Raw genomic sequence first — 114,905 nt, forward strand, 5'->3', positions numbered from 1 at the left:
AGGGAGGCTCCGAAATTCTACCGGTTGGTGTCTACCTGAAGGGGGAGCTTACGCGAGGTGTCGACACTCTCCACATAATCGATGGTCAACAGCGGTTGACGACTCTACAGTATGTCTTGGCCGGTATCCGTTTAGCCACCCGCGAGCTCGAGATTGAGGACTATGAGTCTTATTTGGCCGCCGTGCTGGATAACCCAAACCCCAGCACCATGGCCAACGCGGCCGTTGAAGTATTCAAAGTCTGGCCGACGTTCTCCGATCAGAAGGCATTTGTTGAGGCCATGACCGCTGACCAGTTGGTTACGCTGCAATCCCGGTTCCCCGAGCACTTCACCAAATCCGGCACCCTCCGGCAAATTGGCATCACTCATCCTGCGGCGTTGGACGCCATCTGGAATTTCGCCGATTGGGCCTTGAACTGGATCAAGGACAACGGTGGCGCTGATGCCGTCGAAGCGTTGGTTCTGGCGATCTTGACCGACCTAAAAGTGGTGATGATTCAGTTAGAGAAAGACGATGATGCCCAGGTTATTTTTGAAACCTTGAACGGTCGTGGAGCGAAGCTCGATGCTACGGACTTGATCCGTAATTACTTGTTTATGAGTGTCGACAGCGCCACTGAAGATTCAGCATTGCTGTACGACGGTAAGTGGAAGCAGTTTGAAGAAGAAACGTGGAAAACCAAAGAGCGCCGAGGTCGCATCACTAAACCACGGTTGGAGTGGCTGATTTTTTCTGCTATTCGTGCACAGACTGGGCAGGAAGGCGATCTGGCCCGACTGTACGTAGATTTTAAAAGCCACTCTCAAGGTAAGACCACAACCCAGCAATTGGATATGCTTGATACCTATGCCAAGCATTATCTTCAACTGATCGAAGGAGAAGGCCCCTTGCCTGTAGCCAGGTTCGGCAGACGTCTCCAGCCCTTTGACACTACAACCACCCATCCACTTGCATTGCGCATTTCAATAGCCGACTTGCCGGACAGCGAGAAGACAGCGATGTTCAACGATATCGTCTCCTATGTCGTACGCCGTGCAGTTTGTGGCCTGACCCCTAAGAACTACAACAACTGGTTCATGTCGATGCTGCGCCAATGGATCAAAGGGCCTATGACCCGTGTCGCGTTGAGAGACCTTCTAGCCTCATCACCCAGCAGTCCTGTGTCACGCTGGCCTGACGACGATGAATTCACACATGCCCTCCAGACAGCAGCTATTTACTACGGCAACCTTGACGCAGGTCGGTGCCGCATGTTGCTCACTGAGTTGGAAGGCTGGCTACGCTCGACCAAGCGCACTGAAGAGCCCACCATCCCAGACTTGTCCAACCTTGATATCGACCATATCTTGCCGAGATCCTGGTATGAGCATTGGGCACTCTCCGATGGCTCCAAGGCGACATCCGTCGATGCCCAATTCGCAGAACAACAAGAGCTCATGGGCGGTATCCTATCAAGTCAGGACCAGGCTATCCGTCAGCGTGACAAGGCAATCCCGACGTTGGGTAATCTCACATTGTTAAACCTGTCGGTCAACCGTGAGGCGCAGAACAAGTCGTTCCCCATTAAGAAAAATCTGCTGATCGCTAACACTGTGCTGAGCATCAACGGCAGCTTGATGACTGAAGACGCCTGGGACGAGGACGCCATAGTGACTCGCTCTAAAGTTTTAGCCGAAGCTGCCAAGAGTCTCTATCCTCGCTAAAAAACGCTCTCCCGATTTCAAAATTCCTCTAATTAGTTCAAACCGCTCTTTTCTTAGCGACTGTTCACGATAAGGAACCTATTGGTTAGGGAATATGCTGAGGCTCGTGTAATAAGAATTGCTTAGGAATAGAAGTATCCGACATGGATCTAAATGACGACCAAATCAAAGATGCGATCGCTGGAGAAGAAATTTCAGCGATCACTCTGGACACGTCCATCTTTTCAGAAAACGGCAATCGTTTCGAACACGGTTTGCTTGCTCGACTTAAACAATTCAATGACACAAATATTCGTGTCGTACTGTCAGAAGTGGTTGTTCAAGAGGTGAGATCTCATGTGATATCAGAAGCCATCGATGGGCAGACCAAAGTTCGAGCTGGGCTAAAGTCCGCCAGCAAGGCTTGGCAATTCAATCCAGAGCGCCAAGATGACGCTATGCGTGCACTTTTCGGAGATGAGACACCGGAGCAACATGCTCATCGAAGAATAAGCGCTTTCATCGAATCCTCAGCAGTAGAAACAGTCGAATCCGCTAGTCGAGTGAGTGTCGCCCGTATCCTAGATGACTACTTTTCGGCTACTCCTCCTTTTGGAAAATCAGCAGCTAAGAAGAGCGAGTTCCCAGACGCATTTGCGCTCCAGGCACTGGAGCACTGGGCCAAAGAGCAGGATCTCCAGCTACTTGTCGTATCGAAAGATTCCGATTGGGTTCGATATTGCAAGACCTCCCCTCACTTAGTAGCTACCCACGACCTTGCAAACGCACTGAGCTACTTTCATCAAAATGCTGAGGTCGCTTGTGCTCGACTAATCAAACGGTTTAATCAGGATCCGCTACCAATTGAGCGCGCTATAGAAAATGCAGTGCGGGATGCTACAGATCATATGATGTTCATGCCGGAAGTAAGCTCGGGTTATTTCTATGACGCAGATGTTTATGACATCAACGTTGCTTCTATTTATATAGAAAACGACTTAAAAACGCGTAAACCGTTTCGAGTAATCGATAAACCAGACGAAGATGTGCTGGTTATTGAAGCTGCCGTAGAAGCGACGATTGAAGTCTCCTCTTCCTTCGATTTTTCGGTTACAGATCCAATTGATAAAGATGAGGTTTCCATTGGTTCAGCCTCGGCAACGGTTGACGTGCCTATGGATCTAAGGGTCATCCTGACGTTCGAGGGTGACCTCGCAGGAGACGCCGAATTGGTTGAAGTTGAGGTCGAGCCGGATAGCCGAAGGATTGCCGTCGATTATGGCGATGTGGGCCCTGACTGGGGACCAGACCCCGGCGAAGAATAAGAGCGCCACAGCTAGCAATGACCGCTTCGGGTTGCTGATTCACCCGGCTGGTGCCGCTCACGAGATCCGAGCGGCACCAATCAGCGTTCCCTACATCCGCTTGAACGAACTATCTAACAACTCAGCCATGCGCTCGCTACCATCGTTCGAGCGCAGCCATGCATAGTGGCGCTCCACCGTTACAGGGCGATCATTGAGAACCAGCGCTGCCGTCTTGTAATCCCCTCCGTTCGCCTTCAAGATCGATGTTGCAACGATATGCCGGAAGGCGTGGGCGCGAATCCCGACACAGCGCACGAGGTATCGAGCTGTGAGTTTGGCCACATGCCGACTCAGCCCCTCCCAAGGCCTGTGCTCTGTCACGCCATGGGACGGCATCGCCAGGAAGACCAAGTCAGTCGGCTCGCGCAATAGCTTGGGTCGGAAATTGAATAGGTAGCGCTCAATATCTCGCCAAGCGGACGCATGAACCTGGCTGTCATAGTCCCCATCACCCGCCGCTCCCTTCACGTTCTTGAACTTCGTCCTTGAGATGCGAATCCACCACGACTTGTCAGAACGCTGGTACAACTCGCCTGTGTTATCGGCTCTCCAAGTCAAGCTTGCAAGCATACGAAACCGCAGCGGGTTGCTTATCAGCATTCTCAAAAGCACCAAATCACGGGCCCAGAAGGCCTCTCTGCGGGGCTGACCAACTGGGCGATCAGCACGAATCCGCTGGATCATATCGGCCATGGCATCCATTGGCTGTGGGGCTTGCAGAATGTGCTTCAAGGGCTCCATGGAACCTCTGGAAGCGACAATCTCATCCTTGTACGACTGCATTAACTGGTCAAGCAGCTCAAACTGACGCTGGCACAGCGTCTCCCAGTCATAGCTCCAGTATTTCTCCGGAAGAGTTTTCAGGAGCTCGGGGCGTTGTCGCAAATAGCCAACCTCAGGGCGCACAATCGACCCAATGAACCCAAAGAACTGTCGCACTCCACGGTTCAGAGCACCCACCCGTTTGCGGTGCCATTCCACGTATTGCTCAATATGGTCAGGCACTGCCAGCCAACCCATTGTTTCGGCCACTTCGTTAGCCATACCCAACCCACCCTCACTTTTGTCGAGACTGAGCCAACCGAGATACGAGGCCGTCTTGTACCAATTGATTCTTGCTGACGGTACCTCTCGGCCATCCAGAAACTCAAACCAACTCGATGGCCTTAGCGGTGTGATGGGGCAGGGAGAAAACCGCCACTTGGCGAGGCGGCTGCGCTTATAGCTTGGGACGGCTGATGTTTTATATCGGAGAAAATCAGTCCATTGCTCTTGCAACAATGAGCCCTCATCGGGCTTAGCGCAGAACTGCAACTTCGTGAGCTCCACAATCTTTTGATTGAACGGCACAGGCGCTGGCGTGCCACCGACATTTGGTTTGAAGCCGTAAGGACGCATCCCGGAAAGGTTCACCAGTAGGTTTCTTTCCAGGCCGAAGAAGCCTTCCAGGCGCAGCAGGTATCGAGCACTACCCGCGCGAGGAATCTTCCCGTGCAACCAGCCCCAGAGCATGTCTTTTGGGATGCCTGCTCGCCGGGCTACATGGGCAACGGGTAGGTCTGCAATTACGCTTCGGAGCGTCTGCTGGAACGGCGTCTGACTGTCGGCACCCAGGGCCGCTGTCGTGTCTAGCTCGACGACGGCCTCTTTCCAGCGTCGCATCATTGATCGATTGTTGGAGATGTCTCGGTTCGATTTTCCTTCGTCCACCAGAGAGTTAAAGAAGCGCTCCAGGGCTTCCATGTGGCTAACGCGCATCTCGCTGCCGATGACATCATCCATGCTCAAGCGATTGGCCCGTAGAAAGCTTCGCAACACGGTTGCGCGGTTTGCTGCGGTCTGGGCGTTGATGGTTTGGAGATCAACTTGGCGATTCAGGTTTTCGAGCAGTACTCGATAGGTTAATGGCTGGCTCATAAATCTCTTTCTAGCCGAACCACCTTGGTTTTCTGCCGTCTGCGAAGCAGTTATAGACGACGGAGTGAAATACCTGACGATTTTGTAATTATCTGATTTTTTGGATTTATTCCCTTTCACGGCTTTTCACCTTTCAACTGAAAAGGGGTACAAACCTCAGGTAATCATCGGGCAAAGGTGGCTCAGCAAAAAAGCTTCGCCTACGGTATAGGCAAATGAGCTGAATCATGACCGTAGTCATGCCGGTTTGATCGACTTGTGCGCAGTTGAGCTACTACGCGGCTTTCCAAGCCGCCTTGTGTACTTCGACCTTCGTGCCATCTGCGGTGAACCGATAGTCAACAATCTTGCACGATCGTGGCGTGCCAGGAGCCTTGAGCTTGTCGAGCGCCTCACACAACCCTTTCCGGAAATTGCTGAACCTGGATTCATAGCCAGACAGGTCATAGAGCTTCTTCACATCAAGCCAAAGCGGAGCTTGATGCGTGGCATAAAAGCTTGCCAGCCATCCCTGGAGCCCCGTGTAGTGAGCCATCTTTTGATCGAACCCAGACCACGCACCAGGGCCGAAAAGCTCGGCAACAGACTCTCCCACCTGCAGCCATAGTCGGTCGCTTCCCCTCGGTCGCCCTACCTCAACCAGCGATCCGGAGCCCTGCTCGCTGTCTTCGAATGAAGCTGAGAGAAGTTTGGGCACCTCGAGGTTTAGACGCTCTTTGCGAATACGCAGTTGAGCAAAGCTCAAGCGCAACAGGCTTGCACGTGTCGAGCGATGAAGAATGGTGCTGTATGAACGCCCCATCCTCTGGGTGAACTCATAGAAGTTGGTTGCCACGTACCTGCGCTCCATCTCTCGGGAAAGAGGGCGCTCGCGGTAGTAGTCCAGACATGTTGCATAGACGATTCGGTCAAACTGGCACAGCTCGTATCCGCTAAGCTCAACCGTCACGTTGTTGAATGACGCGATTTTCTTGTTGGCGACCAGCAGGGAGATATCACCCGATAGAACCTGTTCATTCTTCGCCTGCACAGTACGATTGCTGGAGAATAATGAACAGCGCAGCAGTTCGTGCGGCATGATCTGGACAACATCAGACAGGCTGGGCAAGTACGTATCTACACCGTGCCGAGTCGCCTGACGGCGACGTGATGAAGTTACTTCCGCCTTGGTAGCATTTGAAGGCAGAAGCTTGACGGCATCATCGTTTCCTTTGATGCGTCGCTCGCTGGATCGAGCAAGGGAAGACAACGTGCTCGACGCTTCGAGCAGCTTCTCTCGTTCAAGAGGGGCCGCATCCGTAGCGGCCCGGGCTGTAGCGTCGGCAAGAGCGCGAAACTTTTGGGTACGGGATACGTCTTGGAGCTTAGTCATTCTTCCTCCCATGGCATGCGCCCTGGAAGCCATCACTCCTCCCTTTGGGAGAACGGAAAATGACTTGAAGTGTCTCGGGACGAGACACTTCGTCCTTGATCGATGATATTTCTGCGCTACTCATAAACTCTATGGAAAAGTGAATTCCGATGTATAGCTCCGCATTGGAGATCCTTGACGGAGTCAATACGCACCGGAGAGTTCCCCCCCCCACCTGATTCTGTGACATTGCCTGGGCGAAAATAGCGCTCAAAACCACTTGTAGGCTACAGCACGTTTACTTGTAGGCTACAGCATCAAAACTTGTAGGCTACAGCACGAAAGCTTGTAGGCTGCAGCACACGGACCGGGCTGACGACAGAAAACACATCGCAAATAAGCGGAGTTTTGCGCGAGAGAACACCGCCATAGACTATGTAGACTCTGTAGCATGCATAGCCCCCCTCATAGGATGGAGCCGAAATCTTGAGGTGATGCGCAAGCAAGGAGTCATCTCGCTACCTGGTCGCATTGCAACTCGTCCTTCGGTTTGAGAACGCCCTCGGGCAAGGACGTTCGGTTTCTGCACCCAGGGCTGAGGGGTGGACGACCTCTGCACCCACTCGACCTCGCCAGCGGGATCCGTAAACCCGGAGCGTCGTACAAGGAGCTTGGTCACACAGCTGGTGTTGCGGCCACCGGCCGCCTGGGTGCGGCATCGGCTTGAGGCTTTCTTGCTATGGCCGCTCGCGGCATCGAAGCGCCTAGCTGACAAGTGCCGGCTTGCCCTTTTGGTATTTCATGGGCAAGCCATTGCCATCCACACCTGAAGAAATTCAAGCCAAATCATGGGTCACGGACCGGAGCTATACCTTAGGACGTACAACCCTAAAGGTATGCTCATGCTGAAAAAATCCCTTCTTTCTGTTTCGTGCGCACTGGCGTTTGGCGCTGTCGCGCTGCCGGCCGTGGCATCGTCGTTCTATCTTGTGGTGCCCATTCCGGTAGCCGAGAAGGTGACCGAACCTGAGGAGCCCATTACAGTCTCCTTGGCTGGGGCTGAGTTGCCGGACGGTCAACGAAACAAAGCCTACAGCGAGAGCCTGCAGGCTTCGCCCGCCATTGGAGAAAGTGGCGGTGTAGCTGACGGTGTAAGTGGCGGTGTAAATTGCTAGGCGATCTAATAAGTCATCCAGCAGTCCGAGGCATCGCAACTCGATCTGCGGCTGATGCGCTCACATTGAGCGCGGATGCCCAGTTTCTGCACCCAGAGCCGAGGTGGTACAGGCGGGGAATCGACTAGCCCCTACGGAACGCAGGAGCCAACAACCGAATAGGGCTGCGGCCGCTGGCCGCCTGGGTGCCAGATTTGTTGTCCTATGCGTTGTCGGTCGAGTAGGGCCTATTCCGACAATTCTATTGGCGACAGCACCTTACCTTGAGTGCCATCAATGAGTTCCGCATGTATTGCTTTCGTACCGACCACGACGACCAAAATGGGCGTTAACTTAGGCCGTTGAAGTACCAATTTCCCCCATTCACGCCGGTCGATGCTTGACGGAGTCGGCACCCTCTGCGGGTGAGTGTGCCACTCTCCAAGATAGTCGATCTGCTTTTCGCCCTGGCGCCAGGCTTGTTCAGCAAGTTCCGCATGCCCATCAGCTTCACGAACAAAGGAAAATGCTGAGCGGCTGTCTTTAGGACTCGGTTCCGTTGCAAGCATGACCTCAAGATGCTTGCCGCGCCTGCGCCCTAAGAGAATGCCTCCGCCCTCCGGCTGCCAAAAGAATCGTTGCCGATAACGCTTGAAAACCCTGAGAACATCTGGCGAAAAAACCACTAGGTTGCGTTTGTCCGCAGTCGACCATTCAGCTACGAATGGCATGCTGCACACGTGGGTTGCCGCACTGGATCGCTATCGGGTGCGGCTTGACTAAAGCCAGGTCGAGTCACTCGAGTGCGCAGCCGTGGGCTAGGTTGGTTCGCCGCCCAACTGGTTGTCATTTCGATAGCCAGGCATGCGGCCTGAACCGAGACGCTGGCTGGGAAGGGTACATATAAGCTTTCGCATCCGTGCCCCGCCAACTCGATCGGCACCGGCTCGTTTACTACGGGGTGAAGCGAGATTCGATGGGCGTCTGAAAGGCAGCGAGTGCATGCTGCTTGCTCAGTGTCGCGAAACAGAGCTCGTACTGCGACGCCAGGCCCCTCAACCCACACAGACAGCGTCGGGACAAAATTCCCTGAGTCAGTGGTTGCGCGTGTCAGGTAGTGGCCTAATGCTTCTTCTCCTGTTGCATTGATGATCAAGTCGAAGGAGGTCAGGTCGACTTCCTCCGCTCTCACGGGTAGGCTTCGAATCTTAGCCGTCGGCGCTGCGAGCGAAAGCTCTTCCCTTAGAGCATTGGACTTCTTCTGTAATGCTCGATTTAGCCCTAGGCGGTGTCTGCCGACATTTTGTGGAAGCAGGATATCTGGATCAATGAGGGCCAAATCGCCATTATTCAGGCCAGCGCCAGCCTTCACCAGCAATTCCGCCAGAAAGCCTCCGATGGTTCCACACCCAAGAAGGGCGATGCGCTTGCCCGCTAGAGTCGGATTCCCAGGCACGTTGCGTTCGGCGACGTATTTATCGTCCATTCTGATCGAAATCATAGGATGCACTTTTGAGGCGTAGAGCATTACTCTTGGATCTTGTCGTGATCGAGAGTCCTGCTGATCTTTGACTTCGAAATCAGCCCAGAAGGCGTACTGTGTCAATGGTGAATCTACGACGCACAGTGCCACGCTCTGCCTGGCAGACATCGATTGAAGCAACCGGCGCTCTATGTTGCGCCTTGCCGCCGGATCAAGCATCCCCTGCCATTTCAACATCGCGGCTACCGTTGGAGGTGGCCATACACCTTGTGATGGTTTTGGTTTTGCAGAAGTGCTTACCCTGAAAGCAGCTCCCTTCAGTACTTCTCGCTCTTGGAGCGACATGGCCTGAAGCTTCTCGCGAGTGCGGGTTACATCGTTAGTGACGAATACAGCGCTGATTTCGGCATTGCCGCGCCTGGCAAACAGGATGTCGAGTGCTCCTGGATCGCCGGGGTAGATGTCAAGAAAGCAGAGATCACCATGCCAGAACGCGAAGAACTCGTCCTCTAGGTCCTGATCCATCTTGCCGCGCAACGATAGATCCAAGACTTCCTCGGCCCGATCAAGGCAGCCTAACGTCTGGCCAGCGATGTCAAAAATATCCAGAACGACGCTCCCTTGGGCGGCGTAACAGATTTGGCCGTTGGCACCGACATGGGCTAAAACACTCGGCGTTCCACGGGGTAGCTGTACACCAATGCGAGGAAGCTCCACGCCGGCCGGATCAACAGCTACATACGCTGCGTGTGTGGCGTCTGCTGCTGCCATGACCCCTTTGAACGCTAGCCAATCGTTCGCATCCCGCCCTATGTAGGCGAACCCTCGTGATTTCATCGCGCGGGTAAGCTTAGACAGCTGGGTCTCGTCGCTCATCAGCCGGCCTGAGTACGCCCTACGAGCGGCGTTGACACAATCGCTGCCGGAGTGGCTTGAACCACTGCTGTAGCGGAGCTTGCTTTGACGCGCTCAGGGGCATTCGGGAACCTTGGTCCGAACTGCCCTTGTACCCAGATGATCGCCTGGCTTGGCGAGCTAGCATGAATCGCTCCCCGGAGCGACCTTTCAAGCTGCTCCAGCTTCTGCGCAGCATCCTCGACGCCAGGCGCTCCGAGGCGCTCCGTTAGCGACTCATTGGGGTCTGTCGGGCAAAGAACGCCTTCTCGCAGGGCCCCGGGCAGGCTATCAAGCAAGTCGAGCAAAGCAAGGTCGTCTCTGCGATCACGCGAATCGAACAAAGGAGCCGCCGCAGCCATAAGAAGGATCGATGACGGGCCTCCCTGTACCCACTGCCAGTCCCTAAAGGCTTTGAGATAGCGAACAACCCTGCGGAACTGTTCGCCGTGTCGTTCTACCTCGCCGAGGAACCACCGCTTTACTGGTCGTGGATCAGACTTAACCCAGTCGTCTTCCCGGTGGGCGAGGAGCACCTGATCGTGCGGTAGTGCTGTCCAAGCATCGCGTTCGGCGCGTTTCATCGCCTCATCAAGAGCGTAGTAGCCGTGTGTAGAGAGAGCTGCTTTGCGCAGCTGTTCAAACTGCTCATCCGGAATTGCGTACAAAGGAACGTCGATATGAGCGAACTGGGCTATTTCAATACGAATACACGTTGGCTTGTCAGTAATGAGGCGCCATTTGCGTTCTTGAACCAGTGGCATCAGGGCTGTTTCAGCTGCCGCGAAAAACACCTTGCTGGCTATGCTTGGCTTCGAGGTGAGCCGCATGAAACTCAGCGGCAGGTAAGCGCCATCATCGATGTCCGCTTGTTGCTCTGGATACGCAGGTGCGTTGAGCGTCTTGTATGCCCAAGATCCTTGCGTGAAAAAGCGCGGCTGAACAGCCGCCCCTGGGTGCCCAAGCTCTTTAAGAACGGCCGGAAGCCCGGTGCGCAACTGGGTACGGATAGCCTCCTTGGCTTCCAGGATGAACTCGCAACGTTGATCCGAAAGGGTGATGTTATCCAGGAGCGTAGGTTGTTCCACGCCAGAGTAGAAGAGAGGGCTCAGGTTAAGCATGGTGGTTCTCCACGGTTTTGTTAGGCCCGTGGAAGAACACGGGGGTGGCGGCGGTGTGATTCAAAAATGGTGTCAGTGCCTTATCACCCAGAGCCCGACGGGCGGCCTGTGTTCCTCGGCTCTTTAGCACTTCGATGGAGGCTGGAGTGACCACATCGAGAGCTGCAATGTCCTTGCTCTGATCCGGTGTGGCAGGGTCATCGATCCGGACATAGTCTTCCTCGAGCAGATGGCTCAGCATCGCGTCGACAGAGTGTTCTTGCGAAGATATGACGAGGTCGAAGATTCGTGTTCCCCATTGTTTGATACCCCAGTCAAGGCCCGTGCTGCCACTTTTCGTTGCACCCAGGGTCATCGTCCCAATCGCAAGGACTCGGACGTTTCCTTTCCCGCGCGGCACCCCCAAGGCGTGGTGGGCCTCATGTAAGCCAAAGAAGCCTGGAGAGTTGCCGACCAGACCACCATCAGCAAAGACACCTTCTTCTCCGATGGCGTGCAGCGGGAAGTACGTCGGCGCTGCGGCAGTCGCCAACCCGACATCCACAAGCTTGCGCTTGTAGTCCATGAAGAACCTTGGGGAGTGTGGCGTCTTGAAGAACTGCCCGTTGCCCTTGGAGTAGTTAACCGTCGGGATAAGTACGCGATGCTTCAGGTCGCCGAGGGTGAGATCGCCAAAGTTTTCGGTTAGGACTGCCTTCAGTCCGTCGGGCGCATATTTGGCTTTGAAGATTGGAGGAAGAAGGCGCCTGATCCCTGAGCCACCAAAAATGCGACTGCCATGGTGCTCGAACATGTCTTGCAACTGAGGCGCCGGAATCTCGGCTGCTAGCCCTAAAGCAAGCAAGCCACCAGCTGAGGTTCCGCAGATCAAATCGAACCGCTTGGCCAGCGGCGTTCCCAGCTGCTCCTCCAGGTGCTTCAAGACGGTGGCGGTGTACAGCCCCCGGAAGCCGCCGCCGGATAGCGCCAAAACATGGAAGGGAGCTGTAGCGCCAGTCTGGCTTCCTAGATCCTGACTAGGCTCTGCGCCTTGGTCTGGCAAGTGAGTGTCGTGCCCAGTCAACATCCAAATTCCTCCTTCATCACGAGCGAGTAGGACCAATGCAAGGGTTCGGTCAGGGGCGAGCGATGCGCCCGTGCTGTGCAAGATGGACGTTGATCTGGCATGTAGGTCACCGTATCTCGCGACGCACACCCTTGAACGGGGTCTTGTCCGATGTTTTAACGTCCATGAAGCGGCCTGTTCCGGTATCACGTTTGACGTAATGACCAGAAGGGGTCTGTGTTTGGCTGCGATCTCGCACCGCGCCAACTCGATGGCCGTCTCCGACTGGATGGTTTTTTGCCATGTAAGCCTCCATTCATAGTTCGTGAGATCACTATACATCATCAAACTGATTAGATCAAGCACATAAATATATCGCTTTACGTCGCATGGTTTGTTATTATCTTGGGATGACTACGAACACGACTGAACAGAGACGCGCGCTACTGGATGAGCTGACTCAAGCCCAGCGTGAGCGGCTGTCGCACATAGATTTCAAGTTGTACTTCCTTGGGGAGCTGCGACGTGCTGATGTAGTGGGCCGCTTTGGCACTGGTCCGGCTGCGGCGACTCGTGACATCGCGCAGTACAGGGAGATCGCGCCTGAAAACCTGGTTCTAGACAACGTCGACAAGGTTTATCGCCCTACAGAGAGCTTCGTTCCCCTGTTCGATCATTCGCCTCAACGCGTACTAACGGCGTTGTCCCATGGGTTTGGCGAAGGGGTGGGTGATTCCCTGAAGTCGATGGTCCGATGCGAGTTTCCTACAGCGCTGAATCAGCCCAAGATGTCGGTCTTGGCACCTATTACGCGTGCCATCAACCGCGGCAAAGCGGTCAAGCTTGTCTACACATCAGTAGAAAGTGGTCGTACCGAACGTGAGATCGTTCCCATAGCCCTTGTCGACATCGGCATTCGATGGCACGTACGGGCCTTCGATCGCAGGCGTAAAGGATTCCGTGATTTCGTGCTCACTCGTATGGAGAACCCCGTCGTCTTAGAGGAGAGCCCCATCGGCGAGGAAGAAAAAGCCGAAAAGGATGTCCAGTGGAACCGGATCATTGAGCTCGAGCTAGTTCCGCATCCAAGCCACCCGCGTCCCGAGGTGGTGATGATGGATTACGACATGCCTGACGGTGTCCTGCACGTCAAAGTCCGGGCAGCGAATGCGGGTTACATGCTTCGAATGTCCACGATCGATTGTTCTCCTGACCATAGCCTTGAGGGGCTTGAGTATGCTCTTTGGCTGAAGGACCCTCTGGCACTGTACGGAGCAAGCAATGCACGATTGGCCCCGGGATATCGCGATCCTAGGCCGGATACGTCCAGGGGGCCGATTAAAGCGTTGTAAGTGTTATTTCCCTAGAGCAGATTTTCGTAGCAAAAAACTATCTTCTGAGTTTTTGGGAGTGGCGAATTTAAAGTCGAAGTAATGGTTAGTCAGGGTCTTGCCCTCGAGTAGGAGGAGCTATTGCGTATTAAGTCGAACATGGTTGGTCAGTTGGTTTTTAGCCTCAGCTTTGCTGCTGTTGGCCGAGTCGCCTATGGGGAAAAGGCATGATCTCCACTGACGCAAAGCTGCAAAGCACGGCCAATGCTCAGCAACTGGAGGCAATTCTTGCCACTGATGGCCCTGTGTTGATCATCGCCGGGCCTGGCTCAGGCAAGACGTTCACACTGGTTGAACGGATTGTCTACCTTATTACGAACAAGGGAATTGCTCCAGAGTCCCTGTTCGTAGTGACGTTTACGGACAAGGCCGCGCGCGAGCTGACCACGCGCATCTCCAATCGGCTGACCGATCTGGGCATCAAGTTCAACCTGAACGAGATGTACCTCGGCACCTTCCACTCCATCTGTCTGAGGCTGCTGGAGGACTACCGAGAGTTCACCCGGCTCAAGCGCAGCTTCACGTTGTTCGATCAGTTCGACCAGCAATACTTTCTGTACCAGCGCATCAAGGAATTCCGCGAACTGCCTGATGCCCAGCTCGTCATGGGCGACGACCAGTCGGGCCGCTGGGCGCAGTCGGAGAATCTGCTCAAGTGGCTCAACAAGGTCAGCGAAGAAGCGCTCGACGTTGCCACACTGGCCGCGGCCCCCGACGTGGAAATCCGCGCGCTGGCCGCGTGCTTTGCTAAGTACCAGGAACTGCTGCACGAGAACAACTCGCTCGACTTCTCAGGCATTCAGTACGAGGCGCTGCAGTTGCTGGAGACGCACCCCGAAGTCCTGATGCAGGTGCGCGAGAAGCTGTCTTACTTGATGGTGGACGAGTACCAGGACACCAACACCATTCAGGAGCGCATCCTCCTACTGCTGGCGGGCGAGAAAAAGAATCTGTGCGTGGTCGGCGACGATGACCAGGGCTTGTACCGCTTTCGCGGCGCGACCATCCGCAACATTCTGGAGTTCCCCGCGCTGTTCGACGAGGGCCAGTGTAAGCAGGTACAGCTGACCGTCAATTACCGTTCGCACCCGGACATCATTCGCTTCTACAACGAGTGGATGCGCGAACAAACGTGGGACGACGGCACTCGTTCTTTCCGCTTTGCCAAGCGGATTGTCCCGCGCGAGGACGACTTCCCCGACATGCCCACGACGGTGCGACTGGCTGCCAGCGATGACAAGGACGATACAACCAACTGGCATGCAGAAGTGCTGGCCTTCCTCAATGAGCTAAAGGCATCAGGTCAGCTTACAGACTGGAATCAAGTAGCATTTCTGTTCCGCTCGGTCAAAAACAACAAGGTGGTGACGCTCGCACGCTTCCTCGAAGCGCAGGGTGTGCCGGTGTTCTCGCCACGCTCGAACATGTTCTTCGAGCGAGAGGAAATCCGCCTGATGATCGGCGCGCTCCTTTTTGTTTTTCCTCAGTACGGAAATCCGCAACTTGGCGAAATAAGAAAGTGGGCACAGGATGCCAAGTTGGCAATTTGGGACTACTACGACCACCAGTGCTTCAAGCCTTTCATAGACGAACTACGCAAGCCAGAAAACAAGCAGCTGCTGGAATGGGCACGCCCACTGGCCAAACGCCATGCTGTCTTGGCACAGAATACAGACTATTCCTTCTCCGGCGTGTTCTACCAACTGCTGCAATTTCCACTGTTCTCGCGTTTTCTTGCCGAAGAGGCCGTACAAGGCGTGGATAAAGGGCGTGCGGCACGCAACCTTGGTACTTTTTCCAAGCTACTAACGAAATTTGAATACCTGCATTATGTAAGCGTGCTCAACCCCGAGTTCCTGGAGAAAAACCTCCGCGACCTGTTCAACCAGTTCATCCGCTTCCTCGTCGATGGTGGCATTGGCGAGTATGAGGATGAATCCGAGTACGCACCCAAGGGCTGTGTGTCGTTCCTCACCATCCACCAGTCCAAGGGGCTGGAGTTTCCGGTGGTGGTGTGCGGCTCGCTGGAGGCGGTGCCGCGCAAGCAGTACGGCGCGCTCGACGTGCTGCTGGAAGACGGCGGTTACCTCTCCAAAGAGCGCTTCGAGCCGCTCGACCACATCAAGAACTTCGACTTCTGGCGGCTGTTCTACACGGCCTTCTCGCGTGCGCAGAACCTGTTGGTGCTGGCGGCGCAGGAAAAGCAAGGTCGGGGCAAGTCGCCGTCGAAGTATTTCGAGCGCCTGTTCTACGACGTGCCGAGCTGGCGCGATGTTGATTTGTCGGCGCTGACCTATGAGGCGGTCAAGCAGATCAACCTCAAGCGCGAATACTCCTTCACCTCGGACATCACCGTGTTCGAGAACTGCGCCGAACAGTACCGCTTCTTCAAGGAACTGGAATTCGCCGCCATCCGCGAAAGCCCGATGCTCTTCGGTACCTTGGTGCATCAAACCATCGAGGACATCCACAAGACCGTGCTGCGCGGCGAGGAAAGCACCATCACCTTAGACGGCATCAAGAGCTGGTTCGCGGCCAACTACGCCCTGCTGTCGAAGAAGGAGCGCGTGTACCTTGCGCCCAGCTCGCAGCAGGCCGCGTTGCTGCACGTGCTGCGCTACTACGAGCGCGAGAACGGCAACTGGGATCGCATCAAGGAAGCCGAGGTCGAGATTTCGCTGGTCAAGGATCAGTACATCCTCAAGGGCAGCGTTGACCTGATTCGCGGTGAACAAGGCACGGTCGAGATCATCGACTTCAAGTCGGAGAAAAAGCCCGACATGGAAAAGGATCGGGATCGGCTGCGCCAGTACCAGAGCCAGCTGGAGGTGTACGCCCACCTGGTTGAGGAACGCACCGGCCAGAAAGTCAGCCGGATGCACCTGTACTACACCGGCGAGGACGGCGGGAATCCCTACGTCTCCTTCAGCAAAGACGATCGCGCCATCGGCAAGACCATCGCGCGCTTCGACGACATCGTGGCCCGCATCGAGCGGCAGGACTATGGGATTGCGACACGCCCGGCCAAGCTGTGCCTGAGCTGCGACATGCGCGCCTACTGCGACAACAAGAACTGGAAATTCAGGAAGAGCAACTGATGAGCAAGAACACCCCCGCGCAGGACAGCCTGCAACTGGCCACGCCCGATGGCGGTACCACCAACGTCGAGAAGTATGAGTTCCAGCCGATCAAGGGCTACCCGATGCTCAACTGGCGCGGCAAGCGCCCGTTCACCTCGACGCAGTATTACCCGGCGCAGTTGAAGGAAGTCCACGGCGAAGAAGTGGACGGCTGGCGCAACAAGATTTTCTGGGGGGATAACCTTCAGGTGATGAGCCATCTGCTGAAGGAGTTCCGGGGCAAGGTTGATTTGATCTACATCGATCCGCCGTTTGATTCCGGCGCTGATTACAAGAAAAAGGTACAACTTGGTGGGAAGTCAACGACTACGGATCAGCCCGTCTTTGAGGAAAAGCAGTACACAGATTTATGGTCGAACGATGAATATTTGCAGTTCATGTTCGAGCGGCTTGTCCTAATGCGTGAACTGCTTTCCAAGACCGGGAGCATTTACGTTCATTGCGATTCCCACAAGTCACATCATCTTCGCTGCATCATGGAGGAAGTGTTCGGTCAGGAGCACTTCTTGAATGACGTCATTTGGTGTTATTCAGATGCCGCAAATAGCAAGAAGTACTGGAATACAAAGCACGACACAATTCTGTTTTTCAAAAAATCTGAGGAGTGGACGTTCAACTATGAAGCAGTATTGCGACCCCATACCGAGGAGAACATCAAGAAGTACCGATACGAGGATGAAAATGGCCGTTATAGACTTTTTGGTAAGAATGTAGCTGGAAGCCCCATCCAGTGGCATCGAGACGTAAGCCCTGAATGGGAAAAAACCAATCCTGAACTTGTTTTTAGACACTACCTAAAAGACGGCAGCCTTCCGTTGGACTGGTGGAACATCAATCCCGTAAACCAAGCGGCAAGAGAGCGAACTGGCTATCCAACGCAAAAACCAGAAGAACTTTTGGAGCGCATTCTCCTCGCCAGCTCAAAACCGGGGGATATCGTTTTTGACTGTTTCATGGGATCAGGAACTGCCCAAGCCGTAGCAATGAAGCTCGGACGTCGCTTCATTGGTGCTGATATCAATCTCGGCGCGATCCAGACAACCACAAAACGTCTTCTGGGCGTTTCTGAGGAGCTGCGTCAGCAGAACCTTGATGGGGAAGCGAACCCCTTCACCGGATTCGAATTGCACAACGTCAACCACTATGACGTTTTCCGGAATCCGGCGCAGGCCAAGGATCTGTTGATCGAAGCATTGGAAGTTCAGAAACTCGAATTCAGCACCGTATTCGACGGCGAGAAGGATGGGCGCATGGTCAAGATCATGCCCGTCAATCGTATCGCCACCCGCGCTGACCTGAACGAGCTGATAGCAGGCTTCGACTACAAGGCATGGGAGCGCAAGCAGAACGAAAGCCCGAACCGCCCGGTCGAGAAAATCACCCTCGTCTGCATGGGCCACGAGCCGACCTTGCGAGCAGAACTGGAACTGGCCGCCAAACCCTTCAAGATCGACGTGGAAGTGGTGGACATCCTGCGCGACAAGGCCGATCTGGAGTTCAAGCGCGACTCGCAGGCCAAAGTGTCGATCAAGAAGGGCGAACTGGTCATCGAGAAGTTCTACCCGATGAACCTACTGCAAAAGCTCTCGCTGCAAAAGGAAGCGGTCGAGGACTGGAAGGAGCTGGCCGAGTCGGTGTTGATCGACTGGAACTACGATGGCGCGGTGCTACAACCGGCGGTGGTGGATATCCCGGGCAAGAACGAGATGGTCAAGGGCGTGTACAAGGTGCCGGATGACGCGGGCACCATCCGCGTGAAGATCACCGATTTGCTGTCGGAGTCCTGGGAAGGGAGCGTGACCAATGGCGACTAAACGCGCAGCCAAGGCGGTGAGCGCTTCGCTCGACTTCGCGTTCTTCCAGTTTCTCTGGCAGTTCTATCAGGCCAACCGGGGCACCATCCGCCAGCACTACAAGGAACTGACCCGCAAGTTCCTCGACTTCAACAACCCGGATCGAAACCCCAAGGCCTTCCTGCGCCAGCCGCAGTTCGAGGCGTTGGAAACCTACATCTTTCTCAAGGAGTTCCTCGGCAACGCCAAGGTCGAGGAGATCTTCCAGCAGTGGTTCGAGAAGCAAGGTCGCTTCGCTGACCGTGCCGAGGGTGGCGTGGTGTCGGGCAACGCGGGCCAGGTCGGCCTTTTCGACAAGATCACGCAAGATCAGTACAAGGCCGTGTTCGCGGCGATGCGCAAAAACTCGCGCGCCTACCCGAACTACATCTTCGCGCTGACGATGGGCACCGGCAAGACCATCCTGATGGCGACCTGCATCTTCTATGAGTTCCTGCTGGGCAACAAATTCGAGAAGGACGCGCGTTACTGCCACAACGCGCTGGTGTTCGCACCGGACAAGACGGTGTTGCAATCGCTGAAGGAGATTGAGGCGTTCGACCTCACCAGCGTGGTGCCGCCGGAGTACGTCAACTTCCTGACCACGCACCTGCGCTTCCACTACCTCGAAGAAGCTGGCACCTCGCTGGACACGCTGGATCGCTCGCGCTTCAACATCATCGTATCCAACACGCAGAAGATCATTCTCAAGCGCCAGCACAAGGAGAAAACCTCCGTTGACAAGCTGTTCGGCGCGACTGGCGAAACACTCTCGGCAACCAGCGTCTATGCTGATGCCGCCGACCTCTACAACTTCGACCAGCCGGAAGAAGAAGGTGAACTGACCACTAACCAGCGCTTCGAGAAGCTGCGCCGCCTGGAGCAGTTGGGCATCTACGTGGACGAGGCCCACCACGCCTTCGGCAAGGCGCTGGCCAAGGACATGGGCGTCGGCGCTCAAACGGACACCAGCCTGCGTACTACCATCGACATCCTGGCCGCCAGCCTGAACGCAGCGGGCACGCGCGTGGTGGCCTGCTACAACTACACTGGCACGCCCTACGTCGGGCGTGAGGTGTTGCCGGAAGTGGTGTACGCCTACGGACTGAAGGATGCCATCGACAAGGGCTTCCTCAAAAAGGTGACGCTGCACGGTTATGCCAACACCCGCACCGATGAGTTTGTGGACATCGCCATCGAGAACTTCCTGAAAGGATCAGGTGAGCTGCGCCCGGAAGGAATGCTGCCCAAGCTGGCGTTCTTTGCGGCCACCGTGGAAGAGCTGACCGAAGAGTTGAAGCCTGCCGTCGAGCGTGCGCTGCTCAAACACGGCATTCCCACCTCGCGTATCCTGGTCAACGTGGGTGACAGCAAGATCACCACCAACGACGACATCCGCGAGTTCAATCGTCTCGATACTGAAGGTTCGGAGAAGCAGTTCATCCTGCTGGTCAACAAAGGACGCGAGGGTTGGAACTGCCGTTCGCTGTTCGGCGTGGGCTTGTTCCGCGAGCCGAAATCGAAGGTATTTGTTCTGCAAGCCACCATGCGCTGTCTGCGCGCCATCGGCGAAGCCCAGCATACCGGCCACGTCTTCCTCTCGGACTCCAACCTCAACACCCTCAACGAGGAGCTACAACAGAACTTCCGCATTAGCGCTGATGAGCTTCAAAAAGTCGCCAAGGACAAGGAGCGCGTTCAGGTGCGTGTTACCGAACCACCGGTCAAGATCAAATTGGTTCGTGTGCGCAAGCAGTACAACATGCGTGATAAGGTGATTTCGCCAGGCTATGAACTGTTTCCAGAACGTCCATCCCGTGAAAAGTGGAACGAGCTGGTTGAAAAGTACCGGCTAATCGAGACGCAACAGGATGGACTAACTGCGGCGGAAGCTGCTCGAGCGTCAACGAGCCGTACCTTCGATTTGACCGCGCGGCGCGAGAAAAGAACCTTCTCGCCTATAACGTTGGTGGCAGAAGTGTCGCGCTATCTGAACCGCAGTCCACTGGAAATTGAAGAGTTGTTGGACGCAACCAAGGAGGGCACTGCGGACCTGGTTGCGATGACAAATGAGTTTAATGAGTTGCTCTATGACGAACTCATTCCACGCCTGTTTCGTCAGCTCTATGACCTTGACGAATCACAGCAAACCGAAGAGCACGAGGTCGATCTTATCAAGCTTCCGCCAAATGGCTACTACGAGGTCACAGCGGCCAAGGACAAGATGGTCCGGAGGGAAGACGCCCAAATCAAGGATGATGAGCGTGCCAAGAGCTTCCACCTCGACACCTACTGCTTCGACTCTGGCTCTGAAAGCTGGTTGTTCTGGGATCTGCTGCGTGAGCAGCGGGTGAAGAAGATTTACTTCACCGGGATGCTGACCCATGGCCAGTCTGACTTCTTCATCCAATACATTGATCCGGACTCAAGGACTGTACGTAGCTACTATCCAGATTTCGTATTTGTGAGGGAAGAGCCAGATGGTTCTGAAAAATACGTGATTGTGGAAGTCAAAGCAGACAACCAAATCGACGACGCAGTCGTTCAAGCAAAGAAGGAGTTCGCCAACCAGATTGCGGTAGCGAGCGGCATGGAATATAGGCTCATGATGTCCAGCGATGCTGACAAGCGTCATTATCGTATTTTGATGTAAGAAGCATTAACTATGTCTGGACCTAGCCATTCGAAACCCGATGAATGCTTTGATCAAGCTTTAGGCCTCCTACGATTGCTGTCAGGGAGACGAAGCAGCCGATTTTCAGGTATTGGGATAGTGTTTTACCACGACCTAGCAACGCTGCCGCACATGCAACTAACAAATAATGTTGCGTCGCCAGACCTATCTAGGTTCGCAGGTACTGATCTCGCAGATGGGCTCATCTCTATTTCAAGCATGGATAATCCACTACACGATGGCTTTCATTTTATCGATGCGACGTCATGGCGCTTAACGCACCTGTCGCAATTCATCTCCCCTCCTATTCCACAAGATGCTGAGCGAAATTTTCATGGAACTGGGGCCCGCTTGATTGCTGCGGTTCTAGCTTCCTTGCTTCCCGGTATCGCTTATGTTGGACTCGTAGCTCAAGATGGAAAAATACGTCTTTATTGCAATGGCATAGACATTATTAAAGATGAGTTAACCGATGGCTAACGTCTCGCTATCCACCAGAGAGCTCAAGAAGGCTTTACTGTTCGTCTCGGCAATAACTGTTCTAATAGGTGCTATTGCAGGTTTGATTCGCCATCTTGCATTTGGCACTGACATCACGCTCGCCTATGCTCAAGGATTAAGCTTTGGCATCAGCATGGCTGTTGGCATAGCCATCTGGGCTTTTAGACGTCCGTGGACAATAAATTGGCTCGCGAAAGTGGCAGGCCGACCGATCATACATGGAATTTGGTTCGGCCACCTTCATACAAACTACAATATAGATGCTACTAGCCAATTAACAAAGATCCCTATTGCGTTTGTCATCAAGCAAACCTACCTGGGCTACTCTTTGCTCTCATATACCGCCCACCAAAACAGTGAAACACTGGTCGAATCAATAGTTGTCGACGATCAGCACGACACAGTCGTGTTACGGTACATGTATGAGTTCTCTATTCGGAAACCGGATGAACGGAAACTAACAACTGGAGCAGCAGAATTGAGGTTGGTCGAAAATGGCACAAAGCTAACCGGGCACTATCTGACCAACTCCCCCACTCAGGGCTTCGCAGAGCTAACCTTGGTCCAACGAGATTGCCGAGGTATCGACACATTTTCCGCTGCACAGAAACTCTACGATTCGAAGCTTGTTACTGCTTCAGCGGATCGTTAATGTTTCCTTCGCTTCCACGCCGCAAGCCCTGATCGCGACTTTGTTCTCACACGTCGCTCCCGCCTCCGGCTCTCCCCCTCCTTGCCTTCGCCAGACGAACTAAGAAAGTCGTACATCGCCTCTAGAGCCTCTTTCTTCTCATCGAAGTACTCATAGAGGTTGTAGTGTCGCTTCTCCACGCTCGACAACCCGTGGGACTGGAGCTCATCGCGGAATTCTTTCGGCACTTTGAGCTTGGCCAACAAGGTCGTCACACCAGAGCGCACTCGTTTCAGGGAGAAGCCCTCGATTGAGTCTCCCACGGCATCCTTGGCCCAACGCCTCACGGTGGTCGCGCTCAGAGGTGTACCAGGGCTTACTGACAAAGCAAACTCGCCTTCGATACACCGCAACTCGCTGAGCGCAGTCTCAGCGGCTTCAATCAAGGGTATGAGAATAAGGCGCACATTACCTGAGCGTCCCTTGGTGTCCTCCAAGACAACTGCATTGGATCGCACATCCTCATTCTTTAGCCGTAGCAACTGTTCCAGTCGCTGGCCACCAAGCAAGAGATGCAACCGCAGGAACGCCGACTCTCTACCAGGCACGTTGATGACCTTCCAGTACTCTCGCATCACCTCTGGCATCAGTGGGTTCTTGTCGACACCATAGGAGTTCGGGATGCTCGATACATCAGAAACCGGATTGATTTTGACGTTGAACGGAGCGTACCTTTTGGAAGCAGCGGGGTCGTTATTGATCTTCCTGGCCTGCTCATATGCGGCATGAAGATACGCTCTCACCTGTCTCGCCGTCGTTTTGTGCCCGGCCTCCAAAATCTTGCGTAACACAGTCGAAATCTGCTCGGTTGTCACCTGGTTAGCCTGAGTGGCGGCAATCTTGGGGAAGGCTACCTTCACGTTCTTGTGAACCGAATTCCTTGTGTCCTTGGCCGTTGCAGGGTTGCGTAGGCCGTCGATATACACAGCCATCAATTTCTCCAAGGTATAACCCTTGGCAACAGCAGCTAAGGCTTCTGCTTCTCTCTGGGCATCTACCTCGGCCTTCGCCTGCTGCAAGAGTCCCCTTAGGCCGCCTCGATCGCGAGCCTCATAGTGCCGCGCTGCCAGGGCCGCCGCGGCAAAGCGAGCCGCAGAAAGCGAGTACCCTTGCTTTGTGGGATTGACACTCTTGGGCGGAGCTAGCTTGTCATATAGACCGATCTGCACTCGATCTGGTTTGCCTTCGTGAGTGAACCTGTAATAAAAAGTGATCCCATCCTTAGCCGCCTTTCTCACCTCAAGGCTACCGCGTGGCGATACCGATTCAATCCGCAGAAATTGCCTCGGCTTTATCGTCTCAATCGCGGTTTTCAACGTCATCTGCTCTTTCATCTAGCCCCATCTGTGCACAGTTCTGTGCACAGTTTAACGCAAGATGGAAGAAAATAGTAACAGACGAAACTAGACGATTAATCCTTATCAATCAATATGTTATAGATATTTCGGATGTCTATAGAAGTCCAGAGAAGTACAGGATTGCCGCTCTCAAAATCCCCCGCCGCAAGGCGTGCCGGTTCGATTCCGGCCCCGGGCACCAGAAACCTGTCTGGATTGATATCAGGTAATACTTGAAACCCGCACCGGCTCACGCTCTGCGGGTTTTTTGTCGTCGGGGGTAATCTACGATCATCTGCCGTCAGATACCGTCGGAGGACGGTACTTCTGGCGGTATCTGCGAGATACCGTCAGGAGCGCGAAGAATGCCGCTATCGACACCGCCATCCGCCAGGCCAAGCCCACGGAAAAGGCCCGCAAGATGACAGATGGCGGCGGCCTGTACATGCTCAGGTATGTGGAAAGACCCATATGTTAGGAGATACCTTCCCATTGCCGATCGCCCCAGTTCGAAGAACAGCCAAAAGACGACTGCCACACTGGCAATCAAAGAACTTCCAATAACTCTTGCGGAACGGGAAGTTTCGGCGATTATCACCTTTCCCAACCATGAATGTTCTAACGGTTTAGACGCTGAAATGATAAGGGACATTGCGTCCGAACTTTTCGAGCCCAAAACGAAGACCGTCTCCAGTGTTTTTAGCACTTTGGGGGGCCTGGGTCCGGTGGAAATGGTCCGCGAGTCGCGCGAAGGAGCGCCGACGAAATGATTTTGTGTATTGAGCCGAAGTAGCTCAGACCTTCCAATCAAAAGCGGCGTGCGCGACAGGGGCAAGTGCAAATAGGCGACTCACAAGGTGAGGCGCAGCACAGGTGGAGAGCGCGTGCTGATCCTCACTAACGTTTAGCGCGCGCTGCTGGAGGGTGCGCCGAGCCTGCGCTTCAGCCGCTCCCACACGCTTTCCGGCCGAGGCTTCGGCGCCGGAAGCCAAAACTCGCTCATTTGAATTTTCATGAGCGTGCCGTCTGGGGCGAGTCCAAGCGCCAGCGTAGGCGCGACGATACACCAACGGTCAACCGCCCCCCAATTAAGGCTGACAATGCCTTGCTGTGGGTCGTATTCGACCGCCTGGATTGGCTGACACCTGGCACGCCCATCATCCTCGAATGGCGCTTCGAAAAAAGCCTCACCGCCATCTCCCATCGCCGGCCGAATACCCCGCGTGACCCATTCTGCAGGACTTGTGCGTATGTACACTTCGACGAGGCGCTTACGGTCATCCAGGTCCAGGCTAAGCGATCCAGCGTCAATAATCGGAGCAACTTCGGGCAGAGGCCACCGCTGGTCTAGGTAGTCCCGGAGGGGATACTTCGAGTCTCGCTCTTGATTGTCACCTGCCCGATACTTGATGGTGCAACTAAGAATGCTACCTTCAGGCTCCCAACAAGCCTGTGCAAGCGCTGGTGAAGACGTGGCTTTGGCTTTAACTCGTATCGTCTGCATGATCATCATTCGAAGATCTTAAAGTGGGCAATGATGTATTCGCGCTCGTTGAGCAACACCTCAAGCGTGTACGGGCGCCCTTGTTTACGGATCTTGATCAAATACATGAAATAGCCAGCCGTCCCCTGCGGGTCTGGCACTCGTTTTCCGTGCAATATGGCCAAGCGGAGTATGTGAACTGGAACGAAGCGGCCTTTTTCCAGCATTCGTCCTAAAGCCTTGCGTGTAAAGCGCAGATTTCTTTTGGCCAGCGCATAGTATTTCGCGCGCAGCGGTATCAAAACCGACTGGCTGATGGTCACACCCGCGCGCGCCAGCACAGCCCCTCGAACCAGCTTTGAACCCAGCTTCCAAGCCGCCCCCGCCAGAAAGACCACATCCAGGGGATCGATCAGCGGCGCTTCCAGAGGCAATTCGTCAATCGATTGCAGCTCACCCGAAAGGTCGTAGGTCCGGAATACGCCACCAAAACCTATTCGATATCCAATGATCGCATCCGAGGTCTCATCGTGGATGGGCTGCGCCCCTTCAGGCACGCTAGGCGGCAGAAATTCGAAGAGTGCCGGTGAAAGTGGCGGAACGCCATCCCACACGTAAGAGGATTCATCGTCTAGGGCAAGTGGACTGTCTGGCATTTGGGCGGCCTGGCGAAAGCGAGATCGTCCATAGTTCACGGGCTATCGTCGCCGGCCTATCGGCGGCGTCCGATGCACGGTCGGTATGCCGAGCACTCCAAACGGAGGCGTGACGAGCACGCCTTTTTCAGCATGAGAATCCGTACCCGTACTAGCGCGCTCTGTGTCCGGGATGGTCTAGATTCATCTATTGCCGTCGTCTAGGTTGATCCCGAAAAGCCGGAACGTCCACCAGCCAGGCGCTGGCTCCCACTCTTTGGACCGCGCACAGGACATGCGTGGAAATAGGCAAATCAGGACGATTCGCGCCCAGCGCTGGACAGGGCCACTGAGCAACGGCCCGCATTACCTCGTAACTTGATGACGCCGATAACGATGGCATGCGAAGTAATAGACACGGCCCACGAAGTTTTTGTCGAGCGGCTAGGAGCATTGGTCCGGTCGAGCGGTGCCGATCCCGATGCGTTTTTCGATGATCAAGTCTTTCGCCCCTAGTTGGCATCGATGTATTTGGAACCTTGGCCGGCATAGAGCGGCCGACTCGGCCTTTTCGACACCTCGCCCGTTAGCTTCATGAAGCGGGCCGTCGGCGTCAGCGCCATGACGGCATTTGGACGATGCGCAACGCTAGTGACCTGAGACAGATCAGCCAGTTTGTCTGGCGGCGTGCCCAGCGAGCAGAACTTGTTCGTGCCAGAAGCCGCCAGCAGCGCCAGCATCGATTCCCTCCGACCTGCGCACCCGAACCACGGTCGCCCATCACCGTTCCCAAATTTGTAACCCCTCATTCATCATCCCGTCATTCGCCCTCCCTATGCTTCCCGCTTTTTCTGAAAGGCAGCACAGATGGCGCACGACAAGCACGACGGCAAACTTGAGATTGCCAACACACTTCCCGCCCTGCCGACCGCGACGGATCCGCGCCGTCGCAGTTTGCTCAAGGCCGGTTTCGGCGTCACGCTCCTGCCGGTGGGCGGTTCGCTTCTGTTGTCTGCCTGCTCCAGCGACGATGACGATGACACCGCAGCGCCCGAGACGCCCGGGACCCAGCCGGAGCCTCAGCCCGAACCGCAGCCGCAACCCCTCAACATCTCCAGCTTCGCCGTAGCGGTGTTGCCGGACACGCAGTTCTACTCGCGCTACGCTACGGACGCTGAAAACCAGCAGTTCATGCGCAAGTACGGTAGCGAGCCGTTCAAGGCGCAGACGCAGTGGGTGGCCGACCATTCCAAGTCGCTTGGCATTCCGTTCCTGATTCATCTGGGCGACGTGGTCGATCAGCAGGGCAAGCCGGATCAGTGGAAGGTGGCCGACGCGGCCATGGCGATCCTGGAAGACGCCAAGGTGCCGTACTCGATCCTGGCGGGCAACCACGACGTGATCCTGGACCGGGACTACGTCGACGCCAGCAGCCAGGCCAGCGCCACGGACGCGCAGCGCACGCTGGCCAACGAGCCGTATCTGAAAACGTTCAGTGCAGATCGCGCCAAGAATCAGGCCACCTTTGGCGGCCGCGATCCTAGCGGCTTTCACGAATATCATGTGTTCGAAGCCGAAGGCCAGAAGTTCATGGTCCTGTCGTTGTCGTGGCGCATTTCCGATGCCGCGCTGACGTGGGCCAATCAGGTCATTCGTGCGAACCCGTCGCTGCCGGTGATCCTGGTCAACCACCAGTTGCTGAACATCGACAAGGATGGCGTCACGCCGCTTGAAGTGCCTTATGGGCTGATGCTGTGGGACAAGCTGATCCGCGACAACGATCAGATCTTCATGACGCTGAACGGCCACTATCACGGCGCCGCGCACCTGACCAAGACGAATGCGTTCGGCAACGCCGTCGAGGAAATGGTGGTGGACTACCAGATGGCCTATCAGGGCGGCAACGGCCTGATGCGCCTGTACGAATTCGATCTCAGCAACGACGAGATCCGTGTGCTGTCGTTTTCGCCGTGGGTGCCGCAAAAGCCGAAGGAAACGCTCAACACGTTTGACCAAGCCATCCTGACCGGCGCGAACGAGCAGTTCACGATCAAGATCGACTTTGCCAAGCGCTTCGGTGGGTTCAACAAGGAATTCAAGGCGGCCACGCCGTCGCATACCGCGCTGATCGACCAGGCCCGCGCGCTGATCCTGGCGAACTACACGGATCCGGTCGCCGCCGAGCAAAAGCCTGCCGCCGATCCGGACGACTATCCGCAGGTGTCCGGCACGCTGGCGCACTGGCGCTTCTTTGGCGGCGCCAATGGCCAGCCGGTGCCGGTGGGCGAGGTGATCGCGGACCGCACGGGTCTGAATCCCATGCGCCGTGCAGCCTTGAACATTGACGGCGTGGCCGGTGCGCAGTTGGGCGACGTGGTCTGGTCGGACGACCACCATTTCCTTTCGGCGGCGCCGGGATCGGTGCGTTTCCTGAACACCGACAAGAACACGGCTCGCATGAGCTACTTCACCACGGACGCCGCGGCCATCATCAACGGCCAAACCGCGCCCAATGGCTACACGGTAGAAGCCTTCATCAAGATTGACCGAGATTGGGTCGCGTCCAAGCACGCGTGGATGAACATCATGACGCGCGACGGAAAGCGCGGCAGCTTGCCGGGATTCTCCGGTGGTGATCCGGAGTCGCCGCCGCTGCTGTTCGCCGTGTCGAGCCTTCGCGAGATCCAGTGGGAAGTGGTTCCCGACGCCACGGGCACGCGCGGACCCAAGGCTAACTGGTCTGGCGAGATCATCCCCGACAAGTGGATGCACGTTGCCGTGGTCAACGATGACACCACGCACGAAACCATCCTGTACGTGGAAGGCGCGCCCGTCCTGCGCAACACGTCCGACGCCCCCGGCCTGGCGACGCTGGCGGCAAACATGCCGTGGATCATCGGTGCAGGTTCGTGGGACGGCGCTCGGGCCGATGGCTTCTTTGGCAGCGTCGGTGAAGTGCGCATCGTCGACCATGCCCTGCAGCCGATCGACTGGCTGACCTCGCGCCGTCGTTGATGGGTGCAAGCGCCGCCGGCCAGTTGGGCGGCGGCGCGGCAGCGCGCCATGCGTGCGGCGAAGCGATGCGTAGGCAAACGCCGGAAAAAATGGGGGCTCGTCGACTCGGTTGAATCGCAAGAACACTTGCACCAATCTGGCAAGAGTTTGGTCCGACATGGAAAACCGTTGCGCAGCCCGTCGAACCCCGATCCATATCCAGATCCGAACCAAGGTTTACCCGCTAGAATTCCGTCCAAACAAGGTTCGATCTAACTATCGACCGAACAGTGGAAGGCTTCTTTGGCAACCCGGAGGTTCAATGGCAATCAAGGCCGTGGCATTTGACGTATTTGGAACCTTGGTCAACATCGAGCGGCCAACCCGCCCATTCCGAAAGCTGGTCCGCCTGCTGCACGAAGCGGGCCGCCAGCGCCAACGCGACGATGGCGTTCGGGCGATGAGCAACGCGATCGACCTGAGACAGGCCGCCAGCCTGTTTGGCGGAATGATCAGCGAAGAGAAGTTAAATGCGCTGGAAGCTGAATTGCGTGAAGAGATTCAGTCGATCACGCTTTTCGCTGACGCAGCGCCGACGCTGCTTGCATTGAAGCAGCGCGGAATCAAGGTGGCGCTTTGTTCCAACCTTGCCGCGCCGTACGGGCCGCCTGTGTTGGACCTGCTGCCAATCGAACCGGACTTCTGCGCGTGGTCATACGAAGCCGGGGCCGTAAAGCCGCAACCTCAGATCTACGAATACCTTTGTGATGGCATTGCGTGCCGTCCCGATGAAGTCCTGATGATTGGCGACACCATTGAAGCCGATATGGTCGGGCCTCGGAACTTTGGCATCCATGGATACCATTTGGACAGGCAGCCAGCCACGACGAGTTCCGCGGAGTCTGTGCGCTCGCTGAACGACGTGCTTACTCTCATGTCCGCCCATCACTAACAGCCTGCCGTACATAAAACGGGAAGGCGGCTTTATCGGCGCCTTCCCTAACTAAAAAAGGCGCCGGCCTACGATTTATTAATGCCTCTGCAGTGGGAGCAGCCCGGCGCCTTCACATCAGGGGGGGTTGCAAGTCGAAGGGGCATCACGCTCCGCCCTTCTTACCGCTTAGCGAGAGTTGCTGGACTGTGGGCCGAATCGGCGCTTCAGGCGCGCCCACGTGCTTTCCGGCTGAGCTTCCGGCGCCGGAATCCAAAACTCGCTCAATTGAATCTTCATGAGCGCCCCATCTATTGCGAGCCCTAGCGCCAGCGTGGGCGCGACGGTGTACCAACGGTCAACTGCGCCCCAACTGAGGCAGGCAATGCCTCGCGCAGAGTCATACAGCGCTTCTTCAATCGGGGAGCACTTCGCATCGCCGCCGTCGTCGAAGGCAGCCTGAATATATGGCTCCACATAATCGGCATCGGTAGAGGGTACTGGTTGAAGGGCCCGCTCCGTCAAGTCAGCGCGGATGTCGAAGTCACAAAGACGCCCTTCTGAGTCCAGGGCCATGGAGAGGTCACCTGCAACAATCATGCGACGAGGCCGTGGGAGTGGCCATTGCGCATCCAGCATGTCACGAAGTGCCTTGGACTTGTCGTGTACGCGCTCTTTCTGTGGATAAGCGATTTTGCAATACAGATTCTGGACGTCCGCATCCCAAAGGACTTCCACGTCAGCCGGAATAATTGTTGGTTCAGAAATGACAGCAACTGTAGTCATAGTTTCTCGTACAAGAAGTGGGCGATGCTGTATTCCCGCTCATGAAGCAAGACCTCGAACTAATATGACTTGCCCCGAAATCTGACGTTTATCGTATACACAAAGTATCCGAGTTTCGACGCCCGCCGTTTTTGTGACGGCACGACCAGCTGGCTCACGAACTTCCCCAAACCCGTTCAAATTCACTATCAGTCATCACCCACCCTACCCCCCTCTCACACGAAACCCGCTTGAAGCGGAAGGCCTTCTGATAGCTCCACTCATCGCCCAAAGCGCAGATCTCTCCCGGTTGAAGATAAAACGTTGGGGCGAAATCATCGATTGATGCGTATACCTCGATCGGCGCGATGACCTGCCACCTTCCGTGCGGCGTATCCGAACATCCTGCCAACACGGCAATCATCGCCAATACCGCAAACCAGATTCCGACCAGCCGCCGCGCCATTTCAGCCATGGCTTGCCGCCCCGTCTTCGCCTTCCAAAATCCCCTTCAGTTCAAGAAGGAACGAAGCCGCGGTGTAGCCAATCGCAGCCGGGCCGAACGACGGCCAAAGTTTCGCGAAGGCTGCTTCAGATTTCGGCCCGCACGTGGCGATGAAGGCATCCATCTCTGCGCAAACTCGACGGACTTCCCTCCCGTCGAATACCTGCTTGTAGTCTTGTGCGACTTCCTGGATGGTTTCGCCGGTAGCTGCCCACTCCTGATGAAACCATCCATCAAGGAATCGCTCCAGGTTGGGAAACTGGCCGCGTTCGACGTGGCCCCCATCGTTGCATGCAGCAGGCGCGGACAACGCGAGTTGTGCGGCGCCGTCCAGCATTTCTGAAATGCCCCCGAAGGGGGCCAGGCCTCCCCACATTCGGCCAGAGCAATTCAATGCGTCGGCGAGCGATTCGCCTTGCAGGACTGCGTCAAGCTGATCAGGCGTGAGGGCCACGGTGTAGGCAGCTTTCTCGTCCATTCGATGACTCCGGTCTGTTGATGGAGCGATGAATGTCGAAAAAAGCCACGTCTCTGTCGATCAGCGCCGTCTGAAATCGGCCGGATGGTGACGCTACGCAAGCGCTGGCGCATTCCCGGCGGGGCGCGTCGCAGCCCCTGTCACGCTGCGGCATGACCGATTCAATCGACGATCCGGCGCCGGCGCATTTGAACAAGGAAAGATCGCCCTACCCGCCCCGCCGCCGCCACGCCCACCACACGGCCCCAATCGGCGCGAAGATGGTCGCCCAGGACAGCCCGTCCCACACGCCATCGCCCAGCAGCGCCGACACGAGTCCGACGATGGATGCGACGCCCAGCCAGATCGGCGCTCGGAACACTTCTCCAGCTGATTGCAGGTTCTCGGTGCGCGCACCGCGCGGTTCGTGGGTGTTTTTCATTGCGCGGCCTCCTGGCGGTCTTGCTGGCGCATCGCCCCGGCCGTTTCAGCGGCGTCCTCAGTCTGCGGCTTGGAGGCGCTGGCAGCCTTCGGCTTGCGCAGCCACAAATACACCCCACTACCCAAAACCACGATCGCAAAGATATCCAGCACCGCCCAAAGGATCTTCAGCGGCAGGCCGCCATAATCCCCGAAATGCAGCGGTTGCGACAGGAACAGGGTCTTCACGTACCAGGGCATCTCCCGGGTATCGGTCAGCTCTCCGTTGGAGGCGTCAACCAGCGCCGGTTTGAGCAGGCGCGCGGTGACGGGCGTGTTGCCCTTCATGAAGAAGGTGTAGTGGTGCGGGCTGGAGAACATGGTGCCCGGGAAGGCGACCAGGCTTACCGCCATGTCGGGCACGGCGCTGCGTGCCGTGCGAATTGAGTCTTCCAGGTGTGCGGGCTGGGTGACGGGCGGCAGGTCTTTGAAGGGGGCCGTCATTTCCGCCATCTGGTCCATTTGCCACAAGCCCAGGACGACTCTGTTCAGGGTGTTGATGCTGCCCGTGATGCCCACGACCAGCAGCCAGACGACGGTGACGATGCCCAGCAGATTGTGCCAGTCCAGCCATTTGACGCGGGTGCTGCGCTGGGTGCGCAACGCGCCGAATTTCAGGCGGCGCATGAAGGGGTAGTACGGCACGACGCCCGAGACGATCGCGACGACCATCAAGAGGCCCATCGCGCCCAGGAACAGCATGCCCGGCAGGCCAGCGAACATGTCCGTGTGCAGCTTCAGCATGACGTACATGAAGCCTTCGTCGGTGGCCGGCTCGTCCAGCACTTTGGCCGTGCGGGAATCGATGACGACGGCGTTGTTTTCCTCGGGCGGCGCGTCGACGGCGCTGGCCATCGACACATAGGTGATATTCGGGTGCTCGTCCTGGTCCCAGAACATGTAGCGGATGACTTCGCCCGGGCGGCGTTCCAGTGCGGTCTGCGCGATGCGGTCGAGGCTGGCGTTGGGCGTGCCGGCGGGCATGGGCGGCGCTTCGACGACGCCGGACAGGTGCTCGATCTCTTCGTGGAAGATCAAGGGCAGCCCGGTCAGGCAGAGCAACAGCATGAATACGGTGCAGACCAGGCTGCTCCACTTGTGAATCCAGGACCAGGTTTGCGTGGACATTCCAGCCTCCTTAGAACGCGATGCTGGTAGAGAACGTGTAGGTGCGCGGCGATCCTACGAACAGGTAGCCGGCTGTCGCGGTGCCCCAGTAGTTCCGGTTGAACAGGTTTTCGACGTTGAAGCGGAACGTGACGGGCGTGCCGCTGATTTTGGTTTCGTAGCGGGCGCCGGCGTCGACGCGCGTCCAGCTTGGCACGGACAACGCGTTGTCGGCGTCGGCGTACGTCCTGTCCGTGTAGATGATGCGGCCCAGCAGCGTCAGGCCGGGCGCGAAGGGGGTGTCCCATTCGGCGCCCAGGTTGAATTGCCAGTCGGGCACGCCGATGGCCTTGTTGCCCTGCAGGCCGGGCGTGGTGGCTTTGTTGATGACGGCGTCGATGTAGCTGACGCCGCCCAGCAGACGCACGCCCTTGGTGACTTCGCCGGCGAAGCTGGCTTCGACGCCGCGGTTGCGCTGTTCGCCGAATTCTCCAAACGTGTCGCCAGAGATGCCGGAGCTGGGGCGCGTCAGTTCGAACAAGGCGACGGTAGCCAGCATGTCGTCGTTCAGGTTGTATTTGACGCCGATTTCCTTTTGCTTGGACTTGAAGGGCGACAGGGTTTGGCCCGGGTTGGTGATGGCCGCGCTGGTGGGCGCGGTGTCGCCCTGCGACAGGCCTTCGACGTAGCTGGCGTAGACCGAGAGGTCGGGACGCACTTTGAAGACGACGCCGGCCAGGGGCGTGGTAGCGCTTTCGTCATAGCGCGGGCCGCTGGGGTCGCCGTTGCTGAAGTCGTAGTTCTGGCCCTGCACGTTCTGTCGGCGCACGCCCAGAGTCAGTTGCAACCGATCATCCATGAAGCCCAGGGTGTCGGCCAGTGCATAGCTGGTCAGCTTGGTGCTTTGGTACCGATTCAGGGGGTTGCTGATGCCGGAGATCGACGGCGTATCGAGGATGGCTCCGGAATAGATGTTGGAGTTGCCCGGCGGGAAGCCGGTGTAGAAGCCAAGCTTGGAGTCCTGGTCCAACAAGGTATAGCTGAAGGCGACCTTGTGGCTTACGGGGCCGGTCTTGAAGTTGCCGCGCAGGCCGGCTTCGGTGGACTTGCTGTCCACGGTCATCCGTTGCCAACCGCCGAAGAAGGAATAGTCGCCCTGCGTGTTCTGCAGGACGGGGTTGCCGGCGAAGGCGTCCCAATCCAGCTTGCGCTGGCCGTAGCCCGCGTAGGCAGTGATGTTGTCGGTGATGTCGTATTCGATCTTGAATACGCCGGCGCTATTTCGGCCGTCGCTCCAGCCCAGGCCGGGATAAGGATTCTTGTTGCTGGGCGCCTGGGGAACCGAGGTCAGATCCGTGCCAAGCTGGAACTGGCGCACGACGTTGTCGATGCGTTCTTTCTGCCACAGCAGGTCCAGGGACGTGCGAAGCTTCTCGCCGCGATAATCCAGCGCGACGGAGCCCAGGGCGTCGCGCGCGGACTGGTCCTTGATCGGCGTGTCGCCGTCGCGCAGCAAAGCGTTCACGCGGATGCCGAAGGCATTGTCCGGGCCGAAGCGGCGGCCCACGTCGGCATGCACGCCGAATACGGAGTCGGACATCACGCTGGCGTTCAGGCGGGTGATGGGGTCATCGGTGGCGCGCTTGGGCACCAAATTGACGACGCCGCCCACGCTGCCGCCGGGCGTCATGCCGAATAGCGCGGCCGACGGACCCTTGATGATCTCCACGCGTTCCAGGGTTTCCACCGGAGCGCGCCAGTACGGCGACAGGCCAAACATGCCGTTGAAGGCGAAATCCGACGTGGGTACGTTGAACCCGCGGATGGTGAGGTCTTCGTTGATGTTGGACCGGGCGCTGCTCATGCGGACTGACGGATCCAGAGTCGCGACGTCGGCCACCGAACGCGCCTGCTCGTTCTCGATGGTCTGAGCGGTATAGCTGGTGACGCTGAAGGGCGTATCCATGACCGACGTGTTGCCCAGGATGCCCATGCGGGCGCCGCCACCGATCTGGCCCCCGGCAATTGGCGCGGGCGCCTCGCCCAAGGCCACCGGCGCGCTGGTGACGGTAACGGTGGGCAGCACGGTGATCGCCGCGGGATCCGGCGCCGCCGTCTGAGCCGAAAGCGAGGCCGCGTACAGCGCCGCGCTGCCAGCCACCGCCTGCTTGATGGTCATGGCGACGCGCCGTTGCGCACCTTGACAGTCTTTCGATCCACGTCCCACAGCCCACTCCGCACGTTATCCCAAAAACGCGCATGATAAGCGTTCTTGATAAGCGTTCTTATTAACAATTGCCTCGGGATTTACCAGTAGTGGGCGCGGCGCGGGCCAGCGGAGGCCGGTCGCCATCCAGATCTAATCCGCTTGGGCTGGCGGCACATTGTCCATACTGAAAGTTGCCCATACACATCCGTGGATGGCAGCCAAATAATGGCTGGCATCAACACGCCAAAAGGCCTAATCCGCTGTCCCGACCAAGCGGCTACTAGCGCCTGACTATCCGCGCATCGCGCGGATCGCGGGAGCTTCATGCCTGTCTCGCCGGACGCCCGCGCTAGATCGCGGCCGCGCTGGCACATCCCGGCAAGGCTGCCAGCACTCCCGAGTTCTCCCTCGAAGTTTTCCCCAGCCCTGATTCCGCTGACCGTGCACCACAACGCTCGCTCACGGCAGATGGGCTGCCTTTGTCCGGCCAGATCGGCCACCTACCCCAAGGAGTCATCGACAGAACGTTATCGACCATTTGCAGCCGGGCGGCAGTGCTGGTCAATGCGGGGCATGCCCTTCTTGGCTCGCGGGCCTTGGGGCGCCCTACGACCTGATGCATCTCTGCCCGGTTCCAGCTAACGCGTACTTGAATTGTTGGAGACTGTCATGTCAGGAAAGAACAACAATATTCCACGGGTGGACAACCCGGGCGAAGAAGACCAAGGCGGGCCGGCCACCGGCAAGTCCGCCTCGGGGACGCCCGAGAACCCGGATTCTGACGCCGCCGGGCTTGAAGCGCTGAGCCAAGAGGCGGAGCAACAAGCCGTATTCGCCGAGGCAGGCGTTTCGGACGATCTGCTGGCGCTGCGGGACGCGATCGAGGCGCAGTTGCTCTCGGCGTCCGGCGAATCCCGGGCCCAGTCCGACGGCTCTTCCGCTGAAGGCATCGTGGGCGTGGGGATCGGCTTGCCGGACCCGACTAACGTGACTTTCGGCGCGGGCGGCCCGGGCGAACCGGTGCTCACGATTTTCACCGAGAGCGCCATGCCGCATGAAGCGGTGCTGGGCCAGTTGGCGCAGGCGGCCGGCACACGCGCTCTTTCGAGCGTGCCGGTGCAGCAGGTGCCGGTGGGCGTGGTGGACGCCTATTCGCATCGGGCGCGGCACCGTCCGGCGCCGGGCGGAGTATCGGTGGGACACGTGAACGTCACGGCGGGAACGCTGGGAAGCCGTGCGATCGGGCTGACAGCCCCGTGGACGAACCGGCACCTGATTCTCAGCAACAACCACGTGCTGGCGAATTCGAATGTCGCCAGCGTGAACGACAGCATCATCCAGCCGGGCGCGGCGGATGGGGGCCGTCATCCGGGAGACCAGATTGCAGTACTGGCGCGCTGGGTGCCGATCAATTTCGGCGGCGCGGCGAACTTTGTGGACTGCGCGTTCGGCTGGGCGTGGCACGACCGCATTCGTGGCGAGCAATATTATCTGTCGGGCGGCAGCGCCGCTTATTACCGTACAGGCACGTCGCCTTTGGCCGCTTCGCTCGGGCTGATCGTCGGCAAGAGCGGCCGCACTACGGGCCTTACCCAAGGCCGCGTGACACAGATCGGCGTGTCGGTTAACGTGAATTACGGCGGTGGCCGCGTCGCGTTGTTCCGTAACCAGATTGCCATTCAATCGGTGAATTCCAACCCGTTTTCGGCGGGCGGCGATTCCGGTTCGCTGATCTGGCATTGGGCTTCCGGCGTGCGCCCGGTCGCCCTGCTTTTCGCGGGCGGCGGCGGCACGACGTTTGCTAATCCCATTGCGTCCGTGCTTTCCGCACTGAATATCAGGCTACTGCCCTGACGAAAGTCCCGGTCGCCCTGTCCCCTTATCCGGGGCGGCCGATTTCACAAGATTCGACGAGGCACGAGGAGTTGGAGCCATGAGCAACATACAAAATCCTGGACATGATTTTTCTGGTGCCGGCCCCGTCGAATACAGTCCGGCTGAAACGCGAGCAAGCGGAAAGGTCGAAAGCCTGCTGGCCAGCGAAGAGTCCCGGCTTCTTGCGACGCCCGGCGTCGTGTCGGTAGGCGTTACCACCGGGCGTCCGGGAGAAGAGGCGCTGGCGGTGGGTGTGACGGACGCCAACGTGGCGGCGCGCCTGCCCCGCGAAATCAACGGAGTACCGTTGGTTATTACGGTCACCGGGCCGGTGGATGCGCAGCGCCAGCGCTGAAGGCGGCACGTTGCCCTCTTCACACCAGCGGCCCCGTTTACGGGGCCGTTGTCACAATTGAGCTTGCGCGGTCTTGACGGCTTTAGTCGCGCCACACCCTACGGCCCTTCTCGCCGTATGATCCACTCCGACGCGTAATCGGAGCGGTCCGGCTTACGGGATTGTGGATCTCGCCCCATGCAATGCACCCGTACCAATCATCGGACGGCGTGGCGGGGCGTCAAAATTTGAGGCTGTTGAGTATGAAAGCAGTTGCAGTTTTCTTGATGGCGGGCATTCTGGGCGGATGCGCGCTTCCCGGCGCCCAGCGGGCGAACCAGCAGAAGATTGATTCCGATAATGTCGAGACGTTCTGCGCCCAGGCGTGGTCGGATACCCGGCTGGATCCTATCCGGACGAAGTTGCCCGTCAAGGTTCCCGACGCGACCGTGGCGCAGCTTGCGGATCCCAGCTTGGCCACGCCTGGGGAGCAACAGGCGATCAGCGATTTCGACCCGGCCATGGCGCAGTGCTTCGACATGCGGCGCGCGTACTTGCAGGCCTATACGCCGGGTGGCGTTGTCGCCATTTTTGACGCGCTGAGAGCCGACAGCAAAGCGCTCAGGGCGCAACTGTGGGCCAAGAAAATCACTTTCGGCCAGTACAACACCGCCGCGATGCGTCTGCTGACGGACTCGCAGAAGGCCACGCAAGCCGAAGTGGAAAAGGCCAATCAGTTTGCCGCGCAGCAGCAGGCGCAGCGCGATCAGAACATGCTGCTGATGATGCCCTACATGAATCCGCCCATGCCGCGCCCGACGACTACCGATTGCTACCGATATGGCAACGCGGTGGGCTGCACGACGCGGTAACTCGCGAACGGGCGATATCAGCCGCGCTGGGGCATCATCGAGACATCGGCATGGCACGCGCGAATTACGCGTCGGGGCTGCTGTCCACGTAAACCAGCCCCGCGGCGGCCAACTTCTCCCGCATGCCGTAGATATCCAGCCCCAGCTCTCCCGCAGCCAGCCGCTTGCGCTTGTCCGTTTCGTTCCGCAGACGCGTATCGCAGGCATCGGCTACTTCCGCTGCCCGTGCTCGCGGGACAATGCACACGCCGTCGTCATCAGCCACGACGACGTCCCCGGGCTGCACCAGCGCGCCAGCGCACACCACCGGCACGTTGACCGACCCCGGCGTGGCCTTGACCGTGCCCTTGGCCGATACGCATTTGGACCAGACAGGAAACTTCATGTCGGTCAGCGCCGCCACGTCGCGGCAGCCGGCATCGATGACCAGCCCCTGCACGCCGCGCGCCCGCATGGATGTTGCCAGCAGCTCGCCGAACATCCCGTCTTCGTTCGACGATGCGCAGGCGACGACCAGGATGTCGCCCGGCCGGCAGAGTTCGATGGCGACGTGCAGCATCCAGTTGTCGCCGGGTTGCGCCAAGACGGTGACGGCGCTACCTGCGATGGATGCGCCGGCGTAGATGGGCCGCATACAGGGCTGCAGCAAGCCTGTCCGCTGTTGCGCCTCGTGCGCGGTGGCGACGCCGGCCGATACCAGACGTGCAATGACGGCGCTGTCCGCGCGCGGGATGTTCCTGACGGCGATGCTCATGCCAGCTCTCCGGTGACTTGGGGAAACACGCGCTGGTAGCCTTCCGCGTATTTGATCTTCATGTTGGAGTTGCGCGAGGCTTGCACGCCCCGCTGCAATGCCACGCGGGTGTAGTACTCCCACAGATGTTCCTGCGCCGCCATGGTTTCGAAGGCGCGGCGCTTCAAGTCCCACACTTCAGAGATGTCCAGCAGCACCTGGGGCTTCCATTCGCATTGTTCGGGCTGGTGTGGCTCGAAGAGGAACACGGGCGGTGCGCCCAGCACGGCCTGCTCGGGATGGTGGCCATGCGCCTGAGCGATGACGCGGGCCTCCTGGGCGACGTGCGTGGCCAACGGGTGGTCGAAGTTGTAGGGATCTTTCTGCGAATGCGTCAGCACGAATTCCGGCTGAAGCTCACGGTAGACGTCGACCAGTTCGAAGAGCGCATCGTCCGACACGCGCAGCGGATAGTCGCCGCAATCCATGAAGCGAATATCGGCGCCCAGGATGTCGGCGGCGATGCGGGCTTCTTCGCGGCGGTCGGCCTTGACCTTTTCCAGCGTCATGCCGGGCTGCTTCCACAGCTTGGCGGATTCGCCGCGTTCGCCGAACGACAGGCACACCACGGTCATTTTCCAGCCACGCTTTGCGTACAGGGCGATGGCGCCGCCAGCGCGCCAAACAAAGTCCGCGGAATGCGCGCTGACGACCAACGCGTTCTTTTGCCGTTCCATTTCAATTCCTCTATGCATGAATGCCGGCCGGGCGCGCGCAGCGATCCCGTGCCGGCGTGGGCGCAGGCAGCCTCAATCGGCCTTGATGCCCGCGTCCTGGATGACCTTGGTCCATTTAGTGGTTTCCGCCGCGACGAAATCGCGGAACTGGGGCGCGGTGCCCGGCGTGACGACGGCGCCCATCTCACCGAAGCGCTTTTTCACTTCGGGATCCTTAAGCGCGGTTTGGAGCGCCGCGTTCAGTTTTTCGGTGACGTCGGGCGGCAGGTCCTTGGGGCCGATCAGCCCCCACCACACGGTCGCCATCGCGCCCGGCAGACCTTGCGAAACCACCGTCGGCACCTCGGGCAACATGGCGGCCGGTTCGTCGTCCAGCACAGCCAGCGCGCGCAGCTTGCCGGCCTTGACGTGCGAGACGACTTCCAGCGGGTTGATCGACATGAACGAAATCCGCTGACCCAGCAGGTCCGTAACCGCAGGCGAGCCGCCCTTGTACGGCACGTGCAGGGCTTTCATGCCGCTCTCGCGCTTGAGGAGTTCGCTGGCCAGATGGCCCGAACTGCCGTTGCCGGCGGACGCGTAGGTCAGCTTGTCGGGATGGCTGCGGCCATAATCCGTCAGGTCCTTCAAAGTCTTGAAGGAGGATTCGACGGGGACCACGACGGCGAGCGGCGCGTAGCCGATCGCGCCCACCGGCGTGAAGTCATGCGTCGGGTCGAAGGTCAACTTGGAAAACAGGGCGCCGTTGGCGGCCAGCGTGTTCGATGCGGTCAGCAGCGTGTAGCCGTCGGCCGGCGCGCGCGCCACCGCGTCCATGCCGATATTGGTGGCGGCGCCCGGGCGGTTGTCGACGATGATGGTCTGCTTCAGGGCGTCGCCCATTTTCTGGCTGACCAGGCGCGTCACGATGTCCACGCCGCCGCCGGCGGCATACGGGACGACGATGCGGATTGGCTTGTCGGGATAGGCGCCCTGGGCGGCCGCGGGCAGCGGCATCAGCGCGGCGGCGGCCAGCAGCGTGCTCAATCCCGCAGTGGCGGCAAGGGCGCGGCGGGGCCGCGACGGGGCGAAAACCTTCATGGGAGTCTCCTGTCGATCTAGTTATGTTTGTCGGTATGATGCGCGGCGTACACTCATACCGTCCAATACCGTTTTTCAAGACGATCTATTTGCTTTCCAAATCGATATGGATTTCCGCCAACTGCGCTACTTCGTCGCCGTCGCCGAGGAACTGAGCTTCAGCCAGGCCGCGCGCCGCCTGCACGTCAGCCAGCCGCCGCTCAGCCTGCAGATCAAGGCGCTAGAGGAAGAACTGGGATCGCCCTTGCTGACACGCACCAGCCGCAGCGTGGAATTGACGCAGGCAGGCGCGCTGTTCCTGGATCAGGCGCGCCGCGCGCTGGCGCACCTGGAGCGCGCCGGCGAGGTCGTGCGGCAGTCGGCGCTGGGCGAAACAGGCGAAATCCGCGTGGCGTTCACGGCGTCGGTGCCGATGTTCGAGGCGTTTCCCCGCATCGTGCACGCGTTTCGGACGGACTTTCCCGGGGTGGGCGTGGACTTGAGCCACCAATCCACCGGCCAGCAACTGCGGGCGCTGGCGTCCAAGGACATCGATGTGGGGTTCCTGCGGCCGTCGATCCTGTTCGTTCCTCCGGCCAACATCGCGACGCAGCCGTTGTGGACGGATCGCCTGATGGTCGCCATGCCACAGTCGCACCCGCTTGCGCGCCGCAGCACGCCGCTGCCCATGGCGGAACTGGCGGACGAGTCCTTCATCCTGTTCCCGCGTGGATTGGGCTGCGGACTGTTCGACCACGTCAGCGTGCTGGCCAACCGCGCGGGGTTTGCGCCGCAGGTGGGTCAGGAAGCGCGCGAAGGCGCGACCATCATCGGCCTGGTGGCGGCGGGCATGGGCATTTCCATCCTGCCGGACACCTACATGAAGACAGGTATTCCTGGCGTGGTCTATCGCGACCTGGACACGCCGGACTCCCAAAGCCAGGTCCTTCTGGCGTATCGTTCGGAAGACGGTTCCCCGCTGGTGCAGCGGTTCCGCGAGGCCGCCCTGGCCGTGCAGTGACCGGCGCCTGCGCCGCCTAACCGCGGTTGATGAAAGGCCCGCGCCGTGACATTCCGCCTCTTCGCCCTGACCCTCTTCGCCATGCTGGCCTTTGCCGGCAATTCGCTGCTGTGTCGCCTGGCGCTCAAGCAGACCACCATCGATCCCACCACCTTCGTCGCCATCCGCATCGTGTCGGGAGCACTGATGCTGTGGCTGGTGCTGGCGCTGCGCCGGCAATCCGAGCGCCTGGAAGGCACGTGGGCGGGTGCGCTGGCCCTGTTCGCCTACGCGGTGGCGTTCTCTTATGCCTACACCCACATTCCTGCTGGCACGGGCGCGCTGCTGCTGTTCGGTGCAATCCAGATCAGCATGATCCTGTACGGGCTGACGATCGGCGAGCGCCTGTCGCCGCTGCAAGGCGTGGGCATTGCGCTGGCGATCACCGGGCTGGTGGCGCTGATGCTGCCCACCGTAGGCGCGCCGCCCGTGTTCTACGGTTTCCTGATGATCGTGTCGGGCGTGGCGTGGAGCATCTATTCGCTGTTGGGACGCGGCGCCAACAATCCGGTGGCCGCGACCGCGGGGAATTTCATCCGCGCGGCGCCGATCGCGCTGGCGCTGCTGCTTGGGCAGTTCGTGGCGTCCCATGTCCAGGCCGATGCCGCCGGCGCGGCCTATGCGGTCGCATCCGGAGCGGTGACATCCGGGCTGGGGTACATCCTTTGGTACGCGGCGCTGAAGCAATTGAACGTGACGCGCGCCGCCACCGTGCAGCTCAGCGTGCCGGTGCTGGCGGCGTTTGGCGGAACGCTGTTTCTGGATGAACCGTTAACGGCTGTGCTGGTGGCCGCGTCGGCGCTGGTGCTGGCGGGCGTGGCGTTGGTGATCCTGAACAAGCGGCAGGTTTGAATCCGCGGGACTATGGAACAAAAAAAGCGGACCTCCCAAACAGGCGGTCCGCAAAAAAAACGGGCCACTCCGGCAAGCGACCCGCAAGCCCGGTCCCTCATCGGGACGGGCGACTCAAATAACGGAAATTACACGCTGTCCAGCGCGGACCGATCCACGCCAGCCGCGGCCGATTGCGCGTCCTTGATCTCTTCGATGAAGACCGGTGCGCACAGGCCGGCGACAACAGCAGCCAGATCCTGATCGACATCGTCGTAGGCATGGCGCGTGGCCAGCATGTTGAGCGAGCCGATCACCCGCCCCTCGTGACGCACGGGGATGTTGAAGGCCGACTGCAGGCCGCGTTCGATCAGCATGGGCGCCTCGGAGAACACGGTGCGCACGTCGTCTTCGTTGCTGGCGACGTACATCTGCCCTTCTTCCAGGACCAGCCGCGACCACGGGCCGTTGCCCGTGGCCTTGAAGCCGCCCAGCGGGCTGATGCTTTCATCGGACGTGTACAGACGCTTCATCAGGCGGTGCTCCTCCAGGTAGAGCAGCGCCGTGAAGAGCTTGTGGCCGAAGGCCTCTTCCAGCAGGGCGGAAATCACGCCCCACTGGCCCTGGCGGTCACCGGCCAGGGCCAGCGCTCGGGCGTGTCCGGCCCACGGCCGCAACGCGGAAACCTTGGTCATGCCGCGATCTCCTCGAGCACCACACCGCGGGTGTTCTTGCCGTAGAACAGGATGCCCAGGCCGCCGATCAGCAGGATGGCGGTCATCATGGCGAACACGCCGGCAAAGCCCAGCACCGGATATGCCACGCCCACGATGGTCGGCGATGCGATGGAGCCGATGCGAGCGAAGGCGGATGCTGCCCCCATCCCGGTCGCGCGGATCGAGGTGGGATAGATTTCGGCGGTGTAGGTGTACTGGCCCGCGATGACGCCGTTCATGCCGAACGACAGCAGCATGCTCAGCATGATGATCTGGTGTTCGCCGCTGGCCAGCGCCAAGCCCAGCGCGGACAGGCACGACAGCAGCATGTAGGCCAGGATGGTGTACTTGCGGCCGATCTTATCGTTGAAGTACGCCGCCGAGAAATAGCCCGGAATCTGCGACAGGTAGATCAGGATGGTGTACGAGAAGCTCTTGGTGATCGTGAAGCCGCGTTCCACCAGCAGGCTGGGGATCCACACCAGGAAGGCGTAGTAGCAGAACAGCACGGTGATCCAGAAGACCCACACTAGCACGGTGGTGCCCAGGTATTGCTTGGAGAACAGCGACGCCAGCTTGGCCATCGCGCCTTGTTGGTCGGCGGGGGTGGGCGCAGCCTTGCGCGTGGCGATGGGCTTGGGCAGCGGACGGCCGGTGCTTTGCTGCACTTCGGCTTCGATGGCCGAGCAGATGCGGTTGGCTTCGGCCTCCTGGCCGGTGTGTTCCAGCCAACGCGGCGATTCAAACAGGGACTTGCGCCACCACAGCAGGAAGATCACAGGCACCGAGGCGATGATCATGATCCAGCGCCAGCCGTCATCGCTGAGCGGCACGATGAAATAGCCCAGCAGGGCCGACAACACGAAACCGAACGAGAAGAAGCCAGCCAGCGCGCCGGTGAAGCGGCCGCGGTACTTGCTGCTGACGAATTCGGCCAGGTACGGCGCGATGATGGCGCCTTCTGCGCCCATGCCGATGCCCGCGATCATGCGCAGGATGTAGAACTCGTGATAGTTGCGGGCGAAGGCGTTGACGAAGGTGGCCACGCAGAACAGCAGCAGCGCCCACATCATGATCTTCTTGCGGCCGTACCGGTCGCCAAGAATGCCGGAAAACAGCGCGCCGACCAGGAAGCCGACGTACGTGCTGCTGGCGATCCAGCCGATCTGGCCGGTGGAAAGGCCCCACTGTGTGCGCAGCGACGGAATGATGAAGGCGATGATGCCGGCGTCCAGCGCTTCGAAGGCGAGCCCCAGGCCGCCGATCATCAGCAGCCGGAAATGAAAGCTGCTGAAGGGCAACCGCTCCAGGCGGTCCGATACGGAAAACATGGTGAAAAGTTCCGGAGAAAAGTAAAGAGAGGCCGTCAGCAGGCGTTCTTGTGCAGCAGGCCGCGATTCATGATCAGCTTGATCGAGTCGGGCTTGGTGAGCAGTTCGATGTCGTCCAGCGGATTGCCGTCGATCAGCAGCAGATCGGCGTAGGCGCCTTCGACGACTTCGCCCAGGAGGCCTTCCTGATTCAGGATTTCGGCGCCGATCAAGGTGGCCTGCTGGATCACCTTGGCGTTGCCCAGCACGCGGCTGCGCAGCACCAGTTCGTCGGACTGCATGTAGTGGGTCTCGCCCAGCAGGTCGCTGCCGTAGCCCATCTTCACGCCGACTTCGTCCAGGATCTCCAGCGCGGTCAGGCCCTGCGTGCGCACGGTGGCGATCTTCCTGACCGAGTCCAGCGGCAGGCCATAGCGCTCGCCGTCGTTGGCCAGGCCTTCGTAGGTGATCAGCGTGGGCACCATGTAGGCCCCGTGCTCCTTCATCACCTGGGCGGCCTCGTGGTCGACGAGGTTGCCGTGCTCGATGGTGCGCACGCCGCAACGCACGGCGCGCGTGATGGCGCGGGGCGTGTATGCATGCGCCATCACATAGGTGTTGGCGTTGTTGGCTTCTTCGACGATGGCGATCAGCTCGGCTTCCGAGAAGCCCAGGTTCTGGATGGGATCGTTGGGCGAGGCCACGCCGCCCGACGCCATGACCTTGATCTGCGTAGCGCCTTTCAGGATTTCCTCGCGCACGGCCAGGCGGCAGTTGTCCACGCCGTCGACCACGCGGCCGATGTTCCCGATCTTGACGGAGCACGGGCAGGGATCGAGCTCGTCGTTGCGCTGGCGGAAATCGCCATGGCCGCCGGTCTGCGACAGGGCCTTGCCCGAGCAGAACAGCCGCGGGCCGTCCACCGTGCCGTCCAGCACGGCCTGCGCCAGCGCCCAGTCGGCGCCGCCGGCATCGCGCACCGACGTGAAGCCGCGGTCCAGCATGCCCTGCATGATGGGCAGCGCGCGCAGCAGAGCCAGGGCGTTGGGCAGGGCCGCGACGCGGCCCAGGTTGAACGACGAGGCCACCACGTGCACGTGGCAGTCGATCATGCCGGGCATCAGGGTCATGCCCTTGGCGTCCACGACCTCCGCATCCGCCGGCGTTGCGTCATCGGCGCCGATGCGGGTGATCAGGCCTTCCTCGACCAGCACGGTCGCGGCGCTTTCGAGGGCCAAGGTTCGGGTATTGAGGATCCTGCAATTCTTGATGACAACCGGCTTCATAATCGACCACGTAAACAGTTCAAAAATGCCTGGAAAAAACGGCATGGCGAACTCTACCGGTACAATCCAGGGGTCCGATACCGGGTCTCCCCTTATGTATTCGACACAAAATAGAACAGCCTTATGAGCATTACTCATACCCCCCTATGAGACGCCGCTGCCCCACCCTTTCCGAATTGAATGCGTTCTCCGCGGCGGCGCGCCACCTGTCGTTCTCGAAGGCCGGCAAGGAACTGTTCGTCACGCAAAGCGCCATCAGCCGGCATATCGCCACGCTGGAAAGCTATCTGGGGCACGCGCTGTTCATCCGCGGCACCAACGGGTTGCAGCTGACGCGCATGGGGGCCACGTACCTCAGCCTGATCCGCCCCGCCCTGCACACGCTGGAAAGCGCCACCTCGCAGGTCATGGCCACGCAGCAGTCGGCGAAGTCACTGAATGTATCCGCCGCGCCCACCTTCGCGGCGCAATGGCTGTTTCCGCGCCTGAAGACGTTTCGCGAGGTGAATCCGGATATCTCGATCAACTTCGTGCGCTACAGCGTCGCCGATTACAAAAGCACCGAACTGGATTTCGACGCCTCGATCCAGTACGGATATGGCGACTGGCCGGACGGCAACGCAAAATACCTGACCGGCCGCGAAACCCGGCTGGTGTGCTCGAAGGAATATCTGGAGCAGCATCCGATCAGCAGCCTGGAAGACATCAAGCAATGCACGCTGCTGCAACACATCGAGATTCCGCTGTCGTGGGAATACTGGTTTTCGACGTACCTGGGCGATTATGACCGCGCCCGGTTCGGGCCCGGCTTCAATCTGTTTTCGATGATCATCCAGGCCGCATCGTCGGGCTTTGGCGTGGCGCTGATGCCGCACTGCCTGATCGAAAAGGAGCTGGCCACGGGGCAATTGGTGGACATCTTCGACCGCACCTTCGAAAGCCCGCTTGGCTATTATCTTTGCGCGCCCAACTGGCGCAGCAACATGGAAAGCTACGACCGGCTCAGCCAGTGGCTGGCGCATGAGTGCTTTCTTGATGTCGAAGGCGTAGGCGCGCCGCCGGAAGGTCCGTGCGCGCCCGACTGCCCGTACTGCGCGACTAATGCCGGACGTCTCGCGCCGCCGCTCATGCCAGGCAGCGCCTAGCCAGCCCCCAGTCTGCACGAATCGTCGTCGCCCGCCGCCAATTCGTCGCGCAACACGCGCTTTAGCACCTTGCCGGAAGGGTTGCGGGGCAGCGCGTCCCGCACCACCAGCCGCTTGGGCGTTTTGAACCCCGCCAACCTATCCGCGCAGTGGCTGCGCACCTCGTCCAGCGTCAATGACGATCCTGCCTGCAACACCACCACCGCCGTGACGCATTCGCCCCAGCGCGCGTCGGGCAGTCCGATCACGGCAACCTCCGACACTTGCTGCAACTGATTCAGCGCCCGCTCGACTTCCGACGAGGCCACGTTCTCGCCGCCGCTGATGATCATGTCTTTTTTCCGGTCCGTCAGAAACAGAAAGCCGTCCGCATCCAGGCGTCCGACATCGCCGGTGCGGAACCAGCCCTCGTGGAAGCTGGCCTGGGTCTTTGCTTCGTCCCGCCAATAGCCGCGCGTCACCTTGGGGCCGCGCACGCAGACCTCTCCTTCGTCTCCCGCCCCGAGCCATCGTCCTTCGTCGCCCAGGATGGCCAGCTCGACATGCGCCAGGGCTCGCCCCGTGGAACCTATCTTCTCGATTTCCCTGCCTGCCTCCATCAGGGTGTCTCCGGAACAGGTTTCCGTCAGGCCATAGGCGTCGATGTAGCGGGCTCTGCGGAATACGCTGGCGAACTCGCGGATGCGCTCTTCCGGTGTGCGCTCACCACCGCCGACAACCCATTTCAGGCTGTCCAGCACATGCGCGGACCGGGCCTGGCTGGTCAGACAGCGGTTGAGCATCACGGGCGCCATCCAGGCGCCCGTCACCCGTTCGCGCTCGATCAGGGCCAGTGCGCGAGCGGCATCGAAATCCCGCTCCAGCACCAGTGCGCCTCCCACCATCCACAGGGCCACGCCCGGCAGATCATGGGCACCCACGTGGTAAAGCGGGCCGACCACCAGCAGGCGGTCGTCGCGGCCGATGCCCAGCGCGGCGATGTGGTCCATGCACTTCCAGGCGATATTGCCGTAGCTATGCATCACTCCTTTCGGATGGTCGGTCGTGCCGCTGGTGTACATCAGGCGGCACAAGGAGTCCGGCGTGGCCGCGAAAGGCGCGTGGCTGTCAGGCTGCCCTGCCGGATAAAGCAGACGGCTGTCGCCCTGCGCGTCGAGGCCCACGCTCACCGTCATCACGCCATCGGGCACGCAGGCCATCAGCTCCTCGTCCGCGAACAGCAGCTTTACCCCGCCGTGTTCGGCGATGTAGGCCACCTCCTGCCGCCCCAGCCGGTAATTGACCGGGAGCACCACGGCGCCCACATGAGAAATGGCCAACGACAGTTCCAGGAAGGCTGGGCTGTTCTTCATCAGCAGGGCGACCACGTCGCCCGCGAGCACGCCGCACGCCCGCAACAGGCCGGCGGAATGCGCCACGCGCCGATGCAGGTCTGCGTATGTCAGGCGCTGCTCGCCATACACGAGCGCAAGTCGTCCAGGTTGCGTGCGCGCCCACCACGCCACGCTCGCAGTAACGGAAACCATAGGGAACCCCTTGTTCGCCTCAATAGCCCTTGGGCATCTTCAGTTCATGGTTGGCAACGTAATTCAGCAGCATCTCTTCCGATACGGGCGCAAATCGGAACAGGCGACAATCGCGCCACAGGCGTTCCACATGGAATTCCTTCGCATAACCCATGCCGCCCATGGTCTGCATCGCGCGTTCGGTAGCGCGAGCCACCGCCTGAGCGGCAATCAGCTTGGCGGCATTGGCCTCGTTGCTGTAGGGCAGATCCATGTCGAAATTGGTGGCCGCCTTGTAGTTCAGCAGGCGCGCCGACTCCACTTCCACATGGCACTGAGCCAGCGGGAACTGCAGGCCTTGATAGGCGCTGATCGGGCGGTCGCCGAACACCTTTCGATCGTTCGCATACTCAACGGCCAGCCTGATGGCCAGTTCGCCCGTTCCCACCAGGCCGGCGGTCGTCACCATGCGCTCGGTGTTGAGCACGTCCAGCAATTCGCGCCAGCCCTTGTGCAGCGTGCCGATCAATTCATGCGGCTCCACCCGCACGTTGTCCAGGAACACGCTGCTCGAATCCAGCGTGCAGGTGCCCAGCTTGTCGATGGGCGTATGCGTCAACCCTTCGCGCTTCACATCGATCATGAACATGCTCAGCCCGTCGGTGCGCGAGGCGGCGTCCTGCAGCTTCTTGGTGCGAGCGATAACCAGCATCTTCTCGGCCGACTCCACCCCGGTGATCCAGATCTTGCGCCCATTCAGGCGCCAGCCATCGCCGTCGGCGCTGGCGTAGGTCTTGATCTCCAGCGTATTGGTTCCCGCATCGGGCTCGGTCAGCGCCATGCTGCAGTTCAAGTCCCCGCTGATGATGCGTGGCAACAGCTCCTTCTTCATTTTTTCGCTGCCAAAGCGCGAGATCGAAACTCCGCCGAAGATCGGATTGATCATGAATAGCTGGCCCACCGTAGAGCCGCCGCCGGTGGCGGCCAGGGCTTCGACGATCAGGCTCATTTCCATCATGCCCAGGCCGCTTCCCCCGTGCTCCTCCGGCAACGCCACACCCGCCAGGCCCGCGTCGCATACAGCCTTCCAGTATTCCTGGGGAAAGGCCTTTTTCTCGTCCTGCTTGCGCCAATACTCCAGACCGAACGTGTCGCCGATCTGGCGGGCGGTGTCGATCATCATGCGCTGTTCGTCGTTGAGCCTGAAATCCATGATGTAAGTCTCTTGAAGGTGACATAGGCCATGCGCGCCCGGAAAGGGCGGCTGGCGGCGGCGGTTACTCGGCCTGGATACCGGCCGACTTGGCCAGGGCCTTCCAGCGTTCGATGTCCTTGCGCAGGAAATCCTGCGACTGCGCAGGCGTATCGGCCACGGGCTCCAGGCCCTCCTGGCTCAACCACTTTCGCATGTCGTCAGACTGCAGGATGGCGACCAGCTCTTTGTTGAGCTTGTCCACCGTGGCGGCGGGCGTCTTGGCGGGCACATACAGGCCGTACCAGACTGCGGTGTCGAAGCCGGGCACGCCGCCTTCCGCGATCGTCGGCATCTGCGGCCAGAGGTCGGTGCGCTGCGCCGTCGTCACGCCCAGGGCGCGCATCTTTCCGGATTCGGCGTACTTCTTGGCGGTGGACAGCGGGTCGATCACCAGCTGTACTTCGTTGCCCATCAGGCCCACCAACGCCGCGCTCGCTCCCTTGTAGGGCACGTGTGTGATGGGCGCTTTCGACATCGCCTTGAAGTATTCGGTGGCGAAGTGCACCGAGGTGCCCACGCCCGGCGTTCCGTAATTCACCTTGCCGGGATTGGCCTTTGCATAAGCCAGAAACTCCGCCACGTTCTTGACCGGCAGGTCGTTGTTCACGACCAACGCGAACGGCCCCTTTACCACGGTGGTGACCGCTGCCAGGTCCTTGTTCACGTCGTAGGGGAGCTTGGACTTGATCGCCGGTTCAGTCGCGATGGCGCCGCTGTGCAGCAACAGCGTGGAGCCATCCGCGTCCGCGCGCACGGTGGCATCGGTACCAATGGAACCTCCCGCCCCGGCCTTGTTCTCGACGATCACCTGGCGGCCCAGGCGCTCGCCGAGCTGCTGCGCCAGCTTGCGTCCGAGGATATCGGAGGTGCCCCCGGCCGAGTACGGCACGATGATCCGCATCTGCTTGCCGGCGGGAACATCCTGCGCTTGAGCGGACGTCGCGACGAGAGCCACGGCAACTGCCGCCAGTCTCAGGGAACTACGGAATGCATACATGGTTGTCTCCTTTGATTGAAGGGGTGCGGATGCCGCTCGCCTTGCCCGTCGTGCCGGCAGGGTCGGCGGTCATCTCATAGGTGCAATGCCCGCCCGTATGCGGCCAGGACGGCTTCATGCATGGCTTCCGACAGCGTCGGATGCGGAAAGACGGTATCCATCAGTTCGGCCTCGGTGGTCTCCAGCGTCGCCGCCAACGTGTAGCCATGCACCAGCTCAGTCGCCTCCGGACCCACCAGATGCGCCCCCAGCAGCTCGCCCGTGGCCTCGTCGAAGACGGTCTTGATGAAGCCTGACGCCTCGCCGACGGCGATGGCCTTGCCGTTGCCTTCCAACGCGAAACGCCCGACGCGCACCCGGCTTCCACCCTGTCGCGCCTGCGCTTCGGTCAAGCCGACGCTGGCGCTTTGCGGATGGCTGTACACGCACGACGGAATTGGTGCGTGGCGTTGCACGCCCACGCGCAGGCCGGCGATGTGTTCCACGCAGGCGATGCCCTCATGGCTGGCCTTGTGCGCCAGCATTGGCGGCCCTGTTACATCGCCGATGGCGTAGATGCCTGGTTCCGCGGTCAGGCCCCAGTCGCTTGCCTCGATCAGGCCATTGCGCACTATCACCCGCGTGTGCTCCAGACCCAGGCCGTCCGTGTTCCCCGACAGCCCCACCGCCACCAGAACACGCTCTGCCCGGACATCCCGACGCATGCCGCCATGCTCCACCGCCAGCAACACGCCATCGGCATTCGCCTGGCCGGCGGCCACGGCGGCGTCGGTCAGGATCTGAATGCCCTCCCTGTCCATGCTCTGCCGCACGAAGGCGCTGACGTCCTCGTCACTGGCCGGCAGCACGCGCGGCGCGGATTCCAACACAGTCACCCTCGTCCCCAGGGTGGCATAAAAGCTCGCGAATTCCATGCCGATGGCGCCCGCGCCAATCACGGCCAGGGACTCGGGAAGTTCCTGGGCGGAGAGCGCGTCGCGGTAACTCCAGACGCGCTTTCCATCAAAGGGAAGCATCGGCAGCTCGCGGGGCCGGGCCCCGGTGGCGATGATGACGTTCCTGCCTGGCACGTCTTGCCGCCGGCCTTGAGCGTCCGTCACTCGCACCACCTTGCGCGACTGCAGTTCCGCCACTCCCGCGAAAACCGTGACGCCGGCCTTCTTCAGCAAATGCGTCACGCCCCGGTTCAGCCGCTGCGACACCTGACGGGAACGAGCCATGACTTTGCCGAAATCGACCTGTGGTTCCGGCACCGAGATCCCTTGGGCGCCGGCGTGACGAATGCGACGCACGGTGTCCGCGGAATGCAACAGCGCCTTCGTTGGAATGCAGCCCCAGTTGAGGCATACGCCGCCGAGGCTTTCGCGCTCCACCAACGCCGTGCGCAATTTGAGTTGGGCCGCCCGCAACGCGGCGACGTAGCCGCCAGGACCGCCGCCGATGACCACGAGATCGAAGGACTGTTCGGATGGGGCCATCATGACACCAGCAATCCCAGGGGTTGCGACAGTCCATTCGCGACGAGCTTCAGGAATTTCAGGCCCGCCACACCATCGAGCACCCGGTGATCCGCGGACAGCACCATGCCCATCTCGCGTCGGATCACCGGCTGGCCGCCGTCATCGGGGCGAAATACCTCGCGGATGCTGCCCACGCCCAGAATCATGGACTGGCCCGGGTTGATGATGGACGTCATGTACGTCACGTCGTGCATGCCCGCGTTCGAGACCGTGATTGCGCCTCCCTGCATATCGCCGCCGCTCAGACGCCCGGCCTGGGCCCGTTCTATCAATTCGCCCGCCTGCCGCGCGATGTCGCCCAGCGGCTGCTTTCCTACGCCGCGCAGCACGGGCACGAGCAATCCTCTTTCGGTGTTCACGGCCATGCCCACGTCGGAACTGTCGAGGCTCAGGATGCCGTCGTCCGTCCACACCCGGTTCACTTCCGGCATCGCCTCCAGGGCATTTCCCACGGCCGCGAGCACGAAGTGGTTCAGCGTCAGGCGCTGGCGCGTCTGCAATGCGTTGATTTGCACGCGTAATGCCATGACGGCGCTCATTTCCGCCTCTACGGCCAGGTAGAAATGCGGCACCTGCTGCTTGGCGGCGGTCAAGCGCTGAGCCATGGTGCGCTCTATGCCGCTCGGGGCGCGTAGCGTACCGGAGGCAGCGGGTATGCCGGTCCGCGGGGCGCCCCCTCTGGTTTCCTCGACCCGTGCGCTCGGAGCGGCTTCGTTGGCGGCCGCCGGCTGACCGACCCGATGCGCGACGGCCTGCACATCCGCAGCACGGATACGACCGCGCGGACCGGAGCCTGTCACCGTCGAGAGGTCGACGCCCTGCTGCGCCGCCAGGCGGCGCGCCAGGGGGGTGACGGGCGTGCGCCCGCTCAATGTTGCCGATGGAACCACCGTGCCACGTGCCTTTATGTCCGGCGGTGCCTGCGCGAAGGCCGCTGGCTCGTTGGACAGAGCCCGGCCGCTTGCAGGCGTGTCGGTCGCGCCATCATCCCAATACCCGATCACCGCACCGCACGGAAGCGTCTCGCCCGCCTGGGCAACGATCTCGGTCAGTACGCCGTCGCCTTCGGCCCCGATCTCGTTGGCGGCCTTTTCCGACTCGATCACGAACAAGCCCTGGTTGGCCTTGAACGCCGCCCCGGGTGCGACCATCCATTCGACCAGGACGCCTTCTGACATCGTCAGTCCGAGCTTGGGTACGAGGATTTCTCGGCGCATGGCTTACCTTCCGGTGAATTGGGCTTTGCGCTTATCCAGGAACGCGCTGCACCCTTCGTGGGCGTCCTGGCTGTCGAGCACGAGTCCGATGATGGCCTGTTCGTGCGCCAAGGCCGCGCCCAGAGGCATCTCGGCCCCGTCGCGCAACGCGCGCTTGAGAAGCTTGAGCGTCAGCGGCGACTTCTGGGCAATCTGGCTGGCCACTGCCATGGCCTCCTGCATCAGCCGCCCACGCGGCACGGTGCGGTTGCACAGGCCCAGATCCACGGCCTCGGCGGCGCTGATCTGGCCGCCCGTGAACATCAGTTCCTTGGCGCGGCATAGCGGCACCTGGCGAATGAGGCGCTGCGAGCCGCCCGCACCGGGAAACAGCCCCAAGTTGATTTCGGGCAGGCCCAACTTTGCCTCTTCGGCCACCAGCCGGATGTCCAGCGTCAGCAGCAGCTCGGTGCCGCCGCCCAGGGCCCAGCCGTTGATCGCCCCCACAGTGGGCTTGTCGCAGGTCTCGAAGCGCCGGAAAACGCGGTGGATCACCTCGGCGAACTCCTGATAGTGCGCGAGGCCCTGACGGCTGTTCAGGTCGGCAATGTCCCCGCCCGCCACGAAGGCCTTGTCGCCCGCCCCCGTGATGACGATCGCGCGGATGGCATCGTCGCGTTCCAACGCCGTGAGGGCGGTCTCGAGGGCCAGCAGGGTCGGAGTATCCAGGGCATTGAGCGTCTTGGGGCGGTTGATCGTCAGCACACCCACGGCGTCGTGGCGTTCGCACAGGATGGGGTTGTTATCGTCGGACATCGGTCGTCTCCTCGTATTTGTTAACGTTTTGCGCACTCAGGCCAGCGTCTTGCGTACGGCGCCGATCACGCGCTCCACGGTGACCGCATAGCCTGCTTCCAGCGAGCTGGCGAAGGGGGCCGGCATGAAAGGCGCGGCCACGCGCAGCACGGGCGCATCCAGTTCGTCGAATCCTTCATCCGCGATGGTGGCGACGATTTCGGCGCCCGCGCCAAAGGCCTGGACCGCCTCGTGCACCACCACGGCACGGTGCGTGCGCGATAGCGATTCCAGCACGGTGGCCTTGTCCCATGGCTGGAGGGACCGCAGGTCGATCACTTCGACCTCCACGCATTCCTTGGCGAGCTGCTCGGCGGCCTTCAGGCACACGGGCACCGCTGCGCCGTAGGTCACCAGCGTCGCGTCGCGGCCGGCGCGCGCGATGCGGGCCTCGCCGATTCCGACGTTCAGCGAGGTATCGACCAGTCCCTTGCTGGCGTACATACCCTTGTGTTCGATGAACATGACCGGATCGGGATCGGAAATGGCTGCGCGCAGCAGGCTGTAGACATCCTGCGGGATCGACGGGCACACCACTTTCAGGCCGGGAATGTGAGCCAGCCAGGCCTCCAGGCATTGCGAATGCTGCGGACCGGCGGAGAGGCCGCCGCCATGCGGCGTGCGCAGCACCATGGGCACGGAGCCCTGTCCGCCGAACATATAGCGGGCTTTTGCGGCCTGGTTCACCAGCGCGTCCATGGACAAGGTGATGAAGTCCATGAACATGATCTCGACCACGGGTTTCAAGCCCGTGAGCGCCATGCCCACCGACGCCGACGTGATCGCCGCCTCGGAGATCGGCGTGTCGATCACGCGCTGCGGGCCAAAAGCGTCCAGCAACCCCCGCGTGGCCTTGAACGAGCCGCCGGCACTGGCTATGTCTTCGCCCAGGACCACGACGGCGGGATCCGCCTCCATACTATCGCGCAGTGCTTGCGTGACGGCGTGCACGTAGCGCATTTCAGTGATTGTGCTCATGCCTGCGCCTCCCCTGCCTGCGTGTAGACATCCTGTATGGCGCGCTCCAACGCAGGCAGCGCGTCGGCCCGCGCTGCCTCGATGGCGGCGTCCACAACCGCCGCGATGGTCCGGTCGACATCCGCGGTATCCACGCCGGCGGTGACAAGCAGGCCGCGGGCGGCGACAAGCGGATCGTGCTCGTGTACGGCATCCAGCTCGCCGGCGTCCCTGTACTTCTGCGCGTCGCCTTCGAAGTGGCCACGGACGCGGGTCGTCATGCACTCGAGCACGAACGGGCCCTTGCCCGCCCTCAGCAGGTCGCCAGCCGTCTGGGCGGCATCCGCCACGGCCAGCACGTCGTTGCCGTCCACCTTCGCGTAGCCTGCGCCGAAGGCGGCGGCCAGTTTTTCCAGCTTGGCCGCGAACTGGCGCGACGTGGGCGAAAACTCGGACCAACCGTTGTTCTCGCACACAAGCAGCAGCGGGCAATTCCAGAGCGCCGCCATGTTCAGGGTTTCGTGCAACACCCCTTCCGCCATGGCGCCATCGCCGAAGAACGACACGGCCACGCCACCTGTCTTGCGCACCTGGTGGGCCATCGCGCTACCCAGGGCGATGGGAATGCCCGCGCCCACGATACCGTTGGCGCCCAGGATTCCCAGGCTCAGATCGGCTACGTGCATGGACCCTCCCCGGCCTTTGCACAGGCCGCCTTCACGCCCCATGATCTCCTTCATGAATCCAGTGACATCCATGCCGCGGGCCAGCACGTGGCCGTGTCCCCGATGGGTGGTGGCAAGCGTGTCCTGAGGCTGCAACGCGCTGGCGATGCCGGCTGCCACGGCCTCCTGCCCGATGCTCAGGTGAATGAAGCCAGGCACTTCGTTGTCCGCGAACAGGCGCGTCAGCGCGGTCTCCACATGCCGGATCAGGCTCATCGTCCGGTATAGGGGCTGCAGGCGCTCTGGCGGGGCCGCCGCCCGATTCTTCCTGGCGCTCATGCGCGATCTCCTTGGTCTGCCGGGTCCCGCGGATTCAGGATGACCGCGCCGACAATGCGGTCGCTGGCATCCTGTCCACGGACCCAGACGTCGTAGTGCCCCGAGCCGGCTTCGCCCGGTTGTCCGCCGGCCGTGACCACGTCGCCGACGTAGACGGGTTTGACAAAACGCACCTGCAGGTCAAGACCCGACAGCGCGTCCGCGCCCAGGCCGCGCTGCAGGCACTGCCACAGAAGGCACAGCGAAAGGGTTCCATGCGCGATGGGGCGGCCCATGGGCGTGGTCGCTGCGAAGTCCGCGTCCACGTGTATGGGATTGAAATCGTCGCTCAGTTCGGCATAGGCCTGGATCACCGCTTCGGTGACGGTCAGGCTGACGGGCTGCAGTTCTCCAATGGCTTTCATGGGCAGTTCTCCTTATTCACGCAGCCCAGATCAGGCCGATCACGCCATCGAACAGGTCGCGGCCCGCCTCGCCGGCTCCGTGCACCTGCAGGTCCACATACCGGCGATCGCGCCGTATTTCCTTTCGCACGCAATGCACGGTGACGCGGATCGCCTCGCCGCAGCGCGGCACGCCTCGCAGGCGCAACTGCTGCCTCGCATGCACGTTGCCGGGAGGACGCGGCGTCACCACGTTCAGGTAGGCACGCATCATGTTGACCACGGCCATGCTGGCGCCCTCCGCCGCGCCATTGGCGCCGTCCTGGGGACCATCGCCGAAGATGGCCTGCCAGCGACGGGCCTGCTCCGCGTCGTATATCTCCACGCGTTCCCCGATCAGGGCTCCGGGCACGAAATCATCGAAGAGGATGGGCGAAGCGCTCATGCGGAGGCTTCCTCCATCGCTTCGACCACCGGCAAGGCCATGCCGTGCACGTCGCGGAACCCGATGCGCACCCGCGCCCCGATCGCCAGGACGGGTGCGTCTCGCAGCGCGGCGTTGGCCATGACGCGAAAGCCCTCGTCCATGTCCACGATGGCGATGACGTACGGCACCATCTCCTTGAACGCGGGCAAGGGTGCGCGATGGACGGTGGTGAACGTCAGCACGGTTCCGCGGCGTTCCGATTGCTTCCAGTCCAGCCGGCCGCCATGGCACTGTTCGCACAAGCTTCGGGGAATCGTCTGGACGTGGCCGCAGGCCGCGCAGCGCTGATAGCGCAATTCGCCGGCCGCGGCGCCGTCCCAATAGGGTTGGGTCTGCACATTGGGACGGGGTAATGGATAGTGATTCGTCGTCATGTCAGGCTCCGAGCACCAGTGAACAGTGGGCGGACAGGATGCCGCCGTCTCCGTGCACGAACGCCAGCCTGGCGTCCTGCACCTGACGGGGGCCGGCGCTGCCACGCAACTGATGCATGGCTTCCACGACGTGGAACATGCCCCCTGCCGCGCCGGAGTGCGCGTACGACATCAATCCGCCATGGGTGTTGCAGGGCAGTTTTCCGCCCAGGCCCAATTCCCCGGCCGCGGCCGCCGCGCCCGCCTGGCCGCGCTCGAAAAAGCCAATGGATTCCAGTTCAACAGCCAGCGTGATGGTGAAAGAGTCGTAGATCTGGGCAACGTCGATGTCGCCCGCCCGCACGCCCGCCCGGGCAAACGCGACGACCGAGGACGCCTTGCAGCCGAAATCCACCAGGCTGGGCGCCGCCACGATGTGTTCATGCGTGTGACCCTGCCCCGCGCCCAGGATCTCGATGGCCATGCCTCGGGTATCGCGCGCAGCCGTCCGGCTGCTGACGACGAGGGCCGCGCCCCCGTCGGAGATCAGACAGCAGTCCAGCATGTGCAGGGGATCGGCGATCATCCGGGAGTCCAACACCTGCTCGACCGTGATGGGATCGCGCTTGTGCGCCTTGGGATGCCGACCGGCATGGCGGCGGTGCTCCACCGCGATAGCGGCCAGCTGCTCGGACGTCACGCCGTACTGATGCATATAGTGCTTCGCCACCAGCGCGTACGAAGCGGGTACGCTGATGCCGAACGGACGCTCGAACTGGGGATGGCCAACTTCGGACAGCGCCGCCACGGCGCCGTCCCGGGACATACCCGTCAGGCGGTTGTCGCCGGTCACCACCAGCACGTGGCTGCACTGCCCGCTGGCCACCAGCGCGGCAGCCTGCATCACCATGATGCACGCGCTGGCGCCGCCGGCCTGGATCGCCAGGCAGGCGCCGGGATGGATACCCAGGTATTCGCAGAACACCGACGCCAGCATCAGGTGCGGCTCGGTGAAGGAATACGCGCACAGCACGCCATCGATGTCCGACAGCGCAAGACCGGCGTCGGCAACAGCGCCCATCGCGGCCTCGGCATGCAGGCTCATGCAACTACTGCCGGGCAATTCTCCGACGGCTGTGTCGTACGCGCCCGTGATGAATGCGTTCATCGTCATTGCGCCATCCCTCAGGGCTTGAAGCCCAGGCCGCGCGCGATGATATTGCGCTGGATGTCGCTGGTGCCTTCTCCGATCACGTAGACCAGGGCGTCGCGATGAATGCGGCCGACCGGATACTCTCGCATGATGCCGGCGCCGCCATGGATGCGGATCGCCTGCTCGCTGACCTTCAGCGCGGTTTCGGTGGCGATCAACTTGACCTTTGCGGCGGTGGCGGCATCCAGGCGGTCTTGGTCGACCAGCCACGCGCCGTAATACACCATCCACCGCGCCGCCTCGATATCCGCCGCCATGTCCGCCAGCTTGTGAGCTACCGCCTGGTAGTCGCCTATGCGCTTGCCCGCAACGACGCGATCCTCGGCGAATGCCCTGGCCGCATCGAACGCGGCGCGGGCCATGCCCAGCGCGTTGGCGGCAACTCCCACGCGATTTTCGCTCAGGCATTCCAGCAGCAAGGGATAGGTGCCGGTGCGTTCGCCCACCAGGCACTCGTCGGGCACGAAAGCGTCTTCGATATGGATGAGCGCGGTCTCCGACCCGCGGATGCCTTCCTTGCGCAGCTTGTGGATATCGAAGCCCTTGTGCGGCAGTTCCACGATGAAGAGACTGATTGCGTCGGGCTTGAGCTCCGGCGACGTGCGCGCCGCCACCAGCAGGAAGTCGGCGATCGGCGCGTTGGTGATGTAGAGCTTGCTGCCGCTGAGCTTCCAGCCCCCTTCCACTTTCTCGGCCTTGGTCGTCATGGCCCGGATGTTCGATCCGCCATCGGGCTCGCTCAGCGCAAACCCGGCAATCTTGTTACCCGCGAGCGCCGGCCTGAAATAGCGCTCCTTCTGTAGTTCGGTGCCGATCTTCCAGATAGGCCACACCGACAGATGCGTCTGGGCCGACCAGCTCGTGGCAAAGGCCTGACTCATGTAGCTGAGCTCTTCGCGCACGATGCAGTCGCTGACTTTATCCATGTCGCTGCCGCCGTCCGCTGCGGGGTAGCGCACACCCAGAAGCCCCAGTTCTCCCCAGCGCTTGAAGACGTGCTTGGGGAAATGCTCGTGCTCTTCGGCTTCTTCCACGAGCGGCGCCAATTCTTCGCGGCACAGACGGCGCACGGTGTCCCGCACCGCTTCGTGTTCTGGCGAAAAGGAGAAATCGAGGCTCATTGACATCTCAATCAAAAATTTTCTTGATAGAGAATTTAAAACATAAAAATTGAACAAGACCTAGGGGTATACCCCTGAAATCCTGCATTATTTCGGAAAACATTCTTTAAATGGACGATACTATTCTTCATGCAGAATAATATTCAGGTGAACTCAATGTCATCGATGGCCCCAGACCGTACCGCGCACCGCTTAGAAAGCCTGCTCAATGCCCGCAGCGTGGCAGTCGTGGGCGCCAGCGCGGATCCCGCAAAGATCTCCGGGCGCCCCATCGCCTATATGCTGGCGCGGGGCTATCAGGGCGATATCTACCCCGTGAATCCGGGGCGGGAACTGGTGCAGGGCCTGCGCTGCTACCCGAACCTCGCGGCGATCGGCAAGCCGGTGGACCTGGCCATCGTGGGCACCGCCGCCCATCTGGTGGAAGGCGCCATCCGCGAAGGAATTGAGGCAGGCATTAAGGCCTTTGTGGTGTTCTCGTCCGGATTCGCCGAATTGGACGAGGCAGGCCGCGCCCTGCAGGCGCAATTGACCCGACTGGCCCGCGAGCATGACGTGGCGATCGTCGGCCCGAATTGCCTGGGCGTCGCCAACAGCCGCTCCGGGCTGATCGCGACATTCACCACCGCGCTGGAAAGTCACGCGGTCCGGCAGGGCGGTTTCTCGTTCGTCAGCCAGAGCGGCGCGCTGGGCGCTTACTGGATGGATATCGTGCTGCGCAGCGGTATCGGGTTCAGCCAATGGATCACCACCGGCAACGAATGCGACGTGGATGCCGCCGAAGCCATCGACTACCTCGTTGCCGACCCCGACACCCGGGTGATCGGCCTCTATATCGAGGACATCCGCCGTACTGATGCTTTCCGCGCAGCGCTGGACCGCGCCGCACGAGCGGGCAAGGCGGTGATCGCGATCAAGGCGGGCAGTTCCAGCGCGGGCGCTGCTGCGGCGGCGTCGCATACCGGCGCCTTGGCCGGCGACGACGCGCTGTACGACGCCTGCCTGGGACAGTACGGAGCCCTGCGCGTGCAAAGCCTGACCGAAATGATGGACGCGGCGCGCCTGCTGCTGCACGATGCCGCCCCCCTGGGCCCCAGACTGGCGGTAATGTCGGTCTCCGGCGGCGCCGGCGTGCTGATTGCGGATGCCTGCGAGTCCCTGCACCTGCAACTTCCCGCGCTCAAGGCCGAAGTCGCGCAGGCGCTGGTGCCCGTCCTGCCGGGCTTCGTGCATCCCAGCAACCCGCTCGACATCACCGGCAATGTGCTACAGGACACCCCCATGATCAGCCGCGCCATGCAGGCGCTGGCGACCGATCGCGACATCCATGGCATCGTGCTGTTCATCGGCATGATGCACAGCATCGCCGACGCCTTCGTGCACGCGCTATCGCAGGCCCGCCGGGAAGTGCACTGCCCCATCATCGTGATCTGGGTGGGTGCGATGGACAGCAGCATCCACGCACTGGAAGCTGCGGGCATCCCCGTGTTCCTGGATATCCCGCAGGCGACCCAGTCCATGGCGCGCTGCCTGGGGCTGCGCACGGCCCACCAGCGGATCGCGCAGCGACCCGCCCAGGACATCCCCGACGGCGCTGGCGCGGCCGGGGATTGCATGCCTGCGCTGTCCGAGGCGGACGGAAAGCGGCTGCTGGAAGCGCAAGCCGCGGTCGAAATCCCCTGCGGCTGGATGCTGCGCGACGGCGATGCCTGTCCCGTGGACCTGCCCTACCCGGTTGTCGCAAAACTGCAGTCTGCCGAACTGCTGCACAAAAGCGATGCGGGTGGCGTGATCCTGCGCATCCAGGATGCCGGGGCGCTGCAGACCGCGGTGCAGCGGCTGCATGCGCTGGGCCGCGAACTGAAGCTGGCCACGCAAGGGGTGCTCGTCGAACAGATGCTGCCGTTCGATCATGAACTGCTGCTTGGCCTGCGCCGCGACGCGCGGTTCGGTCCCGTGCTTACCCTGGCTCGCGGCGGCGTCGAGGCCGAACTGGACCCGGATGCGGCCAGCCTGTTGCTTCCCGCCACGGCCGACGACATCGCGTCCCTCATGCTGAACCTGCGTTGCGCCAGGCTCCTCCAAGGCTTCCGCGGACGCCCCGGCGTCGACATCCACGCGCTGGCCGCCCGCATTTCCGCCCTCTGCGACTGGTTCCTGACCCAGCCGCTGCGTGAACTGGAAATCAACCCGTTGGCGATACGAGGCTCTCGGGCCTGGGCACTGGACGCATTGATCACGCCGCTCGCTCCGCGGTAACCCCGCTGCGCATGCCCACCCGGCAGACCGTCCGGGCGATGCCTGACTTACACTAAACAGCCTCCAAGAATCCCCCCAAGGCCGATCGCCCCCTATCAGAATGGAACACGCTTCTCCAACCTCGAACGAGCCCACTCCTCCGGAGAAACTGGTGGGAGCCCTCAGCGCGGGCCTTAGAATCCTGCGCTATCTGGCCAGTGCATCGACCCCGCACGGCGTGACGCGCATTGCCAAGGATCTGGGCCTGAACGCCAGCACCTGTTTCAACCTTCTCAAGACCTTGGTCCATGAACGTCTGGTGACGTTCGACGAACCAACCAAGACCTACAGCATGAGCCTGGGGCTGGTCGAACTGGCCAAGGGGTCTCTGGAAAAGGCGTCCTACGTGCGGCTGATGCGCCCGCACCTGCAGGAACTGGCTGAACGCCACAACATCACGACGACGCTGTGGCAAAGATCGCGGGGCGACCGGGTGGTGCTGGTGGACCTGGCGGACAGCGGCTCCGCCATGCGCATCCACATGAGCATCGGACAGCGGCTTCCCATGTACATCGCCGCACTGGGCCGTTGCATGGCAGCCCATTCGGGGCTGAGCGCCGTCCAATTGCGCAGCAAGCTCAGCGAACTGCGCTGGGAGGACGGACCCAGCTTCGAGACCTACATGCGCGAAGTCGAAGAGGTCCGGCACAACGGATATGCCGTCGACCACGGCAACTACGTAAAAGGTGTCGTCACCGTCTCGTCGCCCATCCTCGACTCCAGCCGACGCCCCATCATGGCGGTCAGCGCAGTGGGGTTTGCCACCCAGTTTTCTTCCAGCAGCCTGCAGGCCCTGTGCGAGGACCTGCGCGAACGCTGCAAGGAAGCAACGGTCGCGATCTCGGGCGGCACCGTCACCAGCCTGTGGTGAACGCCGCCCCCCACAACGCGCGTTTCAGCCCAGCTTCGCGCAGGCCCGCTTGATCCGCGCGCAGCCCTCTTCCAGCTGGTCCATCGACGCCGCATAGGAAATCCGGAAGAACGGCGACACGCCATACGCGGCTCCTTGCAGCACCGCCAGGTTCTCCTCATCCAGCAGGTACATGATGAAGTCCTCGTCGGTCTTCAGTATGTTCCCTGTCGGCGTCGTCCTGCCCAGCAGCCCTTCGCACGACGGGAACACATAGAACGCGCCTTCCGGCACGTGGCAGGTGATGCCGTCGATCCGGTTCAGGCTGGAGACGATCATGTCGCGACGGTCCTGGAAGATGGCGGTGCGCTCGGCGATGAAGCCCTGCGGCCCGGACAAGGCTTCTTGTGCCGCTGCCTGGCTGATCGACGACGGGTTGGACGTGCTCTGCGACTGCAGCTTGGTCATCGCCTTGATCAGCGGCGCCGGGGCCGCGCCGTAGCCGATGCGCCAGCCGGTCATGGCGTAGGCCTTGGAAACGCCATTGATGGTCAGCGTGCGGGCCTTGAGCTCGGGCTCCACCTGCGCCATCGTGGCGAATTGCCGGCCGTCGTACAGAATGTGTTCGTAGATGTCGTCCGTCATCAGCCAGACGTGCGGGTAACGCAGCAGCACCTCGGCCAGCGCCTTCAGTTCTTCGCGCGTATAGGCCGCGCCACTGGGATTGTTGGGGCCGTTCAGGATCAGCCAGCGGGTGCGCGGCGTGATGGCCTTTTCCAGGTCGGCGGGCTGCAGCTTGAAGCCTTCCTTCGGCGGGCAGGCCACGAACACCGGCGTGCCGCCCGCCAGCAGGACGATGTCGGGATAGGACACCCAGTACGGCGTGGGCACGATGACCTCGTCGCCTTCTTCGACCGTGGACAGCAGCGCATTGAAGATGATCTGTTTGCCGCCGTTGCCCACGATGATTTCGCCGGCCGCGTAGTCCAGGCCGTTGTCGCGGCGGAATTTCTCGCGGATGGCGGCCTTGAGCTCGGGCGTGCCGCCCACGTCCGTGTACTTGGTGCGCGACTGCGCCATGGCGCGTATGACGGCCTGCGTGACGTTGTCCGGCGTGTCGAAGTCGGGCTCGCCCGCCGTCAGCGCGACGATGTCGCGACCGGTGGCGCGCAGTTCGCGCGCGCGCTGGCCGGCCATGGAACTGGGCGAGGGTTTGATGCGCTGGATGCGCGCGGCGGTCTGGAGCATGGGAGTTCCTAAGAGGTGATGTCCGAGGTTTTGGATTCGTGGCCGGGCGCCCGGCTTCAAGACAGGATCACTGCCGCCATTCGCGCAGGTAGTCCAGGAAGATGCGATCGACCCGGGCCTCGTTGCCGTCGGAATGGCCAGCGGAATGCGGGGTGACGATGACGTTGGGCAGATTCCACAGCGGCGATTCGCCGTCCAGGGGCTCGTGCTCGAATACGTCCAGGTAGGCGCCGGCCAGCGACTGGGCGCGCAGTGCGTCGATCAGGTCGCGTTCGACGACGACCTCGCCGCGCGCCACGTTGATCAGCCGGGCGTGCGGGGCCATGCGCGCCAGCACCCGGGCGTCGACCAGGCCGCGCGTGCGATCGCTGAGCGGGCAGGCCAGCACCAGCCAGTCGGCGCGGCCGGCGATCTGCGCCAGGTCTTCGAAGGCGTGGGTTTCGACGCCATCCGCGTCCGGCGCCGCCGCGCTGCGCACGGCGATCACGTTCAGCCCCAGCATTTGCAGGTATCCGGCGAGTTGCCGGCCGATCGGGCCCCAGCCCACGATCACCGCCGTCTGGCCCGCCAGGTCGCGCGGCAGCAGGCCGCCGATCAGCGGCGTCCAGGTCCGCGCGCGCTGGGCGTCGAACATGCGCGGGAATTCGCGGGCCAGCGCCAGGATCCCGGCCAAGGCCGTCTGCGCCACCACCTGGCCGTTCGCGCCCGACGACGTGGTCACGCGCACGCCGCGTTCCTTCAGTTCGCCGAAGATGGGCCGGTCGGCGCCCGCGGAGTGCGCGTGCACCCAGGCCAGCCGGGGCGAATTGCGCAGGGATACGTAGAAAGACTCCAGCGGCTCCAGCACGCGGTGCTTGGTCGACAGGCCGGTGATATCGCGCGAGATGAACGCCACGTCGACGTCGCCGGGTTCATTGCCGTGCTGCTGAGCCGCGATGACGGGTTCGTAGGCGCGCCCGCCCAGCACGTCGGCGACCGCGTCGCCGAGTCGGGTTTGCGTCTGGTCGGACATCAGGATGCGTAAGGGTCGTTGTGTCGTCATGTCGGCGTCCTAGGTGCGGAAAGAGGGATCCATGCGGTCCAGCTTACGCAGCAGCGCCGGCCATTCCATCACGCCGTAGGGGCGGCGCGTGCCGGGCTGGTAGTTGTTCCAGGTTTCCTGCAGGACCGGATCGGCCACGCGTGCCAGCGGCGAGTTCGCCGCCATGGCCGCCAACTGCGAGCGGCAGGCCAGTTCCAGCCTGTGCATCCAGTTGAAGGCTTCACCCACGCTGTTGCCCACCGTCAGCGCGCCGTGGTTGCGCAGGATCAGGGCTTCGCCCGTGCCCAGGTCGGCGATCAGGGATTCCTGCTCGGCCAGGTCAAGCACGACGCCCTGGTAGTCGTGATAGCCGACCTTCAGGAAACGCATGGCGGTCTGCGTGATGGGCAAGAGGCCGCATTCCTGCGCGGAAACGGCCATGGACGCCCAGCTATGCGTGTGGATGACGCAGGCCACCTCGGGACGCGCGGCGTGGATCGCGCTGTGGATCACGTAGCCGGCCTTGTTGACGCCATAGCCCAGGTCGCCGAAGTCCGGCTTGGACAGGACCGCGCCGGCATGATCCACCTTGATCAGGCTGGACGCGGTGATTTCTTCGTACATCATGCCGTAGGCGTTGATGAGGAATGCGCCGTCTTCGTCCGGCACGCGCGCCGAGATGTGGTTGGCCATCATGTCCGACATGCCGTACAGGTTCACCAGCCGGTAGCAGGCGGCCAGATCCACGCGCGCCTGCCATTCCGCGGCCGAGCACCGGTCCCGCATCGACTCGATCTGTAAAACGCCGGCACTGCTCATCGTTACGCTCCCTCTTTCTTGCGATAGACGGCGGCGCACGCCGCGCCAGCCCGAGGGAAATTCTAGGACGGCATTTTCTTCACTACAAATTGTTGATTTTTGCTTATTATTCGTTTTTTCCGATATATCCGCGCAGGGCGCGTTCCGGAGCTAGACGATGAATCGCAACATCACGCTGCGCCACTTCCGCAGTTTCGTGGCGGTGGCCAACACGGGTTCCTTCACCGTGGCAGCGTCGCAGCTCTTCCTGACGCAGTCTTCGCTGACGGCCACGATCCAGCAGTTCGAGGAGGCGGTGGGCGTAAAGCTCTTTGACCGCAGCACGCGCCGCGTGGTGATGACGCCGGAGGCCGCGCGCTTCAAGGCCGAGGCCGAGCGCATCCTCAGCCAGTTCGATGGCGCGCTGAGCGACCTGGAAGCGTTGTCGCAAGGCCGTCAGGGCCATGTCCGGATCGCGGTGGTGGCGTCGGTCACCAACTATTTTCTGGGCGATGCGATCGCCGCGTTCCGCCAGGCGTATCCGAAGATCACGTTTTCCCTGCACGACGCCGGATCGGAACAGGTCGAGAAGATGATCGCCAACGGCGACATCGATTTCGCGATCTCCACGTCGCATCATGGCATTGATGAACTGGTCTACACGCCGCTGTTCGAAGACCGGTACGGGGTGATCTGCGCGTCGTCGTACGCGTATGCGCAAGGCTCGCGTCCGTTGAAATGGGCCGACCTGGACCCCGCGGAATATGTGGGCTTTACAGAAGACACCGGCATTGGCGCGTTCCTGCGCGCGCACGCGGGCAAGGCGGGGTTCTTTGAACAGCAGCACGACGAGGTCTCGCGGACGTCGTCGCTGCACGCCGTGCTGCGGGGCGGCGGACGCTATTCCATCCTGCCGGCGCTGGCCGCCAGCTCGATCGCCCCGCCGGCGGCCGGCAAAGGGGCCGAGCCGGGACCGTTCGTGTTCCGGGAACTGAGCTCGCCCCGGCTATCGCGCGAGGTCTGCCTGATCACCCGCCGGCTGCGGTCCCTGTCGGCCAGTTCCGAGCTGTTTTTGCAGTACATGCGGGACGTGATCAGCGAAAAGCCCGTGCCGGCGGGCGTCCGGGTGCTGGGGCGCAAGGATGGGAAGGCGCGGCAGACGGAAAAGAACTCCGCGTGAATGACGCGCACGGTGTCTGACACCCATGAGGCACGGTCTCAGCGGGCAGACTGTCGCTTGCGGGTGTCAGACACTTACCTATGGCACCAGCGCACCTACTGCGCCGCGATCTTTGCTTCCTTCACCAGCTTGCCCCACTTGGCGCGCTCGGCTTCGATGTGGGTGGTGAAGTCCTGGGGCGTGCCGCCCGTGGCCTGGGCGCCCAGTTCGGTGAGCTTCTTGCGCACGCTCTCGTCGGCCAGGATGGCGTTGAGTTCCTTGTTCAGCTTGTCCACGACAGGCTGCGGCGTGCCGGCGGGCGCGACCACGCCCGTCCAGGACAGGGACTCGTAGCCCTTCAGCCCGGCCTCGTCCAGCGGCGGCACGCCGGGCAGGACGGACAGCGGGGTCGCGCTGGTGACGGCCAGGGCCTTGACCTTGCCGGACTGGGCCAGCGGCACGGCGGACGGCGCGTTGTCGAAGATCATGTTGATCTGCCCGCCAACCAGGTCGACCAGCGCCTGGCCGCTGCCCTTGTACGGCACGTGCATCAGGTCAACGCCCGCCATGCTCTTGAAAAGTTCACCCGACAGATGGGTGGAACTGCCCGCCCCCGACGACGCGAAGGAATACTTGCCCGGATTGGCCTTGGCCAGCTTGATCAGGTCGGCCACGCTGGACACCGGCAGGTCCTTGTTCACGATCAGCACATTGCTGATGGAGGCGGTGTACGCCACCGGGCGCAGGTCCCGGTCGGCCTTGTAGCCGGGGTTGCTGTACAGGAATTCGTTGATGGCCAGGATGCCCGTGGTGCCGAAGAGCAGCGTCTGGCCGTCGGGCTGGGCCTTGGCCACCATGGCGGCGCCGATGTTGCCGCCAGCGCCCGAGCGGTTTTCCACCACCACGGGCTGCTTCAGCGCCACGGCCAGCCGTTCGGCCAGCAGCCGTCCGATCACGTCCGTCGACCCGCCCGGCGCAAACGGCACGACCAGCGTGACCGGGCCTTTCGGATAGGCCACAGTGTCGGCGATCGCCGTCGATGCAAAGGCCGACAGCACGGCGACGGCCGCGCCGGCCAGTTTCCACTTTCTCATTGTTTTCCCCTTGATTTTTTGGGTTGCGGATGAAGCAACCCTGCCGATCATAGGGAGTGAAATCCTGCACAACAAATGAGAAATTCCGGCGGATTAATCGCCAGCGCAAATATATTCGGGTATGCCCGGATGATCAGGCGGGCTGCGCCTTCGCCCCCCGCAAAAGCCTGCCCGGCAGGTCCCCGGTGGCCTCGCCCTGCATGAAGATGGGCACGCCGTTCACCAGGGTCGCCGCGTAGCCGTCGGCGCGCTGCACCAGCCTGCGCCCGCCCCCCGGCAGGTCGAACACCATCTCCGGGCAATGCACCTTCAGCGCGTCCGGGTCGATGACGTTGACGTCGGCCTTGTACCCGGGCTGCAGCAGTCCACGGTCATGCAGGCCGTACACCATCGCCGTATCGCGGGTCTGCCGGCGCACGACGAGCTCCAGCGGCAACAGGGGGCCACGGCGGCGGTCGCGGGTCCAGTGGCTGAGCATGAAGGTGGGCATGCTGACGTCACAGATATACCCGCAATGCGCGCCGCCGTCAGACAGGCTGTTGACCGTGTTGGCGTGCTGCATGAGCTGATGCAGGTGGTCGAGGTTTTCGTAGGAGTAGTTGAAGGACGGGTAGTACAGGATCGCCCGGCCATCGTTTTCCAGCATCAGGTCGTACACCAGTTCCAACGGCGGGCGTCCGGTGCGCGCCGCCATCGCCGCCACGCTGTCTTCGGGCAGGGGTTCGTAATCGGGATCCTGGCCCAGCCGGTAGATCTTGTGGAAGCTGCTGAACAGGGTCTCGGCCCGGCGGTCCAGCAGGCCGCGCTGTTCGTTCATGATTTGCTTGCGCGTCTGCGGATCGCGCAGTCGCGCAAGCTTCTCCTCGATGGGCAGCGCGTGCAGGGGCTGATAGGTTGGATGCGCAATGAAGGGATGCAACGAGCTCTGCCACGAGAACAGAATGCCCAGCGGGCGGCCACTGATGCCGGCCATGAGCGGCACGCCTTCGTCGCGCGCCTTGTCCAGCGTCCGCACGATCTGCTTCCACACGTCCGGCGCGCCATCCGTCTGCTGCAGGTTGAACAGCACCGGCAGGCGGTTGTGGCGGGCCAGTTGTTCCAGCCACGGGATCTCGCCTTCCATCGCGGGATGGTTGGCCGTCATCTGGAACACCCCATGGCCGACCTCGCCCATCACCGAGCCCAGCGCGCTGATTTCTTCGCCGGTGGCGAAGGTGCCTGGCGGATATTTGCGTTCGTCGTACTTGTGCAGGAACGTGCGCGACGTGGAAAAGCCCACCGCCCCCGCCTGCAGGGCCGCGCGCACGACCTCGCGCATCGCCAGCAGGTCCGCGGGCGACGCCTCGTCGTGGTGGATGGCGCGGTCGCCCATTACATAGGCGCGCACCGCGCTGTGCGGAATCTGCGCGCCGATGTCCAACGCCTTCGGCCGCCGGTCCAGCGCATCCAGGTATTCGGGAAACGTCTCCCAGTCCCATTCGATGCCTTCGGACAGCACGGACCCCGGGATGTCTTCGACGCCTTCCATCACCTTGATCAGCCATTCGCGGCGGTCCGGCTTGACGGGCGCAAAGCCCACGCCGCAATTGCCCATGATGGCGGTCGTGACGCCATGCCAGGTAGACGGGCTGAGGTACGGATCCCAGGTTGCCTGCCCGTCGTAATGGGTATGGATATCCACCCACCCCGGCGTGACCAGTGCGCCTTGCGCGTCGATCTCGCGCCGTCCCGACCCGGCCTTGCCGCCCGCCTGCACGACCCGGCCGCCATCGATGGCGACGTCGCCCACATAGGCGTCCGCGCCCGAACCGTCCACGATCGTGCCGCCACGTATCACCACATCATGCATTGCGTTCTCCGAAGGGCCCTGCCGGCCCGCTCATTGGGTGTCAGCTACGCGCGTCTGCTACGCGCGCCTGCTACGCGCGTCTGCTGCGCGCTACTCCAGCACCAGTCCGATCCGGCGGATCACATCGCCCCATCGCGCGCTGTCGCGCTGGACGATGGTGGCGAATTCCTTCGGCCCCGCACCGCTGACCTCGTTGCCCTGCGACAAGATGGTCTGCGTGACCTCCGTGGATTCCAGGGCCGCGCGGAATACCTGGGCCACTTTTTCCGCCAGCGCGGGCGGCATGTCGCCGGGGCCGAAGATGCCTTGCCAGCCCACGATGTTCAGCCCCTCGATACCCTGCTCTTCCAGCGTGGGCAGCTCTGGCAGCACGCTCAGGCGACGGTCCGTGGCGGGTCCCAACAGCTTGACCTTGCCCGCGCGGGCGTTTTCCACAGCCGTGGCCGTGCCGTCGAAGTACACCTGCACGTCGCCTGCCAGCAGTGCGCGGCTGGCGTCGGCGGTGCCCTTGTAGGGCACGTGGACGATGTCCGTTCCGGTCTTCATCTTCAGGATCTCGCCGTTCAGGTGCGAGGTCGACCCAAGGCTGTACGAGGCGTAGTTGAGCTTGCCGGGGTGCGCCTTGGCGTAGGCAATCAGTTCCGCCGTGGTGGAGAACGGCGCATTGTTGTTGGCCACCAGCACCGTGGCCGAGCGCACCGCCTGCAGGACCGGCGTGAAGTCCTTGACCGGGTCGTACGGCAGCTTTTTGTACAGGTGCGGGTTCTGCGTGTGCGTGACGACGATGGTGTACAGCAGCGTGTACCCGTCCGGCTTGGCGCGCGCCACGTCCTGCGCGCCGATCATCGTGCCAGCCCCGGGCTTGTTGTCGATGATGACGGACGCGCCGGTTTGCTGCGTGACCTTGGCCGCCAGCATGCGCGCCAGCGAGTCCGACCCCGAGCCCGCCGGGAACGGCACGACCATACGTATCGGTTTGCCGGCCGCCGGCCAGGCGTCAGGCTGCGGGGAAGGCGCCGCGACCGCCGCGGTACAGGCCAGCATGCTCAGCGCGGCGGCGGCGCTCCAGCCCGCCAGAGAAAAAATCGGCTTCTGGTTCATGTTGTCTCCTCCTGCGAGGTTGGCGTGTCGCGAGGCCGCGCAGCGCTCTGTATGGTGGTTTTCCCGGGTGCTACAGACGTGTCGCCGGCACCCGTGGTCAAGCTGTTTTAGTCTTGCAATTGACCCGAATCAAATGCATATTTGGCGCATTCCCGATGAGAAAAATACATGGGCCTGACGATACGTTCGCTCCAGCACTTTTCCGTCCTTGCCGAAGAACGGCATTTCTCTCGGGCGGCCCAGCGACTGCATCTGACGCAGTCGGCCTTGACGCGCAGCATCCAGGCGTTGGAGGAAACGCTGGGACTGGTGCTGGTGGACCGCGCGTCCATCGGCGTCACGCCGACGCAGGCGGGAAAAATGGTTCTCGATCGTTCGCGCCGCATCCTGGGCGACGTGCTCGCCCTTCGGCGCGAGGCCGAATTGATGAGGGGCCACGACACCGGACGCGTCAATTTCGGCGTGGGGGCATTCCCGGCGGCAGGATTCCTGTCGCCGCTGCTGGTGCGCCTGGCGCGCGAGCATCCCGGCCTGAGCGTGCACGTCGAGATCGAAAGCTGGCAGCGCCTGCTGGACAAGCTGCTGCAGGACAAGCTGGATTTTGCCGTCGCCGTGACGCACAGTCTGCCGCCGCCGTCGGACTTCACCGTGCGCGCGCTGCCGCCGCAACATGGCGGCCTGTTCGTGCGCGCGGGACACCCATTGCAATCGGTGCGCAAGCCCAAACTGCGCACCGCGCTGTCGCAATACCGACTGGCGGCCACCGACCTGCCGCAGCGTGCTCGGGAATACCTGGCCAAGCTGTACCAGGTGAGTGGACCGGACGAATTGCCCATCGCCTTCGAGTGCGACAGCGTCAGCACGCTGCGCGACGTAGCGGTCGGCAGCGATGTGGTGCTGTTCTGTACGCGCGAGGCCATCGCGGCGGAGCTGGATCAGGGAACGCTCGCGGCCTTGCCGCTGCCCTACCCGGCCTCGGGCCCGCTGACATATAGCGTGATCCACCGTGCCCGGCGCAGCCTGTCGCCCACGGCCGAACGCATCATCACGCTGGTGCAGTCCTTTCTGGCGGGTGAACCACCGGCGGCGGCCCCGTCACCCGCGCCGCGGCGCGCCCGCTCGAAGCCCCCCTGACGCCTGCCCGCGGCCTAGTTCACCCGCCGAGGCAGCACCGCGCGCATCCAGCGAGACAATGTCGGCCGGATGCGCTGGTTGTGCAGCAGCACGGCGCCCAGGACACCGATGAAGGCGCCGATCACCGTGTCCACGAAGCGCGCCTCGATGACATCGATGGGATAGCCCTGCCCCAGGTGCGGCGCCTCGGCCAGGAAGATCGTCAGCGGGGTGATCAGCGTCACGGCGCTGGCGTAGTGGCGCACGACCAGCGTTTCGATGCCGAACGACAGCGCCATCATGACCAGGCTGAGCGTCCAGACATTCAGCGGCAGGCTCAACAACGCCCAGGCCACGCACAGGCCCACGGCGGTGCCCAGGATGCGGTGCATCTGCCGGCTCCAGGCGGCGCGCAGGCTGGCGCCCTGGATGATGGCCAGGCAACTGACCGGCACCCAGTACGGCCGGGGAAGCTGCAGCAATTCGGCCACCAGCAGGGAAATTCCCACGAACAGGCCGATGATGACGGAGTCATAGACCACGAAGTCGAAAGTGGGCTTGGGCAGCTCGGTGGCCGGCGGCGGCGGCGCCACGCGCGTCATGTGCAGGGAATACGCAAAGGCCACCAGGCAGGCGATTAGGCAGCCCAGCGCCACCATGCCCACGCGCAGGGGGATGTCGTGAATGGTGCCGGGCGTGTACGCGGCAATTGCCGTGGCCATGATGAAGAACAGGCTGCCCGGCGGCCCCAGCCGGTAACAGCGGCACACCATGTTCACGACCATGGCGATCAGCGTCAGCGCCGCAATCGTGGCGGTGGGCCAGAATTGCGTCAACGCGCCCAGCGCGTAGCAGGCCACCATGCCGAACGACGCGGCCAGCAGCATCATCATGCGGATCTGGAGCGACGCGTTGGGCAGGCTCAGGAACACCATGCCGCCCAGGCTGGACATCAGGCCATAGTCCATGCGGCCGAAATAGGCGCCCACCATCAGGGGCAGACCGGAAGACAGCGCGGCCGCCAAGGGCATTTCCCAAGGCCGGTCGCTGGCGTGGACTCGCGTCAGCTCCGTCCAGGTGCCGCGCAACTGGTCCTTCATGAAGTCGTACGGGCGGCGCGGCCTGCCTTCCCGCCCGGCGGGATCGTCGTTTCTATTCATGAGGGGAGATTGGCTGTCGTATCGCGGGTCGCTGCGGCCGGACGTGGCGGGGCTTGGCGGCGGCCGGGCATGGATGAGGGAAGCGTCCAGTATGGGCGATCGGTCTGGAGACGGCAAACCGGCCGGGCGACCCAGCGCCGGCAATGCCCTCAAATTCCGCACTCCGGATTTAACGGGAATTCCCCGATTCTCCCCCCGGGGCGCGCTGGTACCATTCGCCGCACTTCAGCCTTCGGCTGAGCGATAAACATGCGCAAACCCTGCGCGGAGACACCATGAAAGCACTCAAACTGGCAGCGGCCGGAACCGCCTTGTTCATTTCGTCCTGGTCTGCCCACGCTGGCGCGACCTTCGACGCGGTCAAGGACAAGGGTTTCGTGCATTGCGGCGTATCCACGGGCGTCGCGGGCTTTTCCGTGAACGACAGCAAAGGCGGCTGGATCGGACTTGACGTCGACCTGTGCCGCGCGCTGGCCGTCGCCCTGTTCGGCGACGCATCCAAAGCCAAGATCCAGGCGATCAGCGCCGTTCAGCGCTTTACCGCCCTGCAGTCCGGCGAAGTCGACGTGCTGACCCGCAATACCACCCTGACGCTGACCCGCGACACGACGCTGGGCCTGATCGGCGTGGGCGTGAACTACTACGACAGCCAGGGCATCATGGTGAACAAGTCCCTGGGCGTGAAGAGCGCCAAGGAACTGGAAGGCGCCACCGTCTGCGTGCAGCCCGGCACCACCACCGAGCTGAACCTTGCCGACTGGTTCCGCTCGCAGAACGTCACCTTCAAGCCCGTCGTTGTCGAGCGCCTGGACGAAATCATCCGCGCCTTCGCCGTGGGCCGGTGCGACGCCTTCACCGGCGACAAGTCGCAGCTCGCCGCCGCGCGCAGCAATCTGGAAAGCCCGGAAAAGTACGACATCCTGCCCGAGAACTTCTCCAAGGAACCGCTGGGCCCGATGGTGCGCCAGGGCGACGAACAGTGGTTCAACCTGGTCCGCTGGACCATGTTCGCGATGCTGGAAGCCGAGGAATACGGCGTCACGTCCAAGAACGTGGACGAGATGCTCAAAAGCACCAATCCCAACATCCAACGCCTCCTGGGCGTGACGCCGGGCATGGGCAAGAACCTGGGCGTGGATGACAAGTGGGCCTACAACATCATCAAGACCATCGGCAACTACGGCGAGAGTTTTGAGAAGAACCTGGGCCCCAACAGCCCGCTGAAGCTGGAGCGCGGTCTGAACGCGTCCTACCGCAACGGCGGCCTGATGTACGGCTGGCCGGTAAGGTAACGCGCGGGACGGGCATTCAGGCGGAGGTCGGCCGCTGCCGGGCAGGGCACGGCCGCCGTCCGCTTACACTGAAGCCGCCGCTGGACCCAGCGGCCTTCGATGCCCGCCTGTTTACCTGCCCATGACCACCACTTCCGCTTCCGCTCAGTTCATCCCGGCGGGATTCGTCCCCACTGAAGAACAACGCAAGATCCAGATCTCGCGGAACCGGACCACGCTTGTCATCGCCAATGCCGGCGCCGCGAAAACCACCACCCTGGCCCTGCGCATCGGCGAGGCGTTGACTCGGGGACTGCCGCCCGAGGACATCCTGGCGCTGACCTTCACCGACGAAGCCAGGCAAGTGCTGCAAGCCCGCCTGAAGGAAGTAGGCATCGCCTACGACACCGCCCGGCGCGTCAACGTCCAGACCATGGAAGGCTTCGCAGAGCGCGTGCTGGCGAAGCTGGAAGACGGCAAGCCGGAGATCCTGCATTCGCGGCGCGAACAGCAAAGCCACGCCCTCGCGGCGCTGGAAACCGTCGCCCTCAACAACCCGCAGTACGCGGACTCGCTGGACATCCGTACCCACAACACGGCCGTCAGCCAGTTCCTGGACAATCTGTTGCGGCTGAAAGCCACGATGACGATCTCCGTCGATGGCGAGGACGATCCGGAGTACGCGGCTGACAGTGCGGCCGTGCCGCTGACCGACTACCTGTGGGCCATCGAATACGAAACGCTGCGCGTCGACGTTTTCGGCCAGGTCGCCGCGCGCGGCTTCTTCGACGCCACCTATGACCTGGCCTCCCGGCTCCGGGCGGAACCTGATGCGCGCTATCAGCTGCCGCACTTCAAGCTGGTGGTGTGCGACGAAATGCACGACGTCAACGAGGCGTCTTTCCGCATTCTTGAAGCGTTGATGAGCATCGGCACCAGCTACTTCATCGGCGTCGGGGACAAGGACCAGGTCATCTATTCGCACCTGGGCGCGGACGAATCATTTTTGCAGCACCGCATCGCGTCCAGTTTTCCGGATTGCGCCCGCCTGCCCCTGACCATGACGTACCGGCATGGACCGCACCTGGCGTACGCCATGGAGGCCTTCAAGCACAAGCCCGTCGATTCCTGCCTGCCCCTGCGCACGGAAATCCGCGAACCGACCTACGCGGCAGCCCCGGGCGGTTGCGGAGCCGAGGTGGTCAAGGCCGTTCTGCAATGGAAGCAGGACAAGAAACCGCTGGACGGCTGCGGGATCCTGCTGCGCGATGCGCACCAGTCCATTGAAGTCGAGAACGCGCTGATGAACGCGGGCGTGCAGTACCGCACGCTGACGATGCCCAGCTATCTGCTGCGCGAAGAGATCCTGTTTCTACGGGGCATGATCGCCATCGCGCTCGACGATTTCCACCATGTCGCCACTCCCGCCACGCGTGAGGTGATTGTCGGCGCGCTGGCGACGTTTGCGCAGGTGCCGCTGACGCCTCAGGAGCTGCACGAAGCCCAGAGCACGCTGGCGAAGGAACCGTCCGCGCTGAAGCATTTCTTCGACGGGCAGATCCAGCGCGTGGGCAGCGTGGCCGAGCGCACCCGTATCGCGGATGCCGTGTCGCACCTGCGCGGGCTTTCCGCCGATGCGCCGGCCCAGGGCGCGCTGGAGGAAGTGTGCCGCATCATGGATATGGAGAACCTGGCCCGGCGGCTGTACATCAATCCCTACGACGCGTCGGTGGTCAGCAAATCCGTGCGCGGATTCATCATGACCGCGGGCGACTCCGGAAAGACCCTGCGCCAGTTCTCGGAATGGATCGGCGCCGCGGAAGCGTTTGCCGGCGCGCGCCCCGGCAAGAACGCGGTCTTGATCGACTGCATCGCCAACGTCAAAGGCAAGGAGTTCGATCACGTCATTCTGCCGTTCATGGAGGCCGGCGAATTTCCCAGCCCGCTTCGGGAACTCGAAGAAGAAAAGAACCTGTTCTACGTCGCCGCCACCCGCGCGAAATCTCGGCTGACGTTGATCGCGCCCGAGACGCCCGCGCAGCGCAGCCCGTTCCTGGCGCAACTGCAGCTAAGCAGTATCCAGGCGCGCGCGGACAACACCCTGCGCCGCAATCTGGCCGCGCCCACGCAGGCCCTGGGCCATCGCGATCTGAAGGTCGCGTACGCGAACAGGGACGTCGTAAAGAAGCTGGGGGCTCAGTGGGACAAGACCCGCAAGGTCTGGTACGTGCCGGCCAATCTGGATCCGGAGCCGTTCAGGCAGTGGTTTGCAGACCTCCCCTAGGGTTAGCCGCAATTTGCGTGTCGCTCGCGTGCCCCGTACCGTACGAGAAATATGTTTATCGTACAAAGTCCGGATCACATTTTTGGAGCAGCACGTGAAGCAGTAGGTCTATAACCCAAGGGGAAGTCGTCATGAAACGTCGCAGTGCGTTGAAGCTGATGGGGGCCGCCGCCGGCCTCGGCCTGACCGGCGCAAGCTGGGCACAAAGCGGGCCATATCCGTCCCGAGTCATCAAGATCATCGTCTCATCCACACCGGGCAGCGCCACGGACCTTGCGGGGAGACTGGTCGCAGACCTGCTCTTCGCCAAGTACGGCCAAAGCGTGGTGATCGAAAACCGCGCCGGCGCCGGCGGCGTCATCGGCATGCAGGCCGCCGCAGCCTCCCGGCCCGACGGCTACACCCTGACCACCGGCGGCCTGGGCCACAACGTGCTGCCGCCCGCCACGCTGCGGGGACTGCCCATCGACATCCCCACTGCACTGCTGCCCATTGCGCAGGTCGCCGAGTTCGTCAACGCGCTGGTGGTGCGCGTGGACCATCCCGCCAACACCGTCCCGGAACTGATAGAACACCTGCGTGCCAGCAAGCGCAAGCCGCTGTACGGCAGCAACGGCGTCGGCAGCTCGTCGCAGATGACGGCGGAACTCTTCGCCATGCGCACCGGCCTGAAGTTCGACCACGTGCCCTACAAGGGAGCCAGCGAGGCCCTGGTGGGCACGGCCAACGGCGATCTGGACGTCTGTTTCATGAACCTGCCGCCCACGCTGCCCATGGTGGAGGGCAAGCGCCTGAAGGCGCTGGCGGTGACCAGCGCCTATCGGGCGCGGCAGCTTCCAAACGTGCCGACGATGCAGGAACAGGGCATGGCGGACTTCGACGTGACGAGCTGGCTGGGCATGTACGCGCCATCCCAGGTCGACCCCGCCATCATTGCGCAGCTATCCAGCACCATCGTCACCGGGCTGGCGACGCCCGAGTTCCAGGCCCGGATCATCGGGGCCGGCTTCGAACCCAAGCTGCGCGACGCGGCGCAGTTCCAGGCGTTTTCCAAGACGGAACTGAAGCGCTGGAGCGAGGTCGCGCAGCAAGCCGGCATCGTGGTCGATTACGGCGGCAAGTGATTCCCGCGTGAAAAGACCGGAGCCGCCCACGATGGGCGGCTCCGGTCTTGGAACTGGCCCGCCGCGCGCGTCAGCCGCGCGCCTGCCAGACGTCGGGATTGACCATGGCCTGCGGCGTCTTGCCGCTCAACGCATCCATCAGGTTGGCCACCGCCAGGTCGATCATGGCGCGGCGCGTTTCATGGGTAGCGCTGCCCACGTGAGCCTGCAGCACCACGTTCGGCAGCGCGCACAGCGGGCTGTCGGCCGGCAGCGGCTCTTGTTCCATGACGTCCAGTCCGGCGCCGGCGATCGTGCCGGCGCGCAGCGCTTCCACCAAGGCGGCTTCATCGATGACGGGGCCGCGCGCCGTGTTGATGAGGTAGGCGCTGGGCTTCATCAGGCCCAGTTCGCGCTTGCCGATGGAATGGCGGGTCTCGGCGGACAGGGGAATATGCACGCTCAGCACGTCCGACACCTTGAAGAGTTCGTCGCGCTCGACGTAGGTTGCCAGCCCTTCGGCCTGCGGATCCTGGCGGCGGTTGTGATACACCACCTTCATGTCGAAGGCCTGCGCCGCGCGCGCCACGACGCGCCCGATGCGGCCCATGCCCAGCAGCCCCAGCGTCTTGCCGCGAATGTCACGCGTCAGCGGGAACGCGCCTTTGGTCCACGCGCCGCTGCGCACGAACGCATCGCCCGCCACCAGATTGCGGGCCAGGCACAGCATCAGGCCGATGGTCACGTCGGCCACCGCGCCGTCCAGCACGCCCGGGGTATTGCAGATCAGCACCTTGCGCCGATTGGCGGCCTGCAGGTCGACGTTGTCGAAGCCCACGGCGAAGTTCGAGCTGACCTTCAGCGCCGGCAGCGCGTCCAGCAGGGCTTCATCGACCTTGGTGCGCACGGTGCAGACCATGCCCGCGATCTGCGCGCGCTGGTCAGCCGATAGGACCTCCGCCGGATTCTGGCCGGTCGGCACTTCGACGATCTCGCATTGTTCGGCAAGGCGTTCGCGCAGGTCCGCCGGCACGGGCGCGGAAACGATGACTTTGGGCTTTTGATTCATGGGGGCTCCAGTGGGATCAGGGTTCGATTGCTTCGACGTCGGTGGCAAACACCTGTTGCTCGCCGGCGTCGACCAGCGCGGGTTCGGCCGGATGGTCCAGGTAACGGACAATCAGCCAGAAGCCGTCCTGCGGGTTCTCGATGATCTCGGCAAGCGCGCCGCCGGCCATGCGCACGCGCACGCCGGGTTGCAGATCGACGAGGTTGATGGATTTGTTGTCGGCCATGCCGTGGGCTCCTTGTCGTGGGGGACGCGGCTAGAGCTCGAGCTGCGAGGACGGCACGCGCACGCGGATGCCGTCCAGTTCGGGCGTCATGATGACCTGGCAGGACAGGCGGCTGGTCGCGCAGCGTTCCGGCACCACCTCCAGCAGCGCTTCCTCCGCCATGCCGGGCGGATCCAGCCGCGCGTGCCAGTCGGCATTCACCTGCACGTGACAGGTGCCGCAGATGGCGCCGCCGCCGCATTCGGCCACGATGCCTTCCAGGCCGTCGCGCCGCGCCGCTTCCATCAGCGACCAGTCGTCGGGAACGTCCAGCACCTGTTCGGCGCCGTCCGGCAATTCAAATATGGCTATAGGCATGTCTGCTCCCTGTTGTTGGATCACGCGGCTGCCTCGGCCGCTTCTGGCGAGCCGATGCGCGGCACGCTCTTGATGAATTCGACGGGACTGTCGACCGCTTCGATCGCGGCCAGGCGGCCGTGCTGATAGCGCTCGACCAGCCATCCCTTGGCGGTGGGCAGCAGCACGTCGCGGCACGGCGCGGCGGGATCGACCAGGCCCGCCATCTGCAGGCGCCGACCTTGCTGCTCGGACCAGAACGTAGGCGGCCGCGAGGCGGGCGGCGTCTTGCCGGCGATGGCGGCGGCCGCCGTGCGTGCCTGCGCCAGCGCGTTCTGCACGCTTTCGATGCGGGCATAGCGCTGCAGCTCGCCGCGGAAGGCGCTGGCGCAATCGCCGATGGCGTACACGTCCGGCGCCGAGGTGCGGCAGCATTCGTCCACCACGACGCCGTCCAGGCAGATGAGGCCGGCGGCCTCCGCCAACGTGGTTTCTGCGACGGCGCCGATCGACACCAGCACCACGTCGGCGTCCAGCGCCTGGCCGTCGGCCAGATGGGCGCGCCAGCCCGACGCCGTGCGTTCCCATCTCGCAACCGTCGCCCCGTGGCGGATTTCGATGCCGGCTTCGCGGTGCAAGTCGCCGATGCGCGTGGCGGTCGGTTCGGACACCTTGCCCGCCATCACGTTGCCGCCCTGCTCCAGCACCAGCACGTCGGCGCCCAGCTTGCGCGCCGAGCACGCAGCTTCCAGGCCCAGGTATCCCGCGCCAACCACCAGCAGGCGCACGCCCGGCCGCAGCGCTTCGCGCAGCCGATGCGCATCGTCCAGGCCGCGCACCGAATACACCTGCTCGCCCGACACGTCCGCGATGCCGCGCGCGCCGGCGCCGGTGGCCAGCACACAATGCTCATACGCCACCACCCTGCCGGATCGGGTGCGCAAGGTGTGCGTGGCGGTATCGATGGCGGCCACCGGATCGCCGGCCACCACCCGCACGCGCGACTTTTCATAGGCGCTGTCCGCGCGCAACGCGATGCGTTCGGCGCTGGTCGACCCGGTCAGCAGCGCCTTGGACAGCGGCGGCCGCTCGTACGGCGCATGCGTCTCGGCGCCGAACAGCGCCACGTCGCCGTCGACGCCAGCGGCGCGCAAGGCCCAGGCGCACTCCACGCCCGCGTGTCCCGCGCCAATGATGGCCGTGTGGACGCGCTGCAGACCCGATGAGGTTTCCATGATGCTCAAGCTCCGAATTTCAGCGAGATATTGGCTTTCGTGGCGACCTGCTTCCAGCGCACCAGTTCGGCCCGGTTCAATTCCGCAAACGCATCCGCGCCCGTCGGCCGGGGTTCGAAGCCCGCGGCGCTGAGCGTTTCGGCCGACTGCGGCAGGGCCATGCCCTCCTGCAGGGCCGCGCTCAGCTTCTTCACCACATCGGGGGGCAGCCCGGCCGGGCCGTACAGCCCCAGCCAGCTCGTCACGTCGAAGTCGGCCACGCCCTGCTCCGCCATCGTCGGCACGTCCGGCAACTGCTTGCTGCGATAGCTGCTGGTGACGGCGATAGCGCGGATCGACCCCTTGCGGATCAGGCCCATCACCGGCGGCAGGTTGCTGAAGCTGAAGTCCAGGTTTCCGTTGACCACGTCCACCAGCATCTCGCCGCTGCCCTTGTAGGGCACGTGCAAGAGGTTGGTGCCCGTGTGCTGCGCGAAGAACGCGGTAGTCAGGTGAACCGACGAGCCAATGCCATTCGACCCGTAGTTCAGGCCGTCCTTGCTGCGTTTGCGCGCGGTGGCGATCAGGTCGTCGACGCTGCGTATCGGCGAATCGGCGCGCACGATCAGCACATTGATGAATTCCGCCATCTGCCCGATGGGCGTGAAGGCGCGCGCGGTGTCCAGCGGCAGGCCCGTCACCGTGGCCATCGGCAGCACCATGCCGCCCAGGCCGTTGAGCAGCAGCGTGTAGCCGTCCGCGGGCGCCGTCGCCACCTGCTGGCTGCCGATCATGCCGTTGGCGCCGGGGCGGTTTTCCACCACCACCGGCTGGCCGAACTTGCGGGTCAGGATTTCTCCGGCCAGGCGCCCGGCCACGTCGGTCACGCCGCCTGGCGGATACGGCACGATCAGGCGTATCGGCTTGCTGGGATACGCGCCGTCCGCGGCGCGCGACACGCCCGCCGCCGTCAACGCGGCCGCGCCGGCGATGGCTTTCAGTACAGTACGTCTATGCATGCTGCGACTCCAGGTATGGACGAGCCTCGCCCTGTCGGCGGACTGGCCCCGAGTGGAAGGAAAACCATCGAACTCCGGCAGACGGGCCGGCCCGGTTGGGATGGGCGCTAGAAGAAGATCGTCAGCGCCTTGGATAACAGGACGTTCTGGTCCAGGTGGATCTCACGCGACAGGATGGTCCAGCGCCCATCGCGCCGGCGCAGCACGTCCTCACGCTTGCCCACGAACTGATTGACCTCGGCCTGCAGGCGGTTCTGGTAGATCAGAAAGCGCGAGCGCACCCGCACCAGATCGCCACCGCCCTCATCCGGCGTCACGTCCAGCACGCGGATGTTGGTCACCAGGTGGGACACCCGCGAGGCCGGCTCTTCGGCCCAATGAATCCCGGTCTTGATCTGCGCGACGCGCTGGCGCAGCGTGTCGATGCCTTCGTCGAACCAGGCCGCATCCTGCTTGCCCGAATATTCCTGCGCCATGGCGTCGCGCCGCACATTGCGCGTGAGCGGCATGCGGTACGCAATCTGCTCGTCCAGGAGGCTTAACCACGCATCGAACTCGCGGTGGTCCAGCAGATCGGCCTCGTAGTGCAGGAAGCGGTGGGCTTCCCACCACAGCAGCATGTCGTCCACGCTGTCGTCCTGCGCCACGGGCGGCGCATTTTCGATGGTCGCGTTCATGCCGTCTGCTCCTCGAGGCGCACCGCGCCTGCCATCAATTGGTCCCACGACTGGCCATTCATGAACTGCGCCCAACGCCGGTAATAGATGCGCGCGTTCTCTTCCGTGTATTCGCCATTGACCGCACAGCCCGGGATCTCGGGCACCGGCTGCGCGTGGCCCACGCCCATCTGGTAGTTGAAAAACAGTTCGCGCGACATCGTGCCCATGCTGGCCTCGGTGGCGCCCGTCCAGTTTTCCATGTCGTCGGACTCCGTCATGCCGCCTGGTCCCGAATAGCGCAGGAAGTAGTGGCGCGCGGCTTCCTTGACGGCCTCGGGCGCGTCCTTGTCCACCAGGTACATGCGCCACATTTCCATCTCCGTCGAGCTGATCGGATGGAACACCGCCAGCGTGCGCGGCTGCCGTCCGTGGAACGACATGTTCGGAAAGATCGTGCCCACGCTGGTCTGCACGCGCATGGCCGACCCCAGCGTGCGCTCGCGCTTTTCGTGGATTTCGCGGTAATACGCCTCCACCTCTGGGTAGCGCGCATACTGCGGCGAGTAAGGGCCTTCTTCATAGAACGGCAAGCGGCCCAGCAGGCCATGACCCAACTCGGGAAAACAGATCGCCGAGCGCGTGGCCGACGCATCGCGCCGCCCTTTGCCGCCGCCGGGGCCGATGCCCACGATGTCCACCGAACGGTGGCTGATGTCGTGGTACAGGTCGCCGATGAAATTCTCGGGCGCGAACTTCCAATTGCACTTCACGCGCCACTTCTGCACGCCGCCGATCACTTCCGATCCGCCCGCGCTGCCATCGCGATGGTCCAGCGCCGCGTCCAGGTACAGCCGCATGTTGCCGATGTAGTCCAGGAATGGCGGCGCGTCGGGATCCCAGGTGGCCCAGACGGCGCCCTTGTAGTTCACCACCTGCGCCACCGTCTTCAGGCCCCACTGCTTCTTGTCGAGTTCACCCTTGTAGTGCGTCGCGTGGCCGGGCACGCCGACGAGTTCGCCGGGCCTTTCCACCAGCTTGCCGTCAGTGGAAAAGCTCCAGCCGTGGTACGGACAGGTAAACGTGCGATTGTTGCCATGGTCGTAGCGGCACAGCTTCATGCCGCGATGCGCACAGCTATTGAGCATGACCTGGATCTGGCCCTGCCGGTCGCGCGTCAGGATCACCGACTCCGTGCCCATGCGCGATACGAAATAGTCGTCTGGCTTGGGCACCAGGCTTTCGTGCCCCACGAACAGCCACGCTCGAGAAAAAATCTGCTTCAGTTCCTGCTGGAAAATCTCTTCGTCCACGAAGATGGACCGGCTGACCAGCCCCTCGTCGGCGCGCACCAACTCATCGATTGTCTTCTGACCCATCACCACTTCCCCTTGGAGGATGCCCTTTATTGGGCGCCTACGACTTGTCCGCCGTGGCCGCCGCTGTACGCAGACGTGCTTCCGTGTTGTCGACGTGCGTGCGCGCATGCTGCCGCGCCAACTCGACGTCGCCTTTTTCGATGGCGGCGAACAACGCCTCGTGCTCTTTCTGCGCCTGCGCGCCGCGGCCCGCGATCTTGGCCGATCGCGAACGCGATACCCGCAGATTCTTCTTGAGCAGCACCGCCAGGAAATCGAAGAAATTCAGATAGTGTTCGTTGCGCGTGGCGCGCGCCACGCAGCGATGGAATTCCATGTCGGCATCCACGCCCACCGCCACATCGCCCGACGCGATCGCGTCGGCCATCTTGCGCAGCGCCAGCCGCATGGCGGCCAGGTCGTCATCATCGCGGCGCGCGGCGGCCAGCGGCGCGGCCTCGATCTCGAAGCCCCGGCGCAGCTCCACGATGCGCAGCACCTGGTCCGCGTCACCGATATCGGCCGCCTGCATGCGCAACACGGACGGCCGCGCCGTCTGCATGACGGTCAGGCCGCGGCCCTGCTTGCTTTGTACGATGCCATCGCCCTTCAGGCGGGAAACCGCTTCGCGCAGCACCGTGCGCGAAACACCAAGCCGGGTCGCGATGGTCTGCTCAGGGGGCAGGACCTCGCCGACTTGATAGTCGCCGCTGGTGATCTCATCCAGCAGCATCTCGGTGACGCGGTCCGTCAGATTGGGCTCCGACGAAAACGGCGCGACCGATTCTCTTTTCAACAGTACTCGGGAAGCTGAATCAGGCATAGGAAGTCTCGTTCGAAAACGTGCATCTCATTGCCAGCCCGCGTTGCCTCGGCTGTGGACGCGCCCCGGGGAGGGGTGCGTTGAAAATACGATAATCGTATAAGGATATGAGGGGGTATTAGGGGAAGTGCGGATGTGTGGTTACGCGCGGGAACGCCCGCTAACCAGCGCCTTAACAATCGCCGTTTATGATCCCACCGTAGTGAGCACGCCCAAATGCGTTACTCTCCCCACCCCAATCAGTCCCCCTAGGAGTACCCACATGGCACAAGCCTCCGCCCGTCACATCCTCGTTTCCACCGAAGCGAAGGCCAATGAACTGAAGACCGCCATCGAAAACGGCGCCGATTTCGCCCAGCTGGCCAAGGAAAACTCCAGCTGCCCGTCGAGCCGGGACGGCGGCAACCTGGGCACGTTCGGCCCGGGCCAGATGGTCAAGGAATTCGACACCGTCGTGTTCAGCGCCCCGGTCGGCGAAGTCCAGGGTCCGGTGAAGACCCAGTTCGGCTACCACCTGGTTGAAGTGACCAGCCGCAAGGACTAAGTCCCGCCGCTGCATGCAAGAAGGCCGCCGCCAGGGTTACCTGGCGGCGGCCTTCTTGTTTTAGTCGCGTACATCTGGCTTGTAATAACCCTCGCGCATGTCAGTGAAGCTTTGCTGATGGCAGCTCAATGACTTGCACGCAGGAGTCGACAGCCTGCTGCCGCCGGATCACTCCTTCCCGGTCATCACCATGTGCGCCAGCGCGTCCGCGTCCAGGCCCGCCACGTCGCGTTCGATGACCTTGACGCCGCTTTTCAGGATGGCGACGCGGTCGGCCAGCGCGACGACGTCGGCCATGTTGTGGCTGATGAGGATGACGGTGCGCCCTTCTTCGCGCAGCTTGCGCACCAGGTTCAGGACCAGCGCCGTTTCCTTGACGCCCAGGGCGGCGGTGGGTTCGTCCATGATGACGACGCGCGCGTCCCAGCGCAGGGCGCGGGCGATGGCGACGGCCTGGCGCTGGCCGCCGGACATGCGTTCCACCGGGCGGTCCATGTCTTCGATCGGGACCGACAACCGTTGCAGGTAGCCGCGCGCGTCCAGCGCCATCTGGCGCTTGTCCAGGACGCTGAGAAAGCCCACGCGGCGCGTCAGTTCGGCGCCCATGAAGACGTTTTCCCAGATGGACAGGCGCGGAGCCAGGGCCAGGTCCTGGTAGATGGTGGCGATGCCCTGGACCAGGGCGTCGTGCGGCGATGCGAAGACGACAGGCTTGCCGTTTAGCGTCAGGGCGCCGCCGCTGGGTTCCTGCGCGCCGGAGATGATGCGGATCAGCGTGGATTTGCCGGCGCCGTTATCGCCGCAGATCGCCATGACCTTGCCTTCGGGCACGTCCAGGTCGACGCCCTTCAGGGCTTCTACCGCCCCATAGGACTTGCGGATCTGGCGTAGCGACAATGCGGCGGTCATGGCTGCGGGACTCTTACTTGGCGGGTTGCAGGAATTTCTGGACGTTGGTCTCGTCGACCAGCACGGAGTCCATGAACAGGTAGGGGCCGGCGGCGACCTTGTCCTTGGGTTCCTTCTTGACGACGATGCGGTCGATGGAGTCGATGGCGCTGACGCCCAGTTGTTCGAACGGAATCATCATGGTGGCGGTGATGAGGCTGTTGGGATCGGCGATGCGGCGATAGGTTTCGGGGCCGCCGTCCACCGACACCAGCGTGATGTCGCCCTTCTTCATGCCCTGGGCCTGCAGCAGGTCGTCGATGACGTAGGCCTGGCCGTCGAAGGATGCCCACACGCCCTTGAACTGGCCCTGGTGACGCAGGAACAGGGCCTGCATGCCGTTGCGCACGTCGTCGCGCCAGCTTTGGGTGCGGGCCATGCTGAACTTGGCCAGGTCCTTGACGGCGGTGTTTTCCGTCAGGACGGCGTCGAGCATCTTGCCGCGGATGCGGGTGCCGGAGTTGCCGTCGAAGCGGGCGGACAGGATGTTGCCCTGGTAGCCCATCTTGCCCAGCAGGTACAGCACCGACTGCGCGCCGGTGGCGTATTCGTTGACCTCGACGTCGAACAGCATGTGCGGGCTGGCGCCGGACATGACGCCAACGACCGGAATGCCCTTCTCCTTCGCGGCCTGGAGCTGCGCGTCGGTCTCGACGGGCTTGCCCATGGCGACGACGATGGCGTCGACCTTCTTGTTGACGAGCGTGTCGAGCTGTTCGGCCAGCTTGGGCAGCGAGCCTTCGGCGTTCAACTGGGTGACTGTCCAGCCCTTGCCGCGGGCGGCTTCGGCCGCGGCGTTTGCGACACGCGCGTGGGTCTCGGACGACATCTGAAAAGCGACGATGCCGACGTCAAAGGCGTGGGCGGCGCTGGCGGCCAGGGCCTGGACGGCGAATGCGCCAGCCAGCAGCGTGCGCTTCAAGAGTTTATTCATGTGGTTTCCCCTTCCGATCAGAATTTGAAGGCCGCTTTCTTCAGCACGGCCGATGACACCGCGACGGACGCGATCATGATGAAGCCCAGCACGATGTCCTGCACGTAGTACGGCGCGCCCATCAGCACCAGCCCGTTGCCCAGCACCTTCAGGATCAGGGCGGCGACAAGCGTGCCGGGAATATTGGCGTGACCGGGATTGAACATGGTCATGCCCAGCAGGACGGCCGCGATGGCGTACAGGAAGTAGTCTCCGGCCATGTTGGGCGCGGCGGACGACAGGCTGGACGTGAGCAGGATGGCGGCTAGACCCGCGCACACGCCGGACAGGGCGAGACCGATGCTTTTCATGGCGCGGATGTTGATGCCGGCAAGGCGCGCGGATTCTCCGGCCTCGCCGGTGGCGGTCATGCGGGCGCCGGTGCGGGTCCACTTGATCAGGAACCACGCCAGGAACACGGCGGCCAGCATCCAGAGGACCAGCGCCGGGATGCCGAAGGGCTTGGCGCGCGCGAGGTCGGTGAAGGCCGCGGGCCAGCGGCCCACGTACGACACGCCGTCGGTCAGCATGAAAGCGAAGCCGCGCGCCATGGCGGCCATGCCCAGTGTCGCGATAAGCGATGGCACGCGCAGACGCGTGACGGCAATGCCGTTGACCAGGCCGCACAGCAGCCCCACGCCCAGGCCCGCCGCGATGGCCAGCAGCACAGGTTGGCCCGTGTGCACCAGCGCCCCGGTGACGACGGCCGCCAGGCTGGCGACGTCCGCGACGGACAGGTCCAGTTCGGCGGTGACGAGCGCCAGCGTGAAGCCGATGGCGATGATGGCCAGGAAGCTGGTTTCCTTGGCGATGTTCAGCAGGTTGTTGGGCGCCGCGAAATTCGGGGCGGCGATGGCGAAGAAGCCCACGAGGATGAGTCCCGCGATTGCCGTGCCGTACTTTTCCAGGATGCCGCGCATCGATTCAACCCTTGCTGCGTTCGAATTCTTGTTTGTGCAAGGGTGAGCCACCGCCTGCCGGGCGACCACGCCCTGTTGGCTCGGAAGTTTATACCTGGGAGCCGTCCGGCAGGGGCGCGATGTGGCTGCCCCTGGGGTTTTACCGAGAGGCCGGTCAGAACCGGATGCCCGCCAGGGCGTGCGACACGGGGGCCAGCGCGGCTTCGGCGGCGCGGAACTGCGTGTACATGCGGCGGTAGGAGTGGGATCGTTCCGGCTGGGGCTCGTAATGCTGGGCGGCGCGGGCCAGCGTGTCCTGCGCGGCCGCAAAGCTGCTGTGCTTGCCCAGCGCCGTCCACGCGGCAACGGCGGCGCCAAGTACGCCGGGTTGTTCGGCATGGCCGACGACGACGGGCCGTTCGCAGATGTCGGCCTTGACCTGGCACCACTGCGCGCTGGACGCCGCACCGCCGCCGAAGCGGATTTCGGCGACGGGCGCGCCCAATGCGGATTCGGCGCGTTCCAGCACGATGCGGTTCAGGAAGGCCACGCCTTCCAGCACGGCCCAGGCCAGATCGCCGGGCCCGTGGCGGCGGTTCAGGCCCAGGAACGCGCCCCGCAGATGCGGATCCCAGTAAGGCACGCGCTCGCCTTGCAGATAGGGCAGGAACAGGGCGGGCTGCTGGTCGCGGGGCGCGTCGAGCAGATCGCTCATCGCCTGGCCCACGCCCGCCATGCCGTCTTCGCCCAGCCGGCCCAGCAGCGGCAACAGCCATGCAACGGTGTCCGCGCCGTTCTGGCCCGGCCCGCCGATCTGATGATGGCCGCCGCCCCAGTCCACGGTCATGAGGCCCTGCGCCTGCACGGGTTCGGCGCCCACCGCGCCAAACACTTCGGTGGTGCCCGAGATGTTGTAGGCGTAGCCGGGTCGCAACGCGCCCAGGCCCGCGACGGCGGCCCAGGTGTCATTGGAGCAGGCAACCACCGGACGCCCGGCAAGATGCGCCAGCGCGCCCGGCAAACCCTGCTGAACCGGGCCGACTGTGTCCAGGGGATCCAGCAGGTCCGGCACCCAGGACGGGCTGGCCCCTGCGGCCGTCAGCAGATCAGCGCCCTGGGCATGCGGTTGGGCGGACGCAGCCAGCCGGGCCATCGACACCGTGTCGCTGGCCATGCGGCCCGTCAATCGGAAGTTAAGGTAATCCTTGGGTTCCAGCACCTTGTGCACGCGCTGGGCGTGCTGCGGCTCTGCGCGCATCAGCCACGATACGCGCGCCCACGGATGGAAAGCGTTGACGTGCCTGGCCTCGGGGTGCGATGCCGGCATGCTGGCCAGCCAGAGTCCTACGTCTGCCGCCGTGCGGGAGTCGCGCCATGTGATGGCCGGACGCAGCGGCGCGCCTTGCGCATCGACGAAGATCTGGGTGCGGGTGACACCACAGATGGCGACCGCCTCGATCGCGCCAAAGGCGGGGCCAGCCTTTGCAGCGAGCGTGTCGGACAGGGTTTGCAAACCGCGCCACCAAGCGTCCGCGTCGATGTCGTCCCAGCCGGGGCGGTCGCCGGAACCGGTGGGGCTGTCGATGTAGCAGGCATGGGCGATGCCGCCCGAGCCGTTGACCAGCGCGGCGCGAAAGCGCGTTCCGCCGAGGTCGACCGCAAGAACGTTGCTCATGACCGAGGCCCTGCAAAAGAAATCCGGAGACACGGCGGCGGCGTGTGGCGCACCGCGCGATGGGGCTGAAAGTGAGTCATGAGAACAGCTCTTGCGCGCAAACCAGACTGAGGCCGAAACAGGTATTTCGGCATGCCAATATTGTATTTCAGCGCGACGCGGGCGGCGTGATGCAGGCCGGCCCGATGCAGGCATTTTCACGCTGCACCGCAACACCGGATTGCCTGCCGCCTTCACTTCCAGCCAAGCTGGCGCCCCTGAACATGCGCAGGTCCTGGATATTGAAGTCGCGCTTCCTGGCGCTCGCCTACTTCCTGGGCGCCGCCTTGCCGCCGAACGCGAAGAGCCCCATCTGTGCGCCGGTGGCGCGCGACAGGTAGTCGTTCTGGAGCGTGCCGCGGCCGCCAAACAGCGCATCGGTGTTGGCGGCCTGCGCGGCGCGATTCTTGTCGATGTCGTTCTGGCCGTCGTGCATGCCTTCTTGCAGCGCGCGCCGCAAGGCCGGATTCAGCGCGCCGGTATCGTAGGGCTCGCCGGCACGCATGCCGATGCTGGCCATGCGTTCGCGCAGCCATTTTTCAGAGGCGTGCAGGGGCGCGAACTGCAGCAGGAAAGCCAGCTCGTCGTAGAACTCCAATGACGCGTACATCTGCGCCCGCGGCACCGGCGCGATCCAGTCCACCTTGGCCGGCGCGGCTGGCGCGGCGCGCTTGCGGAACGCCGACAGAGGTTCGATCTTGTAGCGCGACTGGATGCGCTGGGCGTTGTCCTGGTCGGCGGGGCTGAAGCGCTGCGTACGGCCGACTAGGGTCGCAAGCTCGGTCTCGGAGCGGAACACCTTGGTGATGCCCGCCGGCGTCTTGCCCTTCCAGGACGGCCCGGCCACCAGGAACGTGCCGCCCCCTATGCCGCGCGTGCCAAGGTACGCGATGCGGTACGTGTACAGGTCCATCAATTGCAGCGAGGCGTCGCGCCGTTTCTCGACGCGCGGCACGGTGATGACGATGGGTTCGGCGCGCAGGTCCAGCGCGGCATAGGAATACAGATAGGCCGGGTCCAGGCTTGCCGCCGCGGCGCCGGCCGTGCCGATCGGGTTGATGGTGTTGATCGGCCCCTTGTACTGCGCGCCGTTCTTGTCGATGCTGTAGGCGTACATGGCCTGGTAGCTGGCCACCATGGGCGCGCCGTACAGATAGGCCTCGCGCGCAATGCTGCGGGCCTGCTGCGCCGTGACGCCATCGATGCCCACCGATTGCGAGCCAGTCGCGGCGTCGGGCGACGTGAAGCTGCATCCCGCCAATGGGACGGCAAGCGCGGCAGCGGCAATCAAGCTGGTCAGCGGACGGCGGATGCCGCGGCGAAATCCGGTGCTAATCTGGCGGTGGCGCATGCATGGCTCCGACATTGCGAGAGTGGCGCCAATGCCCGGATGACGGCGGCGCGGCCCGCAAGGCTTGAATTCCGGGGGATTCTGGCATATTTCCCCTTCATGTCAAAGAATCGGCGCGGCGCGCCGGCATCTCAGGAACGGCACACCAGCATGGCAGCGCAAGACCCCAGCACAACAGGCCCGGACGGCGAGGCTTTCAACATTCGCGCGTCCTCGTACTTCGTGCTGCGGGCCGCGCATCGCTGCGACGCCTGCGGCAGCGTGTCGCCCGTCATTGCCCTGGCGGTGCCGCCCGGCCATGAAAGCACCGAAGCAGACCTGGAACTCGACGACGCCGACGCGGACAGCCCCGGCCTGGATCCGCAAGCGTTTCGCGATTGGCTGTTCGCTCCCGTGCAATGGCAGACAATTCCTGGCCCGGCAATGATTTCTTCCACCCGGGCGCTTGCGCCCGGCGTGGCGCAGACGCTGAGCGCGCTTGCGCCGGGCTACCGCCCGAACCCGGAACGGTCCGGGGAATGGAGCAATTTCTGCGAACACTGCGACAAGCCGATCTGGGACGGCGCGCTGTACCCGACCACGGGACAGGCCTTCTGCCCGGGCGGGCCCGAGGCCGCCGCACAGGTGTCGGCGCAGCAGGTGGACGCGCCGTTCGCCGCGTTCTACGGCATGTGCTGGACCGACAGCTACCGCAACAAGTGGCCGCTGTTTGCGCGCCTGGGGTACGTGTGCGACGAAACCGAGTGACGTCGCTACGGCGCCCGGGTGCGGACAACTGCCCTAAGCGCCTGCGGGCCTGATACGCGGCAAGCTGCGGACGGCTTCAGGCGCTTTGCAGCAAGTCCTGCGGCATGTCCAGGCGATGCGCCGGAATGGCGGCAAGGGCGCTTTCCGTGATGCTGGCGTCGGTGGTCAGGTGCTGGATCAGGTCCACCGTGGTGGAACGCCGCGTCAACATCAGGCACGTGACCTCGGCATCTGCAACCCGCGTGGCGTGCCAGCAGCCCGGGCGCATGCAGACGCCCTGCCCCTGCGGCACGTGGAAGGCGGCCAGCGTGGACAGGTCGGGACTGCCATCGGCGGCGCCGCAAGCCACCACCTGGATGATTCCGCCTGTCAGCGGAACGATGGCTTGCTGCGTGAGCAGGTGCTTTTCTAGGCTGTCGATGTCCAGCGCGCGGGTGCGGTAGTTGACCCAGAGCACTTCAGCATCGCCGCCTGCGCCGGTATTGAAGAGATGTTCGTGCCAGAAGTCGGTGGCCGGGTTCGTGTACAGCGGCACGCCGTTGCCGTCCGGCATGGGCTTGCCCAGCATCCAGCCATAGCTCTTGAATGCGTCCGGCGTGAGATCGAGAATTTCCAACTGCGGGGTGCTCGTCATGCGGATCCCTGTGATGGCTTGGCGCCGCGTTTGGGAAACTCGGCGTCGTAGTCGAAGTCGCCGCGCGCGATGGCCGCAAGGATGGCGGCACGCCTGTCGGCGGCTCGCTTGAGATTGGCGGCGGTGGGCTTGACCCGGATGCGCTCGACACAATGCCGGCCGTCAAAGAAGAAGCCGATCTCGATGGACGATTCCGAAGCGGGGCGCACCCCCTCGAATCCCTTGTTCATCGCCCGCTCTCCTTGATGCCGAAGGTCCACATGATAAACGTTTCAATGTGACGGCCGCGCTGTCATACACTGCCCCAACGCCCCCCTCCAAGGAAGCGCAACATGGCTACCGACCTGACGTCGCACTATGTGTACCTGGACGCCACCGGCGCCGCCGCCACCGTAGAGGGCGGCGACGCGTTCTGGTCGCAGTCTGGCGAAGACCTGGAAAAGTTCGGCCGCGGCTGGCTGGTGTCCGAATTCGAGTTCACCGCGGACTGGCCGCAATGGGAAATGCACCCCGGCGCCGACGAGGTCCTGCGCCTGATGTCAGGCGCGTGCGAACTGCACCTGGAATGGCCCACCGGCATCCAGGCCGTGACGATGCGGGCCGGCGACGCCTACGTGGTGCCCAAGGGCGCGTGGCACACCGTCAGGGTGATCGAACCCTGCCGCATGCTGCACATCACCATGGGCGCGGGCACGCAGCACCGGCCCGCGTAACGCTGGCGCTAGCCCGGTGCCCCGGCAGGACGCGCGCGCTGGATCTCGCGGTCGTCGATCGGCCAGTGCAGGGCCGCCGAAAGCACGCCCAGCGCCATCGCGCCCAGCCATATCAGGTCATAGGACCCGGTGGCTTCGAACACGACGCCGCCCAGCCACACGCCCAGGAACGACCCGACCTGATGGCCGAAGAACACGAAGCCGAACAGGGTCGTGATGTAGCGCACGCCGAACACCTGCGAGATCAGGCCGTTGGTGAGCGGAACGGTGCCCAGCCAGACGAAGCCCATGACTGCCGCGAACGCGTAGACAGACCACGCGGACAGCGGAAGCAGCACGAACAGCGCGATGGCCGCCGTGCGCACCAGATAGATGCCTGCCAGCAGGTATTTGCGGCGATGGTGCGCCCCCAGTACGCCGCACACATAGGTGCCCATGACGTTCGTCAGCGCGATGATGGCCAAAGCCGCCACCGCGTCCGAAGCCCGCAGGCCCTTGTCCATCAGATAGGCCGGCAGGTGCGTGCCGATGAACGCGAGCTGGAAGCCGCAGGCGAGAAAACCCAGGTTCAGCAACCAGAAACCCGGCTGCGTGAATGCTTCGCGGATGGCTGCCGGCAGCGACAGGTTCGCGTCGGGGGCAGCGGCATCGCGCTGGTTGCCGGAGGGCTCGCGCAGCGGAAACGCCAGGGGCAGCAGCACCATCAGCGCCACCGCGAAAGCCAGCAGCGCGGCCACCCAGCCCCAGCCTCCTATCAGCCACTGCGCCGCGGGAACCATGGTGAACTGGCCCAGGCCGCCTACGGCGCCAGCCACACCCAGCGCCCAACTGCGGCGCTCGGGCGGCACCAGGCGGCTGAGCGCACCATAGATCGCCGCGAATGCCGTGCCGGATAGCGCAATGCCGACGCACACGCCCGCCGTCCACATGAAGCCAGCGGGCGTGGTGGCATGGGCCATGCCGACCAGGCCCAGCGCGTAGAAGAACAGCCCGCCCACGATGACCTTGGCCGATCCGTAGCGGTCGGCGATCATGCCGGTGAAAGGCTGCACGATGCCCCACGTCAGGTTCTGCACGGCAAGCGCGATGGCGAAGGTCTCGCGGCTCCAGCCGCGGTCCATCGTGATGGGCAGGAGGAACAGGCCCTGCACATGGCGCACGCCCAGGGCCAGGCCCATGACGACGCCGCCGGCCAGCACCAGCAGCCACAACTGCGAAACATCCAAAGAAGACTTGCTTGAGGAGGACATGGCGAACCTCTGGCGTGGAACGTCGCCCCCGTGCGAGCGGGCATTGGCTCTATTACACGGGTGGTGCGCCGGCGATTCAACCGATTAATTTTTGTCCGCTGCATGCGCGGCGGGAATGTGAAGTCAGCCGCTGGCTCTCGGCAGCGCGACGGGCGCCTGGACCGAAAACACCGACCCCCTGCCCAATACCGACCGGACCGCCACCTTGTATCCCAGCAGTCCGGCCAGGCGCCGCACGATCGCAAGCCCAAGCCCCAGGCCCTGCTGCGCCGTCGGCGATCCCGGCGCGGCGGCGCCGCGCGTGAATTCGGTGAAGATCGCTTCCTGGGCCTCGGGCGCGATGCCGGCGCCCGTGTCCCAGACCTGAATCAGGGCGCCGCCTGCGCGGCGCCGCGCGCACAGCAGCACGCGGCCCGTTGGTGTGTAGGACAGCGCGTTGCCAAGCAGGTTGTCCAGGATGCGTCGCAACAGCGCCGGGTCCGTGTCCAGTTCGATATCCGTGGGCACCACGGTCAGTTGCAGCCCGCGAGCCCGCGCCTGCGGCGCATAGTCCTCGCACAACGCGTCGAACATCGCATCCAGGCTCACGCGCCGCGGCTCCACGCGTGTCAGATGCGCGTCCATGCGGGAGACATCCAACAGGCCGTCCAGCAGTCGGTTCAGGCCTTCCAGCACGGTTTGCTGGCGCTGCGCCACCAGCAGCGCATCCTGCGCAAGGATGTGCCCTTGCGCGGCGCGGTCGGCCAGGATGTCGGTGAATAGGCCCAGCGCGTGGACGGGCTGGCGCAAGTCGTGGCCGGCGGCGGCCAGGAAGCGGGTCTTGGCGTTGTCGGCGGCGGTGGCGCGGTCGCGCTCGCGTTGCAGGTTTTCGATGAGGTTGGTGTTCTCGTAGCGCAGGCCCACCGTGGTCTTGAGGCTGCGGTAGGTGACGGCGCTGAAGTACATGTTCACGACCAGCAGGCACAACGCGAAGGCCGCATAGACCAGGTGCAGGTTGTCGCCTTCGGCCAGGCAGGCGATGGTGAATGGCGCCAGCATGCCCAGCGCCGACCCCGCATAGGCCGGCGGATAGGCCGACAGCGAAGGCACCGCGCCGCTGCACATGCCGGCCAGCATCACGCAGCCGAACGCCAGCATCATGTCATCGTGCGACACCACGGCAGCCAGGCCGGCCAGTCCCCACAGCAGGCCCGACAGCCACGACAGCGCGGAAAACCCAAGCACCCAGCGGCCCGTTGCGGACGTCGCGACCTGCCGCCCCAGAAAGGCGCGGCTCACGCCCACGCGCAAGGCGGTCAGCAGGTAGATGGCGGCGGCCCATGCCGCCAACATCCACGGCGTCACGCTGTCACGCATCACGTAGGCGACCGGGATCACCACGACGAAATTGGCGAACAGCACGCCATAGGACTGGCGGTACAGCAGCCCTGCCAACGCGGATTGGAGCGCTCCAGTTGGCTCTGGGACGGCCAGTTCAGGTGTGGACGGCTCCGGTGTGGCGGAAGGTATCATGGTCTGGGCCGCAATGGGCGCGAGGGATCGGTCCCTATAATGGCGCGTCATTCTGACACATCATGTCACTCCCTCCCCCGATGAATTTGCCGCCTTCTCGAGTTCCGCTGCGCATCCTGCTGGCCGACGACCACGGCATCGTGCGCGAGGGCCTGAAGATGGTGCTGTCGCAGGCCCAGGCGCCCATCGGCGCGGTGGACGAGGCCGGCACCGGCGAACAGGTGCAGGCGCTGCTCGCCGCGCACGGCGCCGACCTGCTGGTGCTGGACCTTGGCATGCCCGGGGTGTCGGGGTCGGGCTGGGTGCGCGCGCTGCGCCTGCGTTATCCGGCGTTGCACATCATGGTGCTGACTGCGAACACGGACGAACGCACCCGCGCCGCCGTGCTAGAGGCCGGCGCAGACGCCTTCCTGGCGAAAACCGGCAGTTCGCAGCCGCTGCTGGCCGCGATCTCGGACCTGGCCAGCGGCGCGAAGCGTCCGCGCGCCGCGCATGCCGCTTATGCCCACACGCCCCACGAAACGCTGACGCGGCGTGAGCAGCAGGTGCTGGCCATGGCGGCGCGGGGCGCCACGGCAGCGCAGATTGCAGAAGACCTGCACATCAGCCCGTACACCGCGCGCAAGCACCGTGAAAACCTGATGCGCAAACTGGGCCTGCACAGCACCGCCGAGCTGGTTGCCTACGCGGTGCGGTTGGGACTGCCCACGGGTTAAGCGCATCACAGCACGGGCCGGGTTTCTCGTCGCCGTCGGCCCGAAAAATACGACACCCATCGTATTTTCCGCAGGGTATTACGTCTCTAGACTGGCCCGGCAGCGCTTCGCCATCTCTGTACGTCCAGACACCCGGCATCGCAGGCGCTCACTCAACTCCTATGCCGTCACCGTTGCGCGCCGCATTTGCCGGCCCGAGGCAGCCTTGCGCCCGCATGCGGGCCGCACGGTTCGACGCACGGAGCGCCCCGTCCATGAACAAGCCGCACCGTCTCCATGCACCCTGCTCCCGTCCCTCGCCGCCCCGCCAACGCCGTCATGGCGCCTGCCCTGCCCGCCGATCCGGTCGCGGATCTGGTGCGCGAGCAACGCGACCGGCTGCGGCGCTTCGTTGCCCGGCACGTGGGCAGCCGGAGCGTGGCGGAAGACATCACACAGGACGCGCTGGCGGAAATGGCGCTGTCCTATGACCGGTTCCGCGGCGAGAGCAAAGCGTCGACGTGGCTCTACGGCATCGCGTTGAACCTGATCCGCAACCACCTGTCGCGGTCGCCGGAACGGCGGTACTCATTTGTGGACATCGACATGCTGGCGGCGGAGCCCTGCGCCGAGCCCGATCCGCCGGCGCGGGCCGAATGGCGGCAGATGGTCGGCATCGTGGACCGCGCGATGGAGGAAATCCCCGAGGACCTGCGCACGCTGCTGCAACTGGTCGCCGTGGACGAACTGTCTTACGAAGAGGCCGCGAAGCAGTTGGCCGTGCCGATCGGCACGGTGCGAAGCCGCATGTCCCGGGCGCGCATGCACTTGCGCATGCGACTTCAGGCGCATGGCGTCTGCCTGGATTCGTGACCGTGCAGGCAAGCCCTGATGGCGGCAGTACGCGTGGCGACGTTCATCACCGATGCGCCTTGACGCGAAAAACCGCCCACTTAAACGCAATTAGGGGCTTTTGGACGCCGTTTCGTGCATCGCGGGCCAACGAGGCGCCGCCTGTTAACGCTTCGTTTTCAATAGTTACATCTACCTGAATTCGCGTAGCTACTGCTGGTTACAGTGCTGCCTTCCTATTCCATCGGCAGGCATTCGACCATGTGGCACGCCCGGCTTGGCACTTCCGTAATCGCGGTTTCCGTCCGCGCCCGCGCGCGATGAAGGCGCGGCATTTCCTGAAACCTGCCGCGCTGGCGGCGGCGCTGACCGGGTCGACCCTTCTGCCTTTGGCCGCGCAGGCCATGCCCGAATGGATGCAGCAGTGCGCCACCAGCTACTACGGCGAGGGATCGGGCACATCCTGCCACCAGCCCTATCACGAAGGCTTGGCTGCGGTGCTGGCCGGCACCGCCGACGAGCAATCCAGTGCCTGGGGCTACCTGGACAAACAAGGCGGTATGGCCATTCCTCCCGCCTACGAAGACGCAAGGCCGTTCCAGAATGGCCTGGCCGCCGTCAGCCGGGACAGCCTCTGGGGCTACATCGACAAGAAGGGCAAATGGGTCATCGAGCCGCGCTTCACCGATGCCACCGGATTCAATGCCGAAGGCACTGCGCTGGCCGAAGACAATGGACACGACGTGCTGATCGACCGCCAGGGCAAGGTCATCAAGACCTTTCCGCTGGGCACGCGCACGTCGGGCTTTCAACCCGGCCAGAAGCTCGCCGGCATGGAAATCCCCACGCCTCCCCGCCTGTTCAACACCGCGACCGGCAAGCCCGCGGCGCTGCCGGACGGCGTGATGGCCCTGGCCGCGCCCACCGGCGACTACCTGCCGGCCCAAACGCGCGATTCGCGCTATGGCGGCTGGTGGGGGCTGCTGGACAGCCGCGAAGGATGGTCCATCCCCCCGCAAGTGCTGCGGTCCGTGGCGCCGCCCATGCGGGACGGCGACGTGGTGGCGGTGAACCGCGAGCCGCGCGGCTGGCAATTCGTGGACGCCCGCGGCGAGCCGCTGTCTTCCGACCTGTATGAGCAAGTGGAATTGCTGGCGCCGGGCCTGTGGCTGGCGCGGTCGGGCAGGGGCAAGTCAACGCTGCTGGACGGCTCGCTCACACCTCTTCATACGTTCAACGGCGGCTATGTGGGTGTAGTGAAGCGCGACGGTTGGGCTTACGCGGCCGAGCCCGGCATGACGCTGCTGATTGATCCCTCCGGCAACCACCAACTCCTGCCGCTGCGCAGCGGCAAGGTGGAAATCCTGCAGGGACGGGCGTGGGTGTATGGCCTTCCCGCATGGGGCGGGCGTGCTCCGACCGACGCCCCCGCGGACATGAGCCCTGCCGACGAGGCAAAAGCCGCTGCGGACGCGGCAGCGGTTCAGGCGGCATCGGTGGCCGAGACCGCAGCGGCGTTCGAGACGCCGCCTGCCGAAGCAGAGGCCTTTGCGGAACACGCCGTCATGGCGGCATCCGCAGCGGACGCCGCAGTGGACGCCGCCGTGCCCACCCTGGCGGCCGACGCTTCGAAAGACACCAGCGATGACACAGCGCTGGCGTTCTCGGAAGCGGATGTTGCCGCGGCGGTCGATACCGCGGCGGCCGATGCCGCCGACGTTCCGCAGGACGCCGCCGTCGCCCAGAGCGACGAAGGTCTACTGCACCAGATCTACGACCCGGATGGCCGCGCCTTGGTGGACGCCGCCACCGTTGCCCGCCTGCGCGGCTACGACTTGAGCCCCTTCCACTATGCCCGCGCGGCCGGCGCCAGCGCCAAGGACGCGCCGCTGGCGTTGTTGCGCCCCCGCGATTACGAACAGCCGCTCGGGATCCTGACCGCGACTGGCGCCATCGTCACGAACGCCGACTGGAACGACATCGACACCTACGATGTCTCGATGCCGCTCGTTGCGCGTACGAAAGGCCGCGCCGCTGGCGCGATCGGTCCGGACGGCGCGTGGGCGGTTCCACCTGAATTCGCCGACATGCGCGCATTCAAAGGCCCGTACACCTGGGCCCGCCGGCAGGACATGAAGCGCGGCGACGCCGTGCTGATCGACGAGCACGGCCAGACCGTGCCCCTGCCCGCCGACGTGCTGGAAGACGCGTCCAAGCTGGACGGCGACCTGGTCCACTACCGGGCGTTGAACGAGAACCGGCAGCGCCGTTGGGGCATCTGGAACGTCCGCACCGGCGCGCCTGCGCTCAAGCCCGTCTACGAGCAGATACAGGAATTCGAGGACGACTTCGCCAAGGTGCAGGACAAGGGCCGCTGGGGCGTGGTCAACCGCGAAGGCCGGTGGGTGCTTCCCGCCGCCTATAACGGCGCCTACGACATGGAATACCTGGGCGACGGCCTCATGCTGGTCGACGCGCCCGACGCCGCGCGCAAGCGCGGCGGCTATAGCGAACGCGCCTATCGCCTGGTCAATCTGCGCACGGGGAAGGCGAGCGAAGTGGTCGTCGGAAAGCCGAAAAAACTGCAAGGCGGACGATATCTGGGTGAACTGCCCGACGGGAGCGCCGCGCTGTTCGACGCGCAGGGCGTGGCCACCCGTGTTTCAGAAGGCCGCCCGGAAAGGCAGGAGCAGTACGGAGACTGGATCTACGTCAAGTACGACGAGCGCGAAGGCGCCATCGACGCGCGCGGCAACATGAAAGTGCCCGCCCGCTATGGCGAGTTCAACCCGTTCTTCACGCAGCCCGAAGGGCTGGCCCGCGCCAGCATCGGCACGGGCTACCGCGTGATCGACCAGACCGGCAAGACCATCCTGGAAAAGCTGGGCGACGGCACGCCGTTGGCGTCGATGCAGCGCATCGTCTTCGGTGACGACAACGATTCGTCCAGCATCATGGTGGACCTGCAAGGCCGTGAAGTCGCGCGCCTGGCCGGCCGTTACGCCATCAACGACCGCAACGCCAGCGAAGGCGTGGTCCCCTATGGCGACGCGAACGACAAATACGGATTCATCGACGCGTCCGGCAAGCGCGTGGTGGGCGCGCACTTCGACCAGCTCGGCGCCTTGAAGAACGGGCTTGCCAAGGCCCGCCGCCTTGCCCGCACGGGAAAGCTGTATGGCTACATCGACCTGACAGGCCGCTACGCCATCGCGCCGGCCTTTACCTGGGCCGACGACTTCCAGGAAGAACGCGCCCTGGTCCGCCGCGATCGGCTGGTGGAGTTCATCGACACCAAGGGCAAGACGACGGCGCTGTTCGGCGTGCTCTGCGACACGATGGTGATCGTGGACGCCCAGGACCGCCAAAGCTGGCCGCCGCAGAAGCTGACTTGCCCCGAAGCCGCCGACATCCCGCCGCCCGCAACCGAACACGCCCACGCAGAATGATCATGACGTCACGCGCGCTACGAATCACCCGCATTGCCTGCGCCCTGGCCGCGCTGGGCGCGTCCCTGTCCGTGCAGGCCCAATCCGGCCATGTGTACTGCCTGCAAGACGGCAACTACACCGCCTACCCCGCCGCGGACGATATCTCCGCGCGCAATCCCTTTGGCAACGGCTGCATCCGCGATCTGTCCGACGGACGCGCCGCGGTGCTGCTTCCTTCGGCCATCGAAAACATCGACCGCGTGCCGCGCAACGGATCGCTGCGCCGCCATGCGTGGGGCTTCCTGGACCAGAACGGCCGCGTCGCCATCGAACCCATTTTCGAGGCGGTGCGCGACTTCCGGCACGGCCTGGCCGCCGTGCAATGGCAAGGCAAATGGGGCTTCATCGACACGAACGGCCGGATGGCGGTGCGCCCGCGTTATGAGGCGGTGCAGGACTTCGTGGAGATCGGGCTGGCGGTGGCCACGCTGGACGGAAGGCCGGTGCTGATCGACCGCCAGGGCAACCCGGCGGGCGCTCCGCTCGAGGACATCGTGCGAGCCATCCACCTGTCGGACGGCGTGCCAGCGCGCGCCACCGTCCAATACAAGGAGGAATACCGTTCGGCGACCGGCGAGCGGCGCTATGGCGAAAGCGGCGTGGTCATCACCAGGCCGCTGGGCGACAAAGGCCTGTACGTCGCCTCGAACGGCGAGGCCAAATACGGCGTCGTGGACAAGGATTGGAACTGGGTCATCCAGCCGGTGCTGGACGATATCTTCGTCCACGACGGCGGGAAAGTGGCCACCGCCTACGGGCCCGAAGGCTCGGTGATGGTGACCGCCGAGGGCAAGCTGATCGGCGAGGACCAGCATTACGAAAGCATGAATCCGGTGGGCAAGGCCTTCTGGAGCGCGGCGCTGCCGCGCCGGGCAGGCTTCGCGGTGCTGGACGTGAACGGCGCGGTCGTGGCCACGCTGACCCAGGACGAAGGCCAGGCCTCGCAGCGCCATGCCGACACCATCGTGTATCCGTCCGGCGAAAACCTGATGGCGCTGGTGCCGGGACGCGCATCGCCCATCACGCTGGGGCGCGGCTTGAGCGCCACGGACGAGCTGGAGGGCTACGTGTTGTTCGTCGACGGCGCGAGCCAGGCCGCCGGGCTGCTGACGCCCACGGGCGCCTGGCTGCACGAGGACACGGCGCCCGCGTGGCTGGCCGACACCGGACGCCTGGACGTGCGCGACGGCAATCTGTGGATGTCCGATGCGCGGGGCCGGCTGCTTAACGTGGTGGACAAGGACGGTAAGGCGCTGCTGAAGTCCGAGACCACGCAGGCGTTGCAGGACCAGCCGCTGCAGCCGCTGCCCGCCGGCGTGCCAGGCGGCCCGCTGGGCCTGCTGGGGCAAGACCATTGCCACTGCGGCGGCGCGGAGGCCGGCGCGGGCCTGGTGCTGGCGGACGGCAGCATCGTGACCGATCCGTCGTGGACCGCCGTGACGCCGCTTGACGCCGGCGATGACGCCTCCCTGAAGGCAGACCAGCTGCGTTACGCCGCCGAGAGCGCCGAGGGCATGGTGTTGCTGGACGCGCGCGGCAAGCCGGTGGACCTTCCCGCGCAGCAGCACATCGGCGAGTTCCGCCACGGATACGCGCAGGTCTATGGCGACGGCGTGGTCCGCATGATCGACCGCTTGGGCAAGACCTACGAACTGCCCGAGAACTTCGACACGCAGGTCGTGGCGCCCGGCGTGGTCCGCTTCCTGAAGACGGCGGCCGACGGTGCGCCGTGGGGTCTGTATGACTTCGTAGCCGGCAAGGAGCTGGCCGCGCCATCGTTCCGCAGCATCGGCGAATTCCAGGACGGCCAGGCCGTCGCCTCGCTGGGCCCCGGCCGCGTCGGGGTCATCGACATGCAGGGCCGCTGGATCCTGCCGGCCAGCCACCACGGCGCCGAACGCGTGAACGACAAACTGTGGCTGGTGTCGCAGCCCGGAAAGCAGGAAAGCGAATACGAGCGTCCCACCGCGGTGTTCAACGCCAAAGGGCAGGCGCTGACCGCCTTCTTGCGCGGCCTGCAGGTGGGCGATTACGGGGATGGCTCCGTCAGCGCTGGCAACAGCGAACGGCGGTGGATCATCTCGCCGGACGGCGCGGATGCGCTGGACATGAAGGATGCCGACTACGTCCGGCTGGGCGACTGGATGGAGATCCGGCGCGCCGACCGCCAGGGCTACCTGAACAGCGTGGGAAGCTGGCAGATCGAGCCCACGGCACAAGCCGGCACCGCGTTCCAAGGCGCGCCTGCGCGGGCGCTGTCGTCGACCGCCACGGGAACGCGCGTGATCGACGCCAACGGCAAGGTCCTGGCCACGCTGCCTGCCGGCGAATGGAGCTGGCCGCGCGGCTCGGACTCGCTGATCCGCCACTACACCGGGAAAGACGGAACCATGACCGACTACACCGACCTGGCCGGCAAGTCGCGGCTCACGGTCGAGGGTCTGGGGTCGGCGTATTCCGAAGGGCGCGCCGTGTCGCAGGTGTCAGGCGGTGGAGTGCGCTGGGTTGATGCCAAGGGCGCGCTGGTCGGCCCCGCCTTTGACGCGCTGGGCGCAATGCGTGGCGGCCTGGCGCCCGCCAGCGACGACCGCCGCTATGGCTATGTCGGAAGTGATGGCAAGTTCGCCATTCCGGCGGAATTCCTGGCGGTGTCCGGATTCGCAAACCAGCGCGCGGTCGTGTCCACGGAAGACGACTCGCGGATCATCGATGCGGCTGGGCAGACACTGGCGTACGTGCAGATGCAGTGCGGCGTCCGCACGCTGTACGGCGCCGCCGGCCAGCGCCTGTGGCCCCTGCGCATGCCGCAAGGCTGCAAACGCACCACCGCGTCGCGCGCCTACTGAGCGTCCAGCGCAAGGTAACGGCGCGTCTGCACGATCTCTTCGCGCTCTTTGAAGCTGGTCAGCCGGTCGGCAAGCGCGCTGCTGTCGCCGGTCTGCCGGATGGCCGCCAAAATGGCCTGCATCGCGTGGATCGCCGCGCGTTGCAGGTCTGACGGAATGATCGCCAGGCGGTAGCCCATGGCAGCCAGATCCGGCAGCGGCACCAGCGGTGTCTTGCCGCCATAGAACATGTTGATGAGCTTCAGGCCCGGCAGGCGATCGGCAATAGCTTGGATCTGTTCCAAGGTTTCGGGCGCTTCAACGAAGATCATGTCGGCGCCCGCCTTCAGATAGCGCTCGGCGCGCGCGATGGCGGCGTCGAAGCCTTCCACCGCGATGGCGTCGGTGCGCGCGATGACCAGCGTGTCGGCATCGGCCAGCGTCTGGCGCGCGATGTGGACCTTGCGGCACATCTCTTGCACGGTCACCAGGCTCTTGTCGTCCAGGTGGCCGCAGCGCTTGGGAAACGACTGGTCTTCGATGTGGAACGCGGCGACGCCCGCGCGCTCCATGATGCGCACGGTGCGCTCCACATTGGCCGATCCGCCAAACCCCGTGTCCGCATCCGCCACCACGGGCAGGCCGCTGGCGTCGACGATCTTTTCCACGCGGTCCATCACTTCCGTGAAGCTGAGCAGTCCGATGTCGGGATAACCCGCCGCGCGCGCGATGGCGCCGCCGCTGGCGTACACGGCGGAAAAGCCGGCGTCGGCGACCAGCCGCGCCGACATGCCGTCGTAGGCGCCGGGCGCCACGACGATGTCCTGGGCCAGGCGCTGGCGCAGCAAGGCGCCGGGTTTGAGCGTGGTGTTCATTCGAATTCCTTCAATGCGATGGGACGGATGAGTGCATCATCGATCTGACGAACTAGAATGTCCAATATATGGAAAATTTATGATCGGTACTTTTTAGATATCAATATGGAACTTCGCCATCTGCGCTATTTCGTTGTCACTGCCGAGGCCCAGCACTTCACACGGGCGGCGGAACTCCTGGGCATCGCGCAGCCGCCTTTAAGCCAGCAGATCCGTCAGCTAGAGCAGGAAGTGGGCACGCCGCTGTTCGACCGCACCGGGCGCGGCGTGGCGCTGAACGACGCCGGGCGCGCGTTCCTGGCGTGCGCGCAGGACATCCTGCAACGCGCGGATGCGGCGGTGCGCACGGCGCAAAGAGCCGCGCGCGGCGAGGTCGGCGAACTGATTCTGGGCTTCACGGAATCCGCGTCGTTCAACGGCGTGGTGACGGAGCTGATCCGCCAGTATCGGGAGCGTTACCCGGAGATTGAGATGACCCTGTCGCAAGGCGACAGCGAGACGCTGGTGGCCCAACTGCGCGATGGCGTGATCGACGCCGCATTCGTGCGGCCGCCTTTTGCATTGGATGGCGGCCTGACGTTTGTGCAGCTTGTCGAGGAACCGCTGGTCGTGGCGCTGCCGCTGGGGCACGCGCTGGCGCGTCGCAAGCGTCTGGCGCCGGCGGACCTGGCGCAGGAAAACTTCATCCTCTATTCGCGCAAATCGGGCTACGGGCTCAGCGCGGACATCATGGCCGCATGCCGCCAGCACGGCCTGAGCCCGGTCGTCGGCCAACAGGCGCCGCAATTGTCGTCGGCCGTGAATCTGGTGGCCGCGGGCATGGGCGTGGCGATCGTGCCCGCTTCGCTGCGGCATCTGCGGCCGGACGGCGTGGTCTACCGCCCCTTCGCGCTGGACTGGCCGCGCGCCGTGCTGGGACTGGCGCTGCGCCAGAACGGCCCTTCGGGCGGACGAACCGCGAACCTGCTGGCGCTGGCCCGCGAAACGCGCCTCGGGTGATTCTCAGTGTGCCTCAGTCGTCGTGCGATTCATGCACGGCCACCGCGCCGCGCTTCCAGTAGCTGGCCGCGCGGATGCGGCTTTTGTCGATGCCGTGCTGCGCCACCATGATCTCACGCACGGCCTTGGCTGTGGCTGATTCCGCCGCGACCCACACATAGCCTTCTCCAGGCGGCAACGCCAGTTCGCGCGCCGCTTCCAGCAGCAGTGTGCTGTATCCCGGCGCCGTGCCGTCGCGGTGCAGCCAGCGCACCGTTGCGCGCGCGGACGTGGCTAGCGCGATTTCGTTGGACGCGGCCGGCACTTCAATCAGCACAATCGCCTGCGACGTGGCCGGCAGTTCTTCCAGGCGGCGCGCGATGGCGGGCAGCGCCGTCTCGTCGCCGATCAGCACGTGCCAGTCGAAGGCCTTGGGCACCACGAAGGAGCCGCGCGGCCCGCCGATGCCCAACTGCTGGCCGGCTTCGGCCTGCTCGGCCCACGTCGAGGCGGGGCCGTCGCCGTGCAGCACGAAATCGATGTCCAGTTCCTGGCGCGTCACGTCGAAGCGGCGCGGCGTGTAGTCGCGCGCGGCGGGCTTGGGCGCGCCTTCCGGAAACTTGATGCCGTCAGGGCCGGCGCTGGGCAGCACGGGAGGCTGCGAGGGATCGGCGGGAAAGAAAATCTTCACGTGGTCGTCGAAAGACGCGGACACGAAGTCCTGCAGGTCTTCGCCGGTGAAGGTGACGCGCGCCAGCAGGCCGGCGATGCGTTCGACGCGAGCCACGGTCAGCATGCGCATTTTCAGGTTGTGGCGTACGCGCTCTACGTTCAGGTCGCTACGGGTCATGGAAACTCCAAAATTTATCGGGACGGGATCAACAGCCGGACTTGCCGGTGATCTCGTCGGTGGCACGCGCCAGGATGGCGGCGATGCGGCGTTGTTCAGCGGGCGAGGCGTCGGTGCGGTCCAGCAACGCGCGCTTGAGGCCTTGGCGCGCCGCCACGAATTCAGGCACCCAGCCGGTGCGGGCATCCTCGCCCTCGGGGCCGGTGGCGCGAGGCTCGCCGCTCCAGGCCTGGCGCATCCAGTCCATCTTGCGCGCCACGCGCTTGAGCTTGTTGAACATCAGCGTCAGGCGATCCCGGTTGGCGTCCAGATGCGCCCGGCCGGGTTCCGACAGGTGATAGCGCTTCTTGGCGCCCTCTTGCTCGACGGTGGCGTAGCCCAGTTCTTCCAGGTAGGTCAGCGCGGGGTAGACCATGCCGGGGCTGGGCGTGTAGAAGCCGTTGCTGAGCGCCCCCAGCGCCTTGATCAGCTCATAGCCGTGGCTGGGGTTCTGTTCCAACAAACCCAGCAGCATCAGCTGCAGATCGTCGCTGGAAACCTTGCGGCTGCGCGTGAAGCCCCGGCCGTCGCCGCCGAAGCCGTCGGCGTCGCCGCGGCCGTTGGACGAGCCCGAGAACCAGTCGCCGCCGGCGCTGGCGTGGCGATGGTGGTGGCGGCCACCGTGGGCGTGATGCCCGTGATGGTGGGGGTGGCCGTCGTGATGAGGATGACCCTGGCGCCCGTGGGCGTGGTGGCCCTGGAAAACGCTTTGGATCGCGGCGACGAAATGGGGATGGCGCATGATTTGGCTCTTACGATGTATCTTACGACATAAGTCGTACGATATACCCGCCTGCACCAGGCCGTCAATCCCGCCTTTCCAGCATCCCGGTAGCCAGCCGGCGCGGCGCAGTCGGGCAATGGAGCACCGACTACAGCAGCCGTCCGCGTCGCCCCCGCAGACCCACGCCCCGCCGATTGTCCGGAGCCACGGGGGAAATGAACCTGCCCTACCCCGCGGACAGTTCGCGGGCCCGCTGTTCGGCCTTGTGCACGGCCTGGGTGATGGCCGTGGCCACGCCCGCTTCCTGCATGTGCGACAGCGCGGCATAGGTGGTGCCGCCCTTGGAAGTCACGCGTTCCTGCAGTTCGGTCAGGGGCACGTCTTCGCTGGCGGCCAACCCGGCCGCGCCGCGAAACGCCGCCACCGCCAGCCGGCGCGCGTCGGCCGGCGTGAATCCGAGTTCGACAGCGCCCTTTTCCAGCGCCGCCATGAAGTGGAACACGTAGCCGGGGCCGCTGCCCGTCACGGCGGTGACCGCATCGATCATGGCTTCGCTTTCGGTCCAGATGCGTTCGCCGACGGCCGCGAACAGCGCGTCGACGCGATCGCGTTCGGCCTGGCCGCAGCCCGGCGTGGCGTACAGGCCCGTCATGCCCAGGCCCACCTTGGCGGGCGTGTTCGGCATGGCGCGCACGATGCGCGCGTGGCCGCCCAGCCAGTCCGACAGCGAGGCAAGTTCAACGCCCGCCGCAATGCTGACAACCGTGGCGTCGGAGGGCAAATGCTGCCGGATCTGGCCGCAGGCCTCTTGCAGCACCTGGGGCTTGGTGGCCAGCACGCACAGCGCGGCGTCGGCCAGGCCGGCGTCGACGCTTTCGCGGCAGGGCAGCCCGCGCGCGGTCAAGGCATCGCGCGTCGGCGCATAGGGCTCGATCACGAGGAAATCGGTCAATGCCCGGCCCTGGCCGAGCAGCCCGTCGATGATGGCGGAGGCCATATTGCCCCCGCCGATGAAGACGATCTTTTCACGCATGTTGCTTCAGTTCCAGAGAATGGATTGCAGGTCCGGTCAGCGCTTGCGCACCGCAGCGGCGTTTAACGCGCCGATGCAGTTGCGGCCAAGCAGTCTAAGCGTATTTTCCAGTTCCGCGCGCAGAATCGCCAGTACCTCGTGCGCGCCCTTGGGTCCTCGGCCGGCCAGCCCGTACAAAGGCGCGCGGCCCAATAGCACGGCGCGCGCGCCCAGCGACACGGCCTTGGCGATATCGCTGCCCCGTCGCACGCCGCCGTCCACCAGGATCTCCATCGACTGCCCCAGTTCCGACGCCACCTCGGGCAACAGGTCCAGCGGGCACGGGGCACTTTCCAGCTGGCGTCCGCCATGGTTGGACAGCACCACGCCGTCCACGCCGTGCGCCTGTGCTCGCCGCGCGTCGGCCAGGCCCTGGATGCCTTTGATGACGATCCGCCCGCGCCACGCGCGGCGCAGCCAAGCGATGTCTTCCCAGGTCAGCGCCAGATCCATCTGCCGGCTCAACGCCCCCGCCTGCTCGGTGATGTTCTCGCGGGCGTTCGAGCTGACGGCAAGGTTCTTCAGTTGGGGCCCGCCGTAGCGCAGCATTTGCCAGCACCAGGCCGGGTGCGCGGCCAGGTCCAGCAGCAGGCGCGGCGACGGCCGCAGAGGAAGCTTGAATCCATTGCGCTTGTCGTGGTCCCGGTTGCCATGCACGGGAACGTCCACGGTCAGGAACAGCACCGTAAAGCCGTTCTGCCACGCGCGGTCCATCAAGTGTTCGGCAATGCGGCGGTCGCGCTGCACGTATAGCTGCAGCCAGAGTTCGCCCGCCGTCGCGGCGCGCACGTGCTCCAGCAGGGAGGTCGACGCGGTGGACAGCACGAAGGGCAACCCGGCGCGGTGGGCGGCCTGAGCCAGATGGACGTCAGCCTCGGGCCAGAACAGGCCATTCAGGCCGGTCGGGCCCACGATGGCCGGCATGGCGGCCTGCGCGCCCAGAATACTTACATCCAGGGCGCAGTCCGTCACGTCCACCAGCACATCGGGACGAAACTCCAGCCCGGCATAGGCGGCCGTGTTGCGGGCCAGCGTCGCGCCGTCCTCGGCGCCGCCTTCCAGATAATCGAACGCCAGCCGGGGCAGCCGCCTTTGCGCGTGCCGCCGGTACTCCATCACACTGGGAAGCATGTCCCTTCCTTGGTCTGGGCGATAAAATTTAAAATTGCAATTCGAACATATCGATTGTATTTCGATCATTTCGATCGCCGCAATCAGGGTCAGCCATTAGGCGCTTCACGTCGCGGACAGGCATAGCGACTCACCGCGCAAACCTTGCCAGAATGCGGGTCCCCGGCGCTTGCGCGCTTGCGCGATGCCCAGACGCCAACGATCGCGCGCCCCTAGGACATACCCTAAAATCAATCGATATACGATTATTCAAATCGAAAAGCGATTTAAGTAATCGTATGCTGTGCCTCAATGCGCTCGGGGTTTTATCGACTCCCCAGCCCTATTCGGGACCACAGACATGACCAACGGCATTACCTTGCTAGACGCGTTGACCCAGGCCCTGGGCCAGGACGCCATCCTTCATTCCGAGGCCGACACCGCCGGCTACACCGAAGACTGGCGCGGCCGGTACAAAGGTCCCGCCCTGTGCGTCGTGCTGCCCGGAAACACGCAGCAGGTGTCCGATGTCGTGCGCCTGTGCAACCAGCACGGCACGCCCGTGCTGCCGCAGGGCGGGAACACCAGCCTGTGCGGCGGCGCGGTTCCGTCCGCCGCCGGCAAGCCGCCCGTCATCGTGAACCTGTCGCGCATGCGCAAGATCCGCAACGTCGACGCGGCGAACAACTCCATGCAGGTCGAGGCTGGCTGCGTGCTGGCCGCGGTGCAGGAAGCCGCCGCCGCCAGCGGCCGCCTCTATCCCATTAGCCTGGGCGCCGAAGGCTCGTGCCAGATCGGCGGCACCATCGCCACCAATGCCGGCGGCACCGGCGTGCTGCGCTACGGCAACACCCGCGACAACATCCTGGGCCTGGAAGTCGTGCTGCCCGACGGCCGCATCTGGAACGGCATGACCGCCCTGCGCAAGAACAACACGGGCTTTGACTTGAAGCACCTGTTCATCGGCGCCGAGGGGACGATGGGCATCGTCACCGCCGCCGTGCTAAAGCTGCATCCGCTGCCCACCGCCCACGCCGTGGCGTGGCTGGCGCCGGACAGCCCGCAGGCGGCGCTGGACATCCTGGGCCTGTTCCAGCGCGCTTGCGGTTCGCGCCTGTCGGCCTTCGAGATGATCGACAGCAATCAGCTTGATGTCGTGATGGAGCACGTGCCGGGCCGCAAGAATCCCCTGGCGGGCGCGCACCCGTGGCACGTGCTGGTGGAACTGTCCGACACCGGCGACAGCGCCGGTCTGCAGGATCTGCTGCAGGAAATCCTGGAGCAGGCATCCGAACAAGGACTGCTGCATGACGCCGTGGTGGCCAGCAACGACACCCAGCGCGCCGCGCTCTGGGAAGTGCGCCACAGCGTGTCGGAAGGCAACAAGAAGGCGGGCGTCGGCCTGACCACGGACAGCGCCGTGCCGGTGTCCAGCGTGCCGCGCTTCATCAAGGAAGCCACGGACGCCGTGCGCCGCCTGGTGCCGGACCTGCCCGTGCTGATCGTCGCGCACCTGGGCGACGGCAACGTCCACTTCATTCCCTTCTTCACGTTCGACGATTGGGACGCCTTGCCCGACCGGGACGCCATGGCCGCCGCCATGCGTCGCGCGGTCAACGACGTCGCCGACGCCCTGGGCGGCACGTTCAGCGCCGAACACGGCGTGGGCCGCACGTCGCTGGCCGAAATGGCGCACTACAAGTCCCCCGTCGAACTGGACATGATGCGCGCGCTGAAAACCGCTTTCGATCCTTCCGATCTTTTCAATCCCGGCCGCTTGCTGCCCTGAGCCGTCGTTCTTGATCCGTAGTCCCTGACCCGCAGGAGTCTTCCATGAAATCGACCTCCCACAACGCCTCGCGCCGCAACGCGCTGAAGACCGTCGCCGCCGGCGCCGCCGCGCTGGCCATGCCCATGATCTGGACGCCGTCCCGCGCGGCCTCCAAGCGCATCGTCGTGCGCGACGACGGCGGCATCTACAGCAAGGCATACGGCACGGTGTTCTACAAGCCCTTCACGGAAGCCACCGGCATCCAGGTCGTGGGTGTGCAGGCCAACGCCGAACCCACCGCGCAGATCCGCAGCATGGTGGACACCGGCAACTACACCTGGGACATGGCCAAGATCAGCCAGCCCGCCATCCTGATGCTGACCGAAGGCGGCAAGGTGTATCTGGAAAAGCACGGCCTGGAGTCCGATCCGGTCGTTTCCACCATCCCCAAGCAATACATGTCGCCCTACGGCGTCGGCAACAACGTCTACACGACGGTGCTGGCTTACCGCACGGACGCCTTCAAGGGACGTCGCGCGCCGGCCTCGTGGGCCGACTTCTGGAACGTGAAGGACATTCCGGGGCGTCGCGGCCTGCGCAAGCACCCGTTCGACACCATCGAGGAAGCGCTGATGGCCGACGGCGTGCCGACCGACCAGGTCTATCCGTGCGACATCGACCGCGCGCTGGCCAGCCTGGACAAGATCAAGCCGTCCGTGGACGTGTGGTGGAACACCGGCGCCCAGGTGGAACAGATGCTGGGTTCGGGGGAAGTCGACATGATCGCCACCTGGGTATCGCGGGCGCAGTCGGCCATCGCCAATGGCGCGCCGGTGCAGATCGTGTGGGACCAGAACATCTGGGGCTGCGACAACTGGTCGATCCTGAAGGGCACGCCCAACGCCGACGCCTGCCGCGAGTTCATCAAGTTCGCGTCGGATCCCAAGCGCCAGGCCGCGCTGGTCGAATACTTCGCCGCCGGCGTCACGCAGCCGGCCGCCTTCGACTACATCAAAGCCGATGTGGCCCGCAGCTGCCCCACGCACCCCGACAACATCAAGACGGGCCTGCACATCAACGCGGCGTACTGGCTGGACAAGCAGCGCGACGTGATCGAGCGCTTCAACGGCTGGGTCTTGAAGTAAGCCTGTAGACCGCGCGTTCCCCGGAGCCGCGCGGGCCCACTTTTTCCTGTGTCGAACACCATGTCTTCTTCCAATCTGCAAATCTCGGGCCTGGGCAAACGCTATGGCGACTTCGTCGCGCTGGCGCCCACGCACCTGGACGTCGCCCGCGGCGAATTCCTGACCCTGCTGGGTCCTTCCGGCTCCGGCAAGACCACGTTGCTGAGCCTGATCGCCGGCCTGGCGCAGCCCGACGAGGGCCGCGTCCTGATCGACGGCGCCGACGTGACCTACGGCGCGCCATACGAGCGGGATATCGGCATGGTGTTCCAGAACTACGCGCTGTTCCCTCACATGACCATCGAGGAAAACATCGCGTTTCCGCTGAAGATGCGCAAGGTGCCTGCCGCCGAAGCGCGCCGCCGGGCGCTCGAGGCGCTGGAGATGGTGCGGCTGCCTCACGTCGCGGCGCGCCTGCCGCGCGAGCTGTCCGGCGGCCAGCAGCAGCGCATTGCGCTGGCCCGGTGCATGGTCTACCGCCCCGCGATCATCCTGATGGACGAACCGCTGGGCGCGCTGGACAAGAAGCTGCGCGACCAGATGCAACTGGAGATCAAGCGCATCCACCGCGAACTGGGGACGACGATCGTCTACGTGACGCACGACCAGGAAGAGGCCATGACGATGTCCGACCGCATCTGCCTGATGAACGGCGGCGCGATCGAGCAGTTGGGCACGCCGGCGGATCTGTATTTCCGCCCGCGGACGCTGTTCGTGGCCGACTTCCTGGGCGAATCGAATCTGCTGCAGGGCGTCGTGACGTCGGTCGAGGGCGAAACCCTGTCCGTCCAGCTCGCCCACCAGGGCGTGACGGGCCAGGCCTTGACCAACGGCGCGCCGATCCAGGCGGGCCAGAAGGTGACCGTGATGCTGCGCCCGCAGAACCTGCGCGTCAGCGCGGCCGGCAATGGCGCAGCCGGGCAGGCGCTGACCGGCAAGCTGCTGGACGTGATGGTGACGGGCAGCCTGACGAAGCTTTATCTGGATTCTGGCGTCACGGGCGCGGAGCCGATCGTGGTTGCGTACCCGACGCAGCGCCAGGCCGAACACTACGAGATCGGCCAGACGCTGGCGGTGAGCTGGCAGGCCGCCGACGCGGTGGCCATTGCGGAGTGATCGCATGACAACCCTTGCTACTCCCCGTAAGCGCATGAGCCAGGGCCGCCGCCATTTTTTGATGGCGGCTCCGCTGGTCCTGCTGCTGGTGGTGCTGCTGATCTATCCGGTCGGCCAGTTGCTGCTGCTGAGCATCTTTGGCGAAAAAGGCTTCAGCCTGACGCAGTACCAGAAGCTCTTCGAATCGTCGGTCTACGTGAATGTGCTGCTCATCACGCTGAAGATCTCGCTGTGGACGACGTTCTTCTCCGTGGTGGCGGGCTATCCCGTGGCCTACCTGATCTCCAGCCTGTCGGCCAAGCGCAAGACGTCGCTGCTGTTCTGGGTGCTGCTGTCGTTCTGGACCAGCTTCCTGGTGCGCACCTTCGCCTGGGTCGTGCTGCTGGGCCGCAACGGCGTGGTGAACCAGCTATTGCAGGCCCTGGGCATCCTGGATGCGCCGGCCAACCTGCTCTACAACTTCGGCAGCGTCCTGGTGGGCATGGTGCATGCGCTGATGCCGCTGGCGGTGCTGACGATGCTGTCGGTCATGGAGAACATCGACCGCAACCTGCCGCGCGCCGCGTCCACGCTGGGCGCCCGGCCCGGCACCGCGTTCTGGAAGATCTATTTCCCGCTGTCGATGCCCGGCGTGGCCGCCGCGGCCATCATGGTGTTCGTGACAGCGATCGGCTTCTTCATCACGCCCGCGCTTCTGGGCGGACGCAAGGAGACGATGATCACGCAGATCATCATCGACCAGGTCCAGCAGACGCTGAACTGGGAGTTCGCAGGCGCGGTATCGGTGCTTCTGCTGGTGGTGGTGCTGGTCGTATTCGCCATCTACGACAAGGTGCTGGGCCTGTCGACCATGACGGGCGGCGCCTCTACGCGGGTGCGCGCCTCCGGCAAGGAAAGCCTGTCGCGCCGCGCCGGCGATGCGGTGCTGACCTTGCTGGCCAACGTGTCCGACGCGTTGTTCGCGCTGTTGCCCAAGCGCCTGCGCCGCTCGGTGTCGGGCACGGGCCAATCGCGCACGCTGTGGTGGATCGTGCT

Annotated in this window: 99 protein-coding genes (1 of these 99 running past the window's edge); 36 read left to right on the forward strand and 63 right to left on the reverse strand. The window is 63.2% G+C overall.

The annotated features are described in order from the left end of the window. Both RT614_RS24270 and RT614_RS24275 read left to right on the forward strand, forming a co-directional pair. The coding region (locus RT614_RS24270; protein WP_313624729.1) for a DUF262 domain-containing protein at positions 1 to 1,706 on the forward strand (1,706 nt) is incomplete at its 5' end. Between the two features lie 143 nt (positions 1,707 to 1,849). After that, complete coding sequence (locus tag RT614_RS24275; protein ID WP_313624730.1) at positions 1,850 to 3,010, forward strand: PIN domain-containing protein; 1,161 nt, start codon at positions 1,850 to 1,852, stop codon at positions 3,008 to 3,010. Between the two features lie 90 nt (positions 3,011 to 3,100). Here the strand turns inward: RT614_RS24275 and RT614_RS24280 are convergent, their stop codons facing one another. Both RT614_RS24280 and RT614_RS24285 read right to left on the reverse strand, forming a co-directional pair. Beyond that, positions 3,101 to 5,089, reverse strand: coding sequence for a hypothetical protein (locus RT614_RS24280; RefSeq protein WP_313036635.1), 1,989 nt, complete (start codon positions 5,087 to 5,089; stop codon positions 3,101 to 3,103). A gap of 154 nt (positions 5,090 to 5,243) precedes the next feature. After that, a complete protein-coding gene (locus RT614_RS24285) occupies positions 5,244 to 6,341 on the reverse strand; it encodes a hypothetical protein (RefSeq protein ID WP_313624731.1) in 1,098 nt (365 codons plus the stop codon). A gap of 881 nt (positions 6,342 to 7,222) precedes the next feature. Between RT614_RS24285 and RT614_RS24290 the strand changes: the two genes are divergently transcribed. Further along, positions 7,223 to 7,495: a hypothetical protein gene (locus tag RT614_RS24290; RefSeq protein ID WP_146074693.1), complete on the forward strand. Its 273-nt coding sequence runs from the start codon at positions 7,223 to 7,225 to the stop codon at positions 7,493 to 7,495. 227 nt (positions 7,496 to 7,722) lie between these two features. On the opposite strand, the gene RT614_RS24295 is transcribed toward RT614_RS24290, so the two are convergent. From RT614_RS24295 to RT614_RS24310, 4 genes are read right to left on the reverse strand one after another with little or no spacing between them, the layout of a single operon-like run. After that, positions 7,723 to 8,205 carry a Mov34/MPN/PAD-1 family protein gene (locus RT614_RS24295; protein ID WP_313624732.1) on the reverse strand — a complete coding sequence of 161 codons (483 nt, stop codon included), beginning with the start codon at positions 8,203 to 8,205 and terminating at the stop codon, positions 7,723 to 7,725. After that, on the reverse strand, positions 8,193 to 9,833 hold the full coding sequence (locus RT614_RS24300; protein ID WP_313624733.1) for a ThiF family adenylyltransferase: 1,641 nt from the start codon (positions 9,831 to 9,833) through the stop codon (positions 8,193 to 8,195). The genes RT614_RS24295 and RT614_RS24300 overlap by 13 nt, the downstream gene beginning before the upstream one ends. Next, complete coding sequence (locus RT614_RS24305; protein WP_313624734.1) at positions 9,833 to 10,972, reverse strand: CBASS cGAMP synthase; 1,140 nt, start codon at positions 10,970 to 10,972, stop codon at positions 9,833 to 9,835. The genes RT614_RS24300 and RT614_RS24305 overlap by 1 nt, the downstream gene beginning before the upstream one ends. Next, on the reverse strand, positions 10,965 to 12,035 hold the full coding sequence (locus tag RT614_RS24310; RefSeq protein WP_236747602.1) for a CBASS cGAMP-activated phospholipase: 1,071 nt from the start codon (positions 12,033 to 12,035) through the stop codon (positions 10,965 to 10,967). Before RT614_RS24310 ends, RT614_RS24305 begins: the two co-directional genes overlap by 8 nt. A 392-nt stretch (positions 12,036 to 12,427) precedes the next feature. Between RT614_RS24310 and RT614_RS24315 the strand changes: the two genes are divergently transcribed. The 6 genes from RT614_RS24315 (at position 12,428) to RT614_RS24340 (ending at position 22,207) form a co-directional block, all read left to right on the forward strand. Further along, complete coding sequence (locus RT614_RS24315) at positions 12,428 to 13,369, forward strand: helix-turn-helix transcriptional regulator (RefSeq protein ID WP_063568525.1); 942 nt, start codon at positions 12,428 to 12,430, stop codon at positions 13,367 to 13,369. Positions 13,370 to 13,575: 206 nt separating this feature from the next. Next, entirely contained in the window at positions 13,576 to 16,506 is a 2,931-nt protein-coding gene (locus tag RT614_RS24320; protein WP_313624735.1) for an ATP-dependent DNA helicase, read from the forward strand. Next, positions 16,506 to 18,362, forward strand: a complete 1,857-nt coding sequence (locus tag RT614_RS24325; RefSeq protein WP_313624736.1) for a site-specific DNA-methyltransferase — start codon at positions 16,506 to 16,508, stop codon at positions 18,360 to 18,362. Before RT614_RS24320 ends, RT614_RS24325 begins: the two co-directional genes overlap by 1 nt. Continuing rightward, on the forward strand, positions 18,352 to 21,033 hold the full coding sequence (locus tag RT614_RS24330; protein WP_313624737.1) for a TnsA endonuclease N-terminal domain-containing protein: 2,682 nt from the start codon (positions 18,352 to 18,354) through the stop codon (positions 21,031 to 21,033). Before RT614_RS24325 ends, RT614_RS24330 begins: the two co-directional genes overlap by 11 nt. Positions 21,034 to 21,186: 153 nt before the next feature. Next, on the forward strand, positions 21,187 to 21,534 hold the full coding sequence (locus RT614_RS24335) for a hypothetical protein (RefSeq protein WP_313624738.1): 348 nt from the start codon (positions 21,187 to 21,189) through the stop codon (positions 21,532 to 21,534). Then, positions 21,527 to 22,207, forward strand: a complete 681-nt coding sequence (locus tag RT614_RS24340) for a hypothetical protein (protein ID WP_313624739.1) — start codon at positions 21,527 to 21,529, stop codon at positions 22,205 to 22,207. The genes RT614_RS24335 and RT614_RS24340 overlap by 8 nt, the downstream gene beginning before the upstream one ends. Here the strand turns inward: RT614_RS24340 and RT614_RS24345 are convergent. From RT614_RS24345 to RT614_RS24355, 3 genes are all read right to left on the reverse strand, one after another. Beyond that, positions 22,204 to 23,568 carry a phage integrase central domain-containing protein gene (locus RT614_RS24345; RefSeq protein ID WP_313624740.1) on the reverse strand — a complete coding sequence of 455 codons (1,365 nt, stop codon included), beginning with the start codon at positions 23,566 to 23,568 and terminating at the stop codon, positions 22,204 to 22,206. The genes RT614_RS24340 and RT614_RS24345 overlap by 4 nt on opposite strands. Before the next feature lie 1,524 nt (positions 23,569 to 25,092). Further along, complete coding sequence (locus RT614_RS24350) at positions 25,093 to 25,761, reverse strand: hypothetical protein (RefSeq protein WP_313624741.1); 669 nt, start codon at positions 25,759 to 25,761, stop codon at positions 25,093 to 25,095. Positions 25,762 to 26,213: 452 nt separating this feature from the next. Next, the gene (locus RT614_RS24355; protein ID WP_313624742.1) at positions 26,214 to 26,441 is read right to left on the reverse strand and encodes a hypothetical protein; all 228 of its coding nucleotides are present in this window, start codon (positions 26,439 to 26,441) and stop codon (positions 26,214 to 26,216) included. Positions 26,442 to 26,568: 127 nt separating this feature from the next. On the opposite strand from RT614_RS24355, the gene RT614_RS24360 reads away from it, so the two are divergent. Then, positions 26,569 to 28,716, forward strand: coding sequence for a LamG-like jellyroll fold domain-containing protein (locus RT614_RS24360; protein WP_313624743.1), 2,148 nt, complete (start codon positions 26,569 to 26,571; stop codon positions 28,714 to 28,716). Positions 28,717 to 29,017: 301 nt separating this feature from the next. Continuing rightward, positions 29,018 to 29,647 (forward strand): HAD family hydrolase, encoded by a 630-nt coding sequence (locus RT614_RS24365; RefSeq protein ID WP_313624744.1) that lies wholly within the window; start codon positions 29,018 to 29,020, stop codon positions 29,645 to 29,647. Positions 29,648 to 29,815: 168 nt separating this feature from the next. On the opposite strand, the gene RT614_RS24370 is transcribed toward RT614_RS24365, so the two are convergent. The 6 genes from RT614_RS24370 to RT614_RS24395 all read right to left on the reverse strand — a co-directional run bounded on the left by RT614_RS24370 (position 29,816) and on the right by RT614_RS24395 (position 35,119). Continuing rightward, positions 29,816 to 30,412: a hypothetical protein gene (locus RT614_RS24370; protein WP_313624745.1), complete on the reverse strand. Its 597-nt coding sequence runs from the start codon at positions 30,410 to 30,412 to the stop codon at positions 29,816 to 29,818. A 154-nt stretch (positions 30,413 to 30,566) separates the two neighbouring features. Then, on the reverse strand, positions 30,567 to 30,866 hold the full coding sequence (locus RT614_RS24375; protein ID WP_313624746.1) for a hypothetical protein: 300 nt from the start codon (positions 30,864 to 30,866) through the stop codon (positions 30,567 to 30,569). Further along, on the reverse strand, positions 30,859 to 31,374 hold the full coding sequence (locus tag RT614_RS24380; protein ID WP_313624747.1) for a contact-dependent growth inhibition system immunity protein: 516 nt from the start codon (positions 31,372 to 31,374) through the stop codon (positions 30,859 to 30,861). Before RT614_RS24380 ends, RT614_RS24375 begins: the two co-directional genes overlap by 8 nt. Positions 31,375 to 31,582: 208 nt before the next feature. Beyond that, positions 31,583 to 31,795: a hypothetical protein gene (locus tag RT614_RS24385; RefSeq protein WP_313624748.1), complete on the reverse strand. Its 213-nt coding sequence runs from the start codon at positions 31,793 to 31,795 to the stop codon at positions 31,583 to 31,585. Continuing rightward, a complete protein-coding gene (locus RT614_RS24390) occupies positions 31,792 to 32,961 on the reverse strand; it encodes a PepSY domain-containing protein (protein ID WP_313624749.1) in 1,170 nt (389 codons plus the stop codon). Before RT614_RS24390 ends, RT614_RS24385 begins: the two co-directional genes overlap by 4 nt. A gap of 10 nt (positions 32,962 to 32,971) precedes the next feature. Next, the gene (locus tag RT614_RS24395) at positions 32,972 to 35,119 is read right to left on the reverse strand and encodes a TonB-dependent receptor (protein WP_313624750.1); all 2,148 of its coding nucleotides are present in this window, start codon (positions 35,117 to 35,119) and stop codon (positions 32,972 to 32,974) included. 687 nt (positions 35,120 to 35,806) lie between these two features. Between RT614_RS24395 and RT614_RS24400 the strand changes: the two genes are divergently transcribed. The 3 genes from RT614_RS24400 to RT614_RS24410 all read left to right on the forward strand — a co-directional run bounded on the left by RT614_RS24400 (position 35,807) and on the right by RT614_RS24410 (position 38,230). Beyond that, positions 35,807 to 37,003 carry a hypothetical protein gene (locus tag RT614_RS24400; RefSeq protein WP_313624751.1) on the forward strand — a complete coding sequence of 399 codons (1,197 nt, stop codon included), beginning with the start codon at positions 35,807 to 35,809 and terminating at the stop codon, positions 37,001 to 37,003. 79 nt (positions 37,004 to 37,082) lie between these two features. Further along, on the forward strand, positions 37,083 to 37,379 hold the full coding sequence (locus tag RT614_RS24405; RefSeq protein ID WP_313624752.1) for a hypothetical protein: 297 nt from the start codon (positions 37,083 to 37,085) through the stop codon (positions 37,377 to 37,379). 161 nt (positions 37,380 to 37,540) lie between these two features. Next, the gene (locus RT614_RS24410) at positions 37,541 to 38,230 is read left to right on the forward strand and encodes a hypothetical protein (RefSeq protein WP_313624753.1); all 690 of its coding nucleotides are present in this window, start codon (positions 37,541 to 37,543) and stop codon (positions 38,228 to 38,230) included. A gap of 64 nt (positions 38,231 to 38,294) precedes the next feature. Here the strand turns inward: RT614_RS24410 and RT614_RS24415 are convergent, their stop codons facing one another. From RT614_RS24415 to RT614_RS24425, 3 genes are all read right to left on the reverse strand, one after another. Then, on the reverse strand, positions 38,295 to 38,984 hold the full coding sequence (locus RT614_RS24415) for a 4-carboxy-4-hydroxy-2-oxoadipate aldolase/oxaloacetate decarboxylase (protein WP_313624754.1): 690 nt from the start codon (positions 38,982 to 38,984) through the stop codon (positions 38,295 to 38,297). Next, complete coding sequence (locus RT614_RS24420; protein WP_313624755.1) at positions 38,981 to 39,700, reverse strand: PIG-L deacetylase family protein; 720 nt, start codon at positions 39,698 to 39,700, stop codon at positions 38,981 to 38,983. Before RT614_RS24420 ends, RT614_RS24415 begins: the two co-directional genes overlap by 4 nt. Positions 39,701 to 39,772: 72 nt before the next feature. Next, positions 39,773 to 40,780, reverse strand: coding sequence for a tripartite tricarboxylate transporter substrate binding protein (locus RT614_RS24425; protein WP_313624756.1), 1,008 nt, complete (start codon positions 40,778 to 40,780; stop codon positions 39,773 to 39,775). A gap of 106 nt (positions 40,781 to 40,886) precedes the next feature. On the opposite strand from RT614_RS24425, the gene RT614_RS24430 reads away from it, so the two are divergent. Next, complete coding sequence (locus RT614_RS24430; RefSeq protein WP_313624757.1) at positions 40,887 to 41,780, forward strand: LysR family transcriptional regulator; 894 nt, start codon at positions 40,887 to 40,889, stop codon at positions 41,778 to 41,780. A 45-nt stretch (positions 41,781 to 41,825) separates the two neighbouring features. Then, on the forward strand, positions 41,826 to 42,671 hold the full coding sequence (locus RT614_RS24435; RefSeq protein WP_313624758.1) for a DMT family transporter: 846 nt from the start codon (positions 41,826 to 41,828) through the stop codon (positions 42,669 to 42,671). A gap of 128 nt (positions 42,672 to 42,799) precedes the next feature. On the opposite strand, the gene RT614_RS24440 is transcribed toward RT614_RS24435, so the two are convergent. The 3 genes from RT614_RS24440 to RT614_RS24450 are packed head-to-tail and all read right to left on the reverse strand — an operon-like array spanning position 42,800 to position 45,962. Then, entirely contained in the window at positions 42,800 to 43,345 is a 546-nt protein-coding gene (locus RT614_RS24440; RefSeq protein WP_313624759.1) for a GAF domain-containing protein, read from the reverse strand. Next, entirely contained in the window at positions 43,342 to 44,697 is a 1,356-nt protein-coding gene (locus RT614_RS24445) for an MFS transporter (RefSeq protein ID WP_313624760.1), read from the reverse strand. The genes RT614_RS24440 and RT614_RS24445 overlap by 4 nt, the downstream gene beginning before the upstream one ends. Positions 44,698 to 44,732: 35 nt before the next feature. After that, positions 44,733 to 45,962 (reverse strand): metal-dependent hydrolase family protein, encoded by a 1,230-nt coding sequence (locus RT614_RS24450; RefSeq protein ID WP_313624761.1) that lies wholly within the window; start codon positions 45,960 to 45,962, stop codon positions 44,733 to 44,735. A 176-nt stretch (positions 45,963 to 46,138) separates the two neighbouring features. Here RT614_RS24450 and RT614_RS24455 point away from each other — a divergent pair, with 176 nt between their 5' ends. Beyond that, positions 46,139 to 47,107 carry a LysR substrate-binding domain-containing protein gene (locus RT614_RS24455; protein WP_409558518.1) on the forward strand — a complete coding sequence of 323 codons (969 nt, stop codon included), beginning with the start codon at positions 46,139 to 46,141 and terminating at the stop codon, positions 47,105 to 47,107. Here RT614_RS24455 and RT614_RS24460 read toward each other — a convergent pair. From RT614_RS24460 to RT614_RS24520, 13 genes are all read right to left on the reverse strand, one after another. Further along, positions 47,104 to 48,633, reverse strand: a complete 1,530-nt coding sequence (locus tag RT614_RS24460) for an AMP-binding protein (RefSeq protein WP_313624763.1) — start codon at positions 48,631 to 48,633, stop codon at positions 47,104 to 47,106. The two genes, RT614_RS24455 and RT614_RS24460, sit on opposite strands and share 4 nt — an antisense overlap. Before the next feature lie 19 nt (positions 48,634 to 48,652). Next, positions 48,653 to 49,825, reverse strand: coding sequence for an acyl-CoA dehydrogenase family protein (locus RT614_RS24465; protein WP_313624764.1), 1,173 nt, complete (start codon positions 49,823 to 49,825; stop codon positions 48,653 to 48,655). 64 nt (positions 49,826 to 49,889) lie between these two features. Next, positions 49,890 to 50,864: a tripartite tricarboxylate transporter substrate binding protein gene (locus RT614_RS24470; protein ID WP_313624765.1), complete on the reverse strand. Its 975-nt coding sequence runs from the start codon at positions 50,862 to 50,864 to the stop codon at positions 49,890 to 49,892. Positions 50,865 to 50,938: 74 nt separating this feature from the next. After that, a complete protein-coding gene (lpdA, locus tag RT614_RS24475) occupies positions 50,939 to 52,342 on the reverse strand; it encodes a dihydrolipoyl dehydrogenase (protein WP_313624827.1) in 1,404 nt (467 codons plus the stop codon). Continuing rightward, the gene (locus RT614_RS24480; protein ID WP_313624766.1) at positions 52,342 to 53,601 is read right to left on the reverse strand and encodes a dihydrolipoamide acetyltransferase family protein; all 1,260 of its coding nucleotides are present in this window, start codon (positions 53,599 to 53,601) and stop codon (positions 52,342 to 52,344) included. The genes lpdA and RT614_RS24480 overlap by 1 nt, the downstream gene beginning before the upstream one ends. Before the next feature lie 3 nt (positions 53,602 to 53,604). Continuing rightward, positions 53,605 to 54,396 (reverse strand): enoyl-CoA hydratase-related protein, encoded by a 792-nt coding sequence (locus RT614_RS24485; RefSeq protein ID WP_313624767.1) that lies wholly within the window; start codon positions 54,394 to 54,396, stop codon positions 53,605 to 53,607. A gap of 36 nt (positions 54,397 to 54,432) precedes the next feature. Then, the gene (locus RT614_RS24490) at positions 54,433 to 55,404 is read right to left on the reverse strand and encodes an alpha-ketoacid dehydrogenase subunit beta (protein ID WP_313624828.1); all 972 of its coding nucleotides are present in this window, start codon (positions 55,402 to 55,404) and stop codon (positions 54,433 to 54,435) included. Positions 55,405 to 55,409: 5 nt separating this feature from the next. Continuing rightward, positions 55,410 to 56,396, reverse strand: a complete 987-nt coding sequence (locus tag RT614_RS24495) for a thiamine pyrophosphate-dependent dehydrogenase E1 component subunit alpha (protein ID WP_313624768.1) — start codon at positions 56,394 to 56,396, stop codon at positions 55,410 to 55,412. Further along, the gene (locus RT614_RS24500) at positions 56,393 to 56,800 is read right to left on the reverse strand and encodes a MaoC/PaaZ C-terminal domain-containing protein (RefSeq protein ID WP_313624769.1); all 408 of its coding nucleotides are present in this window, start codon (positions 56,798 to 56,800) and stop codon (positions 56,393 to 56,395) included. Before RT614_RS24500 ends, RT614_RS24495 begins: the two co-directional genes overlap by 4 nt. Positions 56,801 to 56,816: 16 nt before the next feature. Then, positions 56,817 to 57,224, reverse strand: coding sequence for a hypothetical protein (locus RT614_RS24505; protein WP_313624770.1), 408 nt, complete (start codon positions 57,222 to 57,224; stop codon positions 56,817 to 56,819). After that, positions 57,221 to 57,640, reverse strand: coding sequence for a Zn-ribbon domain-containing OB-fold protein (locus RT614_RS24510; RefSeq protein ID WP_313624771.1), 420 nt, complete (start codon positions 57,638 to 57,640; stop codon positions 57,221 to 57,223). The genes RT614_RS24505 and RT614_RS24510 overlap by 4 nt, the downstream gene beginning before the upstream one ends. A 1-nt stretch (position 57,641) precedes the next feature. Beyond that, entirely contained in the window at positions 57,642 to 58,793 is a 1,152-nt protein-coding gene (locus RT614_RS24515; protein ID WP_313624772.1) for a thiolase family protein, read from the reverse strand. A gap of 11 nt (positions 58,794 to 58,804) precedes the next feature. Beyond that, entirely contained in the window at positions 58,805 to 59,953 is a 1,149-nt protein-coding gene (locus RT614_RS24520) for an acyl-CoA dehydrogenase family protein (RefSeq protein ID WP_313624773.1), read from the reverse strand. Positions 59,954 to 60,109: 156 nt separating this feature from the next. Between RT614_RS24520 and RT614_RS24525 the strand changes: the two genes are divergently transcribed. Together RT614_RS24525 and RT614_RS24530 are read left to right on the forward strand one after the other, a co-directional pair. Continuing rightward, entirely contained in the window at positions 60,110 to 62,212 is a 2,103-nt protein-coding gene (locus tag RT614_RS24525) for an acetate--CoA ligase family protein (protein WP_313624774.1), read from the forward strand. Positions 62,213 to 62,312: 100 nt separating this feature from the next. Further along, positions 62,313 to 63,122 (forward strand): IclR family transcriptional regulator, encoded by an 810-nt coding sequence (locus RT614_RS24530; protein WP_313624775.1) that lies wholly within the window; start codon positions 62,313 to 62,315, stop codon positions 63,120 to 63,122. 24 nt (positions 63,123 to 63,146) lie between these two features. On the opposite strand, the gene RT614_RS24535 is transcribed toward RT614_RS24530, so the two are convergent. The 3 genes from RT614_RS24535 to RT614_RS24545 form a co-directional block, all read right to left on the reverse strand. Further along, a complete protein-coding gene (locus tag RT614_RS24535) occupies positions 63,147 to 64,349 on the reverse strand; it encodes a pyridoxal phosphate-dependent aminotransferase (RefSeq protein WP_313624776.1) in 1,203 nt (400 codons plus the stop codon). A gap of 67 nt (positions 64,350 to 64,416) precedes the next feature. Continuing rightward, a complete protein-coding gene (locus RT614_RS24540) occupies positions 64,417 to 65,391 on the reverse strand; it encodes a D-2-hydroxyacid dehydrogenase (protein WP_313624777.1) in 975 nt (324 codons plus the stop codon). Positions 65,392 to 65,400: 9 nt separating this feature from the next. Continuing rightward, positions 65,401 to 66,189 carry a class II aldolase/adducin family protein gene (locus RT614_RS24545; RefSeq protein ID WP_313624778.1) on the reverse strand — a complete coding sequence of 263 codons (789 nt, stop codon included), beginning with the start codon at positions 66,187 to 66,189 and terminating at the stop codon, positions 65,401 to 65,403. Between the two features lie 157 nt (positions 66,190 to 66,346). Between RT614_RS24545 and RT614_RS24550 the strand changes: the two genes are divergently transcribed. Then, positions 66,347 to 67,348, forward strand: a complete 1,002-nt coding sequence (locus RT614_RS24550) for a LysR family transcriptional regulator (RefSeq protein WP_313624779.1) — start codon at positions 66,347 to 66,349, stop codon at positions 67,346 to 67,348. A 95-nt stretch (positions 67,349 to 67,443) separates the two neighbouring features. Here the strand turns inward: RT614_RS24550 and RT614_RS24555 are convergent, their stop codons facing one another. The 3 genes from RT614_RS24555 to RT614_RS24565 all read right to left on the reverse strand — a co-directional run bounded on the left by RT614_RS24555 (position 67,444) and on the right by RT614_RS24565 (position 71,371). After that, a complete protein-coding gene (locus RT614_RS24555) occupies positions 67,444 to 68,421 on the reverse strand; it encodes a tripartite tricarboxylate transporter substrate binding protein (protein ID WP_313624780.1) in 978 nt (325 codons plus the stop codon). Between the two features lie 133 nt (positions 68,422 to 68,554). Next, the gene (locus RT614_RS24560; RefSeq protein WP_313624781.1) at positions 68,555 to 70,270 is read right to left on the reverse strand and encodes an amidohydrolase family protein; all 1,716 of its coding nucleotides are present in this window, start codon (positions 70,268 to 70,270) and stop codon (positions 68,555 to 68,557) included. A 90-nt stretch (positions 70,271 to 70,360) separates the two neighbouring features. After that, a complete protein-coding gene (locus RT614_RS24565) occupies positions 70,361 to 71,371 on the reverse strand; it encodes a tripartite tricarboxylate transporter substrate binding protein (RefSeq protein WP_313624782.1) in 1,011 nt (336 codons plus the stop codon). Positions 71,372 to 71,539: 168 nt separating this feature from the next. Between RT614_RS24565 and RT614_RS24570 the strand changes: the two genes are divergently transcribed. Then, complete coding sequence (locus RT614_RS24570; RefSeq protein WP_313624783.1) at positions 71,540 to 72,505, forward strand: LysR family transcriptional regulator; 966 nt, start codon at positions 71,540 to 71,542, stop codon at positions 72,503 to 72,505. Positions 72,506 to 72,519: 14 nt separating this feature from the next. Here the strand turns inward: RT614_RS24570 and RT614_RS24575 are convergent, their stop codons facing one another. Next, positions 72,520 to 73,644, reverse strand: a complete 1,125-nt coding sequence (locus tag RT614_RS24575) for an FUSC family protein (protein ID WP_313624784.1) — start codon at positions 73,642 to 73,644, stop codon at positions 72,520 to 72,522. Positions 73,645 to 73,919: 275 nt separating this feature from the next. On the opposite strand from RT614_RS24575, the gene RT614_RS24580 reads away from it, so the two are divergent. The 3 genes from RT614_RS24580 to RT614_RS24590 all read left to right on the forward strand — a co-directional run bounded on the left by RT614_RS24580 (position 73,920) and on the right by RT614_RS24590 (position 78,323). Then, complete coding sequence (locus RT614_RS24580; protein ID WP_313624785.1) at positions 73,920 to 74,936, forward strand: amino acid ABC transporter substrate-binding protein; 1,017 nt, start codon at positions 73,920 to 73,922, stop codon at positions 74,934 to 74,936. Between the two features lie 121 nt (positions 74,937 to 75,057). Next, positions 75,058 to 77,199, forward strand: coding sequence for an ATP-dependent helicase (locus RT614_RS24585; protein ID WP_313624786.1), 2,142 nt, complete (start codon positions 75,058 to 75,060; stop codon positions 77,197 to 77,199). Between the two features lie 131 nt (positions 77,200 to 77,330). Then, positions 77,331 to 78,323, forward strand: coding sequence for a tripartite tricarboxylate transporter substrate binding protein (locus RT614_RS24590; RefSeq protein ID WP_313624787.1), 993 nt, complete (start codon positions 77,331 to 77,333; stop codon positions 78,321 to 78,323). A gap of 70 nt (positions 78,324 to 78,393) precedes the next feature. Here the strand turns inward: RT614_RS24590 and RT614_RS24595 are convergent, their stop codons facing one another. The 8 genes from RT614_RS24595 to RT614_RS24630 form a co-directional block, all read right to left on the reverse strand. Next, entirely contained in the window at positions 78,394 to 79,371 is a 978-nt protein-coding gene (locus tag RT614_RS24595; protein ID WP_313624788.1) for a D-glycerate dehydrogenase, read from the reverse strand. 16 nt (positions 79,372 to 79,387) lie between these two features. Continuing rightward, a complete protein-coding gene (locus RT614_RS24600; protein ID WP_008167908.1) occupies positions 79,388 to 79,597 on the reverse strand; it encodes a hypothetical protein in 210 nt (69 codons plus the stop codon). A 30-nt stretch (positions 79,598 to 79,627) separates the two neighbouring features. Next, positions 79,628 to 79,954: a 2Fe-2S iron-sulfur cluster-binding protein gene (locus tag RT614_RS24605; protein WP_313624789.1), complete on the reverse strand. Its 327-nt coding sequence runs from the start codon at positions 79,952 to 79,954 to the stop codon at positions 79,628 to 79,630. Positions 79,955 to 79,974: 20 nt separating this feature from the next. Next, positions 79,975 to 81,168, reverse strand: coding sequence for an FAD-dependent oxidoreductase (locus RT614_RS24610; RefSeq protein WP_313624790.1), 1,194 nt, complete (start codon positions 81,166 to 81,168; stop codon positions 79,975 to 79,977). 5 nt (positions 81,169 to 81,173) lie between these two features. Further along, a complete protein-coding gene (locus RT614_RS24615) occupies positions 81,174 to 82,166 on the reverse strand; it encodes a tripartite tricarboxylate transporter substrate binding protein (RefSeq protein WP_313624791.1) in 993 nt (330 codons plus the stop codon). A 107-nt stretch (positions 82,167 to 82,273) separates the two neighbouring features. Further along, positions 82,274 to 82,843 carry a 3-phenylpropionate/cinnamic acid dioxygenase subunit beta gene (locus RT614_RS24620; RefSeq protein WP_313624792.1) on the reverse strand — a complete coding sequence of 190 codons (570 nt, stop codon included), beginning with the start codon at positions 82,841 to 82,843 and terminating at the stop codon, positions 82,274 to 82,276. Next, positions 82,840 to 84,201, reverse strand: a complete 1,362-nt coding sequence (locus RT614_RS24625; protein ID WP_313624793.1) for a Rieske 2Fe-2S domain-containing protein — start codon at positions 84,199 to 84,201, stop codon at positions 82,840 to 82,842. The genes RT614_RS24620 and RT614_RS24625 overlap by 4 nt, the downstream gene beginning before the upstream one ends. 37 nt (positions 84,202 to 84,238) lie before the next feature. After that, on the reverse strand, positions 84,239 to 84,976 hold the full coding sequence (locus tag RT614_RS24630; RefSeq protein WP_313624794.1) for a FadR/GntR family transcriptional regulator: 738 nt from the start codon (positions 84,974 to 84,976) through the stop codon (positions 84,239 to 84,241). A gap of 289 nt (positions 84,977 to 85,265) precedes the next feature. On the opposite strand from RT614_RS24630, the gene RT614_RS24635 reads away from it, so the two are divergent. Next, positions 85,266 to 85,547, forward strand: coding sequence for a peptidylprolyl isomerase (locus tag RT614_RS24635; RefSeq protein WP_006385706.1), 282 nt, complete (start codon positions 85,266 to 85,268; stop codon positions 85,545 to 85,547). A gap of 168 nt (positions 85,548 to 85,715) precedes the next feature. Here the strand turns inward: RT614_RS24635 and RT614_RS24640 are convergent, their stop codons facing one another. The 5 genes from RT614_RS24640 to RT614_RS24660 form a co-directional block, all read right to left on the reverse strand. Then, complete coding sequence (locus tag RT614_RS24640) at positions 85,716 to 86,456, reverse strand: ATP-binding cassette domain-containing protein (protein WP_313624795.1); 741 nt, start codon at positions 86,454 to 86,456, stop codon at positions 85,716 to 85,718. Positions 86,457 to 86,469: 13 nt separating this feature from the next. Then, positions 86,470 to 87,429 (reverse strand): substrate-binding domain-containing protein, encoded by a 960-nt coding sequence (locus RT614_RS24645; RefSeq protein WP_313624796.1) that lies wholly within the window; start codon positions 87,427 to 87,429, stop codon positions 86,470 to 86,472. A gap of 17 nt (positions 87,430 to 87,446) precedes the next feature. Next, complete coding sequence (locus tag RT614_RS24650; protein WP_313624797.1) at positions 87,447 to 88,388, reverse strand: ABC transporter permease; 942 nt, start codon at positions 88,386 to 88,388, stop codon at positions 87,447 to 87,449. A gap of 154 nt (positions 88,389 to 88,542) precedes the next feature. Next, positions 88,543 to 90,042 (reverse strand): FGGY-family carbohydrate kinase, encoded by a 1,500-nt coding sequence (locus RT614_RS24655; RefSeq protein ID WP_313624798.1) that lies wholly within the window; start codon positions 90,040 to 90,042, stop codon positions 88,543 to 88,545. 307 nt (positions 90,043 to 90,349) lie between these two features. Continuing rightward, entirely contained in the window at positions 90,350 to 91,432 is a 1,083-nt protein-coding gene (locus RT614_RS24660) for a DUF1254 domain-containing protein (protein ID WP_313624799.1), read from the reverse strand. 150 nt (positions 91,433 to 91,582) lie between these two features. Here RT614_RS24660 and RT614_RS24665 point away from each other — a divergent pair, with 150 nt between their 5' ends. Further along, positions 91,583 to 92,179, forward strand: a complete 597-nt coding sequence (locus tag RT614_RS24665; protein WP_313624800.1) for a hypothetical protein — start codon at positions 91,583 to 91,585, stop codon at positions 92,177 to 92,179. Positions 92,180 to 92,255: 76 nt separating this feature from the next. Here RT614_RS24665 and RT614_RS24670 read toward each other — a convergent pair whose 3' ends face one another. Together RT614_RS24670 and RT614_RS24675 are read right to left on the reverse strand one after the other, a co-directional pair. Then, the gene (locus RT614_RS24670) at positions 92,256 to 92,813 is read right to left on the reverse strand and encodes an ureidoglycolate lyase (RefSeq protein WP_313624801.1); all 558 of its coding nucleotides are present in this window, start codon (positions 92,811 to 92,813) and stop codon (positions 92,256 to 92,258) included. Further along, positions 92,810 to 93,043: an Arm DNA-binding domain-containing protein gene (locus RT614_RS24675; protein ID WP_313624802.1), complete on the reverse strand. Its 234-nt coding sequence runs from the start codon at positions 93,041 to 93,043 to the stop codon at positions 92,810 to 92,812. Before RT614_RS24675 ends, RT614_RS24670 begins: the two co-directional genes overlap by 4 nt. A gap of 102 nt (positions 93,044 to 93,145) precedes the next feature. Here RT614_RS24675 and RT614_RS24680 point away from each other — a divergent pair, with 102 nt between their 5' ends. Beyond that, entirely contained in the window at positions 93,146 to 93,526 is a 381-nt protein-coding gene (locus RT614_RS24680; protein ID WP_313624803.1) for a cupin domain-containing protein, read from the forward strand. Between the two features lie 8 nt (positions 93,527 to 93,534). Here the strand turns inward: RT614_RS24680 and RT614_RS24685 are convergent, their stop codons facing one another. After that, the gene (locus tag RT614_RS24685; RefSeq protein WP_313624804.1) at positions 93,535 to 94,776 is read right to left on the reverse strand and encodes an MFS transporter; all 1,242 of its coding nucleotides are present in this window, start codon (positions 94,774 to 94,776) and stop codon (positions 93,535 to 93,537) included. A 123-nt stretch (positions 94,777 to 94,899) separates the two neighbouring features. Continuing rightward, positions 94,900 to 96,210, reverse strand: coding sequence for a HAMP domain-containing sensor histidine kinase (locus tag RT614_RS24690; protein WP_313624805.1), 1,311 nt, complete (start codon positions 96,208 to 96,210; stop codon positions 94,900 to 94,902). Between the two features lie 140 nt (positions 96,211 to 96,350). On the opposite strand from RT614_RS24690, the gene RT614_RS24695 reads away from it, so the two are divergent. The 4 genes from RT614_RS24695 to RT614_RS24710 all read left to right on the forward strand — a co-directional run bounded on the left by RT614_RS24695 (position 96,351) and on the right by RT614_RS24710 (position 104,172). Further along, positions 96,351 to 97,004: a response regulator transcription factor gene (locus RT614_RS24695; protein ID WP_313624806.1), complete on the forward strand. Its 654-nt coding sequence runs from the start codon at positions 96,351 to 96,353 to the stop codon at positions 97,002 to 97,004. Positions 97,005 to 97,280: 276 nt separating this feature from the next. Continuing rightward, entirely contained in the window at positions 97,281 to 97,856 is a 576-nt protein-coding gene (locus RT614_RS24700; RefSeq protein WP_313624807.1) for an RNA polymerase sigma factor, read from the forward strand. Between the two features lie 299 nt (positions 97,857 to 98,155). Further along, on the forward strand, positions 98,156 to 101,284 hold the full coding sequence (locus tag RT614_RS24705) for a WG repeat-containing protein (RefSeq protein WP_313624808.1): 3,129 nt from the start codon (positions 98,156 to 98,158) through the stop codon (positions 101,282 to 101,284). Positions 101,285 to 101,286: 2 nt separating this feature from the next. Further along, entirely contained in the window at positions 101,287 to 104,172 is a 2,886-nt protein-coding gene (locus tag RT614_RS24710; protein WP_313624809.1) for a WG repeat-containing protein, read from the forward strand. On the opposite strand, the gene RT614_RS24715 is transcribed toward RT614_RS24710, so the two are convergent. Next, complete coding sequence (locus tag RT614_RS24715; RefSeq protein WP_313624810.1) at positions 104,166 to 105,026, reverse strand: oxaloacetate decarboxylase; 861 nt, start codon at positions 105,024 to 105,026, stop codon at positions 104,166 to 104,168. The two genes, RT614_RS24710 and RT614_RS24715, sit on opposite strands and share 7 nt — an antisense overlap. A gap of 105 nt (positions 105,027 to 105,131) precedes the next feature. On the opposite strand from RT614_RS24715, the gene RT614_RS24720 reads away from it, so the two are divergent. Then, positions 105,132 to 106,025, forward strand: a complete 894-nt coding sequence (locus RT614_RS24720) for a LysR family transcriptional regulator (RefSeq protein ID WP_313624811.1) — start codon at positions 105,132 to 105,134, stop codon at positions 106,023 to 106,025. Positions 106,026 to 106,038: 13 nt separating this feature from the next. On the opposite strand, the gene RT614_RS24725 is transcribed toward RT614_RS24720, so the two are convergent. The 4 genes from RT614_RS24725 to RT614_RS24740 all read right to left on the reverse strand — a co-directional run bounded on the left by RT614_RS24725 (position 106,039) and on the right by RT614_RS24740 (position 109,820). Beyond that, a complete protein-coding gene (locus RT614_RS24725; protein ID WP_313624812.1) occupies positions 106,039 to 106,854 on the reverse strand; it encodes a siderophore-interacting protein in 816 nt (271 codons plus the stop codon). Positions 106,855 to 106,882: 28 nt separating this feature from the next. After that, on the reverse strand, positions 106,883 to 107,635 hold the full coding sequence (locus RT614_RS24730) for a PadR family transcriptional regulator (RefSeq protein WP_313624813.1): 753 nt from the start codon (positions 107,633 to 107,635) through the stop codon (positions 106,883 to 106,885). 208 nt (positions 107,636 to 107,843) lie between these two features. Continuing rightward, a complete protein-coding gene (gene proC / locus RT614_RS24735) occupies positions 107,844 to 108,650 on the reverse strand; it encodes a pyrroline-5-carboxylate reductase (RefSeq protein ID WP_313624814.1) in 807 nt (268 codons plus the stop codon). Positions 108,651 to 108,686: 36 nt separating this feature from the next. Next, positions 108,687 to 109,820 carry an alpha-hydroxy acid oxidase gene (locus tag RT614_RS24740; protein WP_313624815.1) on the reverse strand — a complete coding sequence of 378 codons (1,134 nt, stop codon included), beginning with the start codon at positions 109,818 to 109,820 and terminating at the stop codon, positions 108,687 to 108,689. 340 nt (positions 109,821 to 110,160) lie between these two features. On the opposite strand from RT614_RS24740, the gene RT614_RS24745 reads away from it, so the two are divergent. The 4 genes in view from RT614_RS24745 to RT614_RS24760 are tightly spaced (at most 60 nt apart) and all read left to right on the forward strand, a layout consistent with a single transcriptional unit that may run on beyond the window. Continuing rightward, a complete protein-coding gene (locus RT614_RS24745) occupies positions 110,161 to 111,588 on the forward strand; it encodes an FAD-binding oxidoreductase (RefSeq protein ID WP_313624816.1) in 1,428 nt (475 codons plus the stop codon). A 44-nt stretch (positions 111,589 to 111,632) separates the two neighbouring features. Next, positions 111,633 to 112,715: an ABC transporter substrate-binding protein gene (locus tag RT614_RS24750; RefSeq protein ID WP_313624817.1), complete on the forward strand. Its 1,083-nt coding sequence runs from the start codon at positions 111,633 to 111,635 to the stop codon at positions 112,713 to 112,715. 60 nt (positions 112,716 to 112,775) lie between these two features. Then, a complete protein-coding gene (locus RT614_RS24755) occupies positions 112,776 to 113,870 on the forward strand; it encodes an ABC transporter ATP-binding protein (RefSeq protein ID WP_313624818.1) in 1,095 nt (364 codons plus the stop codon). A gap of 4 nt (positions 113,871 to 113,874) precedes the next feature. Further along, positions 113,875 to 114,905: the 5' portion of an ABC transporter permease subunit gene (locus RT614_RS24760; RefSeq protein ID WP_313624819.1), read on the forward strand. Its footprint extends 745 nt past the window's final position; the window shows 1,031 of its 1,776 coding nt (coding positions 1-1,031); it begins with the start codon at positions 113,875 to 113,877; its stop codon lies beyond the right edge, outside the window.

Source organism: Achromobacter sp., from assembly GCF_032102605.1.
Taxonomy (GTDB): Bacteria; Pseudomonadota; Gammaproteobacteria; order Burkholderiales; family Burkholderiaceae_B; genus Achromobacter.

What these genes read in the sequence shown, in the direction of transcription:
- RT614_RS24275 (WP_313624730.1), top strand. Translation starts at nt 1,850, where the DNA reads ATGGATCTAAATGACGACCAAATCAAAGATGCGATCGCTGGAGAAGAA.
- RT614_RS24285 (WP_313624731.1), bottom strand. Translation starts at nt 6,341, where the DNA reads ATGACTAAGCTCCAAGACGTATCCCGTACCCAAAAGTTTCGCGCTCTT.
- RT614_RS24290 (WP_146074693.1), top strand. Translation starts at nt 7,223, where the DNA reads ATGCTGAAAAAATCCCTTCTTTCTGTTTCGTGCGCACTGGCGTTTGGC.
- RT614_RS24295 (WP_313624732.1), bottom strand. Translation starts at nt 8,205, where the DNA reads ATGCCATTCGTAGCTGAATGGTCGACTGCGGACAAACGCAACCTAGTG.
- RT614_RS24300 (WP_313624733.1), bottom strand. Translation starts at nt 9,833, where the DNA reads ATGAGCGACGAGACCCAGCTGTCTAAGCTTACCCGCGCGATGAAATCA.
- RT614_RS24305 (WP_313624734.1), bottom strand. Translation starts at nt 10,972, where the DNA reads ATGCTTAACCTGAGCCCTCTCTTCTACTCTGGCGTGGAACAACCTACG.
- RT614_RS24315 (WP_063568525.1), top strand. Translation starts at nt 12,428, where the DNA reads ATGACTACGAACACGACTGAACAGAGACGCGCGCTACTGGATGAGCTG.
- RT614_RS24320 (WP_313624735.1), top strand. Translation starts at nt 13,576, where the DNA reads ATGATCTCCACTGACGCAAAGCTGCAAAGCACGGCCAATGCTCAGCAA.
- RT614_RS24325 (WP_313624736.1), top strand. Translation starts at nt 16,506, where the DNA reads ATGAGCAAGAACACCCCCGCGCAGGACAGCCTGCAACTGGCCACGCCC.
- RT614_RS24330 (WP_313624737.1), top strand. Translation starts at nt 18,352, where the DNA reads ATGGCGACTAAACGCGCAGCCAAGGCGGTGAGCGCTTCGCTCGACTTC.
- RT614_RS24335 (WP_313624738.1), top strand. Translation starts at nt 21,187, where the DNA reads ATGCAACTAACAAATAATGTTGCGTCGCCAGACCTATCTAGGTTCGCA.
- RT614_RS24340 (WP_313624739.1), top strand. Translation starts at nt 21,527, where the DNA reads ATGGCTAACGTCTCGCTATCCACCAGAGAGCTCAAGAAGGCTTTACTG.
- RT614_RS24345 (WP_313624740.1), bottom strand. Translation starts at nt 23,568, where the DNA reads ATGACGTTGAAAACCGCGATTGAGACGATAAAGCCGAGGCAATTTCTG.
- RT614_RS24355 (WP_313624742.1), bottom strand. Translation starts at nt 26,441, where the DNA reads ATGCTGGCGCTGCTGGCGGCTTCTGGCACGAACAAGTTCTGCTCGCTG.
- RT614_RS24360 (WP_313624743.1), top strand. Translation starts at nt 26,569, where the DNA reads ATGGCGCACGACAAGCACGACGGCAAACTTGAGATTGCCAACACACTT.
- RT614_RS24365 (WP_313624744.1), top strand. Translation starts at nt 29,018, where the DNA reads ATGGCAATCAAGGCCGTGGCATTTGACGTATTTGGAACCTTGGTCAAC.
- RT614_RS24370 (WP_313624745.1), bottom strand. Translation starts at nt 30,412, where the DNA reads ATGACTACAGTTGCTGTCATTTCTGAACCAACAATTATTCCGGCTGAC.
- RT614_RS24375 (WP_313624746.1), bottom strand. Translation starts at nt 30,866, where the DNA reads ATGGCTGAAATGGCGCGGCGGCTGGTCGGAATCTGGTTTGCGGTATTG.
- RT614_RS24380 (WP_313624747.1), bottom strand. Translation starts at nt 31,374, where the DNA reads ATGGACGAGAAAGCTGCCTACACCGTGGCCCTCACGCCTGATCAGCTT.
- RT614_RS24385 (WP_313624748.1), bottom strand. Translation starts at nt 31,795, where the DNA reads ATGAAAAACACCCACGAACCGCGCGGTGCGCGCACCGAGAACCTGCAA.
- RT614_RS24390 (WP_313624749.1), bottom strand. Translation starts at nt 32,961, where the DNA reads ATGTCCACGCAAACCTGGTCCTGGATTCACAAGTGGAGCAGCCTGGTC.
- RT614_RS24395 (WP_313624750.1), bottom strand. Translation starts at nt 35,119, where the DNA reads ATGACCATCAAGCAGGCGGTGGCTGGCAGCGCGGCGCTGTACGCGGCC.
- RT614_RS24405 (WP_313624752.1), top strand. Translation starts at nt 37,083, where the DNA reads ATGAGCAACATACAAAATCCTGGACATGATTTTTCTGGTGCCGGCCCC.
- RT614_RS24415 (WP_313624754.1), bottom strand. Translation starts at nt 38,984, where the DNA reads ATGAGCATCGCCGTCAGGAACATCCCGCGCGCGGACAGCGCCGTCATT.
- RT614_RS24420 (WP_313624755.1), bottom strand. Translation starts at nt 39,700, where the DNA reads ATGGAACGGCAAAAGAACGCGTTGGTCGTCAGCGCGCATTCCGCGGAC.
- RT614_RS24425 (WP_313624756.1), bottom strand. Translation starts at nt 40,780, where the DNA reads ATGAAGGTTTTCGCCCCGTCGCGGCCCCGCCGCGCCCTTGCCGCCACT.
- RT614_RS24430 (WP_313624757.1), top strand. Translation starts at nt 40,887, where the DNA reads ATGGATTTCCGCCAACTGCGCTACTTCGTCGCCGTCGCCGAGGAACTG.
- RT614_RS24440 (WP_313624759.1), bottom strand. Translation starts at nt 43,345, where the DNA reads ATGACCAAGGTTTCCGCGTTGCGGCCGTGGGCCGGACACGCCCGAGCG.
- RT614_RS24445 (WP_313624760.1), bottom strand. Translation starts at nt 44,697, where the DNA reads ATGTTTTCCGTATCGGACCGCCTGGAGCGGTTGCCCTTCAGCAGCTTT.
- RT614_RS24450 (WP_313624761.1), bottom strand. Translation starts at nt 45,962, where the DNA reads ATGAAGCCGGTTGTCATCAAGAATTGCAGGATCCTCAATACCCGAACC.
- RT614_RS24460 (WP_313624763.1), bottom strand. Translation starts at nt 48,633, where the DNA reads ATGGTTTCCGTTACTGCGAGCGTGGCGTGGTGGGCGCGCACGCAACCT.
- RT614_RS24465 (WP_313624764.1), bottom strand. Translation starts at nt 49,825, where the DNA reads ATGGATTTCAGGCTCAACGACGAACAGCGCATGATGATCGACACCGCC.
- RT614_RS24470 (WP_313624765.1), bottom strand. Translation starts at nt 50,864, where the DNA reads ATGTATGCATTCCGTAGTTCCCTGAGACTGGCGGCAGTTGCCGTGGCT.
- lpdA (WP_313624827.1), bottom strand. Translation starts at nt 52,342, where the DNA reads ATGGCCCCATCCGAACAGTCCTTCGATCTCGTGGTCATCGGCGGCGGT.
- RT614_RS24480 (WP_313624766.1), bottom strand. Translation starts at nt 53,601, where the DNA reads ATGCGCCGAGAAATCCTCGTACCCAAGCTCGGACTGACGATGTCAGAA.
- RT614_RS24485 (WP_313624767.1), bottom strand. Translation starts at nt 54,396, where the DNA reads ATGTCCGACGATAACAACCCCATCCTGTGCGAACGCCACGACGCCGTG.
- RT614_RS24495 (WP_313624768.1), bottom strand. Translation starts at nt 56,396, where the DNA reads ATGAGCGCCAGGAAGAATCGGGCGGCGGCCCCGCCAGAGCGCCTGCAG.
- RT614_RS24500 (WP_313624769.1), bottom strand. Translation starts at nt 56,800, where the DNA reads ATGAAAGCCATTGGAGAACTGCAGCCCGTCAGCCTGACCGTCACCGAA.
- RT614_RS24505 (WP_313624770.1), bottom strand. Translation starts at nt 57,224, where the DNA reads ATGAGCGCTTCGCCCATCCTCTTCGATGATTTCGTGCCCGGAGCCCTG.
- RT614_RS24510 (WP_313624771.1), bottom strand. Translation starts at nt 57,640, where the DNA reads ATGACGACGAATCACTATCCATTACCCCGTCCCAATGTGCAGACCCAA.
- RT614_RS24515 (WP_313624772.1), bottom strand. Translation starts at nt 58,793, where the DNA reads ATGACGATGAACGCATTCATCACGGGCGCGTACGACACAGCCGTCGGA.
- RT614_RS24520 (WP_313624773.1), bottom strand. Translation starts at nt 59,953, where the DNA reads ATGAGCCTCGATTTCTCCTTTTCGCCAGAACACGAAGCGGTGCGGGAC.
- RT614_RS24525 (WP_313624774.1), top strand. Translation starts at nt 60,110, where the DNA reads ATGTCATCGATGGCCCCAGACCGTACCGCGCACCGCTTAGAAAGCCTG.
- RT614_RS24530 (WP_313624775.1), top strand. Translation starts at nt 62,313, where the DNA reads ATGGAACACGCTTCTCCAACCTCGAACGAGCCCACTCCTCCGGAGAAA.
- RT614_RS24535 (WP_313624776.1), bottom strand. Translation starts at nt 64,349, where the DNA reads ATGCTCCAGACCGCCGCGCGCATCCAGCGCATCAAACCCTCGCCCAGT.
- RT614_RS24540 (WP_313624777.1), bottom strand. Translation starts at nt 65,391, where the DNA reads ATGACGACACAACGACCCTTACGCATCCTGATGTCCGACCAGACGCAA.
- RT614_RS24545 (WP_313624778.1), bottom strand. Translation starts at nt 66,189, where the DNA reads ATGAGCAGTGCCGGCGTTTTACAGATCGAGTCGATGCGGGACCGGTGC.
- RT614_RS24550 (WP_313624779.1), top strand. Translation starts at nt 66,347, where the DNA reads ATGAATCGCAACATCACGCTGCGCCACTTCCGCAGTTTCGTGGCGGTG.
- RT614_RS24555 (WP_313624780.1), bottom strand. Translation starts at nt 68,421, where the DNA reads ATGAGAAAGTGGAAACTGGCCGGCGCGGCCGTCGCCGTGCTGTCGGCC.
- RT614_RS24560 (WP_313624781.1), bottom strand. Translation starts at nt 70,270, where the DNA reads ATGCATGATGTGGTGATACGTGGCGGCACGATCGTGGACGGTTCGGGC.
- RT614_RS24565 (WP_313624782.1), bottom strand. Translation starts at nt 71,371, where the DNA reads ATGAACCAGAAGCCGATTTTTTCTCTGGCGGGCTGGAGCGCCGCCGCC.
- RT614_RS24570 (WP_313624783.1), top strand. Translation starts at nt 71,540, where the DNA reads ATGGGCCTGACGATACGTTCGCTCCAGCACTTTTCCGTCCTTGCCGAA.
- RT614_RS24575 (WP_313624784.1), bottom strand. Translation starts at nt 73,644, where the DNA reads ATGAATAGAAACGACGATCCCGCCGGGCGGGAAGGCAGGCCGCGCCGC.
- RT614_RS24580 (WP_313624785.1), top strand. Translation starts at nt 73,920, where the DNA reads ATGAAAGCACTCAAACTGGCAGCGGCCGGAACCGCCTTGTTCATTTCG.
- RT614_RS24585 (WP_313624786.1), top strand. Translation starts at nt 75,058, where the DNA reads ATGACCACCACTTCCGCTTCCGCTCAGTTCATCCCGGCGGGATTCGTC.
- RT614_RS24590 (WP_313624787.1), top strand. Translation starts at nt 77,331, where the DNA reads ATGAAACGTCGCAGTGCGTTGAAGCTGATGGGGGCCGCCGCCGGCCTC.
- RT614_RS24595 (WP_313624788.1), bottom strand. Translation starts at nt 79,371, where the DNA reads ATGAATCAAAAGCCCAAAGTCATCGTTTCCGCGCCCGTGCCGGCGGAC.
- RT614_RS24600 (WP_008167908.1), bottom strand. Translation starts at nt 79,597, where the DNA reads ATGGCCGACAACAAATCCATCAACCTCGTCGATCTGCAACCCGGCGTG.
- RT614_RS24605 (WP_313624789.1), bottom strand. Translation starts at nt 79,954, where the DNA reads ATGCCTATAGCCATATTTGAATTGCCGGACGGCGCCGAACAGGTGCTG.
- RT614_RS24610 (WP_313624790.1), bottom strand. Translation starts at nt 81,168, where the DNA reads ATGGAAACCTCATCGGGTCTGCAGCGCGTCCACACGGCCATCATTGGC.
- RT614_RS24615 (WP_313624791.1), bottom strand. Translation starts at nt 82,166, where the DNA reads ATGCATAGACGTACTGTACTGAAAGCCATCGCCGGCGCGGCCGCGTTG.
- RT614_RS24620 (WP_313624792.1), bottom strand. Translation starts at nt 82,843, where the DNA reads ATGAACGCGACCATCGAAAATGCGCCGCCCGTGGCGCAGGACGACAGC.
- RT614_RS24625 (WP_313624793.1), bottom strand. Translation starts at nt 84,201, where the DNA reads ATGGGTCAGAAGACAATCGATGAGTTGGTGCGCGCCGACGAGGGGCTG.
- RT614_RS24635 (WP_006385706.1), top strand. Translation starts at nt 85,266, where the DNA reads ATGGCACAAGCCTCCGCCCGTCACATCCTCGTTTCCACCGAAGCGAAG.
- RT614_RS24640 (WP_313624795.1), bottom strand. Translation starts at nt 86,456, where the DNA reads ATGACCGCCGCATTGTCGCTACGCCAGATCCGCAAGTCCTATGGGGCG.
- RT614_RS24645 (WP_313624796.1), bottom strand. Translation starts at nt 87,429, where the DNA reads ATGAATAAACTCTTGAAGCGCACGCTGCTGGCTGGCGCATTCGCCGTC.
- RT614_RS24650 (WP_313624797.1), bottom strand. Translation starts at nt 88,388, where the DNA reads ATGCGCGGCATCCTGGAAAAGTACGGCACGGCAATCGCGGGACTCATC.
- RT614_RS24655 (WP_313624798.1), bottom strand. Translation starts at nt 90,042, where the DNA reads ATGAGCAACGTTCTTGCGGTCGACCTCGGCGGAACGCGCTTTCGCGCC.
- RT614_RS24660 (WP_313624799.1), bottom strand. Translation starts at nt 91,432, where the DNA reads ATGCGCCACCGCCAGATTAGCACCGGATTTCGCCGCGGCATCCGCCGT.
- RT614_RS24665 (WP_313624800.1), top strand. Translation starts at nt 91,583, where the DNA reads ATGGCAGCGCAAGACCCCAGCACAACAGGCCCGGACGGCGAGGCTTTC.
- RT614_RS24670 (WP_313624801.1), bottom strand. Translation starts at nt 92,813, where the DNA reads ATGACGAGCACCCCGCAGTTGGAAATTCTCGATCTCACGCCGGACGCA.
- RT614_RS24675 (WP_313624802.1), bottom strand. Translation starts at nt 93,043, where the DNA reads ATGAACAAGGGATTCGAGGGGGTGCGCCCCGCTTCGGAATCGTCCATC.
- RT614_RS24680 (WP_313624803.1), top strand. Translation starts at nt 93,146, where the DNA reads ATGGCTACCGACCTGACGTCGCACTATGTGTACCTGGACGCCACCGGC.
- RT614_RS24685 (WP_313624804.1), bottom strand. Translation starts at nt 94,776, where the DNA reads ATGTCCTCCTCAAGCAAGTCTTCTTTGGATGTTTCGCAGTTGTGGCTG.
- RT614_RS24695 (WP_313624806.1), top strand. Translation starts at nt 96,351, where the DNA reads ATGTCACTCCCTCCCCCGATGAATTTGCCGCCTTCTCGAGTTCCGCTG.
- RT614_RS24700 (WP_313624807.1), top strand. Translation starts at nt 97,281, where the DNA reads ATGCACCCTGCTCCCGTCCCTCGCCGCCCCGCCAACGCCGTCATGGCG.
- RT614_RS24705 (WP_313624808.1), top strand. Translation starts at nt 98,156, where the DNA reads ATGAAGGCGCGGCATTTCCTGAAACCTGCCGCGCTGGCGGCGGCGCTG.
- RT614_RS24710 (WP_313624809.1), top strand. Translation starts at nt 101,287, where the DNA reads ATGACGTCACGCGCGCTACGAATCACCCGCATTGCCTGCGCCCTGGCC.
- RT614_RS24715 (WP_313624810.1), bottom strand. Translation starts at nt 105,026, where the DNA reads ATGAACACCACGCTCAAACCCGGCGCCTTGCTGCGCCAGCGCCTGGCC.
- RT614_RS24720 (WP_313624811.1), top strand. Translation starts at nt 105,132, where the DNA reads ATGGAACTTCGCCATCTGCGCTATTTCGTTGTCACTGCCGAGGCCCAG.
- RT614_RS24725 (WP_313624812.1), bottom strand. Translation starts at nt 106,854, where the DNA reads ATGACCCGTAGCGACCTGAACGTAGAGCGCGTACGCCACAACCTGAAA.
- RT614_RS24730 (WP_313624813.1), bottom strand. Translation starts at nt 107,635, where the DNA reads ATGCGCCATCCCCATTTCGTCGCCGCGATCCAAAGCGTTTTCCAGGGC.
- proC (WP_313624814.1), bottom strand. Translation starts at nt 108,650, where the DNA reads ATGCGTGAAAAGATCGTCTTCATCGGCGGGGGCAATATGGCCTCCGCC.
- RT614_RS24740 (WP_313624815.1), bottom strand. Translation starts at nt 109,820, where the DNA reads ATGCTTCCCAGTGTGATGGAGTACCGGCGGCACGCGCAAAGGCGGCTG.
- RT614_RS24745 (WP_313624816.1), top strand. Translation starts at nt 110,161, where the DNA reads ATGACCAACGGCATTACCTTGCTAGACGCGTTGACCCAGGCCCTGGGC.
- RT614_RS24750 (WP_313624817.1), top strand. Translation starts at nt 111,633, where the DNA reads ATGAAATCGACCTCCCACAACGCCTCGCGCCGCAACGCGCTGAAGACC.
- RT614_RS24755 (WP_313624818.1), top strand. Translation starts at nt 112,776, where the DNA reads ATGTCTTCTTCCAATCTGCAAATCTCGGGCCTGGGCAAACGCTATGGC.